This is a genomic window from Pararhodobacter sp. CCB-MM2 (assembly GCF_001691415.1).
In the GTDB taxonomy this organism is placed as follows: Bacteria; Pseudomonadota; Alphaproteobacteria; order Rhodobacterales; family Rhodobacteraceae; genus Pararhodobacter.
Genome location: NZ_LRRR01000015.1, coordinates 1 through 104,673, shown reverse-complemented (window position 1 = coordinate 104,673; position 104,673 = coordinate 1). Strand labels below are relative to the sequence as shown.

The 104,673-nt window shown below is 66.8% G+C and carries 93 protein-coding genes, 1 tRNA gene and 1 pseudogene; 55 read left to right on the top strand and 40 right to left on the bottom strand.

The features are described from left to right. Window positions 1-37: 37 nt before the first annotated feature. Genes BCY78_RS15095 through BCY78_RS15080 form a run of 4 tightly spaced genes read right to left on the bottom strand, consistent with a single transcriptional unit; the run spans window position 38 to window position 3,810 of the window. Window positions 38-1,075 (bottom strand): TRAP transporter substrate-binding protein, encoded by a 1,038-nt coding sequence (locus tag BCY78_RS15095; protein WP_068303520.1) that lies wholly within the window; start codon window positions 1,073-1,075, stop codon window positions 38-40. Between the two features lie 59 nt (window positions 1,076-1,134). Continuing rightward, a complete protein-coding gene (locus BCY78_RS15090; RefSeq protein WP_068303519.1) occupies window positions 1,135-2,463 on the bottom strand; it encodes a TRAP transporter large permease subunit in 1,329 nt (442 codons plus the stop codon). Between the two features lie 4 nt (window positions 2,464-2,467). Further along, window positions 2,468-2,974, bottom strand: coding sequence for a TRAP transporter small permease subunit (locus tag BCY78_RS15085; protein WP_068303516.1), 507 nt, complete (start codon window positions 2,972-2,974; stop codon window positions 2,468-2,470). Continuing rightward, complete coding sequence (locus BCY78_RS15080; RefSeq protein WP_083195061.1) at window positions 2,974-3,810, bottom strand: N-formylglutamate amidohydrolase; 837 nt, start codon at window positions 3,808-3,810, stop codon at window positions 2,974-2,976. Before BCY78_RS15080 ends, BCY78_RS15085 begins: the two co-directional genes overlap by 1 nt. 156 nt (window positions 3,811-3,966) lie before the next feature. Here BCY78_RS15080 and BCY78_RS15075 point away from each other — a divergent pair, with 156 nt between their 5' ends. Beyond that, window positions 3,967-4,875, top strand: coding sequence for a MurR/RpiR family transcriptional regulator (locus tag BCY78_RS15075; protein ID WP_068303514.1), 909 nt, complete (start codon window positions 3,967-3,969; stop codon window positions 4,873-4,875). 9 nt (window positions 4,876-4,884) lie between these two features. Next, window positions 4,885-6,546 carry a Na/Pi cotransporter family protein gene (locus BCY78_RS15070; RefSeq protein ID WP_068303512.1) on the top strand — a complete coding sequence of 554 codons (1,662 nt, stop codon included), beginning with the start codon at window positions 4,885-4,887 and terminating at the stop codon, window positions 6,544-6,546. Between the two features lie 7 nt (window positions 6,547-6,553). On the opposite strand, the gene BCY78_RS15065 is transcribed toward BCY78_RS15070, so the two are convergent. Continuing rightward, on the bottom strand, window positions 6,554-7,330 hold the full coding sequence (locus tag BCY78_RS15065) for an A24 family peptidase (RefSeq protein ID WP_068303509.1): 777 nt from the start codon (window positions 7,328-7,330) through the stop codon (window positions 6,554-6,556). 86 nt (window positions 7,331-7,416) lie between these two features. Between BCY78_RS15065 and gspG the strand changes: the two genes are divergently transcribed. From gspG to BCY78_RS15025, 8 genes are read left to right on the top strand one after another with little or no spacing between them, the layout of a single operon-like run. Beyond that, on the top strand, window positions 7,417-7,923 hold the full coding sequence (gene gspG / locus BCY78_RS15060; RefSeq protein WP_083195060.1) for a type II secretion system major pseudopilin GspG: 507 nt from the start codon (window positions 7,417-7,419) through the stop codon (window positions 7,921-7,923). Continuing rightward, window positions 7,892-8,407: a GspH/FimT family pseudopilin gene (locus BCY78_RS15055; RefSeq protein WP_158515943.1), complete on the top strand. Its 516-nt coding sequence runs from the start codon at window positions 7,892-7,894 to the stop codon at window positions 8,405-8,407. The genes gspG and BCY78_RS15055 overlap by 32 nt, the downstream gene beginning before the upstream one ends. Next, the gene (locus tag BCY78_RS15050) at window positions 8,392-8,751 is read left to right on the top strand and encodes a prepilin-type N-terminal cleavage/methylation domain-containing protein (RefSeq protein WP_068303501.1); all 360 of its coding nucleotides are present in this window, start codon (window positions 8,392-8,394) and stop codon (window positions 8,749-8,751) included. Before BCY78_RS15055 ends, BCY78_RS15050 begins: the two co-directional genes overlap by 16 nt. Further along, on the top strand, window positions 8,748-9,323 hold the full coding sequence (locus BCY78_RS25615) for a type II secretion system protein J (protein ID WP_068303498.1): 576 nt from the start codon (window positions 8,748-8,750) through the stop codon (window positions 9,321-9,323). Before BCY78_RS15050 ends, BCY78_RS25615 begins: the two co-directional genes overlap by 4 nt. Before the next feature lie 17 nt (window positions 9,324-9,340). Next, complete coding sequence (locus BCY78_RS15040; protein ID WP_068303496.1) at window positions 9,341-10,171, top strand: type II secretion system protein GspK; 831 nt, start codon at window positions 9,341-9,343, stop codon at window positions 10,169-10,171. 3 nt (window positions 10,172-10,174) lie between these two features. Beyond that, window positions 10,175-11,347: a hypothetical protein gene (locus tag BCY78_RS15035; RefSeq protein WP_068303494.1), complete on the top strand. Its 1,173-nt coding sequence runs from the start codon at window positions 10,175-10,177 to the stop codon at window positions 11,345-11,347. Further along, the gene (gene gspM, locus BCY78_RS15030; RefSeq protein WP_068303493.1) at window positions 11,344-11,856 is read left to right on the top strand and encodes a type II secretion system protein GspM; all 513 of its coding nucleotides are present in this window, start codon (window positions 11,344-11,346) and stop codon (window positions 11,854-11,856) included. The genes BCY78_RS15035 and gspM overlap by 4 nt, the downstream gene beginning before the upstream one ends. Next, complete coding sequence (locus tag BCY78_RS15025) at window positions 11,853-12,347, top strand: hypothetical protein (protein WP_068303492.1); 495 nt, start codon at window positions 11,853-11,855, stop codon at window positions 12,345-12,347. The genes gspM and BCY78_RS15025 overlap by 4 nt, the downstream gene beginning before the upstream one ends. A 5-nt stretch (window positions 12,348-12,352) precedes the next feature. Here the strand turns inward: BCY78_RS15025 and BCY78_RS15020 are convergent, their stop codons facing one another. The 4 genes from BCY78_RS15020 to BCY78_RS15005 all read right to left on the bottom strand — a co-directional run bounded on the left by BCY78_RS15020 (window position 12,353) and on the right by BCY78_RS15005 (window position 17,838). After that, window positions 12,353-13,561: a type II secretion system F family protein gene (locus BCY78_RS15020; protein ID WP_068303490.1), complete on the bottom strand. Its 1,209-nt coding sequence runs from the start codon at window positions 13,559-13,561 to the stop codon at window positions 12,353-12,355. After that, entirely contained in the window at window positions 13,558-14,994 is a 1,437-nt protein-coding gene (locus BCY78_RS15015) for a GspE/PulE family protein (protein WP_068303487.1), read from the bottom strand. The genes BCY78_RS15020 and BCY78_RS15015 overlap by 4 nt, the downstream gene beginning before the upstream one ends. Window positions 14,995-14,997: 3 nt before the next feature. Further along, on the bottom strand, window positions 14,998-16,920 hold the full coding sequence (locus BCY78_RS15010; RefSeq protein ID WP_068303484.1) for a secretin N-terminal domain-containing protein: 1,923 nt from the start codon (window positions 16,918-16,920) through the stop codon (window positions 14,998-15,000). Window positions 16,921-17,037: 117 nt separating this feature from the next. Next, window positions 17,038-17,838, bottom strand: coding sequence for a hypothetical protein (locus tag BCY78_RS15005; protein WP_068303481.1), 801 nt, complete (start codon window positions 17,836-17,838; stop codon window positions 17,038-17,040). 81 nt (window positions 17,839-17,919) lie between these two features. Between BCY78_RS15005 and BCY78_RS15000 the strand changes: the two genes are divergently transcribed. The 3 genes from BCY78_RS15000 to BCY78_RS14990 all read left to right on the top strand — a co-directional run bounded on the left by BCY78_RS15000 (window position 17,920) and on the right by BCY78_RS14990 (window position 19,701). Next, complete coding sequence (locus tag BCY78_RS15000; protein WP_068303478.1) at window positions 17,920-18,447, top strand: hypothetical protein; 528 nt, start codon at window positions 17,920-17,922, stop codon at window positions 18,445-18,447. Window positions 18,448-18,599: 152 nt separating this feature from the next. Further along, complete coding sequence (locus BCY78_RS14995; RefSeq protein WP_068303476.1) at window positions 18,600-19,178, top strand: hypothetical protein; 579 nt, start codon at window positions 18,600-18,602, stop codon at window positions 19,176-19,178. A 10-nt stretch (window positions 19,179-19,188) separates the two neighbouring features. Beyond that, entirely contained in the window at window positions 19,189-19,701 is a 513-nt protein-coding gene (locus BCY78_RS14990) for a hypothetical protein (RefSeq protein WP_068303474.1), read from the top strand. Window positions 19,702-19,783: 82 nt separating this feature from the next. Here the strand turns inward: BCY78_RS14990 and BCY78_RS14985 are convergent, their stop codons facing one another. The 7 genes from BCY78_RS14985 to BCY78_RS14955 all read right to left on the bottom strand — a co-directional run bounded on the left by BCY78_RS14985 (window position 19,784) and on the right by BCY78_RS14955 (window position 26,995). Beyond that, the gene (locus BCY78_RS14985; RefSeq protein ID WP_068303472.1) at window positions 19,784-20,008 is read right to left on the bottom strand and encodes a formate dehydrogenase subunit delta; all 225 of its coding nucleotides are present in this window, start codon (window positions 20,006-20,008) and stop codon (window positions 19,784-19,786) included. After that, on the bottom strand, window positions 19,998-20,804 hold the full coding sequence (gene fdhD, locus BCY78_RS14980) for a formate dehydrogenase accessory sulfurtransferase FdhD (RefSeq protein ID WP_068303469.1): 807 nt from the start codon (window positions 20,802-20,804) through the stop codon (window positions 19,998-20,000). Before fdhD ends, BCY78_RS14985 begins: the two co-directional genes overlap by 11 nt. A gap of 4 nt (window positions 20,805-20,808) precedes the next feature. Then, window positions 20,809-23,694: a formate dehydrogenase subunit alpha gene (gene fdhF, locus BCY78_RS14975; RefSeq protein WP_068303464.1), complete on the bottom strand. Its 2,886-nt coding sequence runs from the start codon at window positions 23,692-23,694 to the stop codon at window positions 20,809-20,811. A gap of 109 nt (window positions 23,695-23,803) precedes the next feature. Continuing rightward, on the bottom strand, window positions 23,804-24,016 hold the full coding sequence (locus tag BCY78_RS14970; RefSeq protein ID WP_068303462.1) for a DUF4287 domain-containing protein: 213 nt from the start codon (window positions 24,014-24,016) through the stop codon (window positions 23,804-23,806). Next, on the bottom strand, window positions 24,013-25,539 hold the full coding sequence (locus BCY78_RS14965) for an NADH-quinone oxidoreductase subunit NuoF (protein ID WP_068303459.1): 1,527 nt from the start codon (window positions 25,537-25,539) through the stop codon (window positions 24,013-24,015). The genes BCY78_RS14970 and BCY78_RS14965 overlap by 4 nt, the downstream gene beginning before the upstream one ends. Continuing rightward, complete coding sequence (locus BCY78_RS14960; RefSeq protein ID WP_068303456.1) at window positions 25,539-26,018, bottom strand: formate dehydrogenase subunit gamma; 480 nt, start codon at window positions 26,016-26,018, stop codon at window positions 25,539-25,541. The genes BCY78_RS14965 and BCY78_RS14960 overlap by 1 nt, the downstream gene beginning before the upstream one ends. Window positions 26,019-26,116: 98 nt before the next feature. Further along, the gene (locus BCY78_RS14955; protein WP_068303454.1) at window positions 26,117-26,995 is read right to left on the bottom strand and encodes a LysR family transcriptional regulator; all 879 of its coding nucleotides are present in this window, start codon (window positions 26,993-26,995) and stop codon (window positions 26,117-26,119) included. 118 nt (window positions 26,996-27,113) lie between these two features. Between BCY78_RS14955 and BCY78_RS14950 the strand changes: the two genes are divergently transcribed. After that, window positions 27,114-28,256, top strand: a complete 1,143-nt coding sequence (locus tag BCY78_RS14950; protein ID WP_068303453.1) for an aminotransferase — start codon at window positions 27,114-27,116, stop codon at window positions 28,254-28,256. Between the two features lie 57 nt (window positions 28,257-28,313). Here the strand turns inward: BCY78_RS14950 and BCY78_RS14945 are convergent, their stop codons facing one another. Continuing rightward, window positions 28,314-29,504 carry a multidrug effflux MFS transporter gene (locus BCY78_RS14945; RefSeq protein WP_068303450.1) on the bottom strand — a complete coding sequence of 397 codons (1,191 nt, stop codon included), beginning with the start codon at window positions 29,502-29,504 and terminating at the stop codon, window positions 28,314-28,316. Window positions 29,505-30,125: 621 nt separating this feature from the next. Between BCY78_RS14945 and BCY78_RS14940 the strand changes: the two genes are divergently transcribed. The 5 genes from BCY78_RS14940 to BCY78_RS14925 all read left to right on the top strand — a co-directional run bounded on the left by BCY78_RS14940 (window position 30,126) and on the right by BCY78_RS14925 (window position 39,144). Then, a complete protein-coding gene (locus BCY78_RS14940) occupies window positions 30,126-31,733 on the top strand; it encodes a glucan biosynthesis protein (protein ID WP_068303447.1) in 1,608 nt (535 codons plus the stop codon). After that, window positions 31,730-31,912, top strand: a complete 183-nt coding sequence (locus tag BCY78_RS25610; RefSeq protein ID WP_158515942.1) for a hypothetical protein — start codon at window positions 31,730-31,732, stop codon at window positions 31,910-31,912. The genes BCY78_RS14940 and BCY78_RS25610 overlap by 4 nt, the downstream gene beginning before the upstream one ends. A 7-nt stretch (window positions 31,913-31,919) precedes the next feature. Beyond that, the gene (mdoH, locus tag BCY78_RS14935) at window positions 31,920-33,707 is read left to right on the top strand and encodes a glucans biosynthesis glucosyltransferase MdoH (RefSeq protein ID WP_068303444.1); all 1,788 of its coding nucleotides are present in this window, start codon (window positions 31,920-31,922) and stop codon (window positions 33,705-33,707) included. Then, window positions 33,694-34,941 (top strand): OpgC family protein, encoded by a 1,248-nt coding sequence (locus BCY78_RS14930; RefSeq protein ID WP_068303437.1) that lies wholly within the window; start codon window positions 33,694-33,696, stop codon window positions 34,939-34,941. The genes mdoH and BCY78_RS14930 overlap by 14 nt, the downstream gene beginning before the upstream one ends. A gap of 231 nt (window positions 34,942-35,172) precedes the next feature. Then, window positions 35,173-39,144: a non-ribosomal peptide synthetase gene (locus BCY78_RS14925; RefSeq protein ID WP_068303435.1), complete on the top strand. Its 3,972-nt coding sequence runs from the start codon at window positions 35,173-35,175 to the stop codon at window positions 39,142-39,144. Window positions 39,145-39,180: 36 nt separating this feature from the next. Here the strand turns inward: BCY78_RS14925 and BCY78_RS14920 are convergent, their stop codons facing one another. From BCY78_RS14920 to BCY78_RS14910, 3 genes are all read right to left on the bottom strand, one after another. Then, complete coding sequence (locus BCY78_RS14920) at window positions 39,181-39,903, bottom strand: class II aldolase/adducin family protein (RefSeq protein WP_233499415.1); 723 nt, start codon at window positions 39,901-39,903, stop codon at window positions 39,181-39,183. 8 nt (window positions 39,904-39,911) lie between these two features. After that, a complete protein-coding gene (locus BCY78_RS14915) occupies window positions 39,912-41,051 on the bottom strand; it encodes a TauD/TfdA family dioxygenase (protein WP_068303429.1) in 1,140 nt (379 codons plus the stop codon). Between the two features lie 124 nt (window positions 41,052-41,175). Continuing rightward, a complete protein-coding gene (locus tag BCY78_RS14910; protein ID WP_068303423.1) occupies window positions 41,176-41,568 on the bottom strand; it encodes a hypothetical protein in 393 nt (130 codons plus the stop codon). A gap of 136 nt (window positions 41,569-41,704) precedes the next feature. On the opposite strand from BCY78_RS14910, the gene BCY78_RS14905 reads away from it, so the two are divergent. Then, window positions 41,705-42,595 carry a LysR family transcriptional regulator gene (locus BCY78_RS14905; RefSeq protein WP_068303422.1) on the top strand — a complete coding sequence of 297 codons (891 nt, stop codon included), beginning with the start codon at window positions 41,705-41,707 and terminating at the stop codon, window positions 42,593-42,595. On the opposite strand, the gene BCY78_RS14900 is transcribed toward BCY78_RS14905, so the two are convergent. Next, a complete protein-coding gene (locus BCY78_RS14900) occupies window positions 42,596-43,480 on the bottom strand; it encodes an AraC family transcriptional regulator (protein WP_068303541.1) in 885 nt (294 codons plus the stop codon). It lies immediately after the preceding gene. Between the two features lie 189 nt (window positions 43,481-43,669). On the opposite strand from BCY78_RS14900, the gene BCY78_RS14895 reads away from it, so the two are divergent. The 11 genes from BCY78_RS14895 (at window position 43,670) to BCY78_RS14845 (ending at window position 59,146) form a co-directional block, all read left to right on the top strand. After that, the gene (locus tag BCY78_RS14895; protein WP_068303420.1) at window positions 43,670-44,884 is read left to right on the top strand and encodes an amino acid ABC transporter substrate-binding protein; all 1,215 of its coding nucleotides are present in this window, start codon (window positions 43,670-43,672) and stop codon (window positions 44,882-44,884) included. Between the two features lie 57 nt (window positions 44,885-44,941). Further along, complete coding sequence (locus BCY78_RS14890; protein ID WP_068303417.1) at window positions 44,942-45,808, top strand: branched-chain amino acid ABC transporter permease; 867 nt, start codon at window positions 44,942-44,944, stop codon at window positions 45,806-45,808. Between the two features lie 5 nt (window positions 45,809-45,813). Continuing rightward, window positions 45,814-46,728, top strand: coding sequence for a branched-chain amino acid ABC transporter permease (locus BCY78_RS14885; RefSeq protein WP_068303415.1), 915 nt, complete (start codon window positions 45,814-45,816; stop codon window positions 46,726-46,728). Continuing rightward, window positions 46,725-47,456 (top strand): ABC transporter ATP-binding protein, encoded by a 732-nt coding sequence (locus BCY78_RS14880; protein WP_068303413.1) that lies wholly within the window; start codon window positions 46,725-46,727, stop codon window positions 47,454-47,456. The genes BCY78_RS14885 and BCY78_RS14880 overlap by 4 nt, the downstream gene beginning before the upstream one ends. Continuing rightward, a complete protein-coding gene (locus BCY78_RS14875; RefSeq protein ID WP_068303538.1) occupies window positions 47,449-48,165 on the top strand; it encodes an ABC transporter ATP-binding protein in 717 nt (238 codons plus the stop codon). The genes BCY78_RS14880 and BCY78_RS14875 overlap by 8 nt, the downstream gene beginning before the upstream one ends. Before the next feature lie 16 nt (window positions 48,166-48,181). After that, entirely contained in the window at window positions 48,182-49,630 is a 1,449-nt protein-coding gene (locus BCY78_RS14870; protein WP_068303411.1) for an aldehyde dehydrogenase, read from the top strand. Window positions 49,631-49,772: 142 nt separating this feature from the next. Further along, window positions 49,773-52,040, top strand: a complete 2,268-nt coding sequence (locus BCY78_RS14865) for a response regulator (RefSeq protein ID WP_068303408.1) — start codon at window positions 49,773-49,775, stop codon at window positions 52,038-52,040. 250 nt (window positions 52,041-52,290) lie between these two features. Beyond that, window positions 52,291-52,800 (top strand): molybdopterin-dependent oxidoreductase, encoded by a 510-nt coding sequence (locus tag BCY78_RS14860; protein WP_139103181.1) that lies wholly within the window; start codon window positions 52,291-52,293, stop codon window positions 52,798-52,800. A gap of 104 nt (window positions 52,801-52,904) precedes the next feature. Then, window positions 52,905-55,031 carry an ATP-binding protein gene (locus tag BCY78_RS14855; protein ID WP_139103180.1) on the top strand — a complete coding sequence of 709 codons (2,127 nt, stop codon included), beginning with the start codon at window positions 52,905-52,907 and terminating at the stop codon, window positions 55,029-55,031. A gap of 3 nt (window positions 55,032-55,034) precedes the next feature. Further along, on the top strand, window positions 55,035-58,385 hold the full coding sequence (locus tag BCY78_RS14850) for a PAS domain S-box protein (protein ID WP_068303402.1): 3,351 nt from the start codon (window positions 55,035-55,037) through the stop codon (window positions 58,383-58,385). A 149-nt stretch (window positions 58,386-58,534) separates the two neighbouring features. Further along, window positions 58,535-59,146 (top strand): response regulator transcription factor, encoded by a 612-nt coding sequence (locus BCY78_RS14845; RefSeq protein WP_068303399.1) that lies wholly within the window; start codon window positions 58,535-58,537, stop codon window positions 59,144-59,146. 13 nt (window positions 59,147-59,159) lie between these two features. On the opposite strand, the gene BCY78_RS14840 is transcribed toward BCY78_RS14845, so the two are convergent. From BCY78_RS14840 to BCY78_RS14800, 9 genes are all read right to left on the bottom strand, one after another. Beyond that, window positions 59,160-59,867 carry a response regulator transcription factor gene (locus BCY78_RS14840; RefSeq protein ID WP_068303396.1) on the bottom strand — a complete coding sequence of 236 codons (708 nt, stop codon included), beginning with the start codon at window positions 59,865-59,867 and terminating at the stop codon, window positions 59,160-59,162. Window positions 59,868-60,197: 330 nt separating this feature from the next. Beyond that, window positions 60,198-61,889 (bottom strand): hypothetical protein, encoded by a 1,692-nt coding sequence (locus tag BCY78_RS14835; protein ID WP_068303392.1) that lies wholly within the window; start codon window positions 61,887-61,889, stop codon window positions 60,198-60,200. After that, complete coding sequence (locus tag BCY78_RS14830; protein WP_068303387.1) at window positions 61,886-63,007, bottom strand: chemotaxis response regulator protein-glutamate methylesterase; 1,122 nt, start codon at window positions 63,005-63,007, stop codon at window positions 61,886-61,888. Before BCY78_RS14830 ends, BCY78_RS14835 begins: the two co-directional genes overlap by 4 nt. Next, window positions 63,007-63,861: a protein-glutamate O-methyltransferase CheR gene (locus tag BCY78_RS14825; RefSeq protein WP_068303385.1), complete on the bottom strand. Its 855-nt coding sequence runs from the start codon at window positions 63,859-63,861 to the stop codon at window positions 63,007-63,009. The genes BCY78_RS14830 and BCY78_RS14825 overlap by 1 nt, the downstream gene beginning before the upstream one ends. Window position 63,862: 1 nt before the next feature. After that, the gene (locus BCY78_RS14820) at window positions 63,863-64,342 is read right to left on the bottom strand and encodes a chemotaxis protein CheW (protein WP_068303383.1); all 480 of its coding nucleotides are present in this window, start codon (window positions 64,340-64,342) and stop codon (window positions 63,863-63,865) included. A gap of 26 nt (window positions 64,343-64,368) precedes the next feature. Further along, window positions 64,369-66,030, bottom strand: coding sequence for a methyl-accepting chemotaxis protein (locus tag BCY78_RS14815; protein WP_139103179.1), 1,662 nt, complete (start codon window positions 66,028-66,030; stop codon window positions 64,369-64,371). After that, entirely contained in the window at window positions 66,027-66,593 is a 567-nt protein-coding gene (locus tag BCY78_RS14810; RefSeq protein ID WP_068303379.1) for a chemotaxis protein CheW, read from the bottom strand. Before BCY78_RS14810 ends, BCY78_RS14815 begins: the two co-directional genes overlap by 4 nt. Further along, window positions 66,590-68,536, bottom strand: coding sequence for a chemotaxis protein CheA (locus BCY78_RS14805; protein WP_199523163.1), 1,947 nt, complete (start codon window positions 68,534-68,536; stop codon window positions 66,590-66,592). The genes BCY78_RS14810 and BCY78_RS14805 overlap by 4 nt, the downstream gene beginning before the upstream one ends. After that, entirely contained in the window at window positions 68,536-68,904 is a 369-nt protein-coding gene (locus BCY78_RS14800) for a response regulator (protein ID WP_068303373.1), read from the bottom strand. The genes BCY78_RS14805 and BCY78_RS14800 overlap by 1 nt, the downstream gene beginning before the upstream one ends. A 559-nt stretch (window positions 68,905-69,463) precedes the next feature. Between BCY78_RS14800 and BCY78_RS14795 the strand changes: the two genes are divergently transcribed. The 4 genes from BCY78_RS14795 to BCY78_RS14780 are packed head-to-tail and all read left to right on the top strand — an operon-like array spanning window position 69,464 to window position 72,235. Beyond that, window positions 69,464-69,775 carry a hypothetical protein gene (locus BCY78_RS14795; RefSeq protein ID WP_139103178.1) on the top strand — a complete coding sequence of 104 codons (312 nt, stop codon included), beginning with the start codon at window positions 69,464-69,466 and terminating at the stop codon, window positions 69,773-69,775. A 36-nt stretch (window positions 69,776-69,811) separates the two neighbouring features. Then, on the top strand, window positions 69,812-70,414 hold the full coding sequence (locus BCY78_RS14790) for a terminase small subunit (protein ID WP_068303367.1): 603 nt from the start codon (window positions 69,812-69,814) through the stop codon (window positions 70,412-70,414). Beyond that, window positions 70,402-71,904 carry a PBSX family phage terminase large subunit gene (locus tag BCY78_RS14785; protein ID WP_139103177.1) on the top strand — a complete coding sequence of 501 codons (1,503 nt, stop codon included), beginning with the start codon at window positions 70,402-70,404 and terminating at the stop codon, window positions 71,902-71,904. Before BCY78_RS14790 ends, BCY78_RS14785 begins: the two co-directional genes overlap by 13 nt. After that, window positions 71,897-72,235, top strand: coding sequence for a hypothetical protein (locus BCY78_RS14780; protein WP_068303362.1), 339 nt, complete (start codon window positions 71,897-71,899; stop codon window positions 72,233-72,235). Before BCY78_RS14785 ends, BCY78_RS14780 begins: the two co-directional genes overlap by 8 nt. Before the next feature lie 20 nt (window positions 72,236-72,255). Here BCY78_RS14780 and BCY78_RS14775 read toward each other — a convergent pair whose 3' ends face one another. Next, the gene (locus BCY78_RS14775; RefSeq protein ID WP_199523162.1) at window positions 72,256-73,191 is read right to left on the bottom strand and encodes a hypothetical protein; all 936 of its coding nucleotides are present in this window, start codon (window positions 73,189-73,191) and stop codon (window positions 72,256-72,258) included. Window positions 73,192-73,613: 422 nt separating this feature from the next. Beyond that, window positions 73,614-73,689, bottom strand: a tRNA-Ile gene (locus BCY78_RS14770). A 195-nt stretch (window positions 73,690-73,884) separates the two neighbouring features. On the opposite strand from BCY78_RS14770, the gene BCY78_RS14765 reads away from it, so the two are divergent. The 4 genes from BCY78_RS14765 to purN all read left to right on the top strand — a co-directional run bounded on the left by BCY78_RS14765 (window position 73,885) and on the right by purN (window position 77,712). Then, window positions 73,885-75,297, top strand: coding sequence for a hypothetical protein (locus tag BCY78_RS14765; protein ID WP_068303360.1), 1,413 nt, complete (start codon window positions 73,885-73,887; stop codon window positions 75,295-75,297). A gap of 56 nt (window positions 75,298-75,353) precedes the next feature. Then, window positions 75,354-75,809 carry a hypothetical protein gene (locus tag BCY78_RS14760; protein WP_068303357.1) on the top strand — a complete coding sequence of 152 codons (456 nt, stop codon included), beginning with the start codon at window positions 75,354-75,356 and terminating at the stop codon, window positions 75,807-75,809. 272 nt (window positions 75,810-76,081) lie between these two features. Further along, window positions 76,082-77,128, top strand: coding sequence for a phosphoribosylformylglycinamidine cyclo-ligase (gene purM / locus BCY78_RS14755; protein WP_068303355.1), 1,047 nt, complete (start codon window positions 76,082-76,084; stop codon window positions 77,126-77,128). Continuing rightward, window positions 77,125-77,712: a phosphoribosylglycinamide formyltransferase gene (gene purN / locus BCY78_RS14750; RefSeq protein ID WP_068303353.1), complete on the top strand. Its 588-nt coding sequence runs from the start codon at window positions 77,125-77,127 to the stop codon at window positions 77,710-77,712. Before purM ends, purN begins: the two co-directional genes overlap by 4 nt. On the opposite strand, the gene BCY78_RS14745 is transcribed toward purN, so the two are convergent. Further along, the gene (locus BCY78_RS14745; protein WP_068303350.1) at window positions 77,702-78,931 is read right to left on the bottom strand and encodes an MFS transporter; all 1,230 of its coding nucleotides are present in this window, start codon (window positions 78,929-78,931) and stop codon (window positions 77,702-77,704) included. The two genes, purN and BCY78_RS14745, sit on opposite strands and share 11 nt — an antisense overlap. A 206-nt stretch (window positions 78,932-79,137) precedes the next feature. On the opposite strand from BCY78_RS14745, the gene sucC reads away from it, so the two are divergent. The 9 genes from sucC (at window position 79,138) to lpdA (ending at window position 88,874) form a co-directional block, all read left to right on the top strand. After that, window positions 79,138-80,331, top strand: a complete 1,194-nt coding sequence (gene sucC / locus BCY78_RS14740; protein ID WP_068303347.1) for an ADP-forming succinate--CoA ligase subunit beta — start codon at window positions 79,138-79,140, stop codon at window positions 80,329-80,331. A gap of 4 nt (window positions 80,332-80,335) precedes the next feature. Beyond that, on the top strand, window positions 80,336-81,220 hold the full coding sequence (gene sucD, locus BCY78_RS14735) for a succinate--CoA ligase subunit alpha (RefSeq protein WP_068303344.1): 885 nt from the start codon (window positions 80,336-80,338) through the stop codon (window positions 81,218-81,220). Between the two features lie 140 nt (window positions 81,221-81,360). Then, window positions 81,361-84,336, top strand: coding sequence for a 2-oxoglutarate dehydrogenase E1 component (locus BCY78_RS14730; RefSeq protein WP_068303340.1), 2,976 nt, complete (start codon window positions 81,361-81,363; stop codon window positions 84,334-84,336). Window positions 84,337-84,340: 4 nt separating this feature from the next. Next, on the top strand, window positions 84,341-85,546 hold the full coding sequence (gene odhB / locus BCY78_RS14725) for a 2-oxoglutarate dehydrogenase complex dihydrolipoyllysine-residue succinyltransferase (RefSeq protein WP_068303337.1): 1,206 nt from the start codon (window positions 84,341-84,343) through the stop codon (window positions 85,544-85,546). Next, the gene (locus tag BCY78_RS24695; RefSeq protein WP_083195053.1) at window positions 85,546-86,097 is read left to right on the top strand and encodes a hypothetical protein; all 552 of its coding nucleotides are present in this window, start codon (window positions 85,546-85,548) and stop codon (window positions 86,095-86,097) included. Before odhB ends, BCY78_RS24695 begins: the two co-directional genes overlap by 1 nt. A gap of 32 nt (window positions 86,098-86,129) precedes the next feature. Next, entirely contained in the window at window positions 86,130-86,648 is a 519-nt protein-coding gene (locus BCY78_RS14720) for a murein L,D-transpeptidase family protein (RefSeq protein ID WP_233499414.1), read from the top strand. Further along, window positions 86,645-87,037 (top strand): MAPEG family protein, encoded by a 393-nt coding sequence (locus BCY78_RS14715; protein WP_068303329.1) that lies wholly within the window; start codon window positions 86,645-86,647, stop codon window positions 87,035-87,037. Before BCY78_RS14720 ends, BCY78_RS14715 begins: the two co-directional genes overlap by 4 nt. A gap of 8 nt (window positions 87,038-87,045) precedes the next feature. Next, window positions 87,046-87,435 (top strand): MAPEG family protein, encoded by a 390-nt coding sequence (locus BCY78_RS14710; protein WP_068303528.1) that lies wholly within the window; start codon window positions 87,046-87,048, stop codon window positions 87,433-87,435. A 50-nt stretch (window positions 87,436-87,485) separates the two neighbouring features. Then, window positions 87,486-88,874: a dihydrolipoyl dehydrogenase gene (lpdA, locus tag BCY78_RS14705; protein ID WP_068303326.1), complete on the top strand. Its 1,389-nt coding sequence runs from the start codon at window positions 87,486-87,488 to the stop codon at window positions 88,872-88,874. A 165-nt stretch (window positions 88,875-89,039) separates the two neighbouring features. Here the strand turns inward: lpdA and BCY78_RS14700 are convergent, their stop codons facing one another. Together BCY78_RS14700 and BCY78_RS14695 are read right to left on the bottom strand one after the other, a co-directional pair. Further along, window positions 89,040-90,395, bottom strand: a complete 1,356-nt coding sequence (locus BCY78_RS14700; RefSeq protein WP_068303323.1) for an aminotransferase class III-fold pyridoxal phosphate-dependent enzyme — start codon at window positions 90,393-90,395, stop codon at window positions 89,040-89,042. Window positions 90,396-90,406: 11 nt separating this feature from the next. Continuing rightward, window positions 90,407-91,177, bottom strand: coding sequence for an IclR family transcriptional regulator (locus BCY78_RS14695; protein ID WP_068303321.1), 771 nt, complete (start codon window positions 91,175-91,177; stop codon window positions 90,407-90,409). A 130-nt stretch (window positions 91,178-91,307) separates the two neighbouring features. Between BCY78_RS14695 and BCY78_RS14690 the strand changes: the two genes are divergently transcribed. From BCY78_RS14690 to BCY78_RS14670, 5 genes are read left to right on the top strand one after another with little or no spacing between them, the layout of a single operon-like run. Continuing rightward, window positions 91,308-92,246, top strand: coding sequence for a tripartite tricarboxylate transporter substrate-binding protein (locus BCY78_RS14690; RefSeq protein ID WP_068303319.1), 939 nt, complete (start codon window positions 91,308-91,310; stop codon window positions 92,244-92,246). Between the two features lie 52 nt (window positions 92,247-92,298). Then, window positions 92,299-92,847 (top strand): tripartite tricarboxylate transporter TctB family protein, encoded by a 549-nt coding sequence (locus BCY78_RS14685; protein WP_068303317.1) that lies wholly within the window; start codon window positions 92,299-92,301, stop codon window positions 92,845-92,847. Window positions 92,848-92,859: 12 nt separating this feature from the next. Further along, window positions 92,860-94,356: a tripartite tricarboxylate transporter permease gene (locus BCY78_RS14680; protein ID WP_068303313.1), complete on the top strand. Its 1,497-nt coding sequence runs from the start codon at window positions 92,860-92,862 to the stop codon at window positions 94,354-94,356. Then, window positions 94,337-95,821, top strand: coding sequence for an aldehyde dehydrogenase (locus BCY78_RS14675; RefSeq protein WP_068303310.1), 1,485 nt, complete (start codon window positions 94,337-94,339; stop codon window positions 95,819-95,821). Before BCY78_RS14680 ends, BCY78_RS14675 begins: the two co-directional genes overlap by 20 nt. Then, window positions 95,806-97,053 carry a Tm-1-like ATP-binding domain-containing protein gene (locus BCY78_RS14670; protein WP_068303307.1) on the top strand — a complete coding sequence of 416 codons (1,248 nt, stop codon included), beginning with the start codon at window positions 95,806-95,808 and terminating at the stop codon, window positions 97,051-97,053. The genes BCY78_RS14675 and BCY78_RS14670 overlap by 16 nt, the downstream gene beginning before the upstream one ends. Window positions 97,054-97,088: 35 nt before the next feature. Here BCY78_RS14670 and BCY78_RS14665 read toward each other — a convergent pair whose 3' ends face one another. The 3 genes from BCY78_RS14665 to BCY78_RS14655 are packed head-to-tail and all read right to left on the bottom strand — an operon-like array spanning window position 97,089 to window position 98,707. Next, window positions 97,089-97,382: a GNAT family N-acetyltransferase gene (locus tag BCY78_RS14665; protein WP_233499413.1), complete on the bottom strand. Its 294-nt coding sequence runs from the start codon at window positions 97,380-97,382 to the stop codon at window positions 97,089-97,091. After that, entirely contained in the window at window positions 97,372-97,998 is a 627-nt protein-coding gene (locus BCY78_RS14660; RefSeq protein WP_068303304.1) for a CoA transferase subunit B, read from the bottom strand. Before BCY78_RS14660 ends, BCY78_RS14665 begins: the two co-directional genes overlap by 11 nt. Window positions 97,999-98,002: 4 nt before the next feature. Then, complete coding sequence (locus BCY78_RS14655; protein ID WP_068303301.1) at window positions 98,003-98,707, bottom strand: CoA transferase subunit A; 705 nt, start codon at window positions 98,705-98,707, stop codon at window positions 98,003-98,005. 135 nt (window positions 98,708-98,842) lie between these two features. Here BCY78_RS14655 and BCY78_RS14650 point away from each other — a divergent pair, with 135 nt between their 5' ends. Both BCY78_RS14650 and BCY78_RS14645 read left to right on the top strand, forming a co-directional pair. Further along, window positions 98,843-100,717, top strand: a complete 1,875-nt coding sequence (locus BCY78_RS14650; protein ID WP_083195051.1) for a phosphatidylserine/phosphatidylglycerophosphate/cardiolipin synthase family protein — start codon at window positions 98,843-98,845, stop codon at window positions 100,715-100,717. A 78-nt stretch (window positions 100,718-100,795) separates the two neighbouring features. Then, complete coding sequence (locus BCY78_RS14645) at window positions 100,796-101,686, top strand: MBL fold metallo-hydrolase (RefSeq protein WP_068303293.1); 891 nt, start codon at window positions 100,796-100,798, stop codon at window positions 101,684-101,686. A gap of 21 nt (window positions 101,687-101,707) precedes the next feature. Here the strand turns inward: BCY78_RS14645 and topA are convergent, their stop codons facing one another. Further along, window positions 101,708-104,320, bottom strand: coding sequence for a type I DNA topoisomerase (topA, locus tag BCY78_RS14640; RefSeq protein ID WP_068303290.1), 2,613 nt, complete (start codon window positions 104,318-104,320; stop codon window positions 101,708-101,710). 141 nt (window positions 104,321-104,461) lie between these two features. Continuing rightward, a pseudogene (locus BCY78_RS25605) lies at window positions 104,462-104,673 on the bottom strand (DNA-protecting protein DprA); the annotation flags it as partial.

Below are 104,673 nucleotides of genomic sequence, written 5' to 3'. Positions count from 1 at the left end.
GGGTGCAGGGGGGCGGCAAGCCCCCCTGCGTCTGTCGTCAGCTGTAGCGATACGGCCGGCCAGCGCGGTCCATGGCCGCGTTGTAATCCTTGAAGATCTGCACGACCTCGGCCTTGGTCTCGCTTTCGGCGCCGATCTCGTCCCAGAAGCTGCGGGCAGCGGTCTCGACGGTGGCCCATTCGGCGTCGGGGATCGAGGTCAGCTCCAGCTTGGTGCCTTCGGTCCGGTAGCGCGCCTCGCCGGCCCAGTACCAATGCTGGCGATAGTAATGCGACTGCTCGAAGCAGGTGGCGACGAGGTTCTGCAGATGCTCGGGCAGCTCGTTCCAGCGGTCCATGTTCGAGAAGAAATGCCCGATCCACGCGCCCGAGATGTTGTTGGTCAGGAAGTGGCTGGTGACATCGGCCCAACCCACGGTATAGGCCTCGGTCGCGCCGCACCAGGCCACGCCGTCGATCTCGCGCGTTTGCAGCGCGATCTCCACGTCTTCCCACGGCACGGTCACCGGCACGACACCAAATTGCGACAGGAAACGGCCGGCGGTCGGGAAGGTGAAGACCCGCTTGCCTTCCAGCTCGGCCAGCGAGGTGATCGGCGAGGAGGTGATGAAGTGGCACGGATCCCACGAGCCGGCCGAGATATGCTTCACGCCGACGGCGGCATATTCGCGTTCCCAGATCTCCTTGAGACCCCAGTTGTTGAACAGGGCCGGCACGTCCAGCGAATAGCGGCTGGCGAGCGGGAAATAGCCGCCGAACACGGTGACCTCGGTGGGCGAGGCCATCGAGTCATCATCCGACTGCACGCAGTCGATGGTGCCCCGCTGCAGCGCCTGGAACAGCTCGCCCGTGGGCACCAGCTGGTCGGCGTAATAGAGGTCGATCTGCATCTCGTCGCCGGCGATGGCGTTGAACATGTCCACGGCGGGTTTCACCACATGCTCACCCAGCGCGGCGCCCGCGTAGGTCTGCATGCGCCAGCGGATGGTCGACTGGGCTTTCACGGCGGGCGCGGCCAGCGCGGCGGCACCGCCGAGCGCGCTGGTGGTCAGGAACTTCCGTCTCGTCGTCGTCATCGTCGTTTCTCCGTTCTGTTGGACTTGGGAGGGGGCGGGCCGTTCGGCCTCGTTGAGGATCACGGGTTGTACATCGTCTGCGGCAGCCACAGGGCGATCTGCGGGAAGATCATGATCAGCGCCAAGGCGGCCACCATCACCGCCACGAAGGGCACGATGGAGCGGTAGATATCCGCCAGCGACACGCTGGAGGGGGCCATGGCCCGCATCAGGAACAGGTTATAGCCGAAGGGCGGCGTCATGTAGGCGATCTGGCAGGTGATGGTATAGAGCACGCCGTACCAGACAAGGTCGAATTCCAGCGCCCGGACGATCGGCACATAGAGCGGCGCCACGATCACCAGCATCGCCGTGTCATCGAGGAAGGTGCCCATCAGAAGGAAGCTGATCTGCATCAGGATCAGGATCTGCCAGCGGTTCAGGCCCAGATCCTCGACGAACAGCCGCTCGACGAATTCCACCGCGCGCAGCCCGTCGAAGATCGCCCCGAAAGCCAGCGCGGCAAGGATGATCCACAGGAACATGCAGCTGACGGACAGGGTCTGCACCATGCAGGTCTCGAACACCTGCTTGGTGAAGCGCCGCTTGTAGACTGAGGCCGCGACGGCCGCCAACGCGCCGATCACCGAGCTTTCGACCAGCCGAGTATAGCCCAGCACGAAGGGCACCATCATCACGAGGAAGATGGCGAGCGGCAGCACCCCGGCCCAAAGGAGCTGGCGCTTCTCCTCGGGCGAGACGGCGGCGCGTTCCTCGTCCGTCAGGGCCGGACCCAGCGCCGGATTGATCCGGCAGCGCACCCAGATGTAGACGATGAACATGCCCGCCATCAGGATCCCCGGCAGGATCCCCGCGAGCCACAGCTGCGCCACCGGCTGCCGCGCGATCATCGCATAGAGCACCATCACCACCGAGGGCGGGATCAGGATGCCGAGGGATGACCCGGCCTGAATGACCCCTGTGACCATCCTCTTGTCGTAGTTTCGCTTCAGCAGTTCCGGCAGGGCGATGGTCGCGCCGATGGCCATGCCCGCGACCGACAGCCCGTTCATCGCCGAGATCAGCACCATCAGCACGATCGTCCCGATCGCCAACCCGCCGGGAACCGGCCCGAACCAGACATGGAACATGCGGTAGAGGTCATCGGCGAGGCGGCTTTCCGACAGCACATAGCCCATGAAGATGAACATCGGAAGCGTCAGCAGCGGGAACCAGTTCATCAGCTTGAAGGCCTGCGAGAAGGCGATGTCATGCCCCCCGCGGTCGCCCCAGAGCATCAGCGCGGCCACCACGGCGACGAAGCCGATCACGCCGAACATGCGCTGTCCGGTCAGCATCAGCACCAGCAGGGTGCCGAACATCAGCGCGGCGATCATCTCGGTGGGCATAAACTCAGAGCTCCTTGCCGCGCCAGCGCGCGATGTCACGGATCAGGAAGGCGGTGCATTGCAAGAGCATCATCGCGATGCCGATCACCATGACGATCTTCACGGGCGCCATATAGGGACGCCACAGCCCGCGCCGGCGCTCGCCGTATTGCAGAGCGTATTGCAGGCTTTCCCAGCCGCCCCAGAGAAGGACGCCGAGATAGAACAGCAGCGTTCCGATGGTCAGGATGTCGACCAGCGCCTTGGTGCGGTCCGACCAGCGGGAATACAAAAGGTCCATCCGTACCGCCGAGCCGACCTGCAGCGCATAGGCGCCGCCGACCATGAAATAGCCCATGAGGATGAACTGGCTCATCTCGTCGGTCCAGATCGGCGGCTGGCCCGAGGCACGGGCAATCGCGCCCCACAGCAGCACCCCCATCAGGGCGATCAGCGAATACATGGCGATGCGGCCGAAGAACCAGTTGAAGCGTTCGACCCAGCGGACATAGGCGACGAGGAAAGCGGGCATCAGCAGGCCCCCGTGGCATGAAGGGCCTCGGCCAACACCGGGGCAAGGCGCTCGGCCATCGCCAGCTGTGCCGGCTCATCGGCGATCAGGTCGTTGCGGATTTCCAGCATCGTGTTCGGCAGGCGCAGCGGCACGGCATGCAGGCGGATCGTATGGGTCACGTCGCCCTTGGCCGAATAGGGCTCATTAAGGCGGGTATCGAGGCCACAGCCCTCAGCCGCCGTCAGCGTCGCCATGGTCAGGGCCAGATCGTCGTCATGGATCACGCCGAATTCCACGTCGCGCGTCACGCCGTTGTAGACGGGCGTGAAGGAATGCACGGCGATCAGCGCGGGGCGGCGGCCCAAGGCGACCAGCCGGTTGATCTCGGCCGCCAGCGTGGCGTGGAAGGGCAGGCAGATCGCCTCGGTCCGCGCGAGGCGCTGGGCGGGCGTGAGATCGGCGTTGCCGGGGACGTCATGCACCTCGGATCTCGGGGGCATGGCGCCGGGATGATCGGGCGCGCGGTTGAGGTCATAGGCCAGCCGCGACAACGGGGCCGAGACGAGGAGCGCCCCGCCGCATTCCTTGGCCAAGCGGGCGGCCAGCCCCCGTGCCAGACCCAGCGCGCCGATGTCATAGGCGGCATGCGAGACCTTCGCCGCGTCGGACAGGCCCAGATCGCCCCCCAGTGCGGGATGCTCGACGGGCAGCACGTTCGAGGCATGTTCGCAGATCAGCACCAGACCCGCCGGGCTGTCGTCGCGACCGGGGCTGCCATCGGCCCGCCAGTGCTCGACCACACCGTCAAAACGGGGGGCATCGGCGGCGGAAGGGCGCGCGTCGGCAGGGGGCATCGTCGGGGGCTCCGGTTCTCTCGGTGCCTTGAGCCTCGGCCATGCAACACGATTGTGTCAAGTTCTTTTCTGAATTAGAATTCCTGTTACAAATCGAACAGACGCAAGGCGCCTGTTTTCCGTGCAGCCGTCTCCCGAGGACCAAGGGGATCAGCGATGAGCGACACGACCGGACCCGAAAACCAGCCGTCGGACCCGCAACCGTCGGAGACGCCGGAAGCGCGTCTGCGTGCGGCGATGCCTGATCTGACGCGGGCGGAACGGCAATTGGCCACGCATATGCTGGGCAATTACCCGGTGGCGGTGCTGGGCTCCGTCGCCTCGGTCGCGCGCGGGGCTGGGGTCAGCGGGCCCACGGTGGTGCGTCTGGTGCAGAAGCTGGGCTATTCCGGCTATCCCGAGTTTCAGGCCCAGCTGCGCGAGGAGGTCGGCGAGAAACTGGCCTCGCCCATCGCCAAGCGCGAGAAATGGGCGGGCGACGGCGCGCGCGATCATGTGCTGGACAGCTTCGCCACCAAGGTGATCGAGAATGTCTCGGCCACCTTGGGGCAGATCGATCACGCCAGCTTCGACGCGGTGGCGGATCTGCTGGCCGACCGCGACCGGCGGATTGCCATGCTGGGCGGGCGACTCACCCATCCGGTGGCCGAGTATCTGGCGACGACCCTGCGCGTCACGCGCGGAGAGGTCAGTTTGTGGTCAAACCTGCCCAATTCCTGGCCGCCCGCCCTTTTGGACATGCGCGAGGGCGACGTGCTGGTGGCCTTCGACATCCGCCGCTACGAGGCCTCGGTCACGCATATCGTCGAGCTGGCACGCGCGCAGGGGGCCGAGGTGGTGCTGATCACCGACCGCTGGGTCTCGCCCGCCGCGGCGCATGCGCAACATATCCTGCCTTGTCATATCGAAGCGCCGAGCGCATGGGATTCCATCGCCGCGTTGGTTATGTTGTCCGAAGCGCTGCTGGCCGGGGTGCAGAACCGTAGCTGGGACCAGACCTCGGACCGCCTTCAGCGCATGGAATCGCTCTACGCCCGCGCGCAATTGTTCCGCCGGGCCCGCTGAGGAACTTTGATGCACCCGATCCTTGTGCTGGTGAATCTGGCCGCCGCCGTCATGCTGTTGCTCTATGCCGTGCGCATGGTCCGGACCGGGATCGAGCGGGCGCATGGCGCGGCCCTGCGCGACCGGCTGCAGGGGGCGTCGAACAACCGGATCACCGCCGCCATCGCCGGGGCCTTTCTGGCCGTGCTGTTGCAAAGCGCGACGGCGGTGGGCGTGCTGGCGGCGGGGTTCGCGGCCTCGGGCATCGTCAGCGTGGCGACCGGGCTTGCGGCGCTGCTGGGTGCGGATCTGGGCTCGGCGCTGGTGGTGCGGCTGCTGGCGCTCGATCTGAGCGAGCTGCTGCCGATCCTGATCCTGACCGGCTGCGTGCTGTTCCTGAAGGTCGAGACCCGGCGCGCCAAGCAATACGGCCGCATCGTGCTGGGCATTGGCTTCGTGCTGCTGTCCCTGAAGATGATCGGCGAGGCGACGCTGCCGATGCGCGAATCCGAGGCCCTGCCGATGGCGATGGATTATCTGGGCCGCGACCCGCTGATGTCCTTCGTGGTGGCGGCGGGTCTGGCGTGGCTGGTGCATTCCTCGGTTGCGACCGTGCTGTTGCTGGCGGCGCTGGCCGAGGGCGGCGGGCTGCCGATGACCGCCGCGCTGCCGATGCTCTTGGGCGCGAATACCGGCGGCGCGTTGATCGCCGTCTGGCTGACCCGCGGGATGGAGCCCGCCGCGCGGCGCATCCCCTTGGGCAACCTGCTGCTGCGGGGCCTTGCGGCGCTGGTGCTGCTGTGGCTGGGCTGGATGAGCGGCGCAGGGCTGCCCGATTGGCTGGGCACGGCACCCGAGGTGCGGATCGTCAACGCGCATCTGGCCTTCAACGCGCTGGTGGCGATCCTGGCGCTGCCGCTGATCGGCCCGGCGCTGAAGCTGGCCGCGATCTTCGCGCCTGAGAAGCCCGAGCCGCTGGTCGCCGGGCAACGGCGGATGACGCCGCTCGACCGCGCTTCGCTGGCACTGCCGCAGCTGGCGCTGGCCTCGGCCAAGCGGGAGCTGTTGCTGATGGGCGCCGCGCTGGAAGAGATGCTGCGCCCCGCGCCGGAACTGCTGGCCGAAGCGGCGCCAGAGACCCTACGGTCGACCGCGGCGCTGGATGACGAGATCAACAAGCGTCACGACGACATTAAGCTGTTCCTCGCCGCGCTGGGCGAAACCGGCCTCGCGCCCGAGGAATCGCGCGAGGCGATGCATCTGACGGGGCTGGCGATCAACCTCGAACATGCGGGCGACATCATCGCCAAGACGCTGGTGCCGATGGCGCAGAAACGGGTGGCGACGGGGCGGCAATTCTCGGCCGTCGGGCGTGACGAGCTGGCGGCGATGCATCAGCGCGTGTTGGGCAACCTGCAGCTGGCGATGAACGTGCTGGTCTCGGGCGATGCCGGGGCCGCGCGGCGGCTGATGCAGGAGAAGGAGGCGATGCGCTCCCTGGAGCGGGCCAGCCATCAGGCGCATCTGGCACGGCTGAGCGCGGGCAATGCCGACAGCCTCGCGACCTCGCATTGGCATTTGGAGGCCCTGCGCGCTTTCAAGGAGATCAATTCGCTGTTGGTCTCGGTCGCGCTGCCGATCCTTGAGGAGCGCGGCGAAGTGCTGCGCTCACGCCTCGCGACCGAGGCGTGAGGCCGGCTCAATAGGCCGAGGGCAAAACCGCCACCAAGGCCCCGGCGAGGGCCAGCGCCGCGCCGAAGGGCAGCCGGCCCAGCCGCCGCACCGAGCGTCCCTTGCGCCGCGCGCGCAAGAGCGTCAGCACCAAGGCGGTGCCCGCGCCAAACAGCACGACCAGCGGCAGGCGGACGGCCCCCAGCGCAAGTCCCAGCGTGGCGATCATCATCACGTCGCCGAAGCCCATGCCTTCACGCCCGGTGAAGAAGCCATAGCCCGCGCGGATCAACCAGAACACGCCGCCCCCGATCGCCGCACCCCACAGGGCCCAGGTCACGCGCTGCGCCAGATCCGGCCAGCCACTGCCGTCACCGGCCAGTGACAGCGCCAGCCCCAAAGCGGCGGCGACGGCCATCAGCGGCTCGGGCAGGCGGAACCAGCGCAGATCGGCCACGGCCAGGGCCAGCAAGGTCCACATCCACAGCCCCAGCAGCAGGGCGCGCGCGGGATCGGGCGCCGCCCAGGCGGCGGCGAGGCCCATCAGCGCGCCAAGGATTTCGGCCTGCCACAGCACCGAGGGGATTGCCGTTCCGCAATGGCGGCACCGTCCCCTGAGCACCAGGTACGAGGCCAGCGGCACCAGATCGCGGGCAGTCAACGGCGTGCGGCATTTCCGGCAATGCGAGCCTCCGGTGACGAAGCCTTCCCGGCGGATCAGACGCTCCGGCAGCAAAGCGGCGAAAGAGCCCATCGCCGCCCCCAGCAGGGCGAACAGGAGATACAGCGGAAGGGAAGGGAGCATGTTCAGGCCACCGCTTCAGGTTGCCGCAAGGCAGGTGGGGCGCTAGGGTCGGTGGTACGGATTGGCAAAAGCGATTTCACCACGTCATGTTTAAGCTTAAAGCGTTAACCAAATCTCTGCAAAACGCAAGAAAGTCGCGGATTCAGGCGCGTGGACGCCGGGGCAAGCTGCGGCGCGATGCCGGTCTCACCCTCATCGAATTGATGGTCGTGGTGGTGATTCTGGCGCTGCTGGCCGTGGTCATCGTGCCGCGCGTCATCGACAGGCCGGATCAGGCCCGTGCCGCGCGGGCACAGTCGGACATCGCCGCGATCACTTCGGCGCTGAACCTCTACCGGCTGGACAACGGCAGCTATCCGACGACGGATCAGGGCCTTGCTGCGCTGGCGACCCGGCCCACCGCCGCGCCGGTGCCGCAGAACTGGGCCGAGGGCGGCTATCTGGAGCGTGTGCCCGAGGATCCCTGGGGCCGGGCCTATCTTTACCTTGCGCCGGGCGTCCATGGGCCGTTCGACATCGTCAGCTATGGCGCGGACGGGCGCAGCGGGGGCAGCGGCGGCGATGCGGATATCACCAGCTGGCAAGGCGAATAACCCGCGCCCCGCAGCCCGGGGTTTCACGCTGATCGAGCTTCTGGTCGTGGTCACGATCCTTGCCGTTCTGGCCAGCGGGGTAGGGCTGTCTGCCGGCGGGCTGTTCGCGCGGCCCGGCGGGGCCTCGGCGGCGGAGCGGCTGCAGCAGGCCGACCGCCGCGCCCGCGACTTCGCCCTGTTCGGCAACCAGCGCACCGGCTTGTTCCCGCGCCGTGATGGCTGGCAACTGGCGCGGCTGGATGGCGAGGGCCTATGGCGGCCCGAGGGGGCGGTGCTGCGCGTCGCCGGGGCCTCGGCGCAATGGACGGTGGCGGGGCGCAATGTGTTGCCCGGCCTCTCGGACCCCGGCCTGCGCGACGTGCCGCCGGTGCAATTCGCGCCCGATGGAGGCAGCACGACCTTTGTCGTGACGCTGCAGATGGGCTCTGACCAGCTGCGCTGTTCCGCACCGGCGGGCGAGGGGCTGACATGCGCCGCGCCATGAAGGGCTTCACCTTGATCGAGCTGGCGGTGGCGGTGGCGATCCTGTCCATCGGCACCATCGCCGCCTATCGCAGCTTCGATCAGGCGCAGCGCGGCATCGGTGGCCAGCTGGACCGCGCCATGGCCGAGGAGGTCGCGCTGAACCGCGCCGCCGAGCTGCGGCTGCTGGGCATGCGCGGAGGGCGGCTTCTGCCCGTGACCGAGGAACAGGCCGGCCACGACTGGCGCGTCTCAGTGACCGAGGAAACCACTGCCTCGGGCATGATCCAAGCCGCGATCACCGTCAGCGCCGAGGGGCGGCCGGGCGCGCGCCTCGTGGTGGTGGTGCCGGAGGACCGGCCATGACCGTCCGGCGCCGCCCCCGCGGTTTCACCCTGATCGAACTTCTGGCGGCGATGGCGATCCTTGCCGTGGTCTCGGTCATGGCGGTGCAGGCGCTGAGCGGCGTGTTCTTCCAGCGCTCGGTGCTGGGCCGGGTGGATGACCGCGCGGCCGAGCTGATGCGCAGCCTCAGCTACCTGCGGCAGGATCTGTCGGCGGCGCTGGATCTGGGCGTCGAGCCCCCCGAGGAGGACGCGCCGCCCGCCGCGCCGGACCCGTCGCTGGTCGGTGGCCTGCGCTTCGAGGACGACGTGCTGGTGATCCCGCGCGGCGGTCTGGCGGTTCTGCCGGGGCAGGAGGGCCTGCCGGTCGGCCATGTCGTCTGGCAGCTGCGCGACGGGGCGCTCTATCGCGACGTCTATCGCAGCCTTGCGCTGCCGGAGAGCCTTTCACCGGACACCGCGCCGCTGCTGTCAGGCGTCACCGATTTCTCCCTGATCGCCCGCAACCCGGCGGACGAGGGGTTGGCGGCGGGCTGGGAGGTCACGCTTCAGACCGAGGCCTGGGGCGCGCTGCGTCTGGTGGTGGCGCGATGAGGCGGCGCGATCGGGGCATGGCGCTGATCCAGGCGCTGCTGATCGTCGCCGCGCTGGCCGCCGTCGCCACGGCGCTGCTGCTGCGGGCCGAGAGGGCGCGCGAGCGGCTGGAATGGCGCTTCACGGCGGATCAGGCGGGGCTGTATCTGGACAGCGGGGCCGAGTTGCTGCGCACCAGCCTGCCACGCGGCGCGGTGTATCTGGCGCAGGATTGGAACCGCCCGCGCGAAGGGCTGGAGATCGACCGCGGGCGTTTGGGCTGGAGTGTCACGGACCTGCGCGGGCGCTTCAACGTGAACCTGCTGCTGGCGGATGAAACCGGCCTTTACCGCGACGTGTTCGAAGGGCTGGCGCGCGAGGTGGGTGTCCCGCGCGCCGAAGTCGCCGCGACCCTGCGCGGGCTGGAGGAGCGGACCGCGCCCCTCGGCAATGCCGAGATCCTTGCGCTGGGCTTTGACGACGGGGAGCGTGATGAGGCCTGGACCGAGATGCTGGATCTGGTCTGGGCCTGGCCGGCGGAGGAGGGGATGAACCTCAACACCCTGCCGGAGGACACGCTGGCGCTGTTGTTGCCGGGGATCGGGCGCTCGGGCCTCGACGCGCTGCGCCGCGAATTGGAGGGCGATCCCGAGCAGAGCTATGAGACCCTGCTCGACTGGGTCGAGGACCGCTTGGGCGAAGAGACCCGCACCCTGTTGGAAGCGATGCCTTTTTCCACGGAATCCTCGCTGTTCATGGCGCGGTTGACCCTGCAGCTTGACACTCTGGTCCTGCGTCGGTCTGTTGTTCTTGACACGGGCGGCCCCGAGGGGGTCAGTGCCATCGTGATGTCGATACCAGGACCCTGAGTGATGCCGCAGAAAGCCTCCGTCCGACGCCGCCGCACGGCCGCGCCCGCGACCTGGCGGCTGGGCGAGGGTGCGCCCCCGGCGGGGCCGTTTCTGGCGCTGGTGCCGGGTGCCGAGGCGCCGCTGATCTCGCTGACCCTGCCCGCCACGCTGAAGGGTCCCGCGCGCGAGGATGTGGCACGCCGGCAGGCGCAGGACCGGCTGGGGCCGGGGCTGGAGCTGCGGCCCGCCCGTCTCGGCAATGCCGCCGACAGCTGGACCCGCGCCGCGCTGGCCGACCGGGCGGCGGTGCTGCGCTGGCGCTCGGCGCTGGGAGCCGCGGCGGCGCGGTGCCGGGGTATGGTGCCGGATTACCTCGGGTTGCCGGTCGCGCCGGGGCTGTGGAGCCTGCGCGCCGACCGCGAGGGGGTGATCGCGCGGCTGGGTGTGCAGGACGGCTTCGCGGCGGAACATGCGCTGGGCGTGAAGATGCTGGCGCTGGCCCTGACCGAGGCGCGGGCGACCAACAGCCTGCCGCGTGCGGTGCTGCTGACCGGCGAGACCGGCTCTGCCTTCGCGGACCTCTTCGACGGGCTGACCTTGGTGCGCGACACCGCCGATCTGCCCGCCGGGATGGAGCCCGCCCTGTTGGCCCATGGCGAGGCCAGTGTCGATTTCGCCCGTGACCCCCGCGCCGATGCGCAGGGGCTGGAGGCCCGCCTGCGCCGGTTTGCGTTGCCGCTGGCGCTGGTGGTGCTGGGCGCGTTGGGCTGGGCCGGGGCCGAGGCGCTGGCGATCCGGCAGGACCGGGCCGAGGCCGTGGCGATCGACCGCGCGGTCGAGGCGGCGGTGCGGCGCGATATCCTGCCCTCGGGGCCGATCCTCGATCTGCGGGCGCAGGTGACACGGGCGATTGCCGCCCGGCGTGGCGCGGTGACCGAGGCGACCGGCCCGCTGCCGCCACTGGAGATGTTGCGCGCCGCCACGCCGGTGCTGGCCGCCGGCGCGGGCAACGTCGAGGCGGTGTCGCTGGGCGTGGCCGGGCTGTCGGTGGAACTGCGCCTGCCGGACTTCCGCGCGCTTGACGCCTTGGTGCAGGCGCTGGCGGCCGAGGGGATCGGCGCGCGCATCCTGCGGTCCTCGACCGATCCGGAGGGCGGGATCGGCGCCTCGCTGATGCTGGAGGCCGCGCCATGATCGCCGCTCTCGCCCGCCTCCTTGCCCGCCGCAGCCCGCGCGAACGCCTGCTTCTGGCGCTGCTGGTTCTGGCGGCCCTGCCTTTGGGGGCGGTGACGCTTGTCGCCCTGCCGCTGGCCGAGGCCCGGCAACAGGCCGCCGCGACGCTGTCCGAGGCCCGCGCCACGCAGGAATGGTACCGCGCCCGACAGGTCGAGATCGCCGCCCTTCCCGCGCAGGGCGGGCCCGCGCCGGAGCAGGCGCGTGTCGCCCCGGTGGGGCTGGGCGGGATCGAGGCGCGGCTCATCGAGGCCGGGTTGCGCGACGGGGTGACCCGGTTGGCCGAAGCCTCGGGGCGCCGCGTGGCCTTGGACCTGACCGGCCAGCCCTTCGCGCCGTTGATGGACTGGCTGGCGGCACTGGAGGCCGACGCAGGCTACCGCGTCTCGGCGCTGCAACTGGAACGATCCGGCCCGGGCTTGGTTGACGCAGAGCTGCAACTTGAGCCCCTGCCGGAGACCGCCCCATGATCCGCGCCTTCCTTCTGTTCCTCGGCCTTTGGCTGGGCCTGTGTCTGGCCGTGCTTCTGGGCGGGACGGTCGGGCATCTGCGCCAGCTCTCCGACTGGACCGGCTGGGCGCTGCCCGCTTGGACCGAGGGGCTGGATGCCGACGCCGGCTTCCGCCACGGCGCCGGCCGTCTGGAGGGGGCGCGGCTGAGCTGGGCCTTGTCCGGCCTGTCGGGCTTTGACGTGCGGCTGTCCGGCCCGGACTGGCAGGCCAGCGGTTTCGCCACGCCGGAGGGGGCGAGCCTGCGCGTCGATCAGTTGGCCGGGTTGGTGCCGCTGACTTGGCTGCAGGCCGGGCCGGGGCTGTTGTCGCTGGACGGCGGTCAGCTGCGTCTGGGGCTGGACGGCACGATCGACGACGGCCAGCTGCAGGGGCAGGCGCGCGGGTCCGAGCCCGAGGGCGCGGTGACGCTGGACTGGACCGGAGATGGCTGGGCACTGGCCGCGCGCTGAGGGGATCAGCCCGAGACCAGCGCCTGCATGTCGAAGATCGGCAACAGGATCGCCATGACGATGGTCAACACCATGCCGCCGACGATCACCATCGACGCGGGTTCGATGATCACCGACACCCGCTTGCGCTCTGTCCGCAGCCAGCTTTCCGCCAGCACCGCCGCGCGCTCGGTCATCGGGCCCAGCCGCGCCGAGGCCTCGCCGGCCTGCACCAATTGCCGGGCCACGGGATGCAGGAAGGGCAGGCGGTTCAGGGCCTGACTGAGGCTCTCGCCGCGTTTCAGCGCCTCGCCGGCCTCTTCGGCCTCGGCGCGGTAGCGGGCGATATCCAGCACACCCGCCGAGAAGCGCAGAGCCTCGGTCAGCGGCAGGCGCGAGTTGATGACGACGGCCAGGGTGCGCAGGTATTGCGCGGCGGCGGCCATGCGCAGGAACCGCCCGATCAGGGGAAGGCGCAACAGGAAGGTGTCGCGGCGGGCGCGTAGGGCGGGGTTGCGGTTGATGCCCATCACCGCCAGCACCAGCAGCGCGACGGCGACGAGCAACAGCAGCCAATGGTCGCGCACCCAGTCGACGATGCCCATGACAGTGACGGTCAGGGGCGGCAGGGGGCGGCCGGAATCCTCGAACATCGCGACGATTTCGGGCGCGACGGTGGTCATCAGGATGGCGCAGACGACGATTGCGACGACGGTCACGAAGGCCGGGTAAACCAGAGCCGAGGTGATCGCGGCACGGTCGCCGGCGCTGGTTTCCAAATGGGTGGCGAGGGTCTCGAACACCGCCGCCAGATCGCCCGATTGCTCGCCCGCGCGCACGGCGGCGGCATACCACGGCGGCAGGGCCCCTCCGGCGCGCCCCAAGGCGTCGGCCATGCTCTCGCCCTGCAACAGGCCCGCGCGGGCTTCGGCGGCGAGGCGTTCGATCCGTGCGGCGCCGGCAGCACCCTGCACGGCCTCCAGCGCGGCATCGGCGGCAAGGCCCGCGCCCAGAAGCACGGCCATCTGCCGGGTGAAGACCGAGAGCAGGTCGCGGTCGATCTTGCGTTCCCGCCGGCGGGTCTTGGTGGCGGCGCCGGCCTGGGCCTCCAGCGTCGAGGGCATCAGCCCCAGCGCGGCGACGCGGGTCGAGGCATCGGCTTCGTCCTCGGCCACCACCACGCCACGGCGACGTTTCCCCTCGGGCGTGTAGGCGGTGTAGGTGAAGGTCTTCACGCGCTCTCGCCCAGCACGCGGCGGATTTCGGACAGCGAGGTCGCGCCGTCGGCCACCAGATCCAGCGCCGATTGCATCAGCGAGGGCCGCGGCCCGGCGATCTCGCGCAGGCGGATCTCCGAGGCATCACTGTCGATCCCGGCGCGCAGGGGCTCGTCGATCTCCAGAATGTCGAAGATGCCGACCCGGCCGGAATAGCCGGTGCCGTCGCATTGTTCGCAGCCCTGCGCATGGGGCACGGTGGCGGGCACCGGGCGGTCATGGGCGCGGAACTGGGCGGCCTCGACCTCGGTCGGGGGCTCGTGGCGGGTGCAATGCGGGCAGAGCCTGCGCACGAGGCGCTGCGCCATCACCCCGCGCAGGGTGGCGGCGACCAGATAGCCTTCGACCCCCAGTTCACGCAGGCGGACCACGGCGGAAAGCGCGGTATTGGCGTGCAGGGACGAGAAGACGAGGTGACCGGTCAGCGCCGCCTCGCAGGCGACCTGCGCGGTCTCGCCGTCGCGGATCTCGCCCACGAGGATCACATCGGGGTCTTGGCGCAGGATCGAGCGCAATCCGCGCGCGAAGGTCAGGCCGATGTCGGGGTTCACGGGCGTCTGGCTGATGCCGGGCAGGTCGTACTCGACCGGGTCCTCGACCGTCAGGATCGTGCGTTCGCGCCGGTCGGCCAGCCGCAGCAGCGAATAGAGCGTCGTGGTCTTGCCCGAGCCGGTCGGACCGGTCGCCAGAATGATGCCATTGGGCAGCGCGGCGAGGCGGTTGAGGCGCTCGGCATTCTCCTGCGACAGGCCGAGGCGGTCCAAGGCCATCAGCCCGCCGGAGCGATCCAGCAGACGCATCACCACCCGCTCGCCATGATGGCCGGGCAGGGTGGAAAGACGCACGTCGATGGCCCGCCCGCCCAGCCTCAGCGCGATGCGCCCGTCCTGCGGCAGGCGCGTCTCGGCGATGTCGAGCCCGGCCATGACCTTCAGGCGCGAGACCACGCGTTTCGCGGGCACGTCGCGGCGGTCGAAGACGTTCTGCATCGTGCCGTCGATGCGCATCCGGGCGCGCAGGCCGTCCTCATGCGGTTCCAGATGCAGGTCCGAGGCCGCGCCGCGCACCGCTTGTCGCAGAAGCTGGTTCACCAGCCGGATCACCGGCGCGTCCTCAGGGTCCTCAAGGATATCGCGGGCGAGGGTGGCGTTGCCGTCTTCAAGGTCGAAGGCCACGTCCTCGGTGTCGCTGGTGCCATTGTCATAGAGGCGCGCCAGCCGGGACTGGAAGCCGTCAAGGTCCAGCCCCTCGGGGTCCAGTGCCCGTCCGGCCCGCAGACGCGCGGCGCGCAGGCCGTTCATGCTGGCTTCAGGCCCGGTCAGCAGGGAGGCCTCGTCCAGCGCCACCTGATTGTCGCGGGCGAAGGCGAAGGGCAGGCGCGCGCCGCTCATCGCTTACTGGCCCACACCGACGTTCAGGCGCGGGGGCAGCGGCGGGAACAGGCGCTCGCGCACGGCTTGGTCGACATAGGTTTCGTCGAAGGGCTGGTTCAGATCGACGCCGTCGAAGGGGAAGCCGGTGCGCCGGACCTCCGGGTAGACGCCGTTGTTGACGCGCGGCGAGATCTGGCGGCTGAGGCTTTCGCTTTCGCGCGCGATTTCCCGCGTGATGCGGGTGGCGTCGCGTTCGGAATTGACCACGCGGGGGCGCAGCATGACCAGCAGCACGCGCTGGCCTTCCTGCACCGAGCGCCCGCGGAACAGCTGGCCGACCACGGGAATGCTGCTGAGACCCGGCACGCGCTGGTTCTGGGCGGTGTGATTGTCCTCGATCAGACCGCCGAGGATGATGACCTCGCCATTGCCGACCAGCGCATTCGTGGAGAGCCGGCGGCGGGCCGTGACCTCGCCGCCCGCGGCCGAGGTCGTGCCGGTGAGGTTCGACACCTCCTGCGCGATGGCCATGCGGACGGTGCCGTCATCGGTGATCTGCGGCGTGACGGTCAGGGTCAGGCCCACGTCCTGACGCTCGATGGTCTGGAACGGGTTGGTGGCCGAGCCGCCCTCGGTCGTGGAATACGAGCCGGTGACGAAGGGCACGTTCTGCGCCACGACGATCTCGGCTTCCTGATTGTTCAGGGTCATCACGGCGGGGGTGGACAGAAGCCGGGTCGAGCGTTCCCGCGCGATGGCGGTGATCAGCGCGGCGAAGTTGCCATCGGCATAGCCCATGAACCCACCGTTGCCGGGGCTGGCAGTGTTGCCGGCCATCGCCGCCGAGATCAGCGTGATCAGCGAGGACCGACCGTCCAGCGCGAAGGAGGTGCCGCCGCCGATTGCCTGATTCAGCAAGCCGCCGAATTGCACCGACAGGTCCGAGAAATTCTCGGAGGAGACCTCGAAGATCACGGCCTCGATCAGCACCTGCGAGGGACGCAGATCCAGCGCGCGGACGGCTTGGGTGATGGCCTCAATCCGGTCGCGCGGCGCGGTGATCAGCAGAGCGTTCGACTGCGGTTCGGCGACCACGGTGATCGGCGTCTCGCCCTCGCCGGTGACGCCCAGTGACTGGCGCACGACCTCGGCCAGCTCGGTCGCCTGGGCATAGTTCAGGCGGATCACGCGCGAGGTCGGGCGGACCTGCGGTTGGTCCAGCTGCAGCGCCAGCGCGCGCACGCGGTCGCGGAATTCCTGGGGGCCGGCGATGACGATGGCATTGGCGCCCGCGTCCCCGGCGATGCTGCCGGCGCTGCCGTCCGAGGGGACGGCCGATTGCAGCACGGTCGCCAGCTCGCCCGCATTGGCGTGCAGCAGTTGCACCGTCTCGACCGAGCGGCCGCTGACCTGCGACAGCCGGGCGACCAGCGCCTCGATCCGTTCCACATTCTCGCGCCGGTCCGAGAGGATCAGCAACCCGGCCGAGGGGACAGGAGTCAGGATGGCTTCCGGCGCGATCAAGGGTTCGACGACATCGAAGACCTCGCTCAGATCGCTGGCGGCGACGGGGATGGCGCGGGTGACATAGGCCCCGCCGCGCTGGGCCGGGCCACGACCGCTGGCCAGCCCCGCGGCCGAGCTCATGGCGACGATTCGGTCGATGCCGTTGCCCTCGACGATGGTCAGGCCGTTCGTCTCCAGCACGTTGAGGAAGATCTCGTACATCGCATCGGGCGAGACGGGGACCGGCGCATAGACGGTGACAGAGCCCTGCACATCCGGGTCGACGATGAAGTTGCGCCCGGTCTGTTCGCCGACCAGCTCGATATAGCTGCCAAGATCGACGTCGCGCAGGTCCAGCCGGATCTGCGCGTTGGCGGCCCCCGGCAGCGCAAAGGCGGTCAGGCAGAGGAAAACGAGGATACTGAAATACCGGGTCATGAAGCGATTGTTTCTGTTTCAGGGCCCACGTCAACGGGGGCAAAAGCTGGGTCGGCAAACATCGGCGCTCTCATCGGCTGAGGCCGAAGCCATAGGCAGGTCGGTCGGTCCCGCTCATCACCCGCGCGCCGTCCTGCGGGGCTCGGACCGGGTCGTCCTCGGGGAAGGTGCCGTCGGATTCGTAGCGGTTGGCCTCGGGCCCGCGCGGGGGGCGCCGAAGCTGGGCATCACCGTTTCGGCCGGGTCATCCGCGAAATCGTCCTCGTCGTCCATGTTCTCGTCATAGGCGTCGAGATCCTCATCCTCCATGACATCGCGGGAAGATGCGCCCATGTCGCCGGCGTCCTCCGGGCGGCGGTCGTCGTCGAATTCGATCAGGAACAGCTCGTCGGTGACGCGGCTGGCAACCTCCAACCCGTCCGAGAGGATGGCCAGAACCTCGAACTCGCCCGAGATCATGTCCCCGACCCGCACGATTTCGATGCCGTCATAGCCTTCGACGATGGCGAAGGCCTCGGCCGGGTCGTCGGCCAGTGCCAGCCCGCGCAGCACCAGCAGGCTGTCGTCCAGCGTGTCGAGGGCGAGGTCCTCCTCGTCTTCCTCGACCGGGGGCGGGGGGGCGATCGGCGCGGCGCTCAGACGCTCGCCGAACAGCGGGGCCCAGACGGCGTGCGGCGTGTCCGCCTCCACCCCGGCCTCGGTCGCCTGCGCGAGGCTGGCGTCGAGCGGCGGCAGGGGGGCGACAGAGGGCGGCGGCGCCAGCAGGGCCAACAGCGCCAGCCCGAGGCCCGTGCCCGCCACGATCGACGCCGGGAACAGCGCCAGCAGCGACGCACCAGCCGTTCCGCGCCGCGCACCGGAGGCGGCGGTCTGTCGGGGCGAGCCGGGGCTCACGCTGGCGGGCGTGGCAAGGGACATGCGCGATGGGGCCTCTGGGTGTTTTTCTGGACATTATCGGCCTCTCGGCCTAGGATGAAAAGAAAAAACAAGGTGAGAGCAGTGATCCAATTCTTCGCCTTCCGGGGGCCCAAGGCGGCCCTCATGTTGCTGTGCGCGCTGGGAGCCTGCGAGGCTGCCGGCACGTTGGCCGGTGGTGGCTCGCAATCCGACTACCTCGTGGCGCGGCAGGCGCTGGAGACGGGCAGCTACGATGTCGCGATCCGTCGCTATGCGCGCATCATGGACAGCGTCGATGCCAGCACCAGCACCCGCTTGCAGCTGGAATACGCCCATGCGCTTTTGCGCGGGAACCGCTTCGACGAGGCGGTCGACGCCGCGGACATTCTGGTCCAGCGCCAGCAGGGCTCGATCCATGCCTCGGCTCTGGCCGTACGGGGGACGGCCCGGCACGAGGCCGCCCGCGCCCGACTGGCCGCCGGTCAGCGCGATGCGGTGACCCGCTCGTTGTTGCTGGCTGCGCAGGCGGATCTGGCTGCCTATGCCGCCTCGGGCGCCGCGCATGACGAGACGGGCTCGATGCAGGCCCGCGCGCAGATGATTCTGACGGATTTGGCCGCGGCGGGCTGATTGCCTGCGTGAGTGGAAACAATTCCCCTCCTTCACGGCGGGAGGGGTCGTTTCCGGACACCAAACGTCAAGGATTCATTGAGGACTCGCCCCAAAGCCGCCCCGTTTTCCCAACAAGTTAACCAATAGTTTAATTGGTAAGGGGACGTGGCATGGGGCATGTGCTGTCAGAAATCCGGGGATCCGACGCGACGGGAGTCGCCTCCATCGCCCGCCGCGGGGGCCGCTTCGGTCCGCGCACCGAGAGACGCCGGGTTGCAGCGGGGCTGGCCCCTGCGCTGGCGGTCGCCGGTCTGATGGCCAGCGGCACCGCGGCTTTCGCCGGGACCGAACTGCTGGGCGGTGGCTTCCTGATCGCCAAATACAACACCTGCGATCAATACGGCTGGACCGGGACGCATCAGCTGCTGGCGCGGATGGCGCCGCAGGGCGCGCCCGGCAATCCGGACGACGAAACCCAGCTGTCGCTGATGTTCAACACCGGCACCATCGCCATGCGCTACGACAATGTCGAAGCCTATCGGCGCACGCAGACGCTGGATCAGGCGACCTACATCTGGAACGGGCCCTGGACCGTCGATGAGCCGACAATGAACTTCTACTACGACCTCTACGGCGACATCCCGCATGGCACCGAGGTCGCGCTCGACGATCTGGTCCTGCATTTCAACAATTTCAACGAGCTCGAGGGGTGCCAGGTCGCGGTCTATCTCTCGCTGCGTCAGCCATAAGGGGCGCGCGATGATCTTCTTCTTCCTACGGATGATGCTGTTCCGCTTCACCCCGCTGACCATCCTGCTGGTGCTGATCCTGACCGCTCCGGCCCGCGCCGAGTTCATGGGCGGCGGCTATCTGGCTGATGCGACCGGCTGCCGTTCCTACGGCTGGCCCCTGCAGACCGAGATGGTCCGCGCGCGCCTGAATGCCGCGCAGATCGACGGCGGGCAGAGCGAGCTGGTGCTGAACTTCGCGGCCGGGGGCGCGAATACCTACCGGTTCCGCAGCGATGTCGTGGTCGGCCGTCGCTGGCACCGGGTGAATGGCTCGGTAATCTGGGGGCGGCTCTACAATCTGGGCAACCGCACGCGGATCCAGATCCTCGATACGGATAACGTGCCCTTCGTGGGTGGCACCCCGGACGAACATACGCGCCGCTTCCGTCTTCGGGCCCGTATCCGTAATTTCAACGGGTTGAACGGCTGTGATGTGACGGCGGTTCTGATGCTGGAAAACTGGAACCGAACGGCGGACTGAACCGTGTGGTCACAATGGAAAACACCCGGCCGGGGGAAACTCGGCCGGGTGTTTGTTGTTGTGTGGCCCAAACGGGCAGCGATCAGGCGGCCTCTGCGGGGCGGCGGATCTGATTGGCGGCTTCCAGCACCAACGGGTGGAAGCCCTCGCCCCCGGCGTCGATCAGTTCGAAGAACTGGCGGCGCATCCGGGGCTCCCAGAAGTCGTTGATATGGGCGGCAAGGCCCGTCACGCCCTCGGCATGCGGCTTCGACGCCATGAAGGCGGCGATCTGGTTGGCCATGCGGGTGATCTTGTCAGCGGACATGCGAAAGCTCCGTCACGATGCGGTCGGTATGGGTGAAGGCCTCGAACCTCTCGGGGCGGGCCTGCGCGATCAGGGTGATGCCGAGCTGTTCGGCAAGGTCCACGGCGTCGACCGTGGGCGAGGAAACGGCGATGATCATCGGCGCGCCAAGCGCCGCGACCTTCTGCACGAGGTCGATGGACACGCGCGAGGTCAGCACCACGCAGCCTTTGGTCGCGTCCTGACCCGAGCGGATCAGCGCCCCGGCGAGTTTGTCGAGCGCGTTGTGGCGCCCCACATCCTCGCGCGCGGCGATCATGCTTCTGCCGTCCCAGAAGGCTGCGCAATGGGCCGAGCGGGTGACGTCATGCAGCGCCTGCTGGCCGGGCAGGGCGGCAATCGCGGCCATCACCTGCGGCGGGGTCAGGCGGAAGCTGCCATGTGCGACCGCCTGCATCGGGCGCATTGCCTGCTCAAGGCTGTCGATGCCGCACAGACCGCAGCCCACGGGCCCGGCCATCACGCGGCGTCGTTCCCTCAGCCGCGCCTCGGCGGCGTCCGAAACCCACAGCTGTACGTCGAGGCCCTTTTCGGTCTCGACGACCTCAAGGCTTTCGATTTCCTCGCTGCGCGCCAGCCCTTCGGTCAGCGCGAAGCCATAGGCGAAATCGGCCAGATGGTCGGGCGTCGCCATCATCACCGCCTGCGTGGTGCCGTTGAAGGTCAGCGCGACGGCGACCTCCTCGGGCAGCACGCGCTCGCCCGGCACGATAGACGTGCCGAACGAGAGACGGGGACGGGGGCGCGCGCCCTGCATCGGCTTACTCGGCAGCCGGCAGGATGCGGCGCGACTGCTCGGCCTGGGCCGAATAGTCTTCCTGCCATTGCGACGGGCCGTTCGACGGGCTCACCTGCACCGCGGTCACCTTGTATTCCGGGCAGTTCGTGGCCCAGTCCGAGAAGTCGGTGGTGACGACGTTGGCCTGCGTGTCCGGGTGGTGGAAGGTCGTGTAGACCACCCCCGGCGAGACCTTGTCGGTGATCGTCGCGCGCAGGGTCGTTTCGCCCGAGCGCGAGGCCAGCCGGATGTAATCCCCTTCCCGGATGCCGCGGTTCTCGGCGTCGTGGGGGTGGATCTCCAGCACGTCCTGATCGTGCCAGACGACGTTATGGGTGCGCCGGGTCTGGGCGCCCACGTTGTACTGGCTGAGGATCCGGCCGGTGGTCAGCAGGAGCGGGAAGCGCGGGCCGGTCTTCTCATCCGTGGCCACGTATTCGGTACGGATGAACTTGCCCTTGCCGCGCACGAAACCACCGATGTGCATCGTCGGCGTGCCTTCCGGCGCCTTCTCGTTGCACGGCCACTGGATCGAGTTCTTCTCTTCCAGAATGTCGTAGTTCACGCCGGCGAAGGACGGGGTCAGCATCGCGATCTCGTCCATGATCTGGCTCGGATGCGCGTAGTTCCAGTTGCCGCCCATGGCATTGGCGAACATCTGGGTCACTTCCCAGTCGGCATAGCCGTTCTTCGGTGCCATCACCTTGCGCACGCGGTTGATGCGGCGCTCGGCGTTGGTGAAGGTCCCGTCCTTTTCGAGGAACGAGGAGCCCGGGAAGAACACATGCGCGTAGTTCGCGGTCTCGTTGAGGAACAGGTCGTGGACGATGACGCATTCCATCGCGGCCAGACCGGCGGCGACGTGCTTGGTGTCCGGGTCCGATTGCAGGATGTCCTCACCCTGGCAATAGAGGCCCTTGAACGTGCCTTCGACGGCAGCGTCGAGCATGTTTGGGATCCGCAGACCCGGCTCGTTGTCGATGGCCACGCCCCAGGCGCCTTCGAACAGGTCGCGCACCTCGTCGTTCTTGACGTGGCGATAGCCCGGCAGCTCATGCGGGAACGAGCCCATGTCGCACGAACCCTGCACGTTGTTCTGGCCGCGCAGCGGGTTCACGCCGACGCCCGGACGACCGATGTTGCCGGTCAGCATGGCGAGGTTGGCGATGCCTATGACAGTGGTCGAACCCTGGCTGTGCTCGGTCACGCCCAGTCCGTAATAGATCGCGCCGTTGCCGCCGGTCGCATAGAGGCGCGCGGCCTCACGCACGGTCGACGCCGGAACGCCGGTCATCTCTTCGATGGCCTCGGGCGAGTGGCGCGGATCCGAGACGAACTCGGCATAATCCTGGAACTCGTCCCAGTCGCAACGCTCGCGGATGAAGGCCTCGTCCATCAGGCCCTCGGTCACGATGACATGGGCGATGGCGGTGACGATGGCGACGTTGGTGCCCGGACGCAGCGGCAGGTGATGGGCGGCCTTGAAGTGGGGGCCTTCCACCATCTCGGTGCGGCGCGGATCGACGACGATCAGCTTCGCGCCCTGACGCAGACGCTTCTTCATGCGGCTGGCGAAGACCGGGTGCGCGGCATGCGGGTTGGCGCCGATGATCATGATGACATCGGATTGCTCGACCGAGTCGAAATCCTGCGTGCCGGCCGAGGTGCCGAAGGTCTGGCCGAGGCCATAGCCGGTCGGCGAGTGGCAGACGCGGGCGCAGGTGTCGGTGTTGTTGTTGCGGAACACCGCGCGGGTCAGCTTCTGGACGAGGAAGGTTTCCTCGTTGGTGCAGCGCGACGAGGTGATCACGCCGACCGACTGGCGGCCGTGCTTCTCGATGAGGCCCTTCATCCGGTTCGCGGCGAAGCTCATGGCCTCTTCCCACGACACTTCCTGCCACGGGTCAGTGACCTTGTCGCGGATCATCGGGTTGAGGATGCGCTCCTTGTGGGTCGCATAGCCATAGGCGAAGCGGCCCTTGACGCAGCTATGGCCGCGGTTGGCCTTGCCGTCCTTGTGCGGGACCATGCGCACCAACTCGTCGCCGCGCATCTCGGCCTTGAACGAGCAACCGACGCCGCAATAGGCGCAGGTGGTGATGATCGAACGCTCGGGCGTGCCGATCTCGACGACCGACTTCTCCACCAGCGTCGCGGTCGGGCAGGCCTGCACGCAGGCGCCGCAGCTCACGCAATCCGAGGACAGGAAGGTGTCGTTCTTGCCGCCAGCCGAGACACGGCTGTCCCAGCCACGGCCCGCGATGGTCAGCGCGAAGGTGCCCTGCACTTCCTCGCAGGCGCGGACGCAGCGCGAGCAGACGATGCATTTGGACGGGTCATAGTCGAAATAGGGGTTCGACGTGTCCTTGGGCAGGTATTGCGGGTTCAGACCGCCCATCGCGTTGCGGGTCTTGAAATGGGTCTCGACGGCCTCGTAGCGCACGTCGCGCAGGCCCACGGCACCGGCCATGTCCTGCAGTTCGCAATCGCCATTGGCGGCGCAGGTCAGGCAGTCCAGCGGGTGGTCGGAGATATAGAGCTCCATCACGCCCTTGCGCAGGCCCTTCAGGGTCTCGGTCTGGGTGTGGACGCTCAGCCCCTCGGCCACCGGGGTGGTGCAGGAGGCCGGCGTGCCGTTGCGGCCGTCGATCTGCACGAGGCAGAGACGGCACGAGCCGAAGGCGTCGACGCTGTCGGTCGCGCAGAGCTTCGGGATCGAGATCCCGGCCATGGCGGCGGCGCGCATGATCGAGGTGCCCTCGGGCACGGTGACCTCGAAGCCGTCAATGGTCAGCGTGACCTGCTTTTCGGACTTGGACGCGGGGGTGCCGTAGTCACGATCGTCCCAAGGAATGATGAAGTCTTTCATTTCGTCTTCTCCCCTTTGGGATTGGCTTTGGGCTGGTGGCAACGGTCGAGAAGTTCGGAACGCAATAGCGTCAAAAGGTCGAGCGGGCGGTTGGCGGACGAGGGTTGCATCACTTGGCCCCCTCGGCCTTGGCATGGGCCACGATGGCGTTGGCGTGGCCGTGACCGAGGCCATGCTCGGTCTTCAGCGCATTCACCACGGCCATATGCGGCTGATCCTTCAACCCGTCGCGGGCGATGGCGAGCCAGTGGTCGACCGGCTTGCCATAGGTCTTTTCGATCGACGGGAAATAGGACGCGGGTCCCTTTACCTTGTCGGTCATTCGGCAGCCGCCTTCGCGGTGGCGAAATCGTCGGGGAAGTGGGTCAGCGCCGACATCACCGGATAGGGCGTGAAGCCACCCAGCGCGCAGAGCGAGCCGGCCTTCATCGTGTTGCACAGGTCCGCGACCAGCGGCAGGGCCGAGGGGTCGCCGGCCGCCACGCGGTCCAGCGTCTCGACACCGCGCACAGCGCCGATGCGGCAAGGCGTGCATTTGCCACAGCTCTCGACGGCGCAGAACTCCATCGCGAAACGGGCCATCTTCAGCATGTCGGTGCGATCATCGGCGATGGTCAGACCGGCGTGGCCGATGAGGCCGTCCTTGGCTGCGAAGTCTTCATAGGTGAAGGGCGTGTCGAACAGCGATTGCGGGAACCAGGCGCCCAGCGGACCGCCGACCTGCACGGCCTTGACCGGACGGCCCGAGGCGGTGCCACCGGCGATATCGTTGACGATCTCGCCGAGCGAAAGGCCGAACGCCGTCTCGAACAGGCCGCCGTATTTCACGTTGCCGGCGATCTGCAGCGCCATGGTGCCATGCGAACGGCCCATGCCGTAGTTCTTGTAGAAGGCCGCACCGCGATCCATGATCACCGGCACCGAGGCCAGCGAGATCACGTTGTTGACGACCGTCGGCTTGCCCATGAAGCCCTGCAGCGCCGGAAGCGGCGGCTTGGCGCGCACGACGCCGCGCTTGCCTTCCAGCGAGTTCAAGAGCGAGGTCTCTTCGCCGCAGACATAGGCGCCGGCGCCGACCCGCACTTCCATGTCGAAGCTGTACTCGGAGCCCAGAACGCGCGGGCCCAGCACACCGGCCTTGCGGGCCAGTTCGATCGCCTTCTGGAAGATGGCGATGGCGACCGGGTATTCCGAACGGGTGTAGATATAGCCCTTGGTGGCCCCGACGGCGATGCCGGCGATGGCCATGCCCTCGATCAGGGTGAAGGGATCGCCTTCCATCAGCATACGGTCGGCGAAAGTGGCGCTATCGCCCTCGTCGGCGTTGCAGACGATGTATTTCTGCGGACCGGCGGCATCATGCACCGTCTTCCACTTGATGCCGGTCGGGAAGCCCGCACCACCCCGGCCGCGCAGGCCCGAGTCCGTGACTTCCTGCACGATCTGCAAGGGCGTCATCGAGAGCGCGCGCTTCAGGCCCTTCAGGCCGTGGTGCAGTTCGTATTCATGCAGCGACAGCGGGTCGATGACACCGCAGCGGGCGAAGGTCAGGCGCGTCTGGCGCACCATCCACGGCAGTTCTTCGGTGAGGCCCAGCGCCTTGGGGTGGCTTTCCAGATCGTCGAACAGCGCCGGAACATCCTCGACGCCCATCGGGCCGAAGGCCATGCGGCCGTCGTCGGTGACGACCTCGACCAGCGGTTCCAGCCAGACCATCCCGCGCGAGCCGTTGCGGGCCACGGTCACGTCCAGACCGCGCTTGGCGGCTTCAGCGGTGATGGCGTCCGCGACGTCGTCGGCACCCAGCGCCACGGCGGCACTGTCGAGGGGAACCCAGATCTTCATCAGCGTGCTCCCTCAAGGATCTTGTCGAGTTTCGCCGCATCGGCGCGGCCCACCAGCTTGCCATTGACCATCGCGGCCGGGCCACAGGCGCAAAGGCCGAGGCAGAACACCGGCTCCAGCGTCACGGCGCCGTCGGCCGTGGTGTCGTGCCAGTCGATGCCCAGCTTGTCCTTGGCGTGATCGGCCAGCGCATCCGCGCCCACCGACTGGCAGGCCTCGGCGCGGCAGAGCTTCAGCACGGTGCGACCGGCGGGGTTTTCACGGAAATCATGGTAGAAGGTCATCACGCCATGCGCCTCGGCGCGGGTGATGTTCTGGTCCTCCGCGATGATCGGCAGCGCGTCTTGCGGAACGTGACCGAAGGCTTCCTGCACGGCATGCAGGATCGGCAGCAGAGGGCCTTCCATGCCCCGATGGGCATTCAGGATCTCGCGCAGGGTTTCGCGCTCTCCGTCCCCGAAGATCGGTGTGGCTGACATGTGGCTCCTCCGGTCAATTGCCCCGTGGGTACGCGCGTGGCGATTGCCAATCAAATTGTAATTTTCGTGGTTTGATAGAATGTATCTATCAAAATGGCTCAGGGGAGACTTGCCACGAAGGCTTCCAGCAGCAACGTGCGGCGACCGACGGGCGGCAGCAGGAAAGCGACATCCGTTTCGCCGTTGGGCTCTCCGGTGAGGGGAAGGCAGGCCAGCGGCCGTCCCTGCGCGTAGAAGGCGGCGGTGGAGGTGGGCAGGATCGTGGCGCTATGGGCCTCGGTCAGATGGCTGACCAGCGAGAAGATGGAATTCGATTCGATGCGCGGCGTAACAGGGACCCCCGCATGCGCCAGATGGCGGTCGATGATCCGGCGGTTCTGCATGTCCGGCGTGAGCAGCCCCAGCTCGAACGCGCCCACATCCTTCCACGGCATCGTGGCCGGCAGGTCGGGATCGGCGCGGGTGACCAAGGCGTAACTCTCGCGGTACAGCGGCAGCGAGGTGAAGCCCGGCAGCCGGTCCTGCGGCAGGTCGACATGGGCATAGGACAGGCCGGCGTCGATTTCGAAATCCGCCAGCCGGTCGAGGATCTCGTGGCTGTTGAGCGACAGGATGCGCAGGCGGACGCCGGGATGCGCCGTCAGGAAGCTGTGTGTCAGATCATGAACCGAGGCCAGCGCGGTCGGGATCACGCCCAGCCGCAGCGTGCCGGACAGACCCTCGCGCGCGACGGCGACGTCGGACTTCAACGCGCGGGCCTCGGCCACGATGGAGCGGGCGCGGGCCAGCACCCGCTCGCCTTCGGGCGTGAGGCCGATGAAGCGCGCGCCGCGTTGCACCAACTGCACGCCCAACTGCTCTTCCAGCGACTTGATCGCCGAGGACAGCGTGGGCTGCGTGACATGGCAGGTTTCCGCCGCCCGACCGAAATGGCGCTCACGGGCGAGGGCGATGAGCATTTCCAACTTGTCAATCATTCGGTGATCATGGTGCAAAGAAGCATTGGCGAAAAGTATCGGTGTATGTGGCGGCGGGGTTTCCCGGTCCCGGTGCCGCCCTAGGTGTAATCGTTCGGGGCACAGACAGGAGGAGCCTATGCGCATCGAACCGTTCGGTGTCGAGATCTGGATGAACGAGTATGAGACGCGCTGCGAGTGGAACCTCGCCGAGACCTGCGTCGAAAGCCTGACCATCGCCGAGCTGCTGGAGCTGGCCGGCACGAATACCGACCTGTCCGATCTTCTGCCGCTGAAGATGACCTACGGGGCCATCGAAGGGTCCGAGCGCCTGCGCCGCGCCATCGCCAATCTCTATGACTGGCAAGAGCCTGAGCGGATCATGGTGACCCATGGCACGATCGGGGCCAACATGCTGGTACACAAGGCGCTGGTCGGTCCCGGCGACCGGGTCGTGGCCGTGGTGCCGACCTATCAGCAGCATTACTCGATCCCCGAAAGCCTTGGCGCCGATGTGCATCTGCTGCATCTGCAGGAAAAGGACGGCTGGCTGCCCGATCTTGAGCGCCTGCGCGAGATGGTGGTGCCGGGGACGAAGCTGATCGCCCTGACCAATCCCAACAACCCCTCGGGCGCGTTGATCCCCAAGCACATGCTGGAGGACATCGCCCAGATCGCGCGCGAGGCCGGCGCCTGGCTGCTGTGCGACGAAGTCTATCGCGGCACCGATCAGCAGGGCGACGGCCGCACGGCGGCGATGGCGGATCTCTATGAGAAGGGCATCTCGACCGCCGGCATGTCCAAGGCTTTCTCGCTGGCTGGGCTGCGCTTGGGCTGGATCGCCGCGCCGCGCCGGGTGATCGATGCGGTGTCGATCCATCGCGACTACGACACGATCAGTGTCGGCATGCTGGACGACCATTTCGCCTCCCTCGCGCTGGAGAATGCGGAGCGGGTTCTCGCCCGTTCGCAGGAGATCACGCGCGGCAACCTACAGATCCTGTCCGACTGGATCGATCAGGAGCCGCTGCTCAGCTGGGTGAAGCCGCAGTCCGGCACCACGGCCTTCGTGCGGTTCGACGCGCCGATGACCTCGCGCGAGTTCTGCGTGGACCTGCTGGAATCGACCGGGGTTATGTTCACGCCCGGCTCGGCGCTGGGGGTCGAGGGCTATCTGCGCATCGGCTACGCCAATAACCCGGAGATCCTGCGCGAGGGGCTGAAACGCGTCAGCGCCTTCCTGTCGCGCCTGCCGGCGCCGGGGGCGACCTACGCCGCCTGAACCAAAGCGGCCCCGGAGGATGCTCCGGGGCCGTTTTCTTTTTGTCAGAGAGCGTGGTCACGCCATCGCGCGACGACCACCCAAGGCGGCGGTCGCAGCCGCCAGGGCGAGCACGCCACAGACCGCGATCACGCCCAGCATCGAGGCGGCCGAGTTGTCCAGAAACAGTCCGGTGAGCGCGATCATCACGCCGCCGGTCAGCATCTGCACCGTGCCGCCCAGCGAGGCCGCGAGGCCGGCGATATCCGGATGCGGGTCCATCGCCATGGCCATGGTCGTCGGCAGCACTAGCCCGAGGAAGGCGTTGGCCACGAACAGGCCGGCCACGGTCAGCGGCAGGCTGACGATGCCGACCCATCCCAGCAGGGCCAGCAGCACGGTGGTCGCCGCAAAGGCGCTGATTGCCACGGTGATCACGCGCTGCATGCCGAAGCGGGCAGACAGACGGCCGGCCAGCTGCGAGGCGCCGAAAAAGCCGACGGCATTCATCGCGAAGGCGATCGAGAAGCCGGTCGGCGAGAGGCCGAACTCGCGCGTGTAGACGAAGCTGCCGGTAGCGAGGAACACGAAGAACGACGCCATGCCGAAGCCGCCGATCATCGTCAGGCCCATGAAGGTCCGGTCCGACAACAGGCGCTTGGCCCCGGCCCAAAGCGCGGCGACGCGCACGGGACGGCGGGCCTGCACCGGCAGGGTCTCGGGCAGCACGAAGGTGATCAGCGCAAGGCTGACCAGCGAGGCTACGGCGAGCACCGCGAAGATCTCGCGCCAGCCGCCGAAGGTCATCACCATGGAGCCGGTCAGCGGTGCCAGCATCGGCGAAACCGAGATCACGATCATGATCGAGGCCATCATCCGCGCGGCCTCAGGGCCCGAGGCCATGTCACGGATCACCGCGCGCGGCACGGCCATCAGCGTCGCGGCACCGAGGGCCTGCAGGGCGCGGGCGGCGATCAGGGTGATGATGTCCGGCGCCAGAGAGGCAAGCACCGAGGCGCCGAGGAAGATCGACACGCCGATCACCAGCGGCCGCTTGCGACCCCAGGCGTCGGCCATCGGGCCGTAGATCATCTGCGCGATGCCGAAGACGATGAAATAGGCGGTCAGGGTCAGCGCGGCCCCGGCCTCGTCGGTGCCGAGGTCGGCGGCGACCTGCGGCAGCGCAGGCAAATACATGTCGATGGCAAAGGGCCCGACGGCGGAAAGGAGGCCCAGAATGAGGGCCATGCGGAACAGCGGATCGCGCATGGAAAGACCTGCAGATCAAGAGTTGGAAAAACACCCCCGGCCCCAAGAGGGCAGAGCGCGTCGCAGGGATTTCGTTCGCGGGTGAAGGAAGTCAACCCGTCGGGGTGATTTTTCTCTCCGGTCGGGTCTGAAACGCTCCTGCCGAGGGGCGCACAACAGTCACTGATTGGCTCGGATTTCTGCGCTGCGGCGGGTTTGCGCCGGGGCGCGGACGGGGTCGCAGGGCTTCGCCGAATATTGCGCCGCATCGCAGGTCGGCGGGAAATCGCCTGATTCCACAAGTCCTTGCTGCTGGGTGACAATTCACCTCTGCCCGCCGATTGGGCAAGCTGTCATAAAGATGTCGCATCGGGCGGAAGTCCGCCACCCCATTGGGAGTGATTCGACCCTGAGGCAGCAATTCGCTGCGCGAGATTCTGCCATGCAGCGATTGCAGATCTTTCCTTCTGCCGCGCGGGGTCCAACTTCTATATGACTGTTTGCCGATTCTCTCCGGGAGCTTCTCCTTTGTCGCCTGACACCTGTTCCGCGTCCGCTATCTCTCCCCTCTCGACTGCCACGTCTTCCGCTGATCTTTCCGTCGCTTCCCGCCCGTCGCGCGCGCCCCTGTCGCGCCGCCGGATGCTGGGTCTGCTGGCCGGAAGCGCGGCAACGGCGGCATTGATCGCCCCCGCGCGCCTGTCCGCGCAGGAGGCGGCCGAGACCTCGGCTCCCGACGCAACGGAGGCCCCGGTTGAGGCCCCCGTCGAAGCCCCGGCCGACACCGCCGAGGCCTTCTCGTTCGACGCCCTGACCGAGCGCATGCGCGAGGCCAGCCGCAATGATCCGCCGGCGCCGCGCCAGATCGACGGCTTCCTCGCCGATCTGTCCTATGATGGCTATCAGCGCATCCAGTTCCGCACCGATCATTCGCGCTGGGCCGAGGATGACCTGAATTTCCGCCTGCAGGCCTTCCACCTCGGCTGGCTGTTCGAAGAACCGGTGCAGGTCTTCGAACTGGTCGACGGCATGGCCCGCCCGATGACCTTCTCGACCGCCGATTTCGAATACCGGGGCGATCTGGCCGATCAGGTTCCGGCCGATGCGCAGATGCCGGGCGTCGCAGGCTTCCGCCTGCTGACCGCGCTGAACCGCGCCGATCACCGCGACGAGCTGATCTCGTTCCTCGGCGCCAGCTATTTCCGCGCCTTGGGCCGGGGCAATGTCTATGGCCTTTCGGCCCGCGGTCTGGCCGTGAACACGGCGCTGTCGGGCGGCGAGGAATTCCCCCGCTTCACCGATTTCTGGCTGGAGCGCCCGCAGCCCGGTCAGGACAGCGTCACGCTCTATGCCGCGCTGGAAAGCGCCTCGGTCACCGGGGCTTACCGCTTCATCGTCCAGCCCGGCGAGACCACGCAGGTCGAGGTTCTGGCCCGTCTGTTCCTGCGCCGTGACGTGCAGCAGCTGGGCGTGGCGCCGCTGACCTCGATGTTCCTGTTCGGGGGCGCCGATCCGGACGAGACGCATGATTTCCGCGCCGCCGTACATGACAGCGAATACCTCGTGCTGAACGGGCAGGGGGGCGAGACGACGGTGCGCGCGCTCAACAACCCGCCGCGGCTGGGGACGTCCTATCTGGGCATGGCCTCGCCGCGCAGCTTTGGGTTGGTGCAGCGCAGCCGCGATTTCGAGGCCTATCTCGATGCCGAAGCGCATTACGAGCGCCGCCCCTCGCTGATGGTCGAACCGATCGGCGATTGGGGCCGGGGCTCGGTCCGGCTGATCGAGATTCCGTCCGCATTCGAGGGCAATGACAACATCGTCGCCTATTGGGTGCCCGAGGCGCCGACGCGCGCCGGCGACGCCTACGAGGTGGCCTACCGCCTGCATTGGGGCGCCGCGCCCGAGGGGGCGGCCAGCGTCGACCGCGCCCGCGTCGTGCGCACCCGTGCCGGCATCGCCGGGGTGGCCGGGGCCGAGCCCGATCCCGACCTGCGCAAGTTCGTCGTGGATTTCGAAGGCGGCCTTCTGTCGGAACTTTCGCCCGAGTCCGAGGTTCAACCCGAGGTCAGCGTGACGCGGGGCGAGCTGGAACAGGCGATCCTCAGCAAGATCAGCGGGACCGAGACATGGCGGCTGGTGCTCGAAGTTCGGGCCACGCCGGGCAGTATCGTGGAATTGCGGGCCTCGCTGAACGGCTTCGGCCGCGAGCTGTCGGAAACCTGGCTTTATCAATGGGTACGGCAATGAGTATGGATATGACCCCGATCGACACGGCCTCGGCCGAGATCATCGAGACCGCACATTGGGCGCCGCCGGTGGCCCCGCTGGACATGCCCGCGCAGGTGCTGGAGCGCCGCGCAGCGCCCATCGCCGCGCGCGGTCTGTCGCGTCTGTGGCTGTCCCTTGCCCCGCGCCTGCGGGCCTGATCTGCCCATGCGCGCGCCCCTGTCGCCCGACCGCCGTACCGTTCTGATCCGCACAATCGCCTTGGTGATGTCGTTCCTGACAGCCTTGGTGGCGACCGTGCTGCTGGCCGAAGCCGCCATTCAGGACGGCATCGATGTCTGGGACTTCGTGCGCACCGGGTTGATCCTGATCACCACCGCCTGGCTGGCCTGGGGGGCATCGCTGGCCTTCACGGGCCTCGCCCCCTCGCGCCGTCGCGACACGGTGGACGAGATCCGGGCGCCGCAGCCTTCCAGTGTCGTGCTGGTGCCGATCTGCAACGAAGACCCGGTCAGCACCTTCGCGCGGATCGCCGCGATGGATGCCTCGATCCGCGAGGCCGGGGTGATTGCCGACATTGCCATCCTCTCCGACACCCGCGACGAGGCCGCCGCCCTGCGTGAGCGCCATGCCTATGTCCGGCTGCTGGAGCGTACGGGCGGCACCGGCCGCATCTTCTACCGCCGGCGCGAGGACAACCGCGGCCGCAAGGCCGGGAATATCGAGGATTTCATCCGCCGTTCGGGTGGGGCCTATGAATTCGCGGTGATCCTCGATGCGGACAGCCTGATGGAAGGCGCGACGATCCGCACGATGATCGCCCGCATGCAGGCCGATCCGCAACTGGGCCTGTTGCAGACCCTGCCGCGCATCATCGGTGCCCGCTCGCTGTTTGGTCGCGCCATGCAATTCGCCGCTGCGTTCCACGGCCCGGTCTTCACCCGTGGCCTTGCGCGGATGCAGGGGCATACCGGCCCGTTCTGGGGCCACAATGCCATCGTCCGCCTGCGCGCCTTCGCCGAAAGTTGCGCGCTGCCGGAACTCAGCGGGAAGCCCCCGTTCGGCGGCCATATCCTGAGCCACGATTACGTCGAGGCCGCGCTGCTGGCCCGCGCCGGCTGGTCGGTGAAGGTCGACGGCACGATCGGCGGCAGCTTTGAGGAAGGCCCCGAGAACTTGCTCTCCTATGCCCGTCGCGACCGTCGCTGGTGCCAGGGCAACCTGCAGCATATCCGCCTGCTGGCCGCACCCGGCCTCTCGGGCTGGAGCCGTTTCGTCTTCCTGCAGGGGATCTTTGCCTATCTGGTCTCGCTGTTGTGGGCGGGCTTCATGATCGCCTCGATCATCGCCACCATCACCGCGCCGCTGCCCGATTACTTCCCCGAGGCGCATAACCTGTTCCCCGTCTTCCCCTCGGACCGCTCGAAGGAGATCACTGCGCTGGTGGTCGGCATCGCGGGCCTGTTGGTGCTGCCCAAGGTAGCGATCTGGCTGGGGGCCAGCCTCTCGGGCCGGGCGCGCGGGTTTGGCGGCATGCTGCGGGCCGGAGCTTCGGTTCTGGCCGAGGTAGCGCTGACCTCCGTCATCGCGCCGGTGATGCTGATGTACCAAAGCCGTGCCGTGCTACAGGTCCTCTCGGGGCGCGACGGAGGCTGGCCGGCCAACCAGCGCGGCGAGGGTCGTCTGTCGCTGCTGGAAGGGGCGCAAGCCGGGCTGTGGATCAGCGCCGTGGGTGCTGTGGCACTGCTGCTGGTCGCCCGTGTCGCGCCGGACCTGACGCTGTGGCTGCTGCCCGTTTGCGTGCCGATGCTGGCGGCGCCGGTGCTGATCATGTTGACCTCGCGCCGGTTGGCCCGGAGCCTGTTCACCACCCCGGACGAGGGCGCCCCGGCTCCGGTGGTCCAACGCTATGAGGCGATCTTGGCCGAATGGTCGCAGCCGGTTGCCCAGACGACGGGCAACAGCGTGAGCGGGGCCGCCGATGTCGCCCTCTGACAGCAAGCTTTTGCGCTTTCCCGACAAGGGGTTGCCGGGCGCCAAACGTCCGCGCGATCCGCGGATCGATGCCTTCCGCGGCATCGCCCTAGTGATGATCTTCATCGACCATGTGCCGGGCAACCCCTATGAGCGCTTCACCCTGCGCAACTGGGGTTTCTCGGACGCGGCCGAGGCCTTCTTCATCATGTCCGGCATCGCCGCAGGGCTGGCCTATTCCGGCCGTTTCAGCCGCGAGGCGCGTCAGCGCAACGGGCTTTGGGCAGCGGTGAAGCCGATGTGGCTGCGGGCCTGGACCCTGTATCAGGTACAGATCCTGCTGACCGCCTGGGCGGTGGCGATCTTCGCGGCCGGGGCGATCTTCTACAACCTCCCCGAGCTGATGACCCAGATCAACCTGCGGCAGGTGTTCAACAACACCGCCGCCGCGCTGATCGGCATTCCCACGCTGGGGCATCAGCTGGGCTATGTGAATATCCTGCCGGCCTATGCCGTGCTGCTGCTGGCGGGCCCGGTGGCCATGCTGCTGGGCATGCGCTGGCCGTGGGCGCTGGCGGGAGCCGCCGTGGCGCTGTGGTTCGCAGCCGGGCTGTGGCGGCTGAACCTGCCCGCCTACCCGAACCCGGGCGGGTGGTTCTTCAACCCGTTCTCATGGCAGCTGATCTTCTCCATCGGCCTGTTGACCGGCATGGCCGCGCGGCAGGGCAAGCGCTTCGTGCCGTACTCGCCCTGGCTGTTCGGCGCGGCGCTGGGATATCTGCTGCTGGTCCTGGCGTGGATCTATGTGCCGGGCTTCGGAGAATTCCTGAACCATCAGATGGCCCGTCTGGGAAGCCTCGGCGCGCCGTTCCATATCGTCTCGCACGACAAGACCTTCGTTGCCTTGCCGCGCCTGCTGCATGTGCTGGCCATGGCCTATGTGCTGGCCTCGCTGCCCATCGTCACCCGCCTGTCGGGCATGACCTGGGCCGAGCCGCTGCGGTTGATGGGGCGTCAGGGCCTTCTGGTCTTCGCAGGCGGGACCGTGCTGTCGCTGCTGTTTCAGGTGGTGATGCAGGCCTGGGGCGAGCCTGCGTGGATGGGCTGGGTGCTGCCGCCGATGGGTATCGCGCTGTCGGTGGCCCTTGCGTGGGTTGCGGAATGGCAGAAGCGGCCGTTCCAGCCGCGCGCGCCGCAGGATGTCGGCCAAGGCGCTGAGGGTTGGAGCGCGGGCCATCGCCATCCGGCGGAATAATCGGGGTGCGGGGGCGGTGTCGCGTTAACGAACGCCTGTCGCCGCATTTTCGCCAGACACGTCGGGCATTGATACGGCAACTCGCCTGATGTGGGCCCGATGCCGAGAGCGACTGTGCGCGATTGTCTTGATACCGCCGAAGGGACCGGCGACACTTGGAAGCCGGTGTCTGCTGGCGCCAAGGAAGGGGGTGTTGTGCCTCTCCGATATGCCAGCCAGCCAGCGAGCGTGATGACAGAGCCCCTTCGGATCCTGCCGCTGACGCCCAGCCAGCAAGGCCTGCTGTACGAAAGCCTGCTGTCCGCCAAGCCCGCGCTGAACCTGCTGCAAGTCGTCATCCGCTTCGAAGGTGAAGCGCTGGACGAGGGTGCGATGGCGCAGGCTTGGGCCGATCTGGCCGCACGCCACGACGTGCTGCGCATGACGCTGGACCCCTTGGCCCATGACGGCCCGCGCCAAGCGCTGTGGGCTGAGGTCTCGCCCGATCTGCGGGTAGAGGAGTGCGGTGACCATCTGGACCTGTCGCTGGACGATTGGCTGGAGGCTGACCGCCGCACCGGGCTGCCGCTGGATACGGCGCCTGCTTGGCGGGTGACCCTGCTGCGCCATGGCGCGGATCGCAGCGCGATGATCTGGACCTTCCACCACGCGATGCTGGACGGGAACGGCTACCGGCTGCTGTTGCGCGATCTCTTCACCTGCTACGACGCCCGCCGTGCCGGTCATGCCCCGCCTGCGCGGGCCTCGGACCTTCCCGGTTTCGCCGATCACGCACTGGCCGTCGCCGGGCTGGACCATGGCGAGGCGCTTGCGGTCTTTGATCGGCAGCTTGAGGGTTTTGATACCCCGAATCGCCTGGACCCGGTTTTCCTGAGCATCGCCGAGGCCGATCCGCAGGTCCGCCGTGTTCGCAGTCTCAGGCTCGATCCCGCGCGCGCCGACGCGATCCGCCAGCGGGCTGACCGCGCCGGCGTCACGCTTCCCGCCCTTCTGTCGGGCGCCTGGGCGATGGTGTTGGCCCGGGCCTCGGGCCGCGACGAGGCCGTGTTCGGTATGACGCGCTCGGGCGGCTATCTGGTGCCGGAGGGGCAGGAGATCGCCGGCTGCCGCATCAACACGCTGCCGATGCGCGCCCGGTTGAAGGGGCAGACGCTGGACGGGCTGCTGGCCCAGCTGCGGGCCGACATGCTGGCGACGCGACCGTTTGAGCACACGCCGCCGACCGCCGTCGCGGAACGGGTCGATCTGCCGGCAGGGCAGGCGCTGTTCGATACGATTGTGATGTATGACCGAGGCTCATTGCCCGTGCAGATGGCGGCGCAGGGGCCGGATTGGGCGCAGCGCCACATCGACGAGCACAGCCAGATGGCCACTATGCTCACGCTGGCGGCCTATGATGATCCGGCGCTTCTGTTGCGTCTGGAATACGATCCCAGCCGGGTCTCGGACGCGGGGGCGACACGGCTCTTCGACTACCTTCTGACTTTGCTCGACGCGATGGCGGCTGCCGGGGACGTGCCGCTGGGCGCACTGTCCATGCTGGCCGAGGGTGAGGAGACCCTGCTGCTATCCCGCGCCGAGGGCGAGGGGGCCGGGACGCTGGATCCCACGCCCATCGTCGACCGGTTCGAGGCCGTTGCCCGCGCCGATCCCGACCGCATCGCCATCGAGATCGTCGGGACCCACGCGCCCCTGACCTACGGGGCGCTGAATGCCCGGGCGAACCATCTGGCGCTGTGCCTGCGTGATCAGGGTGTGGGGCCGGGACATGTGGTGGGCCTCGCGCTGCCGCGGGGGGCGGATTTCGTCGCCGCGATGCTGGCGGTGCTGAAGGCGCAGGCCGCGTTCCTGCCGCTCGATCCGGAGTTTCCGACCGCCAGTCTGGACGACATGATCGACCGCGCCGGTGTCGCGGCGCTGTTCACCGAGCGCGCGCAGGCCGCGCGTCTCACCACCGGAACCCTGCCGCTGCTGCTGGTCGATGACCCCGCGCTGGACGGACAAAGCGCCGCCGCGCCGCGCCGCGTGGCGCAGAACCCCGACAGCCCGGCCTATGTGATCTATACCTCCGGCTCGACCGGGAAGCCCAAGGGCGTGGTGCTGCCCAACCGCGCCTTCGCCCATCACGCCAGCGCCATGATCCGCGCCTTCGCACTGACCGCGGCGGACCGGGTGCTGCAATTCGCCAGCCTGAATTTCGACGTCTCCATCGAAGAGATCGTACCGACGCTTCTGTCCGGCGCGCGGCTGGTCCTGCGCGACGACGCGGTGGCACAATCGGTGCCGCATCTGATGGCAGCCCTGAAGGACCACCGGATCAGCGTGGCCAACCTGCCGACCGCCTTCTGGCATGTGCTGGTCGCCGATCTGGCCGATGCGCCGCATCCGCAGCCCCTGCCGGAGGGCCTGCGCCTGATGATCGTCGGCGGCGAGCGTGTCTCGGGCGAGGCCTTGGCGCGGTGGCGGCAGATGTATCCGGGCCTGCGGTGGCTCAATGGCTACGGCCCCACCGAAGCCGCCGTGACCGCCACCCTCTACGACGCGGGCGCGCCGGCCTATGACGGGGGCGAGGTACCGATCGGACATCCGGTCGCCCATGTCCGCGCCGAGGTCCGCAGCCCCGATGGCAGCCTGACGCCGGACGGTGTCGCCGGGGAGCTGTGGCTCAGCGGTCCGGGCCTTGCCTTGGGCTATCTGGGCCTGCCCGAACAGACCGCCGAGGTCTTCGTGACCACGCCCGACGCAGGGGGCGTCCCGGCCTATCGCACCGGCGACAAGGTCGCGTGGCGCGGCGATGGGGCCTTGGCCTATCTCGGGCGGATCGACCGGCAGATCAAACTGCGCGGCTACCGGATCGAGCTGGGGGCCATCGAAGCCGCGCTCGAGGCCGATCCCGCTGTGATGTTGGCCGCCGTGGGGCTCGATCGTCCCGGCAGCGAGACGGCGCGGTTGCTGGCCTGGGTGCGTTTCTCGGGCGAGGGGGATGTCGCGGCGTTGACTGCCCGGTTGGGGGCCCTGTTGCCGGGCTACATGGTGCCGCAGATCGTGCCGGTCGCCGATTTCCCCCGCAAGCCCAGCGGCAAGATCGACATCGCCGCCCTTCCGCGCCCGGAGCGCAGCAGCGACGATGACAGCACGGCCGACAACGGCCCGGTGGATGCGCAGACCGCCAAGGTGCAGGCGATCTTCGCCACGCTTCTGGGTCACAAGCGGGTGGGGGCGGACGACAGCTTCTTCGACCTTGGCGGGCATTCGCTGCTGTCGGTCCGGCTGATGAGCCTGCTGGAGCGTGACTTCGGTCGCCGGCTGCCGTTGGCCACGCTGTTCCAGACCCCGACACCGCGCCAGATCGCGGCCGAACTGACCGGTGGCGGGCCAGAGGGTGCGCCGAATTGCCTCGTGCCGATCCAGCCTGAGGGCCATCTTCCGCCGCTCTATGCGATCCACATCCTTGGCGAGCACGGCAGCTTCTTCCGGCCGCTCGGCGGGATGTTGCAGCCCGATCAGCCGTTGATCGGCCTGACGCTGGACCTTCTGGATTCCGAAGCGCCGACGACCCTGCCCGAGATCGCCGCGATCTACCGCGCCAATATCGAGAGGCATGCGCCGCAAGGACCGGTGCAGCTGATCGCCGTGTCGCAAGGGGCCTATATCGCCTATGAGCTGGCGCAACAGCTGATCGGCGCCGGGCGCGAGGTGGGGATGGTCTTCATGCTGGATGCCGAGGGGCCGGGCGGTCGCCCGCGTCGGGTCCGGCGCAAGACGGCCAAGCACTATATCCGCCGCCTGACGGTGGAGCTGCCCGATGCCGTTGGTCGCCGTGTCAGGCTGGCCCGGGACGAAGCCAGCTTCCGGCTGGAGCGTCTGCGGCTGAGCATGGCCCGGCGCGGTTGGGGGCATTCCATCGGTCGCCCGCGTGGCAATGTCGCGGCGCATCAGGCGGCGATTGATCTGGCGATCTCGGCCTATCAGCCGCAGCCCTATCCCGGCGAAATCACGGTATTCCGCGCCACTGACGAGCATTTCGACACGCCCGAAGGGATCGCCTCGGCGCTGGGCTGGCGGGATGTGGCGCTGGGTCGGGTGCGTCTGGTCGAAACCGGAGGCACGCATCTGAGCATGTTGCATGAGCCGCATGTGCGCGAATTGGCCGCCCATCTGCGCCCGCTGATGGCCCGCGCCACGCGAAAAGGGCGGCGCTGACGCACCGCCCTTTAGTCCAGCCCGTTGACCTTGGTGTCAGTCGTTGCGGCCCAGCACCGGCAGCTGTGACTTGAGGAAGGCGAAATGGCGGTCGGCCATGCCGGCATAGGCCTTCCAGCCCTCAGCCGTGTTCGCCGCCACCGCGTCCGACAGTACTGCCAGTTCCTGCCCGGTCGAGCGCGTCAGGATCACCGTCTGCGCCGCCTTCTCGAAGAAATACAGGTCCTCATAGGCCGCCGCGACCGTTTCGCCGATGATGGTCACGCCATGGTTGCCCATGACCAGCACGTCCTTGTCGCCGAGTGAGTCCGCCAGCCGCTCGCCTTCCTCGACCGCGTCGGCAATGCCGCCGAAATCGAGGTCATAGGCGATCCGGCCATGGAAGCGCGCGGTGTTGTTGTCTAAGGGCACCATCGTCGGGTCCTTGAGACAGGCCAAAGCCGTCGCATAGGGCGAATGGACATGCAGGATCACCCGCGCGCGCGGCAGCTTGCGGTGGATCGTGCCATGGATGCACCAGGCCGAGGCATCCGGCGCGTCCGGGCCGTCCAGCACGCCGGTGTCGTCGGAATGGAGCGTCAGCAGATCCTCGGGCCGGATGGTCGCGAAATGCTGCCATTTCGGGTTGAGCAGGAATTGCTTGCCGTCTTCGGACAGGGCCGCGCTGAAATGGTTGCCGACGCTTTCCGACCAACCCAGCTGGTGGGTGATGCGAAAGGCGGCGGCGAGATCCTCGCGCAGTCGGGTGTGGTCGCTCATCACGTCCTTCATGCCTTGAAGCGCCCCTCGCTGACCAGCGCCCGATAGTTCGAGCGCATTTCGGCCCGGTCGGAATAGGTTCCGCGCAGGAACCGCTCGCCCGAGGTCGCCACATAGCCCGCGCGGCCATGCACGATGCGGTGGTTGTCGAAGACCATGCATTCGCCGGCCTTCATCATGAAGCGCATCATGTATTTCTCTTCCTGCAGCATTTTCCCGAAGCGGCAGAAGGCAGGGTAGTATTCGTCCAGCAGCGCCTGATCGAGGTCCAGCAGGTCCAGCATGTGCTGGCTGATCGTCAGGCCCGAAACTTCGCCATGCTGGTCGAGTTCGATCACCGTCTGGCGCGAGCGCATGTCGTAATGGTCATGCTCGCAGAAGAAGGGCACGGCGATTTCGGACAGCAGGCGGAAGCCCTCGGGGTCGCGCAGGCGGAAGTCGTTGGCCACGGCCACGCCATCGGCATAGAGGCTCTCGCCGCCCTGAACCGAGTTCTTGCGGCAATGCAGGAACTGGATGCCGGGGGCATGTTCCTCGGCCGGGGTGTCGGTGTGCAGCTCCAGCGGGCCGGCGGTATAGGCCGTGTTGGTCGGGTTGATATGGGTGTAGACGTCGAAATAATCGCCGAAGAAGGTCGGACGGACGGCGCCGATCATCTCGACCGTTTCGGTCAGCCCTTCGTTGCTGTCGGGCATGTCGGTGATGATGGCCAGCCCCTCGACGATCAGCGCCTCCATCCATTTCACGCGCAGGGCGGGATCGGCCTTCAGGGCCGGCTGGCTGAAGCGCGGGATGTCCGGGTAATGATCGCTGTACCACGCCTTGCGCGGCAGGTCGGCGGGGTCATGGCGCGGCGTGCCGGTGGTGTATTTCTCCAGCCAGGCCAGCGGCATGCGGGTGACATGGTTCTCGCCATTCCAGCGGATCACCAGCGCGTCGCCCTCGACCTCGGCGGCATCGGCGCGGGGCGCGGCGTCGAGGTGGAAGATGTCGAAGCTGCGCTCACGCGTCTGGGCGCTGAACGAGGTCGGGCAATTGTCCCGCAGCCAGTAATAGTTGAAGTAGTGAACCTGCCCGTCCGACAGGGGCAGGCTCAGGCCCTTTTCGCCGAGGGTAACGGGGGCGACCGGGGTGGTCATGACATTCATGTTTTTTCTCAGCGCGTTGGCGTGGATTTATCAGCGGTTCGAGAGACAGGATGCCATGCCGGAGGGGCCGCCGACAGATCGGAAGTACTTACCTTTGCTTAAGCTGTAGCTTAATCTGAGATGTCTATTTGCTGTTCAGATCCGGGCTTTCCGGCTGCATCTGCAGTTGCGGCGTGCAGGTGAAGCGGATCGAGGCGTCGTTGTTCTGCATCACCAGAAGCGAGCTGTTGCCGGCGCCGAACACCGACAGCAGGAAGCGGGTGTTCCACTCATAGCCCTCGCCCGAGCAGGACGCGTCGTAAAGCGTGGCGGCGGGCATGTCGCGGATCGCCACCGGGTTGGACAGGGTGCAGCTCGATTCCCAGAAGCGCAGGATCGTGTCGTCGATGATCAGCCGCCCATCGGAATGCTGCTGGCCACAGGCCGCGTCGCTGAAATCCCAGCTGCCGTCATAGGGACCGGCGAGGGCGGGCAGGGTGCTGGCCAGAAACAGGCCAAGGGCAAGAACAGGTTTCATAATGGGGCTCCGGAATTGAATGGCGCATGGTGCCGCAGCGTGCGGCCCCGGTCCAGACACGCCCGCGCGAGACGCCCGCTTTCCTTTGCCGCGCGCAGGGTCCAGTCTGGGCGCGATCTGACCCGCCGGAGCCCCCATGGACCGCCTGCCACCGCTGCGCCTGCTGACCACCTTCGAGGCCGTTTCGCGGCTGGGCTCGATGCGCGAGGCGGCGGCACGGCTGAACGTCACCCAGCCCGCCGTCAGTCAGGCGTTGAAGGCGTTGGAGGACCATGTCGGCGCGGCGCTGGTCGACCGAAGCACGCGTCCGGCCTCACTGACCGAAGCGGGGCAGGTGCTGGCCCGTGCGGTGCGCGACGGGCTGGGCCAGATCGAGGGGGCGATTGAGGATATCCGTTCGCTCGCCGGGAGCGAGGAACGGCAGGTGACGGTGGCCTGCACGCTGGGGATGGCGACCTATTGGCTGATGCCCCGGCTGGCCGATTTCTACACCCGGTTTCCTGAGATCGCGGTGAATGTGCAGGCCCCACCGACCGATCTGCCGGTGCTGGCGCCGGGGATCGACATCGCCGTGCGCTACGGCACCGGCGGTTGGCGCGAGGGGGTGACGCAGAAGCTGTTCGACGAGGTGGTCTGCCCGGTGGGCGCGCCCGCGCTGGTCGACCGGCTGCTGGCCGAGGGGCAGGGGCTGGACAGCGCGCCGCTGATCCATGTGCGCAGCCCCCATAACCAGCATTGGGCGGGGTGGGAGGATTACCTCGGCGCGCGCGGGATTGCCCGGCAGCGCCTCGCCGGGCCCAGCTTCAACAATTACGTGCAGGCGGCGCAGGCGGTGATGAACGGGCGCGGGCTGATGCTGGGTTGGCGTTCGATCACCGGCGGGGCCGGGCGCGGGGGCGCGCTGAAACGCTGGTCCGGGGGGGCGGGGGATCTGGGCACGGCCTATTGGGTCACGGTGGCACCGAAGCTGTCGCAAAGCGGGCAGGATTTCCTCGACTGGATTCTGGCGCAGCCGGCCGCCGGCTGATCACGGCCAGGCGGCATAGGACGTATCGCCCCGGTCCTGCGCGGCCTTCATGCGGCGGCGGTAGCGGGCGGGCGAGAGGCCGACCTGCTTGGTGAATTGCCGGGTGAAATAGCCCTGATCGGCAAAGCCCAGCCGGAAGGCGATCTGGCCCGCGGGCATGCCGGTGTTGGCCAGAAGCTCGCAGGCCTCGGTGAAGAGCGCGCGCATCAGGTAGCCCTTGGGCGAAAGGCCCGTCGCCCGCTGCACCGCCGAGCCGAGGCGGTCCGGCGTTACCGACAGCGCGCGGGCATAATCGGCGACGCGCCAATGCGTGCGGCCATGCTGCGCGGCCAGCAGCACGAAGCGCTCGGCCAGCCCCTGCGGTGCGCCGCCATGGGCGATCAGGTCCGCGCGCGCCAGCCGCCACAGCCGCACCAGCAGCAGCGAGGTCAGATGCGCGACGGCCAGATCCTCGCCGGGGGCGCGGGCGGATTGCTCGGCGGCAAGGTCTTCGATCAACGCGCTCAGCTTTTCGCCGGGTTCCAGTGGCAGCGACAGGTTCTGGTCCAAGGTCCGGCGCATCTGGTCGCCCAAGGGGGTGGCGGGCATGGCCTGCGCCACGCTGAGCTGCGGCAGGGCCAGCAGCAGCCCGCGCGTGCCGCCGCCGACCAGTAGCTCGCGCCCCTCGCCATCGGGCAGCCACAGCAGGCGGCGGCCTTCCACGGGGTCACCCTCGGACCCGTCGCGGCTGCGCAAGGCGGCCGAGCCGGTGAACAGGATGGCCAGATGCGCCAGACCCGCGGGCAAGCCGTAACCCGCGCGAGTCAGGGGGCTGGCGATGCGCTGAATTGCCGGCGTGGTTCGCCGCGATGCAGCAGGTGAGGGGGCAGGGAAACGGTCGGGCATGGTGGCGCTAAAGGTGCCGATAAGCGGAGGCAGGATCAAGCAAAAGGTCAAAACAAGGTCTGAAAAGTGCATTTTTTGCCGGATGAACTGCCGCTAGCCTTTCCTCACCCCGCAGTTCGGAAGCCGAGTCAGGCCACCGGGCAAGATCGGGGGGAGACCGCGCGGGAGGGCGCGGCAAGGGAGGATGACATGACCAACATGACCCGGCGCGCCGGATTGCGCGCCCTTGGCTTTGGGCTGGTTTCGGGGCTCGCCCTGAGCGCCGGTGCGGCCTTCGCGCAAGAGACCGTCACCATCGGCTACGCCGTCGCGCGCACTGGCGCCAATGCGACCGGCGCCGGCATCACCACGATCCCGAATTACGAGCTCTGGGTGCACCATGTGAACGAGGCCGGCGGGCTGCAGATGCCCGATGGCTCGCGCCGGATGATCGAGGTGGTGGAATATGACGACCGCTCGTCCAACGAGGATCTGGTCCGCGCCATCGAGCGTCTGGCCACCGAGGATGAGGTCGACCTTATCCTGCCGCCTTGGAGCACCGGGGCGAACCTCGCCGTGGCGCCCTTGTTCGCGCGCTTCGGCTATCCGCAACTGGCGGTGACCGCGGTGACCGACCGCGCGCCGGAATTCGCCGCGCGCTGGGACCGCAGCTTCTGGATGCTGGGCGGCGGGCATGACTATGCCGCTGGCTTGGTCGAGGTTCTGGCCGCTGCCCATGAGGCTGGCACGATCAACAACAAGGTGGCCGTCGTCTCGGTCGCGGATGGCTTCGGCATCGACCTGATCAACGGCGCGCGCCCCGCCTTCGAGGAAGCGGGCTTCGAGCTGGTCTATGACGCGACCTACCCGCTGGGCACCTCGGATTTCGCGCCGCTTCTCAACGAGGCGCAGGGCTCGGGCGCGGACAGCTTCATCGCCTTCAGCTATCCGCCCGACAGCTTCGGCATGACCGGCACGGCGCGTTCGATGGGCTACAACCCGGCGGTCTTCTACGTGGGCGTCGGCGGGGCCTTCCCGATCTATCCGCGCATCGCCGAGAACACCGAGGAGGGCGTGATGTCCATCGGCGGCGTGAACGCGGATTCGCCGGCGATTCAGGGCTATTTCGAGGATCACACCGCCTTCGTCGGCGCCCCGCCCGACAGCTGGGCCTCGGCCATCACCTATGCCTCGCTGGAGATGTTGCAGCAGGCGGTGCAGCGGGTCGGCCTCGATCACGCGGCGCTGGCGGAGGAGATTTCGACCGGCAGCTTCGAGACGATCATCGGCACCGTCCAGCTTGAGGACAACCAGCTGCGCGACCTGTGGTGGGTCGGTCAGTGGCAGGGCGGGTCCTTCCGCGCCGTGAACCCGGGTGACCGCGAGGGGGCCGTGGCCCCGATCATCCCGCGTCCCAACTGGTAAGACCTCTCTGCGCGGAGCCCTGCTGACGGGCTCCGCGCCCCATCCGAAAACGGAACCATGCTTCTCACAACCCTCATTCTGGGCGTCGTCCTCGGCGGCACCTATGCGCTGCTCGCGCTGGGCCTGACGCTGCAATACGGGATCGCGCGGATCATGAACCTCGCCTATGGCGAGTTGACGCTGATCGCGGCCTTTCTGCTGGTCTGGGCCTTCCAAGGCCTCGGCCTCTCGCCCCTCGTGGCGATCCTCCTTCTCGCGCCGGCCGGCTATGCTTTGGGCTGGGCGCTCTACACGCTGATGATGCGGCCCTTGGTGAAACGCTCGGGCGCGAGCGGGCGGCTTGAGGTCGACTCGATCCTCGCCACCTTCGGCCTTCTGTTCCTCATCCAGGGCGTGCTGCTTCTGGTCTTCGGGCCGAATTTCACCTCGATCTCCTATCTCGACCGGGGCGTCTCGGTGCTGGGCGTGACCGTCGCTGCGAACCGGCTGGTGGCCTTCGGCATCTGCCTCGTCGCCGGCACCGCGCTGGTCGTCGCGCTGGCCCGCACCCGCTGGGGCCTGACCCTGCGCGCCGTGGCCTTGAGCCCGGTTTCGGCCCCCTTGGTCGGCATCAATGTCGACCGCGCCATGCGGCAGGGCTTCGCGCTGGGCTCGTCCTTGGCCGCGGTCGCCGGGGGGACGCTGGCGATGTACCAGACGTTTTCCGCGACGGGCGGCGTGGTCTTCACGATGAAGGCCTTGGTCATCGTCATCATGGGGGGCGTCGGCAATGTCGGCGGCGCCTTGGCCGCGGGCCTCGCGCTGGGGCTCGTTGAGACCTTCGTCGCGACCGCCATCGACCCCGGCCTGACGCTGGCCGCGACCTTCGCCTTGTTCCTGATTGTCCTCCTGTGGCGGCCCGAAGGGCTGTTCCGGCGGAGATGAGTCCGATGCGCATTTTCCTCACGTACGCGCTGCCGCTGGCCGCGCTGGCCCTGCTGGCCATCGCGCCGCTCTATGCCTCGGCCTATCAGCTGGGCCTGCTTCTGGGCATCGCCACCTATGTGACGCTGGCGTCCGCTTGGGCGCTGTTCTCGGGCCATACCCGCTATATCTCGCTCGCCACCGTCGCCTTCTACGGCACCGGCGCCTACACGGTCGCCGTGCTGAACGAGAGCCTGCCCTATCCCATGGTTCTGGCCACGGCGGGGCTGATCGGCGCGGGTCTGGCGCTGGTCGTGGGCCTGTCCACCCTGCGCCTTGCCGGGATCTATTTCGTGATCTTCTCCTTCGGCCTGTCCGAGCTGATCCGCGAGCTGATCACCTGGTACGAGGTCAATGTCACCGGCACCCTGGGCCGCTACATCTTCCTCGATCTGACCCCGCAGGACATCTACTGGCAGATGTTGGGCTTGGGGGCCGTGACCATCGCGCTGACCGCCTGGATCCACCGTCGCCGTCTGGGCCTCGCCCTGCGCGTCATCGGCGATGACGAGACAGTCGCCGCGCATTCCGGCATCCATCTCGCGCGGGTGAAGCTGATCGCCTTCGTGCTGGCCTCGACCATCATCACGCTCGCCGGTGCCATCGCCTCGCCGCGCTGGGTCTATGTCGAGCCTTCGATCGTCTTCAACCCGACCGTCAGCTTCCTGACCGTCATCATGGCGCTTCTGGGCGGCGCGAACCGGCTCTGGGGCCCGGCCTTGGGCGCGGTCCCGCTGTTCCTGATCTTCGAATGGCTGTCGTCCGATTTCCCCGATACCTATCCGATCCTGCTGGGCCTTTTGTTCATCGGCGTGGTGTTCCTGCTGCCGCATGGCGTGCTCGCGGGGATCGAGCAGCTGCGGCAAAGGAGGAAGGCATGAGTTTCCTCACAATCGACAAGGCCACCAAGCGGTTCGGCGGGCTGACGGCGGTGAACGAGGTCTCGTTCACGCTGCAAGAGGGCGAGATCGCCGGGCTTCTGGGCCCGAACGGCTCGGGCAAGACGACGCTGATCAACCTCGTCTCGGGCGCGCTGCCGGTCAGCGGCGGGGTGATCACGCTGGAGGGCAAGACGCTGAGCAGCCGCCGTCCCGATGTGGTCGCTCGCGCCGGGGTCGCGCGGACCTTCCAGCTGGTGCGCATCCTGCCCTCGCTCACGCTGATGGAGAACGTGATGATCCCCGCGGTCTTCGGCGCCAAGGCCCATTGGGGCCGCGCCGCCGAGGTCGTCGCCGAGACCGCCTTGGCGCAGGTCGGGCTGAAGGGGCGCGAGGGGCTGAGGGCCGGGGATCTGACCTATATCGACCAGAAGCGGCTGGAACTGGCCCGTGCGCTGGCCGCCGAGCCGCGCCTCCTGCTGCTCGACGAATGGCTCGCCGGGCTGAATCCGACCGAGCTGCAACAGGGCATCGCGCTGATCCGCTCGCTGCGCGAGACCGGGATCACCGTGCTGATGGTCGAACACATCATGGAGGCCGTCCGGGCGCTCTGCCCCCGTGCGCTGGTGATGAACTCGGGCATCTTGATCGCCGATGGCGAGACGGGCGCGGTGCTGTCCGATCCGCAGGTGATCGCGGCCTATCTGGGACAGGTGGATGCTCATGCTTGAAATCGCTGATCTTTCCGTCCGTTACGGCAAGCACACCGCTTTGGATGGCATCAACGCGACGGTCGGCGCGGGCGAGATGGTCGCCATCCTCGGTGCAAACGGGGCGGGGAAATCCTCGCTACTGGGGGCGGTCGGCGGGCGGGTCAAACCGGCCTCGGGCACGATCCGCTACAAGGGCGCCGACCTTCTGGCCCTGCCACAGCACCAGCTGGTCGAGGAGGGCATCGCGCTGGTCCCCGAAGGCCGCGGGATCTTCCCGGCGATGAGTGTCGAGGACAATCTCTCGCTCGGCGCCTTGCCCCGCCGGGCGCAGGCCGGGGCCGCACAGCGCCGTGACGAGGTCTTCGCGCTGTTCCCGAAACTCGCGCAGCGCCGCGCGCAGGTTGCTGGCACCATGTCCGGCGGCGAGCAGCAGATGGTCGCAATTGGCCGCGCGCTGATGTCCGCGCCGGACCTTCTGCTGCTCGACGAGCCCTCGCTCGGCCTTGCGCCCATCGTCGCGCAGGAGCTGTTCGCGGCGCTGGGCCGGATCCGCGCCGGCGGGCTCACGGTGATGATCGTCGAGCAGAACGCCGCCGCGACGCTGGCCCTTGCCGACCGCGCCTATCTTCTGGAAGCCGGGCGCATCATCGGCGCCGGCCCTGCCGCCCAACTTCGCAACGACCCCGCCGTCGCCGCCGCCTTCCTCGGCGGGGCGCCGGCCGCATGACCCGCAGGAGAACCCCATGCAAATCCTGAACCTTTTCATCGACGGCAAGCATGTCGCGGCCGAGGGCGAGCGCCGCTTCCAGCGCGCCAACCCGATCACCGGCGAGGTGGTGACCGAGGCCGCCGCCGCCTCGCTGGCCGATGCGACCGCCGCCGTGGACGCCGCCGCGCGCGCCTTCCCGGGCTGGGCCGCCACCGGCCCCAAGGAGCGGCGGATGAAGCTGCTCGCCGCCGCCGAGGCGCTGAAGGCGCGGGGCGACGACATCGTGCAGGCGATGAAGGACGAGATCGGCGCGACCGAGGCCTGGGCGCGCTTCAACGTCATGCTCGCCGCCGACATGCTGGTCGAGGCCGGCGCGCTGACCACGCAGATCAAGGGCGAGATCATCCCCTCGAACCGCCCCGGCTCGACCGCGATGGCCGTCCGCCAGCCGGCGGGCGTGGTGCTGGCGATGGCGCCGTGGAACGCGCCGGTGATCCTCGGCGTGCGGGCGCTGGCGACGCCGCTGGCCTGCGGCAACACGGTGGTGATGAAGAGCTCGGAGCTCTGCCCGCGCACCCATGCGCTGATTGTCGAGGCCATCGCCGAGGCGGGCTTCCCGGCGGGCGTGCTGAACGCGATCTCCAACCACCCGGACGAGGCGCCGAAGATCGTCGAGACGCTGATCGCCAACCCCGCCGTGCGCCGGGTGAACTTCACCGGCTCCACCCGCGTCGGCAAGGTGATCGGCGAGCTCTGCGGCCGTTACCTGAAGCCCGCGCTGCTGGAATTGGGTGGCAAGGCTCCAATGATCGTCATGGAGGACGCGGACATCGACGCAGCCGTCGCGGCGGCGGGCTTCGGCGCCTATATGAACCAAGGCCAGATCTGCATGTCGACCGAACGGATCATCCCCGTCGGCGCGGCGGGCGACGCCTTTGTCGAGGCTTTTGCCAAGAAGGTCGAAAGCCTGCCCGCCGGTGACCCGCGCGCCGCCAACGCGCCGTTGGGGTCGCTGGTCAGCGCGCAGGCTGCCGACCGGGTCCGCGAACTGGTCCAGGACGCGGTGTCCAAGGGCGCGCGGCTCTTGGGTGGCGGCGGAGAAGGTCCGATCCTGAACGCGGCAGCCCTGGATGGCGTGACCCCCGACATGCGGCTCTATACCGAGGAAAGCTTCGGCCCGGTTGCCGCGATCATGCGGGCGATGTCGGTGGACGAGGCCGTGCGTATCGCCAATGAAAGCGAGTTCGGCCTCTCCAGCGCGGTTTTCTCGCGCGATATCAACGCGGCGATGGCCGTGGCGCAGCGGATCGAGAGCGGCATCTGCCACATCAACGGCCCGACTGTGCATGATGAGGCGCAGATGCCCTTCGGCGGCGTGAAGGCCTCGGGCTACGGGCGCTTCGGCGGCAATTGGGGCATCGCGGAATTCACCGAACTGCGCTGGATCACCATCCAGAACGGCCCGATGCACTACCCGCTCTGACCATCAGCCCAACGATAACGCCCGGTGCGGGAAACCGTCGCACCGGGTAATTTACCCTGTTTCCTGATCCGCGAAGGGCCTTTACCCTCACTTTACCACGAACCTTTAGCGTCGTCGCCGAACCCTGTGCCGGAGCTGCGCTGTGCGTCTTGTCGCCGTTGACGATAACCAGTTGATCTTGCGTGTGATCACATCGACGCTGGAAACCTTGCCCGATTGCGAGGTGGTCGGCGCCGAGACCGCGCAAGCCGGGATCGAGGCCTGCCTCGAGCCCACCGATGTTGCGATCTTCGACAACCGCCTGCCCGACATGACCGGGATCGAGGCCGTCGCCACCCTGCGCGCGCGTCCCGAAACCCGCCATCTGCCAATCATCGTCATCACCGCCGACGGCGACCGCGAAACCCGGCTATCGGCCATTCGCGCCGGGGCCACGGATTTCCTGCAAAAGCCGGTCAGCGTAGACGAACTGCGCCTGCGCGTGCGCAACCTGCTGGAGCTGCACCGCGCCCAAAAAGATGCCGCCGAACGGCAGGCGCTGATGGAGACGCTGATCGATTTCTCGGGCTCGCCCATCGCTGTGGCCGATGCCCAGAAGCCCCGCCTGCCGATCCTGCATGTCAGCCAGTCGCTGCTGGAGCAGACCGGCTTCGACGCCGACCAGATCCTCGGTAACCCGCCGTGTCCGCTGTGGAATTGCGGCTCTGAGACGCCCGAGCGCGAGGCGCTGCAGCGGGCCGTCGCCGCGCGGCAGCCGGGCAGCTTCGTGATCCCAGTCGTCAACGTGAACGGCAATCAGGGTTGGAGCGAGGTCACCTTGACCCCGGTGCCCGAGGCCGGTGAGCAGGCGCGGCACCTCGTGATCGCGCGACGGGACGTGACCGATATCATCGAGATGCGCGAGGCCAACGAGCGGATGGCGAACCGGCTGTCCGACATCGCCCGCCTCAGCGGCGCGTGGTTCTTCGAACTCGATGCCGAGCTGCGCTTCAGCTATGTCTCTGACGAGCTGGCGCTGGCCCTTGGCACGACGGCGGATCAGGCGCTGACGCTTCCCGTCTCGGCGCTGCCCGGCCGTATCGCGGAAAAGGACGGCAAGGGCGACACGATCGACAGGCTGTTCGCCGCGCCGCATCACCGCGTCGAGCATCGCATGGCGCATTTCCAACTGAGGAACGGCGGGACGCGGGCGGTGCAGATCAGCGCCGTGCCGTTCCACGACGCACAGGGCGCCTTCGCCGGCTACCGCGGGCACGCCAACGATGTGAGCGAACTGGCCCGGGCGCGCGACCTTGCGGCGCAGGCCAGCAAGGCGAAGTCGGTGTTCCTCGCCACCATGAGCCACGAGATGCGCACACCGCTGACCGCGCTCATCGGCCTGACCGAGGAGCTTGAACGCGACGAGCTGAAACCCGGCCAACGCCTGTTCGTGTCGGAAATCTTCAAGGCTGCCAGACGCTTGTCGACTGTGGTCTCGGATGTGCTGGATGTCGCCAGCATGGAGCAGGGCAAGCTGGAAATCCACGAAGCCCCCTTCGATCCGGCCTCTGTCCTGTCGGATGCCTTGGGCGATTGGCAGGCCGCGGCCGCCAGCAAGGGGCTGTCCCTCGATTGGGGGATCGATGGCCTTCACCGTGAAGAACGGCTCGGCGATCAGGAGCGGCTGCGTCAGATCATCGCCGCGCTGACTTCGAACGCGATCAAGTTCACCGAGCAGGGGAATGCCTCGGTGCGGCTGGATCTGTCCTCGGCCGAGGGGATCGTGCTGACCGTCTCGGATACCGGCATCGGCCTGCGCCCTGAGGAACAGGCGGCCGCGTTTACACCCTTCGCGCAGCTCGACGACGGGATCGCCCGCCGGTTCGAGGGGACGGGGCTTGGCCTCAGCATCACCCGCTGGCTGGTGGAGGCTATGAACGGCACCATCACAATGCAATCGGCGCCGGGCGAGGGGACGCTTGTTCGGGTGAGCCTGCCGCTGGCGATAGGGAAGGCTGACGCGGTCTCGGCCGCGGATCTTCAGGGCCAACGGTTGTTGGTGGCGGATGACAACCGGTCAAACCGGATGATCCTGAAGACCATGCTGACGCGGATGGGGGCCGACGTGACCCTGTGCGAGGACGGCCCCGAAGCGTTGGAACGCTGGCAGGATGGTCGCTACGACGCGCTGCTTCTGGATATCAACATGCCGATGATGGCCGGCACCGATGTGATCCGCACCATCCGCCAGCAGGAGAGGCTGCAGGGCCGGTCCCCAGTGCCCGCGATTGCGGTGACGGCCAATGCCCGCCCGGATCAGGTCGCGGTCTACCGCGATGTCGGTTTCGACGATTGCGTGTCCAAGCCTTTCACCGGCTCCGTTCTGGCGGCGGCGCTGAGGGCGCGGTTCGATCAGGCGAAGACCGCCTGACGCAAATACAACTTATTGATGTGGCGAAATTTCGCCGGAAATCCCGCCGTCGCGCGTTTGCCTTTTTATCGACAGGTTTCGCAGCTTGATCGAAGGTCGATGCTTGGGCCAGAACGGCAACGGGAGACGGGAAGGGCACGCAGAAGGCGTGCAAACGATGCCTTAATTTTAACGCCTCATACAGGACACACCGCTGCCGTCTTTTCGACGCCCGGCGGCTTGTTCAGACCTTGCAGGATGGAGACTGCAGATGATGATGCGATTTATTGTGGCCGTGACTGCGGCCGCCCTGCTGGGAGCAGGCGCGGCACAGGCCGATATGCTGCCTTCGCCGACCGGCCCCGTGATCCTGACGATCTCGGGCGCGGTTTCGGACACCAACGCCGACGGAGCCGCCGCGCTGGACCTGGCGATGCTGGACGCCCTGCCACAACACCAATCCACCGTCGAGACCCCGTGGTACGACGGCGAACAGACCTTCTCGGGCCCGCTGTTGAGCGACCTGATGCAGCTCGTCGGCGCCGAGGGCTCGGAGCTGCGGGTGATCGCCCTGAATGACTTCGCGGCCTCGCTCCCGTGGGATGATATCTCCGAGTTCAACACCATTCTGGCGTCGCGCCTGAACGGTGAGGAGCTGTCGGTCCGCGACAAGGGTCCGCTGTTCGTGATCTACCCGTTCCATGAGCATCCCGAACTGCTCAACGAGGTCTATTTCGGCCGCTCCGTCTGGCAAGTTGCCCGGATCGAGGTTCAGCCGTGAAACAGGCGCGGCGCCAAATAGCGGGCCGGTCCCGCAACAAGTTTGGCGTCGCGGCCCTTGCTTCCGTGGCGATCTTGACCGTTGGTGCCGCGTGGTTGCTGTTCATGCAACTTCTGGACGCCGATGCCGAGATGGACGCCATCGTGCGCGAAAATGCGGTCTGGGCGATCTTCCAGGCCGATCGCCATATCCACGAATTGCACCATTACCTCGAACTGGTGTCGATCGCGGGCGGGGATGCACAGCACGACGACCGCACCAACCACGCAGCGATGATGACCAGCTACGACATCCTGTACAGCCGGGTGACTTTGCTGGAACGGGGTTCGTTCTTTCTGGATCTGACGGGCGAGGGCGCGCTGCAGCAGCAGTCGCGCGAACTGTCGGCCTTCGTCACCGGCCTCGCGCCGCAGATGGACGCGCTTGATCCCGCGGACCCCGGCTATGTGGCCGCCGTCGAAGCGCTGGAGGCGGCGCTGGACCCATGGCTTGGCGTGTCCAACGACATGCTGCTGCAGGCGAATTCGGCCACCAATGAAATGCGCCTCGCCGACCGGCTGACGCGGCTCGATATCCAGGAGAATCTGGCTTGGCTGGCGCTGGTGCTGATCCTCGCCTTCCTTGGGATCTTCGTGCTGATGCTGCTTCAACTGCGCAAGATTGCCCGGTCGAACCAGCTGATGGCGCTCCTGCAGGAGCGCAGCCGCCGCAAAGCCCTGCGCGCGCAGGCGGCGAGCCGGGCGAAATCCGCCTTCCTCGCGACCATGAGTCATGAGATTCGCACGCCCCTGAACGGCATCATCGGCTCGGCCGAGCTGTTGTCGCTGGCCGAGATGAAGGGCCCGCAGGAGCGCCAACTCTCTGCCCTGCGCGATTCGGCGGATCTGTTGCGCGACCTGATTGACGGCATCCTCGATTTCTCGCGCCTCGATGCGGGTTCCATCGAGCAGCACAAGGCCGAGACCGACCTTGCCGCGATGGGGCGTCTGTTGTCGGGCGCCTTCGGCGAACAGGCAGCCGCCGCCGGGCTGTCGCTGAAGATCGATCTGCCCTTGCAGCGCGTGCAGGTGAACGACACCCGCTTGCGGCAGGTCTTGATCAACCTGATCGGCAATGCGCTCAAGTTCACGCATGAAGGCGGCGTCCGCGTGACGGGGCGCCTTGTCGACGGCTATTTCCTGCGCGTCGAGGTCGAAGACGACGGCATCGGCATTTCCGCTGAGGAACAGAAGCGGCTGTTCAAGGAATTCAGCCAGATCGATGGCTCGCATCGTCGGCGTTATGGTGGCAGCGGGCTCGGGCTGGCGATCTCGCGCCGGATCGTTGAGGGGCTTGGCGGCCAGATCGGTGTCGAATCCGAGCCTGACAAGGGCAGCACCTTCTGGTTCGAGCTGCCGATCGAGCCTCTGGGCGCCGCGCGTGACCCGGCCGAGGATCTGCCGACCCGGCCGATCCCGCAGCCGGCGCTGGCGATGGATGTGCTGGTCGTCGAGGATAACGACATCAACTACACGGTGATCCACGCCATGCTGGATTACCTTGGGCACCGCGTCACCCATGCCCGCGACGGGCAGGAGGCGGTGGATATTCTGGCCTATCTGACGCCGGACATCGTGTTGATGGACATGCAGATGCCGAATATGGACGGGCTTGAGGCAACGCGCGTCATCCGGGCGCGGGGACAGGATGTTCCCGTGGTCGGCGTGACGGCAAATGCGTTCGATCATGATCGTCGGGCTTGCCTTGCGGCAGGAATGAATGATTTTCTGGCAAAGCCGGTCACGACCGAGGGCCTGACACGGGTTCTCGACAAGTTCCGGCCCACGCGTCCCCGACCCGGGACGGTGGAACAATCGAGTGTGGCGGCAGAGGCTTCGGCCCAAGCTTCCGTGCGGGAGGAAGACGAGATCGAGAACGAACAGCTCAAAGACCTTGCCGAAGCTCTCGGGCCCGAAATGCTGGAGCAATTGATCGACCGCTTCGCGCTGGAGATCGACGGGTTGGAGACCTCGCTGGGCGCTACCTTGGCTGCGCGCGATGCGGCGGCTCAGGATTCCGTGCTGCACAGCTTCAAGGGCGCGGCCCTGACGCTGGGCATGGAAGGCTCGGGGGGTGTGGCCCAGAGGCTTCGCTCGGCGCTTCCTATCGGTCAGGATGATCTTGCCGGCTTGCTCGCCACGGCAAAACGCGATGTGATTCAGGCCCGTGAGATGCTGGCCAGCATGAGTTGATGAATGACCGAAAGTCCTGACGCTGCGTGGACCTGCGCCCTTTCCGTGGCGCTACGCAGCGTGGCGGCCTCCGGCTCTGGTGCCGGGGAAGACGAGACAGCGACCGATCCCGCCAAACGCGCGGCCATCGGCGATCTGATCCAGCAACTGGCCGCGTCGCTTGGCGCAGACAGCTGTGCGCTTCTCTCTTTGCGCCGCGACGGGGCTCAACCGGTCATCCTGGCCCGCGATTATCCGGCTCCCGACGTCTCGCCCGCCGAAGCGATGCGGCTGCGGCGCGAGGGCGCGCCGGACAGCGGCCCCCTGCCCAGCGAAGGCGCCGTGGCCCGTGCCGCCGCGGCGCAAAAGGCGGGCGACGTTCTGATCGATGAGACGCTGGTCACGCGCGTCCTGCGGCGCAACTCGCGCGCGGCCGATCCGCTGCTTCTGGTGCTGGGCCTGCCCGCTTCGCGCCTGTTGTCCGAGGCGGAGGAACGACGGCTCGACGAAGTCGTGGGCCTGCTGCGCCTTCTGGATCTGCGGCTGGACCCTGCGCCCGGTGACCGTGAGCGCGCTGTTGCCGCGCAGGCCATGGGCGCCGCTTTGGTGGAGAAGATGCTGGTCGCGCCCGAAGAGGCAACCAGCGCGACAATCGAAGATGCCTTGGTGCAATTGGGGCAATTCCTCGGTGCCGACCGAATCGAAGTGATCGTGGAGTTGCGGTCCGAGCGGCTGTCGGCCACGCATGAATGGGTCGCACCGGGTATCAAGCCGCTGATCGCACAGCGGCAAGACCTGCCCCGCGGCCGCGCGCCCGGCGCTTGGCTGGAGCTGCTGCGGCACGGGCAAGTCCATGTGCCCGACACGCAGGCCCTGACCGCTGACGATCCCCTGCGCTTCCTGCTGGAAGATCATGGCGCGCGCTCGCATCTGGCCCTGACCCTGCGCCAAGGGGTTGATAACATGGGCTTCCTCGGGATCGAGACCTGCACCCATACGCGCCGCTATCTCCCGGCCGAGATCGAGCTTGCCCGCACCTTGGCGGCGGTCATCGCGACGCTGCTGACCCGCCTCCCGCTGCGGGAGGAGGTCCATGTCGCCCGTGCCGAGCAGGAGCGTGAGCAAAAGCGCTTGGCGGCAACCTTGAACGCCTTGCCGGACACGGTGATGGAACTCGATGCCGATCTGCGGATCACCGCGCTGCATGCGGGCCCGCGGGTTGACTTGCCGGTCCCCGCCGACCGGCTGATCGGTCAAACCGTGGCCGAGGCCTTCCCGGATCAGGCCGGCCCCTTGACCGAGCTGCTGCGGGCCGCCGATTCCGGGGTCGCGGGGCAGATGGGCGACCGCTTCCCGATGATGTCGAAGGGGCGCCGCCGCTGGTATTCGTTCTCGGCCGCCCCGCGCGAGGCCGACACCGCCGGCACGGCGCCTGGCCATGTGTTGCTGATGCGTGACGTCACCGAACGGCAGATGAATCGGCTGGAAATCGAGCGGCTGAGCAAGATCGTCCAGAGCACGACGAACATGGTGGTCATCGCCGATGCCGAGCGTCGGGTCGAATGGGTGAACCCCGCGTTCGAGGCGCAAACGGGCTACACGCTGGCCGATGTGAAAGGCCGTCGGCCCGGGGACTTGTTGCATGGCCCTGAGACCGATCCCGAGACCGTCGCGCTGATGCGGCGTCATCTGCAGGCCGGCGAACCGGTACGCTGCGAGATCCTCAACGTCACCAAGGCCGGTACGCCCTATTGGGTCGATCTCAATGTCCAGCCGATCTTCGACGAAGGCGGGGCGGTCACGGGCTACATGTCCGTGCAAAGCAACATCACCCAACGCCGCGAACAGACCGGCCGGCTGGAAAAGGCTCTCGCGGCTGAAGCGGCGTCTCGCCTGCGTCTGAAGAACGCCGTCGACATGATGCAGGACGCTTTCCTGCTGTTCGACGCCGATCAGAAACTGGTGCTGTGCAACGGGCCGTTCAAAGCGCTGTTCCCGGAAATGGCCGGCCGTCTGGTGCCGGGCCTCGCGTTGCGCACTCTGCTGGAACGGGGCGTTCGCGGGGGCGAGTTCGCCGGCAATACCGTCGACAAGGACGCTTGGGTCGAACGTCAGATCGACGATTTCGTCCATAAGCGCCGTGTCTCGCGCATGTCCGAGCTGGGCGGGCGCTGGTTCCGGCATGTTCAGGCGCCGACCTCGGACGGGGGGCGCATTCTGCTGCTGTCCGACATCACCGACCTGCGTGATGCCGAACGTCGGGCGCTGGCCGACCGTGGCCGGGCGCTGGATGCGTCGCGCGATGCGATGGTGCTGGTCGCGCAGCAGGGGACGGTTGTCTATGTCAATGAAGCGGCGCTGTCGCTGATGACCTTCAACCGGGTCGAGGACCTGCTGGGCCTCGCCTGGCAGGACGTCTTCACCGGCATGGCCCCGCCGGAACTCTACGGTACGGCCGAGGCGGCGCTGAACACTTCGGGCTATTGGCGCGGGCAGGTACAGATCCAGCTGCGCGACGGATCGCGCAGCGAGATCGAGCTGACCGCCAGCCGTAACAGTGACAGCGGCACCCTCTACATGCTGCGCGATATCTCCGAGCGGCTGAAAGCACAGGCCGAGCGGGAACGCATGCGCGAGGAGCTCGCGCTCGCCCGCCGGCGCGAGGACATGAGCCTGATGGCCATGAGCCTCACCCATGATTTCAACAACTTGCTGGCTGCGATCTCGGCCGCGGCGGGGTTGATCGAGGAGAGCAACTCGCCCGATACCCGCGGCTTGGCAGAGACCATCGGCACCGCGGTCGAGCAGGCGGCGGGCTTGGTCCGGCGGTTGATGTCGCTGGGCCGCAAGCAAGGCAGCAGCGCCGCGCTGGACCTTCGGTTGCCGCTCTCGGATGCGGCCTCGCTGGTGCAGGCGGGTTTGCGGCCGCCGCTGCGGCTGGTCACGTCACTGCCCGAAGCCGAGGTGCCGGTCATGGGCGATGCCGTGGCCCTGATGCAGATGGCGATGAACCTTTGCATCAACTCGCGGGACGCGCTCATCGACGCGCCCCCCAAGGAGGGGCCGGGGCGGATCCAGCTGATCCTCGCCGAGCCAACGCCCGAAGATGCCAAGCGGAAGTTCGATATCGGCGCGCTGGAGCCAGGGCGCCGATATGCCCGGGTTTCGGTGATCGATGACGGCCCCGGCATGTCGCCCGAGACCCGCGCCAATGTCTTTGCCGCCTATTATTCGACCAAGGGCGACAAGGGCACCGGGCTGGGCGTTCCCATCGTTGCCGAGGCCGTTCGGGACCATCACGGCGCGCTGTGCCTGGAGTCCAGCCCCGGAAAAGGCACGCGGTTCGACATTTTCCTGCCGCTTCTGGACAGCTGATCCGCGTCCGCGATCACGGCTGCCCCTGTGGCAAGGAAGACTCTGTGTAAACACCGTGATTCGAAGAACTTGAGAGTTAGGCATTCACAATTCAGAAATACCGCTCTAGGTTGATTCCAATTGGGTTGGATACGAAGGCGGCGAACACTGTGCGTGTCTTGATAGCGGATGATCACGACCTCTTGCGCGACACGTTGGTGATGTTCCTCAACGGTCAGCCTGATCTGGATGTCGAAGGGGTCGGCAGCTACGACGATGTCGTGGCGGAAACCAATGCCAGCGGGCCGGCGGATCTGATCGTGCTGGATTACCGGATGCCGGGGATGAACGGCCTCGACGGGTTGCGCGATGCGATTCAGAACGGCCGCGGCAAGCGCGTGGCGCTGATGTCGGGCGATGTGACCCGCAGCGTGGTCGAAGCCGCGCTGGAGGCCGGGGCCTCGGGCTTCATTCCAAAGACGCTTCCGGCCAAATCGGTGCGCAATGCGGTCGCCTTCATGCTGATGGGCGAGACCTATCTGCCGGCGGACCTGCTGCGTGAGACCGAAACGGTACCCGACGGGCGGCTGCAAGCGCTGTCCAAGCGCGAGCGGGAGGTGTTGCGCGGTCTGTGCGACGGGAAGTCGAACAAGCAGATTGCGCTGGAGCTGTCGCTGTCCGAGGCGACGGTGAAGCTGCACGTCAAGACGATCTATCGACATCTCGGCGTGGCGAACCGCACCCAGGCCGCCCTGATCGCTCGAGATCAAGGGCTGACCTGACAGGGTACGGCGCTTAGACGGCGCGCTTGACGCGCGGGGCGGTCATCGCCGGATCTTCGATGGTGTAGCCCTGACCCCAGACGGTGCGGATCACGCCGTCACCACCCAGCGCATCGGCCAGCTTCTTGCGCAGCTTGCAGACGAACACGTCGATGATCTTCGGCTGCGGCTCGTCGCGGCCACCGTAGATGCGCTCCAGAATGGCTTCCTTGTTCAGGGTACGACCTTTCTGCGAGGCCAGCGTTTCCAGCAGATCGAATTCCTTGCGGGTCAGGTTCAGGACGGTGTCCTCGACCATGGCGCAACGGTCGTGCAGGCGCAGAACCAGACGGCCCAGCTGGATTTCCTGGCTGTTGGCGCGCTGGGCGCGGCGGGCGACGGCGTGGATGCGGGCCACCAGCTCTTCGACCTTGAACGGCTTGGTGACGTAGTCGTCGGCGCCCGAGGTGAAGGCCTCGACCTTGGTCATCGGGTCCAGATCGCCCGAGAGGATGATGACCGGGGTGTTGATGTTCATGGCGCGGGCTTTGCGCAGGATGTCGACGCCGTATTCGTCGCCCAGACGCAGGTCGAGAATAACCATGTCGAAGGGCTGCTTTTGCAGCGAGTCAATGGCCGACGTTCCATCGGTAACCACCTCGACCGCGAAGTTCTGACGGGTCAGGGCGCTCTGGATCAGCTGCGCCATCAGGCTGTTGTCTTCGACGACCAGGATGTTCATTTCAGCTCTCCGACTAGAGTTTGACAATGACTCATTAATGATCGGAAACGCCGATTCTTTCAAAAGGGCAAAGGTTTAGCGGAACTCACCCGTAAGGAGAGTCGCGTTCCATGATCTTGTCGGGGGTCTGGCAAAAGTGGGTCACGACTTCCTGTCGCCGACCCGAAGCTGCCACGTTCTCGCCTTAGTTCGGGGCTTTCCCCCGATTCGCGGACACATTGTGACTATCGGCGCTTCTTCTTGTCTTAGCTAGGGAAGAATTGTGAAAATTGTCCTAATCGTCTTGCCGGATTTTTCGATTCGAGTCCGCGTGCGATTCCCCACCGATTCTCAGAAGAACACGTCGTCATCGGAATCACCCTCGCCGAACGCCGGGACAGAGGGGGCGCTGCGCGGGTGGTCGTTGGCGACCAGCTTCAGCGGGGCCGGCGCGCTTCGGCTGTCGGGTTGGGGCGGGAACAGGATGTCGTGGATCCGGCGCTCGGCCTGCATGGTGTAAAGCGTGCGAGCGGCATCGACCGCCATGCGCTGGCTGGGCGACAGCGAGGCCGGCCAGCGTTGTGCGTCGGAATCCGGAAGGACCATGGCCACGCCGGTGTTGCGGCGCGCCAGTTCGGACAGGCCGCGGGTGATCTGGGGCAGGGGGCCGGATTCCGTGTCGCCCAGAAGGCTCTCGGCCTCGGCGAAGGTGCGGGCCAGCGCCTTGGTCTCACTTTCCAGCTGCTGCAGGCGGGTGCGTTCCTCATGGCCATCCGTGCCGGACCCGGCGGCAAAGCGGGTCGCGCCGGCCTCCTGCGCGCGGGCGAGTTCGATGATGAACTGGCTCTCCTTGCCGATCCGCCCGGTGCATTCGCGCAATTGCCGCGCGACCTCGGTCATGGCTTGGCCATGGGTGCCGATCTTGCGGGCGACGAGGATCGCATTGATGCCCAGCCCGTGCATCTCGGCCTCCAGCCCGGCGATGGCCTCGACCGAGGCGGCGCCGCGGGCATAACCCTGCGACAGGCGCGCGATCTCGGGCGCAATCTCGGCGGTGATGCTGGCCAGCTGCGACAGACCCGCGTTGAGCTGCCCGAGCAGGCGACCAACCGAGTCGAAGGTCCGGGTGACGCCCATGCTCGCGAGGTCGCGCACGGCGGCCCCGGCGGCACGGCGGGAATCGCGGATGATGCGGAGTTGCGCCAGCGCGGCCGTCAGTTCGGCGCCGAAGGTGCGGGCGGTATCGGCCAGCTGCGCGGCGGCCAGCGCCTCGATCACCGGGCGAACCTCGCCGCCGGGCGCCGGGTCCAGCCGCTTGAGCATGGTGACCACATGTTCCAGCCGTTGCCGGGCCGCGTCCCCGCCTTGCAGATCGGTGACGGCATGGCGCAGGGCATCGACGATCCGGGCATGGGCCTCGGTCGCGTGGCCGACGGTGCGGTGCAGGCCGCGAAGGCCGGCGAGCATCCGCAGCTGCTCGGGCAGGGCGCGGCGCTGCTGTTCAAGCCCGCTGACGGCCTTGGTCAGCTCCTTGATGGCGGCGGTGACGGGGCGCAGGTCGACATCGGCCTCGCCCATCTCGGCGGCCAGACGCGCCGTGGTCTCGGCCGCGCCTTGCAGCAGGTCCTTCACGTCCTGCGCGAAATGCTCCAGCGCTTCGTTCCGCTCCGACAGGCTGCGGCTGAGAACCTGCGCATTCGTCGCCACCATCGAGGCCAGCCGGATCTCGCGCTTCATGCTGTCCAGCCGACCGCTGATGTCGGTCACGTTCTTCTTCAACTGCCCCGAGATCTCGCCCAGCTCGCCATAGGTCTGGGCCACCGTGTCCAGATGGCTGCCGACATCCTCGATCGACTGGCGGAAATTCTCCTGCCCTTCGCCGCTGGCGATGTCGCTGGCGCGGTGCAGGAGGTCCGTCATGGCCTCCATCGCGTCCAGCTGCTCGAACAGCTGGACGGCGGCGCCTTCGCACAGGCGCTCGATGGAGCTGTTGAGGTCCACCGACTCGGCCATGAGCCTCGTCGCGGTCGAAGTCTTGGTCATGCAACCCCCGCCTTGACGGCGAAACGTGTGATTTCCTGCGCCAGACGGTCCAACGGAGCCTGACGGATGGCGGCGCCCAGACGAACGGCTTCACCTGGCATGCCCCAGACGATGCAACTGGCCTCGTCCTGGGCGACAGTATCGCCTCCCGCAGCGCGCATTTCCAGCATTCCCCGCGCGCCGTCGTCGCCCATGCCGGTCATGATGACCCCCATGGCCGCACTTCCGGCGGCGATGGCGACCGAGCGGAACAGCACATCGACCGAGGGCCGGTGCCGCGCGACATAGGGGCCGTCGATCAGTTCGATCCGGTAGCCACGGCCCTGACGGCGCACCAGCATGTGCCGGTCGCCGGGGGCGATCAGGGCAAGGCCGGGTTCGGTCCGGTCGCCATGCCGGGCCTCGCGCACGGTCATCGGCGACAGGCCGTCCAGCCGACGCGCGAAGGTCGTGGTGAATTTCTCGGGCATATGCTGGGTGATGACCAAGGGCGGGGTCGTCGCCGGCAGTTGCGGCAGGAGGGTCGCCAAAGCCTCGGTCCCGCCGGTGGAGGCGCCGATGGCGATCAGCGGCGGCAGGCCAGCCGGCACAACACCGCCCGCGCGCGGCGGCGGCAGGATCGCGTCGGCGGTCAGTTTCGGGCCGGGCTGCAACGGGGCGGGTGCGGGTTTCGGCGGGGTGCGCGTCGTCGCCTGCGCCCCTAGGCCCTTGCGACGCCCGACATGCGCGGCGGCGCGCACGGCATCGCTGAGGCGGATCTGTGCCTCGGCCCTTGCGGCGGGTGAGGTCAGGCGCGGCTTTGCGATCACCTCGCTTGCGCCCATCTCCAGCGCCTTGAGCGCATTGCGCGAGCCGGCCTCGGTATGGCTGGAGCAGATCACCACCGGCAGCGGGTGCTGCTGCATGATCTTGCCGAGGAAGGTCAGCCCGTCCATGCGCGGCAGTTCGAGGTCCAGCATCAGCACATCGGGCAGCCCCTCGCGCATCTTGGCGGCGGCTTCGAACGGGTCATTGGCGGTGCCGATCACGGCGATGCCGGGATCCTCGGACAAAAGGTCGGTCAGCAGGCGCCGGGCGGCGGGGCTGTCGTCGACGATCAGAACCTCGATCTTCCCCATCAGCGACGCTCCTCATTACGATATACTCCGGGCGCGACGGCATGCAGGCCCGGAACGCGCACGATCATCGATTCGGCGTGACCCACGACGAGGTAGCCGCCGGGCCGCAGATGGGCGGCCACAGCCCGCACCACGCGGTTCTGCAGCGCCGGTTCGAAATAGATCAGCACGTTGCGCAGGAACGCCACGTCCAGCCCATGGTCTATCCGATAAGGGGTTTCGATAAGGTTCATCTCGGCGAATCGGACGCGGGCACGAAGCTCGGGCACGATGCGGCCGCGCAACCCGTCCTCGCCCTTGCCGGTCATGATATAGGTGCTGCGCAGCTCGGGCGGGATCGGGTGGAATTCCGACACCGGGTAGATCGCGGTGCGGGCAATATCCAGCACCCGGGTCGAGATGTCCGTGCCGAGGATGCGCCAGTCCAGCCGCTTGTCCACCGACGCCGCCTGCGCCAGCACCATCGCCGCCGACCAGGCCTCGGCTCCCGTTGAGGCGGCCGCGGACCAGAAGCGGAACTTCGTCGCCTGACCGGCGCGGGTGCGGGCCAGTGCCTCGGGGATGATCCGCTCCTTCAGCAGGCGGTAGTGGGCCTGCTCGCGGAAGAAGTCGGTCTTGTTGGTGGTGAGAAGGTCGATAATCTCGGGCAGTTCGTTGTAGAGGCCATCGTCATCGAAGAGATGCGACAGGTAATGGTCGATCGAGGGCATCTCCAGCGCGATGAGGCGCTTGCGCAGGCGCGAGGCAATCATCACGTCCTTCGACGGTGGCAGCCGGATCCCGGTTTCCTGATGCACAAGATCCCGGAACTGATCCAACCGGCCGCGGCGGGGGGGGCTGACGGCGGCCTGCATCTCAATCCACCATCGCCGCGGTGCTAAGCTCGGCCAGCTCGCCGTCGAACAGGCCGTCGACATCGAGGACCGTCACGAACTTGCCCTGCCGCTTGCCGATGCCGGCGACCATACGCTCGTTCCAGCGCAGCATCTCTGCCTCGGCCAGCTGGGTCTCGCCGCCCTCGTCCAGAAGCGCGACGTCCAGCACACGGTCCACCCGCAGGCCGATGTAGCGCCGCGTCTGGCCCTCGGTGTCGATCAGCAGAACGATGATGCGCGTGTCCAGCGCATCCTCACGGTCGGGTTGCCCCAACAGGCGCCGCAGATCGACCACGGGGACCGAGATCCCGCGCCGGTCGATCAGACCCAGCAGATGGCGCGGGGTCCGGGGGAGCGGCGCGGTCTCGCGGGCCTCGAGGATCTCGACCACGGGGGCCACCGGCAAGGCGAACAAGGCCATGCCAATGCCGAAAGTGACGACGGTTTCATCCCTGTGCATGTCGGTCTCCTTTCACCCCGGTTCGATCAGGCCGCGCTGCGGCCGCTGCGCATGAACTGCGCGTCCAGCTCGTCTTCAGAGGCCTGAAGGTCGAAGTCGAAGCCTTCGGATGCCTTCTGCTTGGCCTTGGAACGCGGGGCCTTCGACGGCGCGGCCGAGCGGACACGGGCCGGCGTGGCGACAGGCTGGCCGCGGCCGGCGGCGAGTTGGAAGAAGGACATCGAGGCGCGCAGGGTCTCGGCCTGAGCGGCCAGTTCCTCGGCGGTGGAGGACAGCTCTTCCGAGGCCGAGGTGTTCTCCTGCGTGACCTTGTCCAGCTGCTGGATGGCCATGTTCACCTGACCCGCGCCGGTCGCCAGTTCCTGGCTGGCACCGCTGATCTGGCTGACCAGCTGGGCGGTCTTCTCGATATCGGGGACCAGACCCTCCAGCATGCGGCCGGCATCCTCGGCGGCCTTGACGGTATCGGCGGACAGCCCGCTGATCTCGCCAGCAGCTTCCTGGCTACGCTCGGCCAGCTTGCGCACTTCCGAGGCGACGACGGCAAAGCCGCGACCATGTTCGCCGGCACGGGCGGCCTCGACCGCGGCGTTCAGGGCCAGCAGGTCGGTCTGGCGGGCGATCTCCTGCACCACCATGATGCGCTGGGCGATGGTCTTCATCGCGGTGACGGCCTCTTCCACGGCACGGCCGCTGATGCGGGCATCCTCGGCCGATTTCTTGGCCATGGCCTCGGTCTCGCTGGCGTTCTCGGCGGTCTGCTTGATGTTCGAGGTCATCTGCTCCATCGAGCTGGAGGCTTCCTCGGTCGACGAGGCCTGCTCGGTCGCGCCCTGGCTCAGCTGTTCGGCGGTCGAGGCCATCTCACCGGCACCCGAGGCGACGTTCGACGACCCGGCCGAGACTTCGCCGACGACGCTGCGCAGCTTCTCGATCATCTGGTTCTGGGCGCGCAGCAGGTCGGTGACTTCGTCATTGCCGGTCAGCGCGACGGTGTTGGTCAGATCGCCGTCCGACACCTTGCGGGCCAGATCGATGGCGCGGGTCAGGCCGCGGCTGATGCTGAGGGTGATCCAGGCGGCCCCGAGGGCGCCGAGGATCGCGGCGGCGATGGTGATCGAGATCAGAATGAACCGGGCCTGCGCATAGGCCTCGTCCGAGGCGCGGTCGGCTTCGGCCATCGACTCGAGGTTGTTCTGCACGATGGCACCGATCGAGGTCTCCATCTCGCGCCAGACCTGCATGCCTTCACGGCTGACGAGGCGGAAGGCGCGTGCAGCATCTCCGCTGTCGGCGATGGTCATCGCCCGGTCGTTCACGTCGCGCAGGCTGCCCATCAGAGCGGTGTATTGCTCCAGCGCGCGCTGGCCGACTTCGGTGGTGATACCGGACAGCCGATCCAGCGTATCATCGTGGCGACGGCGGGCAGTTGCCATCTCGTCCCGGACGCGCAGGCGATCGGCCTCGTCGGGGGTCAGCAGGTATTCCCGCATGTCGCGCTGCACGCGCAGGGTTTCGGTGACCAGCTCCTCGGACAGGCGGACGCGCTGGGCATCGCCATTGACCACGGCGGTCAGCTCGTCGCTGAGTTTGGACAGGTCGGACAGGGCCAGCATCATGGCAAAGGCGGCGGCGGCGATGATGACAAGGAAAGTCGCGGCCAGTTTCAGCTTGATGGTCAGTCTCATTGGAGCGTCTCCGTCTGCAGTTGGGGGGCGGTGCCAAAGGCGCCGGCGGTGGGGGAGCGGCCGCTTTGGCCGGAGGGTTGTCCGGCCGCGGGGCCGGAGAGGTATTCGGCGAAGATCGCCGGAAGGTCGGGAATGGTGACGAACTCGCCGGCCCAGCGGCCGACGGCTGCGACGAAGCGCGGGGGCCAGCGGGTGCCGACGGGCGGGATCGCCTCCAGCGCGTCGGCGCCGATCTGGGTGACCTCGCTCACGCTGTCGGCGAGGATGCCGACCACGGTGTTCTCACCGGCGAGTTTCAGCTCCAGCACGAGGATGCGCGAGGCTTCGGTCGCGGCCTCGAAGGGCATGCGCAGGGGGACGCGCAGATCGGCCAGCGGCACGACGGCGCCGCGGACGTTCACAAGGCCCGGCACGAAGCCCGTGGCGCCGGGCACGCGCGTCACCGTCACGGGTTCAAGGACCTCGCGCAGCTCGGCGGTCGGGACGGCGAGGACCTCGCCTCCAAGGCGGAAGGTCACGACATCCGCCTCGGCCAGCGCCATGATGCGGGGAGAGAAGCTCATGCGGCCTCCTTTCCGGGTTGGGCGATGCCCTGCGCCACCAGATGCGGAACATCGAGGATCAACGCAACCGAGCCATCGCCGAGGATCGTCGCCCCCGAGAAGGTCTTCAGCGCCGAATGCAGGGGCGAGAGTTGTTTGATGACGGTCTGGTTGGTGCCGATGATCCGGTCCACGACCAGCCCGACCCGACCCTCGACCGAGGTGACGACGATCACCTTCTGATAGGGCGTCTGTTCGCCCCGGCAGTTCAGCAGCGGGCGCAGGCGCAGGAAGGGCACCAGACGATCGCGGATATCGAGGAAGGCATTGCCCTTGCCCTCTTGCGCCAGTGTCTCGGGCAGTTCGACGATCTCCTCGACGGCGGCCATGGGCAGGACGAACCGCTCGCCGGCCACTTCGATCAGCAGGCCGTCGATGATCGCCAGCGTCAGCGGCAGGCGCAGGGTCACGGTGGTCCCGAAGCCCGGCTCGCTCTCGACCTCAATGGCGCCGCGCAGCTCGTCGATGGTGCGGCGCACCACATCCATGCCGACGCCGCGGCCCGATAGCTCCGTCACCGCCGCAGCGGTCGAGAAGCCGGGCTCGAAGATCATCTGGTGCAGGGCCTCGTCGGTGATCTCCACCCCCTCGGCCAGCAGACCCCGGTCGATGGCCCGGTTGCGGATCGCGTCCCGGTCCAGCCCGCGCCCGTCATCGCTGAGCGAGATCAGCACCTCGGCGCCGGAATAGCGGGCGCTCAGGCGCAGCTGGCCCTTCTCGGGCTTGCCCATGGCGCGGCGACGCTCGGCGCTTTCCAGCCCGTGGTCGGCCGCGTTGCGCAGGATGTGCATCAGGGGATCGGACAGCCGCTCGATCACGGTCTTGTCCAGCTCGGTTTCTTCGCCCTCGGTGATGAACTCGATGGGCTTGCCGGTGGCCATGGTCAGATCATGCACCAGCCGCTTGAAGCGTCCGGTAATGGAGCCGATGGGCGTCATGCGGATCGACATCGCGGTGTCGCGCATCGCCGTTGCCAGCCGCTGGATATCCTCGGCCACCTGCACCAGACCCGGCTCGCCGGAACGGGCCGCGATCTCGATCAGGCGGGCCTCGGCGATCACCAATTCGCCCACGCGGTCCATCATGTCGTCCAGCCGCTCGGCCGGGACGCGCATGAAGTTGGTCGCGCGCGGCGCGGTCATGTCCGGCTGACCCGGGACAGGCGTCGCCGGCAGATCCGTCGCGGCCTCATGGGGCGCGTCAGACTGTGCGTCCGGTGCCGCAGCCTCGGTGTCGGTGCCGTCGAGGCGCGTGAGCACCATCTCCAGCCCGTCATCGTAGAACAGGAAGGCGCCTTCGATATCGGCCTCAGTGGTGTCGCCGTCGATCTCGGCTTCCCACGACAGTTCCGCCGCCTGTGCCTCGCTGTCGGCATCCCAGGCGGTGCCATCCGGCAGGCGGATATCGCGCGCACCGATGCGGGCCAGTTCCGCCAGCACCAGCGCGGGCTTGCCGCCCAGAGCCAACGTATCGGCCGCCAGCGTGAAGCGGATGTGCCAGTCACTGCCCCCGGCTTCGGGGCTTGCCGGGGCCGGAGCGGCGACGGGGCCAAGGTGCTGTTGCAGGCGCGCCAGCAGGGCCGCCCCCTCGGCAGCGTCGCCGCCGTCCAGCAGCGAGGCCACATGGTCGCGCGCGGCGAGGCTGATCGAGATCAGCTCGGCATCCACGGTGACGCTGCCGCTGCGCACGGCCTCGAAGGCGGTTTCGAAGTCATGCAGGAAGCCGGCGATATCGGTGCGCCCGAACATCGCGCCGGTGCCCTTGAGCGTGTGCAGGTCGCGGAACACACCATCGATCAGCGCCTTGTTCTGGGGCGCATCGCGCAAGGCCAGCAGCCGCTCTTCAAGGCTTTCGGCAAGGCTCTCGGCCTCGGCGCGGAATAGGGAGAAAGTTTCCTCGTCCATCACGCACCCACCAGCTTGCGCACGACGCTGAGCAGTTTTTCCTGATCGAAGGGCTTCACCATCCAGCCGATCGCCCCGGCCGAGCGGGCCTTCTCCTTGATCGCCGCCTCGCTCTCGGTGGACAGGAACACGACCGGCACGCCGCTGTTCTCAGGCTTCGAGCGGAAGGCCTTGCAAAAGCCCAGCCCGTCGAGCCGGGGCATGTTCTGATCGGTGATGACGGCGTTGAAGGGCTTGCGCTGGGTCTTCTCCAGCGCGTCCTGTCCGTCGACGGCGGTGTCGACGGTATAGCCCGCGCCTTGAAGCGTCCGGGCGATCATCTGCCGCACGGAGGGGGAGTCGTCGACCACCAGAATGCTGCGTGTCATGTCAATCTTTCCTCGTTCGGGCCGCCGGCGGGGAAGGCGGGCAGGGGGGATCCGCGCAGCCGTCATCGGCGCGCCAAGGCGCGGACCCGGGCTACGGGACAGCAGCATCCGGTCGCGTCCCTTGGGAACGCGGGAAGCCACAGGCAGGGCATCGCTTTGGATGAGAGGACGGGCCTTCTGGCGCGCGCTATCGTCTGAGGACCGGATCGGCCTGCTTTGGCGCAGGCCAGACCTTGGCGGTCCGGGCAGGGCGGCATCGGGTGCCGCGTCTTGAGGGCAGAACTAGGCGCGAGTTCTTAACCGAAGGATAAAAGCCGGTCCGGGCGCTTATCATTCGGTAATGTCCGTTAATGTCCGTAAGGAATTTCGCGCCGGTTCCGAGGCCGGGTTGCGCACCCGAACAGGGCGTGAGCAGCAGGGAAATGACGGCGGGAATTGGTAGGCCCTTCTGCTGCCGATTCCGACGCTTAAGTCATTGAAAGATAACAAAATGGAACCTTCATCTTCGCTACTAGCCGCCTATCCATTTGCCAAACGATCGATCCGTTGCGCTGATGACTTGACCCGGTATCTCGCCAACTACTTCGCCCAGATCGATGCTAGCCCGCCTTTGCCCAATGGTGCCAGGTTCGATGAAGCCACCGGCAGGGTTGAACATCTGACCGCACCGCGCGTCGGAAGCGCCACCGGCTTCGCGATCTACCTCGGTCGGTCTCCGAAGGAACTCTTGGCCCTGCGGGACAAGTACCCCGAGGCGTTCGGCCAGTGCATCGAGGATCTGCGCAAGCACATCAGTTCAAGAGCGACCTGCAAAAAGTTCGCTGAGATGATCACATCCCGTCCGCTGCTCGACCTGAGACGGACTCGGTGATGGGTATCCGGACTAGTTAGTTGGAGAACATGAACCATGGGCAACAACCTTCCCGCCAAAAGGGGCTTTGGCACTGGTGCCGGTTGGAAACGTCGGATCGAAACTCCCGATGAGCTTCTAGCGAAGTTCGAGGAATACACGGCCTTCGCCAAAGAGAACCTTGCCTTCCCGGTCGAGTTGATCAGGGGAGCAGATGGCAAGCTGCAAGGTACCAAATTCAAGCCCGGCACTTGGACCATTGTCAGCTTCTGCCATTTCCTAGGCGTGACCCGGTACTCTTGGGACGATTGGAATAAACACCGAACAGACCTGAGAGAGGCTATCGACGTAATCGAGGAGCGTATCCGAGACCACAATCGGCGCGGCGCAGACGCCGGGGTGTTCCATGCCGGGATGGCGGCGCTTGACCTCGAACGCGAAGAACGGAAGCGCGCTCGGCTTGAGGCCCAGTCCGAAGCACCCACGGTGGCCTCTGAGCTGGTCGCGAACATCGTCCACCCCGACATGACCTCGGAGCAGTTCGACCTCTACACCGCCGCCGGGGTGTCCTTTCCGCTCTACACGCAGCAACAGCTCGACGCTGGGTTTCCGCTGATCCTGCCGCCGCTACCTTCGAGGACAAAGCCGTGGGAGAAGTGAGAACCTACTTTGCGCCATGGGGCGAACAGCGTCTTGCTGCCGAGCTTCTGGAACGCCACTGCGCCCGCTGCCGCGCGCTTGACCTGCCTTACGAGACCACACCGGAGGCCATGCACGCAGCACTTGCGCAGGTCCCTCGGGATCGGCGCGAGGCCGCAGAACATGCCGCCCAGCGCGCAGCCCACGGCTTGTCCCAGATGTTTGGCTGGAAACCCGATGACTACTCACCACCGGGGGCTACGCCATTCGGCCCTCTGCTCTCTAGCCATCACGAACACTACGCCTTCTGGGGCGGGCGCGGCGGCATGAAGTCGTGGGGCGTGGCGGATGCGCTGATCGAACTGGCCTCGACCCGCAAGGAGCGAATTGCCGGGGCACGCGAGCATATGGTGCGGATCAAGGAGTCGTCCAAGGAACTGCTCGACGAAAAGGCTAGAGGGTCGCGCTGGGCGAATGACTGGCAGATCACCGAGTACGAATTGAAGAACACGCGCACGGGGTCGGTGATCTTTTTCGTTGGCCTGTCGGGCGGCGCGGCAGGACCAGAGGGCGTCGCCAAGGCGCTAGAGGGCATAACGTTACTCTGGACCGACGAGGCCCAGCTTGTTTCCCAGCGGTCGCTTGACGTGATCCTGCCAACCATCCACAAGGCGGGGTCGCGCTGCGTTTGGACTTGGAACCCGGGGCAAGAGCCATCACCAGTTGACTTGATGTTTCGGCATACTGAGCCGCCCGAAAGGTCGCTGGTGACCTCGCTCATGCTGGAAGACAATCCTTACATCTACCGCAGCCGGTTGATGTCCGAATGCCGGTCCAGCTTCGCGCGAGGCGACACCGATACATTCCGCCATGTCTGGCGCGGCGCGCATCTAGAGGTGAGTGACGCGACGGTCTTTCCAAAGGTGGCTAGCGGCTATTTCAACTTCGGCGCGCTGCCATGCCGGGGCGCTGGCCCTAATGTGCACCATCTGGGAGGCATGGACTTCGGCTATGGCGGGCCTGATCCCAGCGCCGCCGTGGGACTGTACCTGATCATGCCGGGGGCCTTCCCTTCTGATGTCCCAGAGGATGAGTGCCGTCCTATTCTTTATGTTGCGAATGAGGGCGTGGCCCAAGCGGTGCCGAACCACGAGCTGTGGAAGCTGGCCGGGAAGACGCGGTGCCAAGGAGTGCTTTGCGACAGCGCAATGCCCCTAATGATCGACGCTCTCAACGCCTCTGGACGGGTCTCTGCACGCCCTGCGGTCAAAGCCCCCGGCAGTCTGCACGCGGGTATCAGGAAGCTTCAGTCCTGTGACATTCTCGTGTCGCCCGAATGCCCGGTGGCGTTGGGCGAACTGAAAGGGCTGCGCTGGGTGACCGACAAGACGGGCAAGGTGGTAAAGCCATTGCGGACCATCGTCGAAGATCACTGCGTCGCGGCGATCCGCTACGCGTTGAGCGAAATTGAAGTTTCAACCCTAGAGAATGGAGGAGTGGACTATGTTTGAGAAGTTCATGAGTCAGGTGCCGGGCGATCCTGAGTTTCAGGCTGTCGGCTACGGCTTCAAGCCTGCGATTGAGCTACGCCGCGAGCCGTCGGTGGCTGGTGAGCTGGTCGGCGTGGATGCGAAGGGCAATGTCGTTGATCGCTGGCCAATCGCCTCCAACGACGACGCCGTCGCCTTCCTCGCGGGCAAGAAGGTTGCGCTGCCGAGAGACTATCCGACTATGCACCGGCGCTTGCTGGAAGTCGGGGCGACTGTGAAGGTGCCGCCGGTGGCATACTCCACGCTGGACCTTGCGCGATTCGCGGCAGATGACAGCGTGGATTGGGCTTGATCACTCAGTTGGCAATCGATTCAGCGCACCTGCACTCCATCCCCAATAAACTGAGACAATGGATTGTCGACTTCTTCTGGGGCTTCCAGCGCGCGACGGCACTGATTGGCGATTTCAGACCTGTACACTTCCATGCTCGGTATCATTGAATAGATGTCGGTGTTGTCGACAATGATGGTCCGAACTTGGCCTACGTCGAAAGGAACCCTATCTCCTTTCTGGATCAACTGAACCACGGGCTTCTTGACCATGTGCCGTATCGCCAGCTCGTAGAAGACGTTGGGATTGTGGAACGACAAGTCAGCGATCACCAGTCGTGATCGCAATAAGTACTGGATAATCTGGGTTGTAATGATTCCCGGCTTCGCAATCTTATCTGCCCTGACCACCTGAAGTTTCAGAGGCTCTATGGCCGGCTCTACTAGGGCGTTCAAGAATAGATCGGAGTGTTTTCGTTCGAGCGAGCCGTCTGCGCCAATAGGTGTTACATAGAATGCCGTCCTTTCAAACTCGGCGTGCTCGGACGTAACCAGCGGCTTATTTTCACTAGACACCACCGCAGCGACGACACCCGGCGCCCTTGCAGGAAGCGTGTCAAGATGATGGTCCACCGAGACAACTCGCTCGGCACCCGAGAGCATCTGGAGAAGGCCAACAAAGCGAAGGTTCAGAATAAAGGTATCTACGGCTTCCTCGGCTGCATCCTCCCCTACTTCAAACTCCTTGATCTTGTCTACCAGCACTGACTTTTGCGGAAGGCGATTCCCGATGTACGCCTCATACAGAGCCTTGAACGGCTCCACCGAGTCTATCGCCGCCGCGATCCTAGCCTTTGCAACTTCTCGTGCATTGAACTCTTCATCGACACAAGCCCTGCCGATATCCGTTAGCTCGACCTGGTCTGAAGTGTAGCTACCTCTTGTCAGGCCGTACTTGTTGGCGTTCGTGATCAGCATGCGGCTTGCGCCGCTATCCGGCGACTTGCCTAGTTCGTCAAAAAGAGTGAGCCGCTTTACAGGTGACCGCTGCCGATCTCAAAAACGTGCCGCGCATAACCGATGGCTTCTTCAAACGTGGAGGCTGGGAAGTTTCGGACTGTCCGCTTTTTTCGCCCGCCAGCACTATCACGACCTCCAGTTGCGGGTGATTTTGTCTCAGGTTCGGCAACCTGAGGCGGCGATTTCTTGGCCCGACGTGGGCGTCGCGTACTTTCTTCTGCGGCCATTCGTTACTCTTTCCCTAAAAATACATACAATGGGTAAGGCGGGTGCAGTGATCTTACAAGATATTCCGCGCGGCTGACGGCAAGATGCATGGGCGCTTTAAAGGCAGCTAATCCCCGGAATGGCGGTAACTTATGTTCAAAACCAATGGCGATTGGTAGGCCCGGAGGGACTCGAACCCCCAACCAAGGCGTTATGAGCGCCCTGCTCTGACCATTGAGCTACAGGCCCGACCGTCGCCTTGCGTAACAGGTTGAGCGTCCGGGTCAAGAAGCCCGATGCCACGCCTCACGAACAACCCCCCGCGCGTATCAACCGCTGTTGATGGGCCGCACGGGTCTGCGGACGCCCGGCAAGCTTGACCGCAGAGGCCGGCGCTTCCTATGGTCGTCCACCTTTTGCATGCCCTTTTCGTTTCAGGATCTCATGTCAGCGCGCCGAATTACGGCTCTCCTTGCCCTTCTGCTTGCCACCAGCGTGCAGGCACAGGTCTCTGACGAGGCCGGGCCGGGCGATGCGGCGCCGGAGGTCCAATCGGCCGAACCCGTGACCGTGGTGGCTGCCGTGCCGGCGCCGGAACCCAGCCCGCCGCCAGATCCCGTGCTCTATCAATACACCGGCCCGATGGATGGCGAGGCCGAAGGCGTGCTGGTCGACGGCCGCTCGGGTCATATCGCGCGTTTCCAGCATGCGTTGAACGTGGCGCTCATGGCCTGCGGGCTGGAGGGCGAGATCGGCACCGACGGCATGTTCGGCCCCCGGACCCGCGCGGCGATCACCCGGCTGGCCGGTTGCGCGCCCTTCGACCAACGGCTGACGCCGGACAGCCCCGCGCGCGAGGGCGCGATCACCGAGGGGCTGTGGCAGCTGTTGGTGCCGGGCGAGGCCCCGCCGGATGCGCTGGCCCGGACCCGCGCGATCCTGCTCGCTTTTGAGGGCACCGATATCACCCGCGGAGCGCAGTGGAATTTCTGCCAGAACAACATCGAGATCTACGACCCCGAGGCCGAGGATCCGACCTGCTACACCAATGACCGCTTCTCGTACCTGACCTGGGGGCCAAACGGGGCGACGGCAGGCCATGGGCGCGAGATCCTCGCCATCCTGCACCGCACGGAGCTGCTGGACCCGACCTTGCTCGACGCTGCTTTCGACGACGAGGCCGAGGCCGTTCGCCGCCTGTTTGACCTGCGCCTGCCGGCCGGCGATGACAGCGAGATGCGGCAGTATCTGTGCGGCATCTACGTCGATCTGCCCCGCCGCCGGCAATGGACCCGCGGCTTCGCCCGGCTGGGCGAACGGCCGGAGGTCCGGGCGATCTATACGGGCGTCTATCGCTCGGCCAGTTACGACGGCGGCAAGATCCGCACCTTCCTGCGCGCCTGGCGCGATGCGGGGCTGGAGCCGACGGAGATCGACCTCGCCTTCTTCATCGACCGCGCGGCCCATACCAGCGTGCGCAATATCGAGGTCCGGCGCCTGCTGCGGCAGGTGCTGGCGCGCGGGTCTGGCCTGACACCCGCGCAGATCCGGCGCGGTTTCTCACGCCTGGCGCGTGTGGCCAATGCGACGCAGCAGGGCCCTCGGCAGGGGCGCGACGTCGCCTTTTATGTCGACGCGCTGGAGCCGGTGCTGACCGCGCCCGAGCGCCGCAACTGGGAGCGTTCCGGCGCGCGCCGGGCCTCGGCCCTTGGCCTCAGTGATGACCGCCCGGCCCCTGAGATCCGCATCGGCCCGCGCGACGCATGGCAGGCGACCGGCCTGCGCCCCCTGACCCATGCCGAGGCCGATTTGTGCCCCGCGCCTGTCCTCAACCCCAGCCTGCCGCGCAGGCGCTAAGTCCTTTTCCAGACGACTTTTTGACGACCCGCTTTTTCAAACCCGGAGTTTTCCAGATGGCCAAATTCGACGAAGACGCCATGCGTGCCGCCCTTTCCCCCCTTGTGCCGGAGGGCACTGCGATCACCTACGCCGCCTATGGCGTTCGGCAGCCCAGCCTCTGGGTGATCCTGCCCGCCTTCGCGGTGGCGATCCTGCCCGGCGTGATCCTGACGCAGATGCTGACCAAGCATTATCTCGTGGGCCTTGCTGGCGACCGCGTTGTGGTCATGCAGTTCAAGCCGCGCATGGCAAAGATGACGATGGCGGTGGGCGAGGTGAAGGACAGCTTCGTGCAGCCCCTTTCCGAGATGCAGGGCAAACCGGTGACGGCCTCGACCGGCAAGATCTTCACCAACCTGGGCTTCCCACGCCCCGAGGGCGCCTTCTTCGCCAAGTTTCACCGGGCGTTTTCCAAGACGAACCGCCCCTCGGCCATGGCGATTGCCGAGGCCGTGCAGGCGGCGGCCTGACCTGCCAAACCTCGGCGCATCGGGCTCTCTGCTCTCAGTAGCGAATGGCGGCAATCCAGTCCCTGATCGCCAACGAGAGCGCGGCCCTCTATCGCGAGGCCAAGGTGATCTGGTCCAGCCAGCCGGGCCGAGCATCACGACGCCATCCTGCAGGACATCTACGCTTGAGCCCTCCGTACCCGAACGGAACCGGGGCGTTGCAGCGCGCCTGCCTTTGCGGTAAGCGCGGCGCAACGCGTGCGTGACAACGCCCAGATGCCCCGGAGAACACCATGAGCGACGGTAAGAACGGTCTGACCTATGCCCAGGCGGGCGTGGACATCGACGCAGGCAATGCGCTGGTCGAGCGCATCAAGCCGGCGGCGAAACGCACGAACCGGCCGGGCACGATGTCGGGCCTCGGCGGCTTCGGCGCGCTGTTCGACCTGAAGGGCGCGGGCTATACCGATCCGGTGCTGGTCGCGGCCACCGATGGCGTCGGCACCAAGCTGCGCATCGCCATCGACACCGGCAATGTCGACACGATCGGCATCGACCTCGTCGCCATGTGCGTGAACGATCTGGTCTGCCAGGGCGCCGAGCCGCTGTTCTTCCTCGATTACTTCGCCACCGGCAAGCTGGAGGTGGATCAGGCGACCCGCATCATCGAGGGCATTGCCGAAGGCTGCGTGCAATCGGGCTGCGCCCTGATCGGCGGCGAGACGGCCGAGATGCCGGGCATGTATCACGCCGGCGACTTCGACCTCGCCGGTTTCGCTGTCGGCGCGATGGAGCGCGGGCAGGACCTGCCGCAGGGCGTGGCCGAGGGTGACGTGCTCTTGGGCCTCGGCTCGAACGGGGTGCATTCCAACGGCTATTCGCTGGTGCGCAAGGTCGTCGAACGCTCGGGTCTGGGCTGGGCCGATGCCTGCCCCTTCGCCGAAGGCTCGCTGGGCGAGGTGCTGCTGGCGCCGACGCGTCTGTACGTGAAACAAGCGCTGGCGGCGGTGAAGGCGGGCGGCGTGCATGCGCTGGCGCATATCACCGGCGGTGGCCTGACCGAGAACCTGCCGCGCGTGCTGCCGGAAGGTCTGGGCGCGACGATTGATCTGAATTCGTGGACCCTGCCGCCGGTGTTCGGCTGGATGGCCGGGATCGCCGGTTTCGATCAGGCCGAACTGCTGAAGACCTTCAACAGCGGCATCGGCATGATCCTCGTGGTCGACCCGGCCCGCGCCGATGCGCTGGCGGCCCTGCTGGCCGAGGCCGGCGAGAGCGTGCATCGCCTCGGCACCGTCACGGCGGGCGAGGGCGTGCAGTACACGGGCAACCTTCTGTGAAACGCGTCGCCATCCTGGTTTCGGGCGGCGGCTCGAACATGGTGGCGTTGGCGCGGTCGATGGAGGGGGATCACCCGGCGCGTCCGGTGCTGGTCCTCTCGAACGACCCCGCCGCCAAAGGGCTGGAGCGCGCGGCGGCGATGGGCATTCCCGTGGCCGCCGTCGATCACCGGCCGTTCAAGGGTGACCGCGCGGCCTTCGAGGCTGCGCTGATGGAGCCGCTGCTGGCGGCCGAGCCCGACGTGATCTGCCTTGCGGGTTTCATGCGCATCCTGACGCCGGGCTTTACCGGCCGCTTTGCCGGGCGGATGCTGAACATTCATCCCTCGCTGCTGCCGAAATACCCGGGTCTGCACACCCATCAGCGCGCGCTCGACGCCGGCGACACCGAGGCCGGCTGCACCGTGCATGAGGTGACCGAGGTTTTGGACGACGGCCCGATCCTCGGCCAAGCCCGCGTTCCGGTCCTGCCGGGCGACGATGCCGACACTTTGGCCGCGCGCGTGCTGGTGCAGGAGCATGTGCTCTACCCGGCGGTGCTGCGGCGCTATGTTTCGGGCGACCGCACGCCGGTCAGCCTCTGACCCGCCAGGGCACGCCGGCCAGCAGCAGCAGCGAGACCAGCGCCAGCCCCGCTGCCAGCGCCAGCGTGACCCAAGGGCCGAAGCTGGCCATCGAGGCCGCCATGGCGAAGGGCGAGAGCGAGGCCACCAGCGAGCGCAGGCTCGCCAGCCGTCCCAGCCGCGTCGCGTAGCCCTTGAGCCCGAACAAAGCCAGCGGCACCGTCCCGCGCACCATCGTCGCCAATCCCTGACCCACGCCGAACAGCACCGCGAAGACCGAGGCCGAGGCCATCCCCACCGGCGCCAGCAGCAGCACGAGGACCGAGGCGACGAGGCAGCTCATCGCGAAGAGCGCGGTGACCATCGGGTGGCGGTTCTTGGCGAACAGCATCTCCAACACCCGCGCGCCGACCTGCGACGGCCCCATCAGCGCGCCCGCCGCGACCGCCGTGCCCTGCGACAGGCCGACTGCCGCCATCACCGGCACCCATTGGGCGCTGAAGGCGGACATCATCGCCCAGCTCAGCGACAGGCCCGCGGCCAGCAGCACCATGGCGCGGGGCTGGAGGTGGACGGGCAGGGGGGTGAATTCGGGGGCCGAGGGCTCGGCGCTGGCTTTCGGACTGCGGTCGAGGCGCGGCAGCGACAGGTGCAGCGGCAGGCAGAGGCAGAGGTGCAGGGCCGCGAAGATCAGATAGGCGCCGCGCCAGCCCCAGGTCTCGGACAGAAGCAGCGTGAAGGGCCAGAACACCGTCGAGGCGAAGCCGCCGAATAGGGTGATATAGGTGATCGCCCGGCGCGCCTTTCGCTCGCCCACCGCCTGAGCGATGCCGGCGAAGGCGGAATCATAGAGTACCATCGGCGCGATGAACTCGACCAGCAGCAGCGCGCCCGCCAGCGTCCAGCCGTCGCTGACCTGCGAAAGCAGCAGAAAGGCCAGCGCCGATCCTGCCGATCCTGCCGCCATCACCCCTCGGGCGCCGTGCCGGTCAATGAGCGATCCGGCCAGCGGCGCCATCAAGGCCCCGGCCAGCAGCGCGCCGGACAGGATCCCGTAGGCCAGCGTCGGCGAGATGCCCAGCTCGGCGCTGAGCGGCGCGACGAGGACGCCGAAAGCATAGTAGATCGAGCCGAAACCGACGATCTGCGTCAGCCCCAGTGAAACCACGGCGCGCGCAATATTGCTGCGCTGCGGCGTCGCTGCGGGTTCGGAATTGTTCGCGATTGGGCCGCGACTCATGGCGTCTCATTCCTTGCGGCGCCCGTCGGCCCGAACTGGTTTCGAACAGCGATCACCTTTCCGTAACTTGTGATCACACCCTCAAAAACCGTGATCACAAACCGCAGAAATTCCCCGCATCGCGAAGTTTTGCACGATTAATCGGTTTGTGCCACGTCCCGAGTGTGGCATGACAGCCCCAAATTCGCAGCAACGGGGGCAGTTCCGTGAACATCCATGAATACCAGGCGAAGGCCCTGCTTCGCAGCTACGGCGTGCCGGTGTCGGACGGCCGTGTCGTCCTGAAGGCCGAGGAAGCCAAGACCGCCGCTGGCGAGCTTGACGGTCCGCTTTGGGTCGTGAAGGCCCAGATCCACGCGGGTGGCCGCGGCAAGGGCAAGTTCAAGGAAGCCGAAGCGGGCGAAAAGGGCGGTGTCCGCCTCGCCAAGTCGGTGGAAGAAGCGGAAGCGATGGCCAAGCAGATGCTCGGCCGCACGCTGGTGACCCATCAGACCGGCCCGGCCGGCAAGCAGGTCAACCGCATCTACATCGAAGATGGCTCGGACATCGAGCGTGAGCTGTATCTCGCGCTGCTGGTGGATCGTGGCACCTCGCGCGTGTCGTTCGTCGTCTCGACCGAAGGCGGCATGGACATCGAGGAAGTCGCCGCGTCGACCCCTGAGAAGATCCTGTCGTTCAGCGTCGACCCGGCCTCGGGCCTGTCGGACTTCCACGGCCGCCGCGTGGCCTTCGCGCTGGGTCTGACCGGTGGTCAGGTCAAGCAATGCGTCGCGCTGGTGAAGAACCTCTACCGTGCCTTCATCGAGAAGGACATGGAGATGCTGGAGATCAACCCGCTGATCGTCATGACCGACGGCAACCTGAAGGCGCTGGACGCCAAGGTGGGCTTCGACGGCAACGCGATCTACCGCCACTCGGACATCGCCGCCCTGCGCGACGAGACCGAGGAAGACCCGAAGGAACTGGCCGCGTCGAAGTTCGACCTGAACTACATCGCGCTGGACGGTGAAATCGGCTGCATGGTGAACGGCGCGGGTCTCGCGATGGCCACCATGGACATCATCAAGCTCTACGGCGCCGAGCCTGCGAACTTCCTCGACGTGGGCGGTGGCGCCACGAAAGAGAAAGTGACCGAAGCCTTCAAGATCATCACCTCGGATCCCAACGTGAAGGGCATCCTCGTGAACATCTTCGGCGGCATCATGCGCTGCGACATCATCGCCGAAGGCACCATCGCCGCGGTGAAGGAAGTCGGCCTGAAAGTTCCGCTGGTTGTGCGCCTTGAGGGCACGAACGTCGAACTCGGCAAGAAGATCATCAATGAAAGCGGCCTCAACGTGATCGCCGCCGACAACCTGTCTGACGCCGCTCAGAAGATCGTGAAAGCGGTGAAGGGGTAATAGAATGGCCATTCTCGTCAACGAAAACACCAAGGTCATCTGCCAGGGCTTCACCGGCTCGCAGGGCACCTTCCACTCCGAGCAAGCCATCGCCTATGGCACCAAGATGGTCGGCGGCGTGACGCCCGGCAAAGGCGGCTCGACCCACCTTGACCTGCCGGTCTTCAACTCGGTCCACGAGGCCAAGCACGTCACTGAAGCCAATGCCTCGGTCATCTACGTGCCGCCGCCCTTCGCGGCTGACTCGATCCTCGAGGCAATCGACGCCGAGATGGAGCTGATCATCTGCATCACCGAGGGGATCCCGGTCCTCGACATGATGAAAGTGAAGCGCGCGCTCATCAATTCGAAGTCGCGCCTGATCGGCCCGAACTGCCCGGGCGTCATCACCCCGGACGCCTGCAAGATCGGCATCATGCCCGGCCACATCCACAAGCGTGGTTCGGTCGGCGTCGTGTCGCGCTCGGGCACGCTGACCTATGAAGCCGTGAAGCAGACCTCGGATCTGGGCCTCGGCCAGTCGACCGCCGTCGGCATCGGTGGCGACCCCATCAAGGGCACCGAGCACCTCGACGTGCTGGACATGTTCCTGGACGATCCGGAAACCCAGTCGATCATCATGATCGGCGAGATCGGTGGTTCGGCCGAGGAAGAAGCGGCCGAGTTCCTGGCCGAGCAGAAGAAAAAGGGCCGCTGGAAGCCGACGGCCGGTTTCATCGCGGGCCGCACCGCTCCTCCGGGCCGCCGCATGGGCCATGCCGGCGCCATCGTGTCGGGCGGCAAGGGCGACGCGGAATCGAAGATCGAGGCCATGAAGTCGGCCGGGATCATCGTCGCGGACAGCCCCGCCACGCTGGGCGAAGCGGTGATGAAGGCCATCAAGGGCTGAACCTCGTGTTCATCCTTTGATCGTAGACAGGCCCGGCCCCCGCGTGATGCGGGGGCTGTGGCACAAGGGGGCGGCCGTGCCCCCGCACCCTGATCCGCGGCCGGCAGACCCATAGAACCCTCGGAAATGAGGACAGAGCGATGAACGATCAAAGCCCCAACGACGCCCTGCATGCCACGTCCTTCATGGACGGTGCGAATGCCGATTACATCGACCAGATGCAGGCGCGTTACGCCCAGGACCCGAGCAGCGTCGACGCTGCATGGGCCGCGTTCTTCGACGCGAATGGCGACGATTACGCCACCGCGACCCGTCAGGCCGAAGGCCCCAGCTGGGCCCGCAAGGACTGGCCGCCGACCCCGGAAGACGACCTGACCGCCGCGCTGACCGGCATGTGGCCGGCTGCCTCGGCCGCCAAGGAAGGCAAGGCCGCCGGCGACAAGATCCGCGCCAAGGCCGCCGAGAAGGGCATCGAGGTCACCGACGCTCAGGTGCAGCGCGCTGTTCTGGACAGCCTTCGCGCCCTGATGATCATCCGCGCCTACCGAATCCGCGGCCACCTGATCGCCAATCTCGACCCGCTGTCGATGCGCGATGAGTCGATGCACCCGGAGCTTGATCCCACCTCGTACGGCTTCACCGATGCCGACATGGATCGCCCGATCTTCATCGACAACGTGCTCGGCCTGCAGGTCGCCTCGATGCGCCAGATCATGGAGATCCTGAAGCGCACCTATTGCGGCACCTTCGCGCTGCAGTTCATGCACATCTCCAACCCGACCGAGGCCGCCTGGCTGAAGGAGCGGATCGAAGGCTACGGCAAGGAGATCACCTTCACCAAGATGGGTCGCCGCGCGATCCTGAACAAACTGGTCGAGGCCGAGGGTTTCGAAAAGTTCTGCCACGTCAAGTTCATGGGCACCAAGCGTTTCGGCCTTGATGGCGGCGAAGCCCTGATCCCGGCGATGGAGCAGATCATCAAGCGCGGCGGTGCGCTGGGTCTGAAGGAAGTCGTCATCGGCATGCCGCACCGCGGTCGTCTGTCGGTGCTGGCCAACGTGATGTCCAAGCCCTACCGCGCGATCTTCAACGAATTTCAGGGCGGCAGCTTCAAGCCCGACGAAGTCGATGGCTCGGGCGATGTGAAATACCACCTCGGCGCCTCGTCGGACCGTGAGTTCGATGGCAATGTCGTGCACCTGTCGCTGACCGCGAACCCCTCGCACCTCGAGGCCGTGAACCCGGTCGTTCTGGGCAAGGTCCGCGCCAAGCAGGACCAGCTCAACGACAACGAGCGTACTGCCGTGCTGCCGATCCTGCTGCATGGTGACGCGGCCTTCGCCGGTCAGGGCGTGGTGGCGGAATGCCTCCAGCTTTCGGGCATCAAGGGCCATCGCACCGGCGGCTGCATCCATATCATCGTGAACAACCAGATCGGCTTCACGACCGCGCCGCATTTCTCGCGCACCTCGCCTTATCCGACGGATATCGCGCTGATGGTCGAAGCGCCGATCTTCCACGTCAACGGCGATGATCCGGAAGCCGTGGTGCATGCCGCCAAGGTCGCGACCGAGTTCCGCCAGCAGTTCCACAAGGATGTCGTCATCGACATCTTCTGCTACCGCCGCTTTGGTCACAACGAGGGCGACGAGCCCATGTTCACCAACCCGGCGATGTACAAGAACATCAAGCGTCACAAGACGACGCTGCAGCTGTACACCGAGCGGCTGGTGCAGGACGGTCTCATCCCCGAGGGCGAGATCGAGGACATGAAAGCCGCCTTCCAGGCGCATCTGAACGGCGAATTCGACATCGCCAAGGAATACCGTCCGAACAAGGCCGACTGGCTGGACGGTCGCTGGAAGGCGATGAAGGCCAAGGATCAGAACTATCAGCGTGGCCAGACCGGCATCTCGTCCGAGACGCTGGCCGATATCGGCACCGCGCTGACCTCGCATCCGTCGGACTTCGACATCCACAAGACCGTCGCGCGCCAGCTCGAAGGCAAGAAGAAGATGTTCGAAGCCGGTGAGGGTTTTGACTGGGCCACGGCCGAGGCGATGGCCTTCGGCTCGCTGCTGGTCGAGGGATATCCGGTCCGTCTGGCCGGTCAGGATTGTACCCGCGGCACCTTCTCGCAGCGCCATTCGGCCTTCGTCGATCAGGTCACCGAAGAGCGCTACTACCCGCTCAACCACATCCGCAGCGGCCAAAGCCGCTACGAGGTCATCGACTCGATGCTCTCGGAATACGCGGTGCTGGGTTTTGAGTATGGCTACTCGCTGTCGGAACCCAACGCGCTGACCCTGTGGGAAGCCCAGTTCGGCGACTTCGCCAACGGCGCGCAGATCATGTTCGACCAGTTCATCAACTCGGGCGAGTCGAAATGGCTGCGGATGTCGGGCCTCGTGGTGCTGCTCCCGCATGGTTTCGAAGGGCAGGGGCCTGAGCACTCCTCGGCCCGTCTGGAGCGTTTCCTCCAGCTCTCGGCCGAGGAAAACTGGATCGTCGCCAACTGCTCGACCCCGGCGAACTACTTCCACATCCTGCGCCGCCAGATGCACCGGGATTACCGCAAGCCGCTGATCCTGATGACGCCGAAATCGCTTCTGCGTCACCCGATGTGCACCTCGAAGGCGGAAGACTTCACCGAAGGTTCGACCTTCCACCGCGTGCTGTGGGACGATGCCGAGCGTGGCTCGAACTCGACCATCACGCTGAAGCCGGATGCCGAGATCAAGCGCGTGGTGATGTGCTCGGGCAAGGTCTATTTCGACCTGCTGGCCGAACGCGATGCGCGCGGCCTCGACGACACCTATATCCTGCGTGTGGAGCAGCTGTACCCGCTGCCCGCCCAGTCGCTGCGCCAAGAGCTGGCGCGCTTCAAGGATGCCGAAATGGTGTGGTGTCAGGAAGAGCCCAAGAACCAAGGGGCCTGGACCTTCATCGAGCCCGGCCTTGAGACGGTGCTGACGCAGGTCGGTGCCAAGTATACTCGCGCCCGGTACGCCGGACGTGCCGCTTCGGCCTCGCCCGCCACGGGCCTCGCCTCGAAGCACAAGTCGCAACAGGAAGCGCTGGTGAACGAAGCGCTGTCGTCGTCGGAAGGAAACTGAAGTCATGAGCATCGAAGTCCGCGTTCCCACGCTGGGGGAGAGTGTCTCGGAAGCGACCATCGCCACCTGGTTCAAGAAGCCCGGTGACGCCGTTGCGGCCGACGAGATGCTGTGCGAGCTGGAAACCGACAAGGTGACCGTCGAGGTTCCCGCGCCCGCCGCCGGCGTGCTGTCGGAGATCATTGCCGCCGAAGGCGAGACCGTCGGCGTCAACGCGCTGCGGGCGATGATCGGTGAGGGTTCGGGCGCTGCCCCGGCGCCGAAATCCGAAGAGAAGCCCGCCGAGGCCCCCAAGGCCGAGGCTGCGCCCGCCGCCAAATCCGTTGAGGATGCGCCCTCGGCGAAGAAGGCCATGGCGGAAGCCGGTCTCAGCGCCGACAAGGTGCAGGGCACCGGTCGCGACGGCCGTATCATGAAGGAAGACGTGCAGCGCGCCGTGTCCGCCCCCGCTCCGGCGGCGGCTCCGGCTCCGGTCAGCGCCCCGCGCGGTCCGGTGTCGGCCGACGACGCTTCGCGCGAAGAGCGGGTGAAGATGACCCGCCTGCGCGCCACGATCGCCCGTCGCCTGAAGGACGCGCAGAACACCGCCGCCATGCTGACCACCTACAACGAGGTGGACATGTCGGCCGTGATGGCGCTTCGCAACGAGTACAAGGGCGCCTTTGAGAAGAAGCACGGCGTGAAGATGGGCTTCATGTCCTTCTTCGTGAAGGCCTGCTGCCACGCGCTGAAAGAGGTCCCGGAAGTCAACGCCGAGATCGATGGCCAGGAGATCGTCTACAAGAACTACGTCCACATGGGCGTGGCTGTCGGCACGCCGACGGGTCTCGTGGTGCCGGTCGTGCGTGACGCCGACCAGATGGGCTTTGCCGCGATCGAGAAGAAGATCGGCGAGCTGGGCCTGCGCGCCCGCGACGGCAAACTGTCGATGGCCGAGATGCAGGGCGGTTCGTTCACCATCTCGAACGGTGGTGTCTATGGCTCGCTGATGTCCTCGCCGATCCTGAACCCCCCGCAGTCGGGCATCCTCGGCATGCACAAGATCCAGGATCGTCCGGTCGTCGTGAACGGTCAGATCGTCATCCGCCCGATGATGTATCTCGCGCTGTCCTATGACCACCGCATCGTCGACGGCAAAGGCGCCGTGACCTTCCTCGTGCGCGTCAAGGAAGCGCTCGAAGACCCGCAGCGTCTGCTTCTGGACCTCTAATGGACCGTACAGCCGCATATCGCGAGGCTATTGAACGTCGCAGGCAATTCCAGCTTGCGCCGTTTCGAACTTTAAACGACGCAGGCCTGGATGGAGACTATGTTTCTCCCATTCAGATTGCTTCGGGAAACTTGAATGGGCCCATGCTGATAGCAAAGGATTGGTTCGATTTTCCGTCTGCGGTCGCAAATCGAGAGCTTCTCTCTCAGTTAGGTTACATGCCTAACATCAAGTTCAACAACGTATTGGACTTGGCGCTCAACTATTCTGCCTACGAGAGGCAGTCAGTTTATCTGACGCAGGTGTTTCACCTGTTGCCGCCAACTCGGTCTTACAGTTTCAAGGTCGCAGACCTTCGCAACTCCTTCGAGGCCGTAACGAAGTATGAACTTTTCGGACGCCGGCCTGTTGCATTGGGTTCTGATGCGAGTGCAATTCTGACTTCCTTTGGTATTCCCCACGAAGCTGCACCGCATCCATCGAGCCGAAAGGGAACGAATGCTGAGCGAGCGAGAGCTATTTCTGAGGCCGTCTCTAGAGTGTCAGGGTGAGTAGGGACATGATGCACCGCCGCGCCTTTCTGATGTCCGCCGCTTCTGCCCTCGCGCTGACCGCAGCCCCGGCACAGGCGCAGCTGTTCCGTCGTGGCCCGCCCGATATGGCTCCGGCGCATGAGCAGGCCGATTTCATTCTTGTCCTCAAGGGCGCGCGGCGTCTGATCCTGTTCCGGCAGGGCACAGCCTTCCGCGAATATCGTATCTCGATGGGCAATGGCGCCAATGAGGGCCCCAAGCGCTTCGAGGGCGACGGCCGCACGCCGGAAGGCCTCTACACGATCGACTGGCGCAACCCGAATTCGCTGGCCTATCTCAGCCTGCACATCTCGTATCCCAATGCGGAAGACGTGGCCTATGCCGCGTCGCACGGCCGCAGTGCCGGGGGCGACATCATGATCCACGGGATCAACAACGGCTGGGGCTTCCTCGGCGGTCTGCAGCGCACGCGCGACTGGACCGCCGGTTGCATCGCCGTCACCAACGGGGAGATGCGTGAAATCTGGTCGCTGGTCCCTGATGGCACCGCTATCGAGCTGCGCGCATGACCCCGGAACTCGCCGCCCTTTCGGCCCTCTCCCTGCTGCACTTCGCGACGATCTTCATCGCGCAGCGCTTCCTGACGCGCGACATCGGCACCGAGGGCAACACCGGCACGCGTGAAAACCTCGATGCGCAATTGGCGCCGGTGACATTGCGCCTGCGCCGCGCGACCGCCAATTTCACCGAGAATGTCGGCCCCTTCATCATCGCCATCGTGGTGGTGGTCCTGGCTGGCAAGACCTCGACGGCGACGGCGGTTCTGGCGTGGGTCTATGTCGCCGCGCGCATGCTTTACGTGCCGGCCTATGCGCTGGCCTGGGTGCCGTGGCGCACGCTGATCTTCGGGGTGGGCATGCTGTCCACGCTGGCCCTTCTGGTCCTTGGCCTTATCTGAGGGACATGATGACGCCGGAATTGACTGCCCTTACCCTTGCCGTCCTGCTGCAGGGCCTGCAATTCGCCCTGTTTTCCGTCACCGCTCAGATGGAAGTCGGCTCGAAATACGCCGCCTCGCCGCGCGATGAGCCACGCGCGCTCACCGGCCTCGCCGGGCGGGCGCAGCGGGCCATGAACAACCATTTCGAAGGGTTGATCCTCTTCATCGCCGCCGTTCTGGTGGTGGTGGCAGGCGACCAATCCACCGGCGTGACGCAGGCCGCGGCCTGGACCTATCTCGGCGCGCGCGTGCTCTACGCGCCCGCCTATCTTCTCGGCTGGACGCCTTGGCGTTCGGCCATCTGGTTCGTGGGCTTCCTGGCCACGATGCTGATGCTGATCGCGGCGCTGTTCTGAGCGCCCACTACCGGCCCCCGGAAGGCGGGGGCACATGGAAGGATGAAATCATGGCTGACTTCGACCTCATCGTCATCGGCGCGGGCCCCGGCGGCTATGTCTGCGCGATCCACGCGGCGCAGCTGGGCCTGAAGGTCGCCTGCGTCGAAGGGCGCGAGACGCTGGGCGGCACCTGCCTCAACGTCGGCTGCATCCCCTCGAAGGCGCTGCTGAACGCGACGCACCAGCTGCACGAAGTCCATGAGAACTTCGAGAAGATGGGCCTGATGGGCGGCGCGCCGACCGTCGATTGGGAGAAGATGCAGGCCTACAAGCAGGATGTTGTGAACGGCAACACCAAGGGCATCGAATTCCTGTTCAAGAAGAACAAGGTGACCTGGCTCAAGGGCTGGGGTTCGATCCCGGCGGCCGGTCAGGTGAAGGTCGGCGACGAGATTCACAACGCCAAGAACATCGTCGTCGCGACGGGTTCGGTCGCGGCCTCGCTGCCCGGCATCGAGATCGACGAGGAGGTCATCGTCACCTCGACCGGCGCGCTGGCGCTGGGTTCGATCCCGAAATCGGTGGTGGTGATCGGCGCGGGCGTGATCGGTCTGGAGATGGGCTCGGTCTACAAGCGCCTCGGCGCCGAGGTGACCGTGGTCGAATATCTCGACGCGATCACCCCCGGCATGGATGCCGAAATCGCGAAGAACTTCCAGAAGATCCTGACGAAACAGGGCTTCAAGTTCACCCTCGGCGCCGCGGTGCAGGGCGCGACGCGCACCGACAAGGGCGCCTCGGTGACCTACAAGCTGAAGAAGGACGACAGCGAGCACACGATTGAGGCCGATGTCGTCCTCGTCGCCACCGGCCGCAAGCCCTATACCGACGGCTTGGGTCTGGCCGAGCTGGGCGTCGAGATGGAGCAACGCGGTCAGGTGAAGATCGACGCGCATTGGGCGACCAATGTGAAAGGCATCTACGCCATCGGTGACGCGGTTGTCGGTCCGATGCTGGCTCACAAGGCCGAGGACGAGGGCATGGCCGTCGCCGAGGTGATCGCCGGCAAGCATGGTCATGTGAATTACGGCGTCATCCCGGGCGTGATCTACACGACGCCGGAAGTGGCCTCGGTCGGTCAGACCGAAGAGCAGCTGAAAGCGGCGGGCGTGGCCTACAAGGTCGGCAAATTCCCCTTCATGGGCAACGCGCGCGCTAAGGCGGTGTTCCAGGCCGAGGGCTTCGTGAAGCTGCTCGCGGACAAGGAAACCGACCGGGTTCTGGGCTGCCACATCATCGGCCCGGGCGCCGGCGACCTGATCCACGAGATCTGCATGGCGATGGAATTCGGCGCCTCGGCGCAGGATGTGGCGCTGACCTGCCACGCGCACCCGACCTATTCGGAAGCCGTGCGCGAGGCCGCGCTGGCCTGTGGCGACGGGGCGATCCACGCCTGAACTTCGCTCCCGTGGGCGGCCCCGGGGGTTTCACACCCCCGGACCCCCGTGGAGTATTTGAGACAAAGTGAAAGGGGCACGGGTCCATGAACCTGTGCCCCTTCATCTTTGTGCCCTAAATATCCCGGGGGACGGCGAAGCCGGGGGGCAGAGCCCCCTCTCACCTCACAAGCTGCGGAAACCGGCGTCCAACGCGCCGAGGATCGTCTGCACATCCGCCGAGGTCAGCACCAGGGGCGGCGACATGATGATGTTCGGGCCTGAGACGCGGACCATCGCACCGCTCTCATAGGCGACCTTCTGCACCTTGCCCGGCAGTGCCTTGTCCGGCGCGGCTTTGGTGGCGCGGTCCGAGACAAGCTCCATCGCGATCATCAGCCCGTGGCCGCCGCGCACATCGCCGATGATGTCATGCTCCGCCATCAGCGCCTGCACGCCGGCGAAGAGTTCGGCGCCGCGGGCCTTGGCGTTGGCGGCGACATCGAGGCGTTTCGTCTCGGCCAGACAGGCCAGCGCGGCCGCGGCGCCGACCGGATGGCCGGAATAGGTGTAGCCATGGCCGATCGCGGCGCGGCCGGTCTCGTCCTTCTCGAAGGTCTCGGCCACATGTTCGGCGATCATCACTGCGCCGAAGGGGAAATAGCCGTTGGTGATCGCCTTGGCGGTGCACATGAAATCCGGCTGCACGCCCCAGAGCCGGCTGCCCGACCAAGCGCCGGTGCGGCCGAAGGCGGTGATGACCTCGTCGGCGATGAGCAGGATGCCGTTGCGGCGGCAGATCTCGGCCACGCCGGGCATGAAGCTCTCATGCGGCGGGATCACGCCGCCCGCGCCGAGGATCGGCTCCATGATCATCGCGGCGATGGTGCCGGCGCCCTGGAAGGCGATCTCGTCCTCCAGCGCCTGCAGGCAGAGTTGGGCCAGCTTCGCCGGATCCGTCTCGTTGAACGGGTTGCGGTAGGTATAGGGCGCGGGGATGTGGTGGCAGCCGGCGAGCAGGGGCTCGTAGGCGGTGCGGAAATTGGCGTTGCCATTGACCGAGGCGCCGCCGAAATGCGTGCCGTGATAGCCCTTCTTCAGGGACAGAAACTTCACCCGCGCGGCCTCGCCCCGCACCTTGTGGTACTGGCGCGCAAGACGCAGCGCGGTCTCGACACTGTCCGAGCCGCCCGAGGTGTAGAAGGCGCGGGTCAGGCCGTCGGGGGCGAAGAAATCCTTCAGCTCTTCGGCCAATTCGATCACGCAGTCGTTCGAGGTGCCGCGGAAGATCGAGTAATAGGGCAGGCGGTCCAGCTGGGCGGCGATGGCGTCCTTCACCGGCTGGCAGGAATAGCCGAGGTTGACGTTCCACAGCCCGCCCACGGCGTCGACCACGGTATGGCCGTCGACATCGGTGATCGTCACGCCTTGGCCGCCGGTGACGATGGTTGGCGGGTTCTTCTGGCTGTCGGCGGGATGGGCCATCGGATGCCAGAGGTGACGGGCGTTGTTGGCCTTGAGGAAATTCTCGTCCTTGGGCATCGGGGACTCCGTTAAACTGTGATGCGGTGTTCGGGTGACGGGCGGCCGCCCAGCCCCAGCGTCGCCTCACGGGCGGCGGGGGCGAGGGCGGCGATGATGGCGGCCTCATGCGCCTTGGTGACGCGCGAGGCGGGGGTGGCGACGGCGAGCGCGCCACAGGCGAAGCCGTCCGGGCCGAAGATCGGCATGGCGAGGCCGTAGACCTCATCCTCATAGGTCTGGTCGGCGACCGAATAGCCACGGGTGCGGACCCGGTCGACCAGCTCGGCCAGGCGCTCGCGCGAGGTGGGCGTCTGGCCCGTCACGGCGGCCAGTTTGCGGGCGAGCACGCGTTCGCGCTGTTCCGGGCGCAGGAAGGCGGTGACGGCGATCCCCGAGGCCGTCGCATGCAAGGGCAGCACGAGCCCCGGCTCGATATGCACGCGGTTGGCGCGGGCGGGCTCGACCACGCCGATATTGGCGAGATCCCGGCCCGAGAGCAGCGAGGCATGCGCCGTCTCACCGGTCTGTTCGGCCAGCCGCTCGAGGATCGGGGTCAGGACGCGGGTCACCGGCTGGGTGGCCTCGCGCAGGCGGGCAAGGCGCAGCACGCCGGCGCCGAGGCGCCATTTCTTATCATCCGTTTTCTGCTCAACCAGCCCGCATTCTGCCATGTCGGCAAGCATTCGCAGCACAGTGGTCTTGTCGATTCCAGACAGCTTCGCCAGCTCGGACAAGCCGATCTCGGGCATCTTGTCCGAGAAGAAATCAAGCAATCTCAGGGCTTTCTCGACCGTGCGCATGGTGGGTCCGTCAGGGCTCCGTCAAAAGGGTCATTGCTCAAGCAAGAAAATCCTTGACCGAATCCGGGCGGCATCGCAAGCTAATTTTTGAAACAACGGTGTAAATAATGAACCGACACGGAGGACGACCATGAAATTCCCGATCTCGCTCGCACTGGCGGCGGCGATGGCCATCCCGGCCGGCGCTGCCTTGGCGGAATATCCCGAGGGTCCGGTGACCTTCCTTGTGCCGTGGCCCCCGGGCGACCTTGAGGATGTGCTGACGCGCATGATCGCCGAGGACTTTCAGGCCGAATACGGCCAGCCAGCGGCGGTGCTGAACCGTCCCGGCGGCGGCGGCGGTCCCTTCCCCGGCGCGGTGGAAGTGGCGACGGCGCCGGCTGATGGCTCGATGGTCGGCTCCTTCGTGATCGGCGTGCCGGTCGTCGGCCCGAACATCGGCATCGAAGAGCTCAGCCCGAACCCCTTCACGCCGGTCGGCATCTTCCTGACCTATCCCTTCGTGCTGGCGACCTCGGGCTCGGCCGATTTCCAGACCATGGAAGAGCTGGCCAGCTATGCGCAGGACAACGAGGTGCTGCTGGGCCATTTTGGCACCGAGCTTACGCCGACCGCCGTCAGCTTCGCGTTGGCCCATGAGATGGGCTTCAGCTGGGGCGCCGACGCGGCCTACGACGCGCTGGATTGCAATACGCTGGCCTCGGGCGATGTGGATGTGATCAACACCACCATTCAGCTGATCATGCCCTGCCTCGACGACGTGACCATCCTCGCGGCCGTCACGGGCGACCGGCTGGAGCTGGCGCCGGACGCGCCGACCGTGGGTGAATTGGCGCCGGATCTGGCAATTTCGCTGTGGAACGGGCTGTTCGTGCCCAACGGCACCCCGCAGGAGGTGATCGACCGCATCGCCGCCGTGGCGCAGGCGACCATCGCCTCGGACCGTGCCCAGAGCTTCGCCGCCGATACCGGCGCGCAGATCTACTGGCAGGATGCCGCGGCCTCGAACGCACAGATCGAAAGCGACATCGCCACCATGGCGCGCATCGCCGAGATTACCGGCGAATGACAGGGGCGGCCCCGGCGAGCAGATCGCCGGGGCCCTTTTCACAGAGGCGCGCATGAGCGACACCCCTCCCGATCTTTCCGACCTCACCCATCCGCCGCATCACCGCGCCGAGGTGGTCTTTGCCGTGGCCTCGTTTCTGGTGGCGGTTCTGCTGGCCGCGCTGTGGTCCTCGCAGACCACCTGGATCGACGGTCAGGATTGGAGCCGCCAACCCGGTCTGTGGCCGCTCATTGCCGTGGTCGGCATGCTGTTGTTCGGCGCCGGAGAGCTGGCGGCCTGCCTGATCCGCAACGCGCGGAACGGCGGCGGCGACGTGAGGGCCGAGCTGGGTCTCTGGCTGAAGGCGCTGGAATATGCCGCGTGGTTCCTGATCTATGTGCTGGCCACGCCCTGGATCGGCTATCTGCCCGCGACGGTGATCTTCGCCACGCTGCTGGCGGTCCGGCTGGGCTATCGCGGGCGCGTCCTGCTGCTGTCACCGCTGGTCGCTTTGGGGATCGTGCTGGTGTTCAAGGCCGGCCTGTCCGTGCGCATCCCGGGAGGCGCGGTCTACGACCTCTTCCCGCAGGGCCTGCGCAACTTCCTCGTTCTCTATCTCTGAAGGGGTCCGATTGTGGACACGTTCCTCGATGCGCTGGCCATCGTCTCGCGCTGGGAAGTCATTGCTGCACTGATCGCGGGCTCGGTCGGGGGCGTCATCATCGGGGCGATCCCCGGCGTGGGCCCGGCGGTCGCCATCGCCATCCTGTTGCCCGCGACCTTCGGCATGGAGCCGATCGTCGGCCTGACCTTGCTGCTGGGCATCTATGGCTCGGCGCTGTTCGGCGGCTCGATCCCGTCCATCCTGATCAACACGCCCGGCACGCCGGTCAACGCGCTGACCACCTATGACGGCTTCCCGATGACCAAGGCCGGAGAGGCGCCGCGCGCCTTGGGCCTCAGCTTCGGCGCCTCGTTCTTCGGGGGGATTTTCGCGGTGATCGCGCTGATCGTCCTGTCGCCGGTGCTGGCCCGGATCGCGCCGATGTTCGGCTCGCGCGAGATCTTCCTCGCCGCGTTGTTGGGCTGCGTGCTGGTCGTCGTCGCGCATCGGGGCCAATCGCTGGCCGCCGGTGCATTGCTGATGTTCGGCCTGTTTCTGAACACCGTGGGGATGGAGGCCAACAATTACACCCAACGCTACACCTTCGATCTGGCGTTCCTGACGCAGGGTGTGAACCTGATCGTCGTCGTGCTGGGCCTCTTCGCGGTCTCGCAAGCCTTCACGCTGCTGACGGGTCGCGATGACCAAGAGGCCGCGCCCGAGATCCACGGTTCGGTCTGGAAAGGCGTGCGCGAGGTCTTCCGCAACAAGCGCGTGGCCGTGGCCGGGTCGCTGTCGGGCACGATCATGGGGATCATCCCCGGCGTCGGCGAGTTCACCTCGCAATTCCTCAGCTACACCTATGCCCGGGCCTCGTCGAAGGCGCCGCAGCTGTTTGGCAAGGGCAGCCCCGAGGGTCTGATCGCCTCCGAGACCGCCAACAACTCCGTCCCGCCCGCCGCCATGGTGCCGCTTCTGGCGCTGGGCATTCCGGGCGAGGCGCTGACGGCAATGATGTTGTCGGTGTTCTATGTCCACAACGTCATCCCCGGCCCGGGCCTGTTTCGCAGCCACATGGACTTCGTGATGGCGCTGTATATCTGCCTCGGGCTGCTGAACCTGCTGGCACTGGCCTTCCTGCTGGTGGCGACGAAGCCGCTGCTGAAGGTGCTGGTGATCCCGAACCGCTATCTGGGCATGATCATCCTGACCCTCAGCTTCGTCGGCATCTATTCGCTGCGCAACTCGGCGGTGGATTGCGTGATCGCGGCGGCTTTCGGCCTCTTGGGCGTGGTGCTGAAGCGGCTGAACCTGCCGATCGTGCCGATCATCCTCGGGATGGTGTTGGGCGGGATCATGGAGACGAAGTTCCGCACCTCGCTGCCGCGTATCCGCTCGCTTTACTCATGGATAGACCGTCCCGTCGCGATGGTGATCTTCTGCCTCATCTGCATTGTACTGGCGCTGCACCTCTGGGGTCTGTGGCGTGACTGGAAAGGGAAATCCGATGGATCAGTCCAGCATTGACGCGCTCGCCGCGTCCGAGGTTCCGGCGCAGGGCCTGTTCATCGGCGGCCAATGGCAGGCGGCGCAATCGGGCGCGGTGCTGGACGTCACCTCGCCCATCGACGGACGCCTGCTGACCACCATCGCCGACGCGGGCGCGGCAGATGTCGATGCCGCCGTCGCCTCGGCCCGGCGCGCGTTCAATTCGGGCGTCTGGTCCCGTGCGGCGCCGGCCGAGCGCAAGAAGGTCCTGCACCGCATCGCCGACGCCATCGAGCGCGAGGCGCTGGCGCTGGCGGTGCTGGGTGTGCGCGACAACGGCACCGAGATCTCTATGGCGCTGAAGGCGGAGCCGGGCTCGGCCGCCGGCACCTTCCGCTATTACGCCGAGGCCTTGGACAAGATCGCCGGCGAGATCGCCCCGACCGCCGGCAACGTGCTGGGTCTGGTGCATCGCGAGGCCGTCGGTGTCGTCGGTGCCATCGTGCCGTGGAACTTCCCGCTGATGATCGGCGCGTGGAAGATCGCGCCGGCGCTGGCGATGGGCAATTCGGTGGTGCTGAAACCCTCCGAAGTCGCCTCGCTGTCGCTGCTGCGGCTGGTCGAGATCTGCGCCGAATGCGGCCTGCCCGAGGGCGTGCTGAACGTCGTCACCGGCATGGGCGCCACCTCGGGCGAGGCACTGGGCCTGCATCCGGATGTCGACGTGCTGGTGTTCACCGGCTCGGGCGGGGTAGGGCGCAGGCTGCTGGAATATTCCGCCCGGTCGAACCTGAAGCGGGTCTATCTGGAGCTGGGCGGCAAATCCCCGAACGTGGTCTTCGCCGATGCGCCAGATCTTCGGCAGGCGGCCAAGGTCTCGGCCGCGGGGATCTTCCGCAACTCGGGTCAGGTCTGCGTCGCGGGCTCGCGCATCCTCGTCGAACGCTCGGTGCATGAGGAATTCGCGGCGATGCTGGCCGAGGAAGCGCGCGCGATGACGATCGGCAACCCGTTGCAACTGGACACGCAGGCCGGGGCGATCTCCAGCGAGGCGCAACTCGCCCGCGTGCAAAGCTTCGTCGAGAAGGCCCATGAAGAAGGCGGCGCCCTCAGGGCAGGCGGCGAGCGCATCCTGACCGAGACCGGCGGCAGCTACTACGCCCCCACCGTCTTCGACAATGTCACGCCGGAGATGACCCTCGCGCGGGAAGAGGTCTTCGGCCCGGTTGTCGCTGTCACGCCTTTCGACAGCGAGGAAGACGCGGTGCGGATGGCCAATGGCACCGATTACGGCCTCGCCTCGGCGGTCTGGACCGGCAATCTCAGCCGCGCGCATCGGATGATCCGGGCCATCGACGCCGGCGTCGTGCATGTGAACACCTATGGCGGCGCGGACAACACCGTGCCGCTGGGGGGGCATCGCCAATCCGGCAACGGGCATGACAAGTCGCTGCATGCGCTCGATAAATATGTGAACCTCAAGACCGCATGGATACAGCTGTGACAGACCGAACCATCCTGATCGTCGGCACCTATGACACCAAGCAGGACGAACTCGGCTACCTCGCACAGGTGATCCGCGCGCAGGGGGGCGGGGTGAGGACCATGGATGTCTCCGTGCTGGGCGATCCGGCCGAGCCCACGGATTATTCCAAGCACGACGTCGCCGAGGCGGGCGGGGCGTCCATCGCCGAAGCCATCGCGGGCGAGGACGAGAACCTCGCCATGCAGATCATGGCACGCGGGTCGGCGACGCTGGCGGCGCGTCTGCAGCGTGAGGGCGTGTTTGACGGCGTCATCGTGCTGGGCGGCACCATGGGCACTGATTTGGCGCTGGACCTCTGTGCCGCGTTGCCGGTCGGCGTGCCGAAATACATCGTCTCGACCGTCAGCTTCTCGCCGATGATCCCGCCCGAGCGGCTGGCGGCGGATGTGCAGATGATTCTCTGGGCCGGCGGGCTCTACGGCCTGAACTCGGTCTGCAAGGCGTCGCTCTCGCAGGCGGCGGGCGCGGTTTTGGGCGCGGCACGGGCGGTGGAGAAACCGCGCCGCGAGAGGCCGCTCATCGGCATGACCTCCTTCGGCAAGACCGTCCTGCGCTACATGGTGACGCTGAAACCGGCGCTGGAGGCGCGGGGCTTCGAGGTCGCGGTGTTCCATGCCACCGGCATGGGCGGCCGTGCTTTCGAGGCCTTGGCGGCCGAGGGGGCCTTCGCCGCCGTCCTCGATTTCGCCCCGCAAGAGGTGGGCAACCATCTGCACGGCTCGGCCATTTCGGCGGGACCGGACCGGATGACCTCGGCCGGCAAGGCGGGCGTGCCGCAGATCGTCTCGATCGGCTGTTATGACCTCGTGGATCTGGTGGGCTGGCACGAGCTGCCGGATCACCTGAAGGACCGCCCGGCCCATGCGCATAACCGGCTGCTGACCTCGGTGGTGATGACCCCGCCGGAACGGGCCGAGATGGCGCGGGTGCTCTGCGCGAAACTCGCCGAGGCCAAGGGGCCGGTGACGTTCCTTCTGCCCCTGCAAGGCGGCAATGAATGGGACCGCGAGGGCGGGCCGCTGTCCGATCCCGAGGGGCTCGCCGCCTTCACCCAAAGCATGCGGCAGCACTGCCCGGCGAATGTGACGCTCATCGAGATGGACGCGCATATCAACGACCCGGATTTCTCCGAGGCCGCGTTGAAACAGGTGGATGACTGGATTGCGTCGGGGGTCCTGCGCGCGGGGTAGGGCCGCGCGCGGGATACAGTCTCAAGGGGCGAAGGTCAGACCTGAAACACGTCCGCCCATTCCGGGTGGCGGGCGCGTTGGGCGTTCACGAAGGGGCAGAGCGGCACGATCTTGAAGCCCTCGGCCCGGGCATCGGCGACCAGACGCTCGACCAGGGCCTTGCCCGCGCCGGTGCCGCGAAAGCTGTCGGGGACGCCGGTATGGTCGGCGATCACCAGCTGCGGGGTGGCGATGGAGAAGGTGAGCTCCGCCTCCTCGCCCCCGCGCCGGATGAGGTAGCGGCCCTTTGAGCCGCTGACCTCTTTCTCGATGGGCAAATCAGCCGACAATCGTCGCCTCGGTCGAAGCGCGCAGCTCGTCCTCGGTCACGCCATCGGCGCATTCGACGATCTTCAGACCGCCCGGCACCACGTCCAGAACACCGAGGTTGGTGATGATGCGGTCGACCACGCCCGCGCCGGTCAGCGGCAGGGTGCAGGCCTTCAACACCTTGGTCTCACCATGCTTGTTGGTGTGGTCCATGACGACGATCACGCGGCCAACGCCGGCCACCAGATCCATCGCGCCGCCCATGCCCTTCACGAGCTTGCCGGGGATCATCCAGTTCGCCAGATCGCCGGTTTCCGACACTTCCATCGCGCCGAGGATCGCGGCAGCGATCTTGCCGCCCCGGATCATGCCGAACGAGGTGGCGCTGTCGAAATAAGCGGTGCGCGGCAGTTCGGTGATGGTCTGCTTGCCCGCGTTGATCAGATCGGGGTCCTCGTCGCTCTCATAGGGGAAGGGGCCCATGCCCAGCATGCCGTTTTCCGACTGCAGGGTGATGTCCTTGTCGCCCACGTAGTTCGCCACCAGCGTCGGGATGCCGATGCCGAGGTTCACATACATGCCGTCTTCGAGTTCCTGAGCCGCACGGGCGGCCATCTGGTTACGATCCCATGCCATGATCTCAGGCCTCCTGACGCTTGCGGGTGGTGCGCTGCTCGATGCGCTTCTCGTGCTCGCCTTGGATGATGCGGTGCACATAGATGCCGGGCAGGTGGATATGGTCGGGGTCGATCGAGCCGGCGGGAACGATTTCCTCGACCTCGACGACGCAGACCTTGCCGCAGGTCGCCGCCGGTGGGTTGAAGTTGCGCGCGGTCTTGCGGAACACGAGGTTCCCCGTCTCGTCGGCCTTCCAGGCCTTGACGATGGCGAGGTCCATCACGAGGCCGGTCTCAAGGATATAGGTCTGGCCGTTGAAATCCTTGTGCTCCTTGCCCTCGGCGATGACGGTGCCCACGCCGGTCTTCGTGTAGAAGCCGGGGATGCCCGCGCCACCGGCGCGCATGCGCTCGGCCAGGGTGCCCTGCGGGTTGAATTCCAGCTCCAGCTCGCCTGAGAGGTACTGACGCATGAATTCCGCGTTCTCGCCGACATAGGACGAGATCATTTTCTTGATCTGCCGCGTTTCCAGCAGCTGGCCGAGGCCGAAGCCATCGACGCCCGCGTTGTTCGAGGCAACGGTGATGTCCTTGGTGCCGGCGTCGCGGATGGCGGCGATCAGCAATTCCGGGATGCCGCACAGGCCGAAACCGCCCGCGGCAATGGTCATGCCGTCGAACAGCAGGCCGTCCAGGGCCTCGGCGGCCGAGCCGTAAATCTTCTTCATAATTTCCCCCTCGCGTGAAGCGCGCCAATTTGTGGCGCGGCACTGCGGCGAAGTCAACGCTGCTGCCCTGCAGCAGCCCGTCATTGTGACGTTACAAAGCCTTGCGGCGGCGCGGCGGGGCGCTATCCTGCCGCGATGCTTGCCCGGGTCACAGGCCTTTTGTTCTGCGCGCTGTCTGCGCTTTCGGCTTGTGCCGCGCTGCGGTCCGGGCCTGCGCCTGAACAGGTGCCGCTGGTCGCGCCGAACCCGGCAGGGCGCCACGCCGTCACCACCCTGATCCTGACCGACGAGGGCCCGGCCGAGGGTCAGACCCGCGCCTATGTCGGGGCGCAGGGGGCGGACCGGATCTCGCTGGGGTTCGTGGCGCGGGGACGGGGCGCCTATACGGTCGAGGCGCAATGCGACGGCCCCGCGCGGGTCTGGCGTGCGGCGTCCGAACGTGACGAGGCCCGCCGCCTCGCGTTGGCTTGGGTGCCCGCCGGAACGGCGCTGCGCCTGCGGGTGGAGCCGGGCGAGCGGCACCGCAGCCGCATGGACCTGTCGCCCGAGGTCACGCGCTGCGATCTGACCGTGACGCCGGGCGGTCGGCCCGCGTGGTCGCTGACCCTGCTGCGCGAGGATACGGCGCTGCCCCGCATCGCCGCGTTGGATGCGCCCATGCCCGGATGCGAGGGGGGCGGGACCGACGCGCTGACGCGGGCGATGATGGCAACCGGGGCGCTGTCGGCCTCGTGCCCGATGCCGGCCGGGGAAACGACGCTTCTGGTCGACGGGACCGACGCCCTGAACGCGCGGGTCGAGGCCTTGACCGGGCGCCGTCTGTCGCGCGCGGCCTTGGAGCAGGCCGATCCGGACCTGCCGCTGGATTTCTCGGACGCCCCGCAGCTGGATCTGATCTACGTCAACTACCTGAACATGAACGCAGATTTCGCGGGCTACCTGCTGACGCGAATGCTGGCCTGGCATGCCGAACGCGGAACGATCGTGCGTTTGCTGGTGTCCGAGATCATGCTGACCGACACCGACCGCGCGTTGTTCGAGGGGCTCGCCGCGCGCTATCCGACCGTGCAGATCCAAGCGTATCAGATGCCCGCTCGGTCCGCGCATGGGTTCGAGGGGCAGTTCGCGCGTCTGCACCGGGTGACGCATGTGAAGCTCTTCGCCACGGTCGCGCGCACGCCGGGGCGCTCGGTCGCGATCATCGGCGGGCGGAACATTCACGAGGGCTATTTCTTCCCCGAACCGCGCGATCTGGACGACTTCGACTTCCTGCATCAATATGATCCAGACGAGATGCGGGTGACCGGTGGCTTCACCGCTTATGAGGATGCCGAACTGGCCTTCCACGGCGACGCGCAGGTGCGCCGGATCGTGCAACAGACCGGCGCGCTGTGGCATCGCGATCACGAGACGCAGGTGATGGCCCCGCCGGCGGGCCTCCACCCGGCCAATCCCACCGAGGGCGCGATGCGGTCGTTCATCTCGGTTCCTTATGCCGATGGCGCGGCGCTGGAGCTGTGGTTCGCCCGGCTAATCGACGCGGCGCAGCAACGGATCCGTATCGCCTCGCCCTATCTGAACCTGCCGCCACTGATCGAGGCCGCAATGGAGCGGGCCCGCGCACGGGGTGTCTCGGTCGATGTGGTGGCGACGGTGCGGGTGCGCGAGGCCACGGATTTCATGGTCACCGGCCTCAACCGCCGTTTCGCCAACCGGCACGGCGGCTGGCTGCATTTCTACGATTACGACCCCCTGCCGCTGCTGATGCACACCAAGGCGATTGTCATCGACGACCGGCTGGTAGTGATGGGCTCGGTCAACCTGAACCAGCGCAGCTTCCTGCATGATCTGGAGAACGGCGTGGTCATTCTGGACCGGGGCTTCGCACGGCAGGTCGACCGGCTGATCCAGCATTACATCGACCGGGCCGAACCCGTGCCGCCGGGGCAGCCCTTGGCGGCGACGATGCGGTTCTTCTCGCGCATGGGGTTCATCGAGCGCAGCTTCTGAGCGGGTTTCCTGCCGGAGGAGGGAACTCTCCTCGCCACATTCTCGTTTGGGAATGTGACCTGAGAGAGGAGCCCGCCGATGCAGACCTTCCCCCATCGCCTGACCGGCAACAGCCCCGATGTGGCCGCCTTCTACGACGCCGATACCGGATCGTGGCAATATGTGGTGTCCGATCCTGAGACGGGGCAGGCGGCGATCATCGACCCGGTTCTGAATTTCGATCCCAAGGCCGGGGCGACGTGGACGGCCTGCGCGGATGCCATTCTGGATTATGTGCGCGACCGGGCGCTTACGGTGGCCTGGATCCTCGACACCCATCCCCATGCCGACCATTTCAGCGCTGCGCATTACCTCAAGGGCAAGCTGGGCGCACCGACGGCGATCGGCGCAAAGGTGCTGCAGGTGCAAGAGATCTGGGCCGATCTCTATGCCGATGGCAGCCTCAAGGACCGGCCCGATTTCTGGGACCGGATGTGGCAGGATGGCGAGAGTTTCGCGCTGGGCAACCTGAGCGTTCAGGTAAGGCTGTCGACCGGTCACACGCTGGCCTCGGTCAGCTATCTGATCGGCGATGCGATCTTCGCGCATGACACGCTGATGATGCCGGGGTCCGGGTCGTCACGGGCGGATTTCCCCGGCGGGTCGGCGGCGGAATTGTGGGAGACGATCCGCATGATCCTCGACCTGCCGGGCGAGACGCGGGTGTTCATCGGCCATGATTACGGCGACGAGCCCGCCTGCATGGCCACGGTCGCGGAACACCGGGCCTCGAACAAGCATGTGAAAGACGGGATCACCCGAGAGGAATTCATCCGCACGCGCGAGGCTCGGGATGCCACACTGAGCCTGCCGGACCGGATGCTGCACGCACTTCAGGTGAACCTGCGGGGCGGGCGCCTGCCCGAACCCGATGCGAAGGGCCGCGCGGTTCTGCGCGTGCCCCTCAATCGCTTTGCCACGCCGGAGTGACCCGGACGGGGCCGCCGAGGATCACTCCTCGGGGGCCTCGTCGGCCTTCTTCGCAGCTTTCTTGGCCGGAGCCTTCTTGGCCGCGGTTTTCTTGGCGGGCGCCTTCTTGGCCGTGGTCTTGGCGGCAGCGGCCTTCTTCGGCGCGGCCTTCTTCTTGCCCTTGGTCGCGGCCTTGGCCTCGATCAGTTCAAGCGCCTGTTCCAGCGTGACGGCTTCGGGCTCGATCTCCTTGGGAAGGGTCGCGTTGACCTTCTCCCATTTGACATAGGGCCCGTAGCGCCCCGGCATGACCTGCACCGGCCCGCCATCCGGGTGATCGCCCAGCACTTTCAGGGGCTGCGCGGCAGCCCCCCGGCCGGGACCACGCGCGGCCTTGGCGGCGATCAGCTCCACCGCGCGGTTCATGCCGATGGTGAAGACCTCATCGACCTCGGGCAGGTTCGCATAGGTGCGGTTATGCTTCACATAGGGACCAAAGCGCCCGATGCCGGCCTCGACGGCCTCGCCATCCTCAGGATGCTGGCCGATGAGACGCGGCAGCGCCAGCAATTGCAGCGCCTTCTCCAAGTCGATCTCATCGGGTGCCCAACCCTTCGGCAGGCTCGAACGCGGCGGCTTGGGGTTGTCCTCGGTCGCCTCGCCGCGCTGGACATAGGGGCCGAAGCGCCCGGTCTTCAGGCGGATGGGATCGCCGTTGTCATGACCCAGAAGCTTGCCGTCGCCCGCCAGTTCCGCATCGCCCTCGTCGCCCGAGAGGGGACGGGTGTAGCGGCATTCGGGATAGTTGTTGCAGCCGATGAAGGCCCCGCCCGAACGCGCGGTCTTCAGGTTCAGCCGGCCCTTGCCGCAGGTCGGGCAGGTGCGCGGGTCCGAGCCATCCTCACGCGGCGGATAGAGATGCGGCGCCAGAACGTCGTCGATCTTCTCCAGCACCTCGGTGATGCGCAGATCCGAGGTCTCGGCCAAAGCCGCCGAGAAATCGCGCCAGAAGTTGTTCAGCACTTCCTTGTAGTCGCGCGAACCCGCCGAAATGTCGTCGAGCTGCTCTTCCATGCCGGCGGTGAAGTCGTAGCCGAGGTAGCGCGGGAAATAGGACGTCAGGAAGATCGTCACCAGCCGGCCCTTATCCTCGGGCAGCAGGCGGTTCTTGTCCTTCGTCACATAGCCGCGTTCCTGGATCGTCGTGACGATCGAGGCATAGGTCGAGGGGCGGCCGATGCCCAGTTCTTCCATGCGCTTGACCAGCGTCGCCTCGGTATAGCGCGGCGGCGGCTGGGTGAAATGCTGCTCGGGCGTGATCTTGCGCTTCGAGACGCTCTCGCCCTGACCCAGCTGCGGCAGACGGCCCTCGTCGCCCTCTTCCTCGTCGCGGCCTTCCTCATAGACCTTGAGGAAGCCGTCAAACAGCAGCACCTGACCCGTCGCGCGCAGGCCGACATCGCCGTCCTTCGAGCCGATCTCGACCGTGGTGCGCTCCATGCGAGCGGCTTCCATCTGGCAGGCGATGGTGCGCTTCCAGATCAGCTCGTAGAGACGGCGCTGATCGGTTTCCGAGAGTTTCAGGCTGTCCGGGTCCGCCGACATGTCGGTCGGGCGGATACATTCGTGGGCTTCCTGCGCGTTCTTCGCCTTGTTCTTGTAGATGCGCGGCGCGGTCGGAACGTAGTCCTTGCCGAAGCGCGTCTCGATCTCGGCGCGGCAGGCGGTCACGGCCTCGGGCGCCATGTCGATGCCGTCGGTCCGCATATAGGTGATGTGCCCGGCCTCGTAGAGGCGCTGGGCGGCGGACATCGTCTGCTTGGCGCCCATGCCGAACTTGCGGCTGGCCTCCTGCTGCAGGGTCGAGGTCATGAAAGGCGCGGTCGGGTTGCGGGTCGCGGGCTTGGCTTCGACCGACTGGATGGTCAGGTCGCGCTTTTTCACCGCCTCGACGGCCAGCGAGGCTGCGGCCTCGGTCGCGAGGTCGAAACGGTCGAGCTTCTTGCCGCCCAGGGTGACCAGACGGGCGGTGAATTCGGCGCCGCGGGTGTTGGCGAGATCGGCGGTCACCGACCAGTATTCGCGGGCGCGGAAGGCCTCGATCTCCATCTCGCGCTCGACGATGAGACGCAGGCAGACGGATTGCACACGGCCGGCCGATTTGGCGCCGGGCAGCTTGCGCCACAGGACGGGCGACAGGTTGAAGCCCACCAGATAATCCAGCGCGCGGCGGGCCAGATAGGCGCGCACCAGCGGCATGTCGACTTCGCGCGGGTTCTTCATCGCGTCGGTGACGGCGGATTTGGTGATCGCGTTGAAGACGACGCGCTTGATCGGCGTGTCCTTCTTGATCGCCTTCGATTTCGACAGCGCCTCGGTCAGGTGCCAGCTGATCGCCTCGCCCTCGCGATCAGGGTCGGTGGCGAGGATCAGGTCGTTGTCGTCCTTCAGGGCCTCGGCGATGGCGCGGACGTGCTTTTTGCTGTCCGTCGCCACTTCCCATTTCATGTCGAAATCCTGCTCGGGATCGACGGAGCCATCCTTCGGCGGCAGGTCGCGGACATGGCCGAAAGACGCGAGAACCGTGTAGCCGGGGCCCAGATACTTGTTGATGGTCTTGGCCTTGGCGGGGGACTCGACGACGACGACAGCCATGCAAACCTCTGATTGACAACGCCTTTCCGGTTAAGTCACCGGCCTAAGCAGTCCTTGATGCGTCGCCTAAATGGGGGCGAAGCGGGGTGGATGTCAATCTGGGGGCGTTTTTCTGCGGGGCAAGGGCTGGTGCCGGAGGGGTCAGTTTCGCGTCAACAGACCGCCCGGTTGGCGTTGAACTCGACCGTCCAGCTCCAGAAACAGCAAGGCCGGAGCGACCGCCGCCGGGGGCAGGGCGAGGTCGCGCAGCAGCTGGTCCTCGGCCAGTGGCGCCGCGCTGAGCTTGTCGAGGATCAGGCCGTGCAGCGTCAACGTGTCGGGGACTTTCGTTCGGAGGGGGAGCGGGTCCGGCG

What these genes read in the sequence shown, in the direction of transcription:
- BCY78_RS15095 (WP_068303520.1), bottom strand. Translation starts at nt 1,075, where the DNA reads ATGACGACGACGAGACGGAAGTTCCTGACCACCAGCGCGCTCGGCGGT.
- BCY78_RS15090 (WP_068303519.1), bottom strand. Translation starts at nt 2,463, where the DNA reads ATGCCCACCGAGATGATCGCCGCGCTGATGTTCGGCACCCTGCTGGTG.
- BCY78_RS15085 (WP_068303516.1), bottom strand. Translation starts at nt 2,974, where the DNA reads ATGCCCGCTTTCCTCGTCGCCTATGTCCGCTGGGTCGAACGCTTCAAC.
- BCY78_RS15080 (WP_083195061.1), bottom strand. Translation starts at nt 3,810, where the DNA reads ATGCCCCCTGCCGACGCGCGCCCTTCCGCCGCCGATGCCCCCCGTTTT.
- BCY78_RS15075 (WP_068303514.1), top strand. Translation starts at nt 3,967, where the DNA reads ATGAGCGACACGACCGGACCCGAAAACCAGCCGTCGGACCCGCAACCG.
- BCY78_RS15070 (WP_068303512.1), top strand. Translation starts at nt 4,885, where the DNA reads ATGCACCCGATCCTTGTGCTGGTGAATCTGGCCGCCGCCGTCATGCTG.
- BCY78_RS15065 (WP_068303509.1), bottom strand. Translation starts at nt 7,330, where the DNA reads ATGCTCCCTTCCCTTCCGCTGTATCTCCTGTTCGCCCTGCTGGGGGCG.
- gspG (WP_083195060.1), top strand. Translation starts at nt 7,417, where the DNA reads ATGTTTAAGCTTAAAGCGTTAACCAAATCTCTGCAAAACGCAAGAAAG.
- BCY78_RS15055 (WP_158515943.1), top strand. Translation starts at nt 7,892, where the DNA reads ATGCGGATATCACCAGCTGGCAAGGCGAATAACCCGCGCCCCGCAGCC.
- BCY78_RS15050 (WP_068303501.1), top strand. Translation starts at nt 8,392, where the DNA reads ATGCGCCGCGCCATGAAGGGCTTCACCTTGATCGAGCTGGCGGTGGCG.
- BCY78_RS25615 (WP_068303498.1), top strand. Translation starts at nt 8,748, where the DNA reads ATGACCGTCCGGCGCCGCCCCCGCGGTTTCACCCTGATCGAACTTCTG.
- BCY78_RS15040 (WP_068303496.1), top strand. Translation starts at nt 9,341, where the DNA reads ATGGCGCTGATCCAGGCGCTGCTGATCGTCGCCGCGCTGGCCGCCGTC.
- BCY78_RS15035 (WP_068303494.1), top strand. Translation starts at nt 10,175, where the DNA reads ATGCCGCAGAAAGCCTCCGTCCGACGCCGCCGCACGGCCGCGCCCGCG.
- gspM (WP_068303493.1), top strand. Translation starts at nt 11,344, where the DNA reads ATGATCGCCGCTCTCGCCCGCCTCCTTGCCCGCCGCAGCCCGCGCGAA.
- BCY78_RS15025 (WP_068303492.1), top strand. Translation starts at nt 11,853, where the DNA reads ATGATCCGCGCCTTCCTTCTGTTCCTCGGCCTTTGGCTGGGCCTGTGT.
- BCY78_RS15015 (WP_068303487.1), bottom strand. Translation starts at nt 14,994, where the DNA reads ATGAGCGGCGCGCGCCTGCCCTTCGCCTTCGCCCGCGACAATCAGGTG.
- BCY78_RS15010 (WP_068303484.1), bottom strand. Translation starts at nt 16,920, where the DNA reads ATGACCCGGTATTTCAGTATCCTCGTTTTCCTCTGCCTGACCGCCTTT.
- BCY78_RS15005 (WP_068303481.1), bottom strand. Translation starts at nt 17,838, where the DNA reads ATGTCCCTTGCCACGCCCGCCAGCGTGAGCCCCGGCTCGCCCCGACAG.
- BCY78_RS14995 (WP_068303476.1), top strand. Translation starts at nt 18,600, where the DNA reads ATGGGGCATGTGCTGTCAGAAATCCGGGGATCCGACGCGACGGGAGTC.
- BCY78_RS14990 (WP_068303474.1), top strand. Translation starts at nt 19,189, where the DNA reads ATGATCTTCTTCTTCCTACGGATGATGCTGTTCCGCTTCACCCCGCTG.
- BCY78_RS14985 (WP_068303472.1), bottom strand. Translation starts at nt 20,008, where the DNA reads ATGTCCGCTGACAAGATCACCCGCATGGCCAACCAGATCGCCGCCTTC.
- fdhD (WP_068303469.1), bottom strand. Translation starts at nt 20,804, where the DNA reads ATGCAGGGCGCGCGCCCCCGTCCCCGTCTCTCGTTCGGCACGTCTATC.
- fdhF (WP_068303464.1), bottom strand. Translation starts at nt 23,694, where the DNA reads ATGAAAGACTTCATCATTCCTTGGGACGATCGTGACTACGGCACCCCC.
- BCY78_RS14970 (WP_068303462.1), bottom strand. Translation starts at nt 24,016, where the DNA reads ATGACCGACAAGGTAAAGGGACCCGCGTCCTATTTCCCGTCGATCGAA.
- BCY78_RS14965 (WP_068303459.1), bottom strand. Translation starts at nt 25,539, where the DNA reads ATGAAGATCTGGGTTCCCCTCGACAGTGCCGCCGTGGCGCTGGGTGCC.
- BCY78_RS14960 (WP_068303456.1), bottom strand. Translation starts at nt 26,018, where the DNA reads ATGTCAGCCACACCGATCTTCGGGGACGGAGAGCGCGAAACCCTGCGC.
- BCY78_RS14955 (WP_068303454.1), bottom strand. Translation starts at nt 26,995, where the DNA reads ATGATTGACAAGTTGGAAATGCTCATCGCCCTCGCCCGTGAGCGCCAT.
- BCY78_RS14950 (WP_068303453.1), top strand. Translation starts at nt 27,114, where the DNA reads ATGCGCATCGAACCGTTCGGTGTCGAGATCTGGATGAACGAGTATGAG.
- BCY78_RS14945 (WP_068303450.1), bottom strand. Translation starts at nt 29,504, where the DNA reads ATGCGCGATCCGCTGTTCCGCATGGCCCTCATTCTGGGCCTCCTTTCC.
- BCY78_RS14940 (WP_068303447.1), top strand. Translation starts at nt 30,126, where the DNA reads ATGCTGGGTCTGCTGGCCGGAAGCGCGGCAACGGCGGCATTGATCGCC.
- BCY78_RS25610 (WP_158515942.1), top strand. Translation starts at nt 31,730, where the DNA reads ATGAGTATGGATATGACCCCGATCGACACGGCCTCGGCCGAGATCATC.
- mdoH (WP_068303444.1), top strand. Translation starts at nt 31,920, where the DNA reads ATGCGCGCGCCCCTGTCGCCCGACCGCCGTACCGTTCTGATCCGCACA.
- BCY78_RS14930 (WP_068303437.1), top strand. Translation starts at nt 33,694, where the DNA reads ATGTCGCCCTCTGACAGCAAGCTTTTGCGCTTTCCCGACAAGGGGTTG.
- BCY78_RS14925 (WP_068303435.1), top strand. Translation starts at nt 35,173, where the DNA reads ATGACAGAGCCCCTTCGGATCCTGCCGCTGACGCCCAGCCAGCAAGGC.
- BCY78_RS14920 (WP_233499415.1), bottom strand. Translation starts at nt 39,903, where the DNA reads ATGAGCGACCACACCCGACTGCGCGAGGATCTCGCCGCCGCCTTTCGC.
- BCY78_RS14915 (WP_068303429.1), bottom strand. Translation starts at nt 41,051, where the DNA reads ATGAATGTCATGACCACCCCGGTCGCCCCCGTTACCCTCGGCGAAAAG.
- BCY78_RS14910 (WP_068303423.1), bottom strand. Translation starts at nt 41,568, where the DNA reads ATGAAACCTGTTCTTGCCCTTGGCCTGTTTCTGGCCAGCACCCTGCCC.
- BCY78_RS14905 (WP_068303422.1), top strand. Translation starts at nt 41,705, where the DNA reads ATGGACCGCCTGCCACCGCTGCGCCTGCTGACCACCTTCGAGGCCGTT.
- BCY78_RS14900 (WP_068303541.1), bottom strand. Translation starts at nt 43,480, where the DNA reads ATGCCCGACCGTTTCCCTGCCCCCTCACCTGCTGCATCGCGGCGAACC.
- BCY78_RS14895 (WP_068303420.1), top strand. Translation starts at nt 43,670, where the DNA reads ATGACCAACATGACCCGGCGCGCCGGATTGCGCGCCCTTGGCTTTGGG.
- BCY78_RS14890 (WP_068303417.1), top strand. Translation starts at nt 44,942, where the DNA reads ATGCTTCTCACAACCCTCATTCTGGGCGTCGTCCTCGGCGGCACCTAT.
- BCY78_RS14885 (WP_068303415.1), top strand. Translation starts at nt 45,814, where the DNA reads ATGCGCATTTTCCTCACGTACGCGCTGCCGCTGGCCGCGCTGGCCCTG.
- BCY78_RS14880 (WP_068303413.1), top strand. Translation starts at nt 46,725, where the DNA reads ATGAGTTTCCTCACAATCGACAAGGCCACCAAGCGGTTCGGCGGGCTG.
- BCY78_RS14875 (WP_068303538.1), top strand. Translation starts at nt 47,449, where the DNA reads ATGCTTGAAATCGCTGATCTTTCCGTCCGTTACGGCAAGCACACCGCT.
- BCY78_RS14870 (WP_068303411.1), top strand. Translation starts at nt 48,182, where the DNA reads ATGCAAATCCTGAACCTTTTCATCGACGGCAAGCATGTCGCGGCCGAG.
- BCY78_RS14860 (WP_139103181.1), top strand. Translation starts at nt 52,291, where the DNA reads ATGATGATGCGATTTATTGTGGCCGTGACTGCGGCCGCCCTGCTGGGA.
- BCY78_RS14855 (WP_139103180.1), top strand. Translation starts at nt 52,905, where the DNA reads ATGCAACTTCTGGACGCCGATGCCGAGATGGACGCCATCGTGCGCGAA.
- BCY78_RS14850 (WP_068303402.1), top strand. Translation starts at nt 55,035, where the DNA reads ATGACCGAAAGTCCTGACGCTGCGTGGACCTGCGCCCTTTCCGTGGCG.
- BCY78_RS14840 (WP_068303396.1), bottom strand. Translation starts at nt 59,867, where the DNA reads ATGAACATCCTGGTCGTCGAAGACAACAGCCTGATGGCGCAGCTGATC.
- BCY78_RS14835 (WP_068303392.1), bottom strand. Translation starts at nt 61,889, where the DNA reads ATGACCAAGACTTCGACCGCGACGAGGCTCATGGCCGAGTCGGTGGAC.
- BCY78_RS14830 (WP_068303387.1), bottom strand. Translation starts at nt 63,007, where the DNA reads ATGGGGAAGATCGAGGTTCTGATCGTCGACGACAGCCCCGCCGCCCGG.
- BCY78_RS14825 (WP_068303385.1), bottom strand. Translation starts at nt 63,861, where the DNA reads ATGCAGGCCGCCGTCAGCCCCCCCCGCCGCGGCCGGTTGGATCAGTTC.
- BCY78_RS14820 (WP_068303383.1), bottom strand. Translation starts at nt 64,342, where the DNA reads ATGCACAGGGATGAAACCGTCGTCACTTTCGGCATTGGCATGGCCTTG.
- BCY78_RS14815 (WP_139103179.1), bottom strand. Translation starts at nt 66,030, where the DNA reads ATGAGACTGACCATCAAGCTGAAACTGGCCGCGACTTTCCTTGTCATC.
- BCY78_RS14810 (WP_068303379.1), bottom strand. Translation starts at nt 66,593, where the DNA reads ATGAGCTTCTCTCCCCGCATCATGGCGCTGGCCGAGGCGGATGTCGTG.
- BCY78_RS14805 (WP_199523163.1), bottom strand. Translation starts at nt 68,536, where the DNA reads ATGGACGAGGAAACTTTCTCCCTATTCCGCGCCGAGGCCGAGAGCCTT.
- BCY78_RS14800 (WP_068303373.1), bottom strand. Translation starts at nt 68,904, where the DNA reads ATGACACGCAGCATTCTGGTGGTCGACGACTCCCCCTCCGTGCGGCAG.
- BCY78_RS14790 (WP_068303367.1), top strand. Translation starts at nt 69,812, where the DNA reads ATGGGCAACAACCTTCCCGCCAAAAGGGGCTTTGGCACTGGTGCCGGT.
- BCY78_RS14780 (WP_068303362.1), top strand. Translation starts at nt 71,897, where the DNA reads ATGTTTGAGAAGTTCATGAGTCAGGTGCCGGGCGATCCTGAGTTTCAG.
- BCY78_RS14775 (WP_199523162.1), bottom strand. Translation starts at nt 73,191, where the DNA reads ATGCTGATCACGAACGCCAACAAGTACGGCCTGACAAGAGGTAGCTAC.
- BCY78_RS14765 (WP_068303360.1), top strand. Translation starts at nt 73,885, where the DNA reads ATGTCAGCGCGCCGAATTACGGCTCTCCTTGCCCTTCTGCTTGCCACC.
- BCY78_RS14760 (WP_068303357.1), top strand. Translation starts at nt 75,354, where the DNA reads ATGGCCAAATTCGACGAAGACGCCATGCGTGCCGCCCTTTCCCCCCTT.
- purM (WP_068303355.1), top strand. Translation starts at nt 76,082, where the DNA reads ATGAGCGACGGTAAGAACGGTCTGACCTATGCCCAGGCGGGCGTGGAC.
- BCY78_RS14745 (WP_068303350.1), bottom strand. Translation starts at nt 78,931, where the DNA reads ATGAGTCGCGGCCCAATCGCGAACAATTCCGAACCCGCAGCGACGCCG.
- sucD (WP_068303344.1), top strand. Translation starts at nt 80,336, where the DNA reads ATGGCCATTCTCGTCAACGAAAACACCAAGGTCATCTGCCAGGGCTTC.
- BCY78_RS14730 (WP_068303340.1), top strand. Translation starts at nt 81,361, where the DNA reads ATGAACGATCAAAGCCCCAACGACGCCCTGCATGCCACGTCCTTCATG.
- odhB (WP_068303337.1), top strand. Translation starts at nt 84,341, where the DNA reads ATGAGCATCGAAGTCCGCGTTCCCACGCTGGGGGAGAGTGTCTCGGAA.
- BCY78_RS24695 (WP_083195053.1), top strand. Translation starts at nt 85,546, where the DNA reads ATGGACCGTACAGCCGCATATCGCGAGGCTATTGAACGTCGCAGGCAA.
- BCY78_RS14720 (WP_233499414.1), top strand. Translation starts at nt 86,130, where the DNA reads ATGTCCGCCGCTTCTGCCCTCGCGCTGACCGCAGCCCCGGCACAGGCG.
- BCY78_RS14715 (WP_068303329.1), top strand. Translation starts at nt 86,645, where the DNA reads ATGACCCCGGAACTCGCCGCCCTTTCGGCCCTCTCCCTGCTGCACTTC.
- BCY78_RS14710 (WP_068303528.1), top strand. Translation starts at nt 87,046, where the DNA reads ATGACGCCGGAATTGACTGCCCTTACCCTTGCCGTCCTGCTGCAGGGC.
- lpdA (WP_068303326.1), top strand. Translation starts at nt 87,486, where the DNA reads ATGGCTGACTTCGACCTCATCGTCATCGGCGCGGGCCCCGGCGGCTAT.
- BCY78_RS14700 (WP_068303323.1), bottom strand. Translation starts at nt 90,395, where the DNA reads ATGCCCAAGGACGAGAATTTCCTCAAGGCCAACAACGCCCGTCACCTC.
- BCY78_RS14695 (WP_068303321.1), bottom strand. Translation starts at nt 91,177, where the DNA reads ATGCGCACGGTCGAGAAAGCCCTGAGATTGCTTGATTTCTTCTCGGAC.
- BCY78_RS14690 (WP_068303319.1), top strand. Translation starts at nt 91,308, where the DNA reads ATGAAATTCCCGATCTCGCTCGCACTGGCGGCGGCGATGGCCATCCCG.
- BCY78_RS14685 (WP_068303317.1), top strand. Translation starts at nt 92,299, where the DNA reads ATGAGCGACACCCCTCCCGATCTTTCCGACCTCACCCATCCGCCGCAT.
- BCY78_RS14675 (WP_068303310.1), top strand. Translation starts at nt 94,337, where the DNA reads ATGGATCAGTCCAGCATTGACGCGCTCGCCGCGTCCGAGGTTCCGGCG.
- BCY78_RS14670 (WP_068303307.1), top strand. Translation starts at nt 95,806, where the DNA reads ATGGATACAGCTGTGACAGACCGAACCATCCTGATCGTCGGCACCTAT.
- BCY78_RS14660 (WP_068303304.1), bottom strand. Translation starts at nt 97,998, where the DNA reads ATGGCATGGGATCGTAACCAGATGGCCGCCCGTGCGGCTCAGGAACTC.
- BCY78_RS14655 (WP_068303301.1), bottom strand. Translation starts at nt 98,707, where the DNA reads ATGAAGAAGATTTACGGCTCGGCCGCCGAGGCCCTGGACGGCCTGCTG.
- BCY78_RS14650 (WP_083195051.1), top strand. Translation starts at nt 98,843, where the DNA reads ATGCTTGCCCGGGTCACAGGCCTTTTGTTCTGCGCGCTGTCTGCGCTT.
- BCY78_RS14645 (WP_068303293.1), top strand. Translation starts at nt 100,796, where the DNA reads ATGCAGACCTTCCCCCATCGCCTGACCGGCAACAGCCCCGATGTGGCC.
- topA (WP_068303290.1), bottom strand. Translation starts at nt 104,320, where the DNA reads ATGGCTGTCGTCGTCGTCGAGTCCCCCGCCAAGGCCAAGACCATCAAC.